The sequence below is a fragment of the Bradyrhizobium sp. USDA 4502 genome (assembly GCF_054063355.1).
The window spans coordinates 2,463,179-2,576,678 of record NZ_JBSSGF010000001.1 but is presented as its reverse complement, the minus strand read 5'-3'; the positions used below and the strand labels follow the sequence as shown (position 1 = coordinate 2,576,678).

The 113,500-nt window shown below is 65.0% G+C and carries 106 protein-coding genes and 5 pseudogenes (2 of these 111 cut by a window edge); 53 read left to right on the top strand and 58 right to left on the bottom strand.

All coding sequences use genetic code 11. The features are described 5' to 3' along the window. Positions 1-1,466, top strand: the 3' portion of a protein-coding gene (locus tag ACVW1B_RS11600; protein WP_456821616.1) for a hypothetical protein. 526 nt of this gene lie to the left of the window's left edge; 1,466 of the gene's 1,992 nt are visible here — the last part of the coding sequence; its start codon lies off the left edge, out of view; its stop codon occupies positions 1,464-1,466. 117 nt (positions 1,467-1,583) lie between these two features. Here the strand turns inward: ACVW1B_RS11600 and aspS are convergent, their stop codons facing one another. Next, on the bottom strand, positions 1,584-3,359 hold the full coding sequence (gene aspS, locus ACVW1B_RS11595) for an aspartate--tRNA ligase (protein WP_253608901.1): 1,776 nt from the start codon (positions 3,357-3,359) through the stop codon (positions 1,584-1,586). A 200-nt stretch (positions 3,360-3,559) separates the two neighbouring features. On the opposite strand from aspS, the gene ACVW1B_RS11590 reads away from it, so the two are divergent. Then, positions 3,560-5,032, top strand: a complete 1,473-nt coding sequence (locus ACVW1B_RS11590; protein ID WP_456780643.1) for a protein adenylyltransferase SelO — start codon at positions 3,560-3,562, stop codon at positions 5,030-5,032. Between the two features lie 109 nt (positions 5,033-5,141). Here ACVW1B_RS11590 and ACVW1B_RS11585 read toward each other — a convergent pair whose 3' ends face one another. Continuing rightward, on the bottom strand, positions 5,142-6,131 hold the full coding sequence (locus tag ACVW1B_RS11585) for a zinc-dependent alcohol dehydrogenase family protein (RefSeq protein ID WP_456821615.1): 990 nt from the start codon (positions 6,129-6,131) through the stop codon (positions 5,142-5,144). Positions 6,132-6,232: 101 nt separating this feature from the next. On the opposite strand from ACVW1B_RS11585, the gene ACVW1B_RS11580 reads away from it, so the two are divergent. From ACVW1B_RS11580 to ACVW1B_RS11555, 6 genes are all read left to right on the top strand, one after another. Beyond that, positions 6,233-7,132, top strand: a complete 900-nt coding sequence (locus ACVW1B_RS11580) for a LysR family transcriptional regulator (protein ID WP_456780645.1) — start codon at positions 6,233-6,235, stop codon at positions 7,130-7,132. 116 nt (positions 7,133-7,248) lie between these two features. Further along, on the top strand, positions 7,249-7,452 hold the full coding sequence (locus ACVW1B_RS11575; RefSeq protein ID WP_076832011.1) for a hypothetical protein: 204 nt from the start codon (positions 7,249-7,251) through the stop codon (positions 7,450-7,452). Between the two features lie 36 nt (positions 7,453-7,488). After that, the gene (locus tag ACVW1B_RS11570) at positions 7,489-7,983 is read left to right on the top strand and encodes a YciE/YciF ferroxidase family protein (RefSeq protein ID WP_092086421.1); all 495 of its coding nucleotides are present in this window, start codon (positions 7,489-7,491) and stop codon (positions 7,981-7,983) included. Positions 7,984-8,262: 279 nt separating this feature from the next. Then, the gene (locus ACVW1B_RS11565; protein WP_456821614.1) at positions 8,263-8,784 is read left to right on the top strand and encodes an OsmC family protein; all 522 of its coding nucleotides are present in this window, start codon (positions 8,263-8,265) and stop codon (positions 8,782-8,784) included. A gap of 335 nt (positions 8,785-9,119) precedes the next feature. Continuing rightward, positions 9,120-10,343: a chromate efflux transporter gene (chrA, locus tag ACVW1B_RS11560; RefSeq protein ID WP_456780647.1), complete on the top strand. Its 1,224-nt coding sequence runs from the start codon at positions 9,120-9,122 to the stop codon at positions 10,341-10,343. A 70-nt stretch (positions 10,344-10,413) separates the two neighbouring features. Next, on the top strand, positions 10,414-11,568 hold the full coding sequence (locus ACVW1B_RS11555; protein ID WP_456780648.1) for an acyltransferase family protein: 1,155 nt from the start codon (positions 10,414-10,416) through the stop codon (positions 11,566-11,568). Between the two features lie 151 nt (positions 11,569-11,719). Here the strand turns inward: ACVW1B_RS11555 and ACVW1B_RS11550 are convergent, their stop codons facing one another. Continuing rightward, on the bottom strand, positions 11,720-15,187 hold the full coding sequence (locus ACVW1B_RS11550) for an ATP-binding protein (RefSeq protein WP_456821613.1): 3,468 nt from the start codon (positions 15,185-15,187) through the stop codon (positions 11,720-11,722). A 632-nt stretch (positions 15,188-15,819) separates the two neighbouring features. Beyond that, positions 15,820-16,290 carry a hypothetical protein gene (locus tag ACVW1B_RS11545; protein WP_456780650.1) on the bottom strand — a complete coding sequence of 157 codons (471 nt, stop codon included), beginning with the start codon at positions 16,288-16,290 and terminating at the stop codon, positions 15,820-15,822. Between the two features lie 761 nt (positions 16,291-17,051). Between ACVW1B_RS11545 and rnd the strand changes: the two genes are divergently transcribed. Together rnd and ACVW1B_RS11535 are read left to right on the top strand one after the other, a co-directional pair. Next, complete coding sequence (rnd, locus tag ACVW1B_RS11540; protein ID WP_456780651.1) at positions 17,052-18,200, top strand: ribonuclease D; 1,149 nt, start codon at positions 17,052-17,054, stop codon at positions 18,198-18,200. A gap of 360 nt (positions 18,201-18,560) precedes the next feature. After that, entirely contained in the window at positions 18,561-18,764 is a 204-nt protein-coding gene (locus tag ACVW1B_RS11535; protein WP_016847412.1) for a cold-shock protein, read from the top strand. A gap of 77 nt (positions 18,765-18,841) precedes the next feature. Here ACVW1B_RS11535 and purN read toward each other — a convergent pair whose 3' ends face one another. Further along, positions 18,842-19,492 (bottom strand): phosphoribosylglycinamide formyltransferase, encoded by a 651-nt coding sequence (purN, locus tag ACVW1B_RS11530; RefSeq protein ID WP_456780652.1) that lies wholly within the window; start codon positions 19,490-19,492, stop codon positions 18,842-18,844. After that, positions 19,489-20,562 (bottom strand): phosphoribosylformylglycinamidine cyclo-ligase, encoded by a 1,074-nt coding sequence (gene purM, locus ACVW1B_RS11525; protein WP_456780653.1) that lies wholly within the window; start codon positions 20,560-20,562, stop codon positions 19,489-19,491. The genes purN and purM overlap by 4 nt, the downstream gene beginning before the upstream one ends. Positions 20,563-20,722: 160 nt before the next feature. Here purM and ACVW1B_RS11520 point away from each other — a divergent pair, with 160 nt between their 5' ends. The 4 genes from ACVW1B_RS11520 to ppx all read left to right on the top strand — a co-directional run bounded on the left by ACVW1B_RS11520 (position 20,723) and on the right by ppx (position 25,881). After that, positions 20,723-21,265 carry a CDP-alcohol phosphatidyltransferase family protein gene (locus ACVW1B_RS11520; protein WP_028332358.1) on the top strand — a complete coding sequence of 181 codons (543 nt, stop codon included), beginning with the start codon at positions 20,723-20,725 and terminating at the stop codon, positions 21,263-21,265. A gap of 88 nt (positions 21,266-21,353) precedes the next feature. Continuing rightward, a complete protein-coding gene (locus ACVW1B_RS11515; protein ID WP_310879486.1) occupies positions 21,354-22,031 on the top strand; it encodes a P-loop NTPase family protein in 678 nt (225 codons plus the stop codon). A gap of 130 nt (positions 22,032-22,161) precedes the next feature. Continuing rightward, a complete protein-coding gene (locus ACVW1B_RS11510) occupies positions 22,162-24,366 on the top strand; it encodes an RNA degradosome polyphosphate kinase (RefSeq protein ID WP_076831991.1) in 2,205 nt (734 codons plus the stop codon). Positions 24,367-24,378: 12 nt separating this feature from the next. Then, the gene (gene ppx / locus ACVW1B_RS11505; protein WP_225159070.1) at positions 24,379-25,881 is read left to right on the top strand and encodes an exopolyphosphatase; all 1,503 of its coding nucleotides are present in this window, start codon (positions 24,379-24,381) and stop codon (positions 25,879-25,881) included. A gap of 114 nt (positions 25,882-25,995) precedes the next feature. On the opposite strand, the gene ACVW1B_RS11500 is transcribed toward ppx, so the two are convergent. Together ACVW1B_RS11500 and ndk are read right to left on the bottom strand one after the other, a co-directional pair. Further along, positions 25,996-26,835, bottom strand: coding sequence for a TerC family protein (locus ACVW1B_RS11500; RefSeq protein ID WP_076831988.1), 840 nt, complete (start codon positions 26,833-26,835; stop codon positions 25,996-25,998). A 112-nt stretch (positions 26,836-26,947) separates the two neighbouring features. Next, entirely contained in the window at positions 26,948-27,370 is a 423-nt protein-coding gene (gene ndk / locus ACVW1B_RS11495; protein WP_016847423.1) for a nucleoside-diphosphate kinase, read from the bottom strand. Between the two features lie 347 nt (positions 27,371-27,717). Here ndk and ACVW1B_RS11490 point away from each other — a divergent pair, with 347 nt between their 5' ends. From ACVW1B_RS11490 to ACVW1B_RS11480, 3 genes are all read left to right on the top strand, one after another. Then, complete coding sequence (locus ACVW1B_RS11490) at positions 27,718-27,981, top strand: hypothetical protein (RefSeq protein ID WP_018271306.1); 264 nt, start codon at positions 27,718-27,720, stop codon at positions 27,979-27,981. A gap of 223 nt (positions 27,982-28,204) precedes the next feature. After that, entirely contained in the window at positions 28,205-28,375 is a 171-nt protein-coding gene (locus ACVW1B_RS11485) for a hypothetical protein (RefSeq protein ID WP_167350433.1), read from the top strand. A 107-nt stretch (positions 28,376-28,482) separates the two neighbouring features. Then, the gene (locus ACVW1B_RS11480; protein WP_456821612.1) at positions 28,483-30,345 is read left to right on the top strand and encodes an ABC-F family ATP-binding cassette domain-containing protein; all 1,863 of its coding nucleotides are present in this window, start codon (positions 28,483-28,485) and stop codon (positions 30,343-30,345) included. 51 nt (positions 30,346-30,396) lie between these two features. On the opposite strand, the gene ACVW1B_RS11475 is transcribed toward ACVW1B_RS11480, so the two are convergent. The 4 genes from ACVW1B_RS11475 to ACVW1B_RS11460 all read right to left on the bottom strand — a co-directional run bounded on the left by ACVW1B_RS11475 (position 30,397) and on the right by ACVW1B_RS11460 (position 34,731). Continuing rightward, positions 30,397-31,641 carry an IS4 family transposase gene (locus tag ACVW1B_RS11475; protein WP_456781775.1) on the bottom strand — a complete coding sequence of 415 codons (1,245 nt, stop codon included), beginning with the start codon at positions 31,639-31,641 and terminating at the stop codon, positions 30,397-30,399. Positions 31,642-32,104: 463 nt separating this feature from the next. Next, positions 32,105-32,659, bottom strand: coding sequence for a hypothetical protein (locus tag ACVW1B_RS11470; RefSeq protein ID WP_083715152.1), 555 nt, complete (start codon positions 32,657-32,659; stop codon positions 32,105-32,107). Positions 32,660-32,760: 101 nt separating this feature from the next. Then, entirely contained in the window at positions 32,761-33,213 is a 453-nt protein-coding gene (locus ACVW1B_RS11465) for a DNA polymerase III subunit chi (RefSeq protein ID WP_028335176.1), read from the bottom strand. Positions 33,214-33,228: 15 nt separating this feature from the next. Beyond that, entirely contained in the window at positions 33,229-34,731 is a 1,503-nt protein-coding gene (locus tag ACVW1B_RS11460) for a leucyl aminopeptidase (RefSeq protein ID WP_456821611.1), read from the bottom strand. A gap of 371 nt (positions 34,732-35,102) precedes the next feature. On the opposite strand from ACVW1B_RS11460, the gene lptF reads away from it, so the two are divergent. The 8 genes from lptF to ACVW1B_RS11420 all read left to right on the top strand — a co-directional run bounded on the left by lptF (position 35,103) and on the right by ACVW1B_RS11420 (position 45,228). Continuing rightward, positions 35,103-36,269: an LPS export ABC transporter permease LptF gene (gene lptF, locus ACVW1B_RS11455; protein WP_456780656.1), complete on the top strand. Its 1,167-nt coding sequence runs from the start codon at positions 35,103-35,105 to the stop codon at positions 36,267-36,269. Then, complete coding sequence (gene lptG / locus ACVW1B_RS11450; protein WP_028335173.1) at positions 36,266-37,363, top strand: LPS export ABC transporter permease LptG; 1,098 nt, start codon at positions 36,266-36,268, stop codon at positions 37,361-37,363. The genes lptF and lptG overlap by 4 nt, the downstream gene beginning before the upstream one ends. Before the next feature lie 77 nt (positions 37,364-37,440). Next, the gene (locus ACVW1B_RS11445) at positions 37,441-39,858 is read left to right on the top strand and encodes an LPS-assembly protein LptD (protein ID WP_253608914.1); all 2,418 of its coding nucleotides are present in this window, start codon (positions 37,441-37,443) and stop codon (positions 39,856-39,858) included. Positions 39,859-39,944: 86 nt separating this feature from the next. Next, entirely contained in the window at positions 39,945-40,892 is a 948-nt protein-coding gene (locus ACVW1B_RS11440) for a SurA N-terminal domain-containing protein (RefSeq protein ID WP_225159077.1), read from the top strand. 17 nt (positions 40,893-40,909) lie between these two features. Continuing rightward, on the top strand, positions 40,910-41,911 hold the full coding sequence (gene pdxA, locus ACVW1B_RS11435) for a 4-hydroxythreonine-4-phosphate dehydrogenase PdxA (protein ID WP_456780657.1): 1,002 nt from the start codon (positions 40,910-40,912) through the stop codon (positions 41,909-41,911). Next, the gene (rsmA, locus tag ACVW1B_RS11430) at positions 41,912-42,766 is read left to right on the top strand and encodes a 16S rRNA (adenine(1518)-N(6)/adenine(1519)-N(6))-dimethyltransferase RsmA (protein ID WP_057019884.1); all 855 of its coding nucleotides are present in this window, start codon (positions 41,912-41,914) and stop codon (positions 42,764-42,766) included. 19 nt (positions 42,767-42,785) lie between these two features. Further along, positions 42,786-43,844, top strand: coding sequence for an alcohol dehydrogenase (locus ACVW1B_RS11425; protein ID WP_456780658.1), 1,059 nt, complete (start codon positions 42,786-42,788; stop codon positions 43,842-43,844). Between the two features lie 289 nt (positions 43,845-44,133). After that, on the top strand, positions 44,134-45,228 hold the full coding sequence (locus ACVW1B_RS11420) for a hypothetical protein (protein ID WP_456780659.1): 1,095 nt from the start codon (positions 44,134-44,136) through the stop codon (positions 45,226-45,228). 58 nt (positions 45,229-45,286) lie between these two features. Here ACVW1B_RS11420 and gmk read toward each other — a convergent pair whose 3' ends face one another. From gmk to ACVW1B_RS11375, 9 genes are all read right to left on the bottom strand, one after another. After that, complete coding sequence (gene gmk, locus ACVW1B_RS11415; protein WP_456780660.1) at positions 45,287-45,940, bottom strand: guanylate kinase; 654 nt, start codon at positions 45,938-45,940, stop codon at positions 45,287-45,289. Positions 45,941-45,943: 3 nt separating this feature from the next. Then, positions 45,944-46,831 carry a YicC/YloC family endoribonuclease gene (locus tag ACVW1B_RS11410; protein WP_141343071.1) on the bottom strand — a complete coding sequence of 296 codons (888 nt, stop codon included), beginning with the start codon at positions 46,829-46,831 and terminating at the stop codon, positions 45,944-45,946. A 212-nt stretch (positions 46,832-47,043) separates the two neighbouring features. Then, complete coding sequence (gene mltG / locus ACVW1B_RS11405) at positions 47,044-48,294, bottom strand: endolytic transglycosylase MltG (protein WP_076831963.1); 1,251 nt, start codon at positions 48,292-48,294, stop codon at positions 47,044-47,046. Between the two features lie 226 nt (positions 48,295-48,520). Then, entirely contained in the window at positions 48,521-49,786 is a 1,266-nt protein-coding gene (gene fabF / locus ACVW1B_RS11400) for a beta-ketoacyl-ACP synthase II (protein ID WP_092088244.1), read from the bottom strand. 96 nt (positions 49,787-49,882) lie between these two features. Next, entirely contained in the window at positions 49,883-50,122 is a 240-nt protein-coding gene (locus ACVW1B_RS11395) for an acyl carrier protein (protein WP_002716125.1), read from the bottom strand. Between the two features lie 289 nt (positions 50,123-50,411). Further along, on the bottom strand, positions 50,412-51,149 hold the full coding sequence (fabG, locus tag ACVW1B_RS11390; protein WP_076831958.1) for a 3-oxoacyl-[acyl-carrier-protein] reductase: 738 nt from the start codon (positions 51,147-51,149) through the stop codon (positions 50,412-50,414). Between the two features lie 21 nt (positions 51,150-51,170). Beyond that, positions 51,171-52,124 carry an ACP S-malonyltransferase gene (gene fabD, locus ACVW1B_RS11385; RefSeq protein ID WP_456780661.1) on the bottom strand — a complete coding sequence of 318 codons (954 nt, stop codon included), beginning with the start codon at positions 52,122-52,124 and terminating at the stop codon, positions 51,171-51,173. 383 nt (positions 52,125-52,507) lie between these two features. Further along, complete coding sequence (locus ACVW1B_RS11380; RefSeq protein WP_456780662.1) at positions 52,508-53,533, bottom strand: fatty acid desaturase family protein; 1,026 nt, start codon at positions 53,531-53,533, stop codon at positions 52,508-52,510. Beyond that, a complete protein-coding gene (locus ACVW1B_RS11375) occupies positions 53,530-54,246 on the bottom strand; it encodes a TetR/AcrR family transcriptional regulator C-terminal domain-containing protein (RefSeq protein WP_456780663.1) in 717 nt (238 codons plus the stop codon). The genes ACVW1B_RS11380 and ACVW1B_RS11375 overlap by 4 nt, the downstream gene beginning before the upstream one ends. A 338-nt stretch (positions 54,247-54,584) precedes the next feature. On the opposite strand from ACVW1B_RS11375, the gene rpsF reads away from it, so the two are divergent. The 4 genes from rpsF to rplI all read left to right on the top strand — a co-directional run bounded on the left by rpsF (position 54,585) and on the right by rplI (position 57,044). Beyond that, a complete protein-coding gene (gene rpsF / locus ACVW1B_RS11370; protein WP_029083529.1) occupies positions 54,585-55,049 on the top strand; it encodes a 30S ribosomal protein S6 in 465 nt (154 codons plus the stop codon). A 6-nt stretch (positions 55,050-55,055) separates the two neighbouring features. Continuing rightward, positions 55,056-55,295, top strand: a complete 240-nt coding sequence (gene rpsR / locus ACVW1B_RS11365; protein WP_016844287.1) for a 30S ribosomal protein S18 — start codon at positions 55,056-55,058, stop codon at positions 55,293-55,295. 126 nt (positions 55,296-55,421) lie between these two features. Further along, the gene (locus tag ACVW1B_RS11360) at positions 55,422-56,390 is read left to right on the top strand and encodes a hypothetical protein (protein ID WP_456780664.1); all 969 of its coding nucleotides are present in this window, start codon (positions 55,422-55,424) and stop codon (positions 56,388-56,390) included. A 51-nt stretch (positions 56,391-56,441) separates the two neighbouring features. Further along, positions 56,442-57,044, top strand: a complete 603-nt coding sequence (gene rplI / locus ACVW1B_RS11355; RefSeq protein ID WP_168856970.1) for a 50S ribosomal protein L9 — start codon at positions 56,442-56,444, stop codon at positions 57,042-57,044. A 49-nt stretch (positions 57,045-57,093) separates the two neighbouring features. Here rplI and ACVW1B_RS11350 read toward each other — a convergent pair whose 3' ends face one another. From ACVW1B_RS11350 to ACVW1B_RS11340, 3 genes are all read right to left on the bottom strand, one after another. Continuing rightward, positions 57,094-57,555, bottom strand: coding sequence for a PaaI family thioesterase (locus ACVW1B_RS11350; protein WP_456780665.1), 462 nt, complete (start codon positions 57,553-57,555; stop codon positions 57,094-57,096). Further along, a complete protein-coding gene (locus tag ACVW1B_RS11345; RefSeq protein ID WP_456780666.1) occupies positions 57,552-58,157 on the bottom strand; it encodes a TetR/AcrR family transcriptional regulator in 606 nt (201 codons plus the stop codon). Before ACVW1B_RS11345 ends, ACVW1B_RS11350 begins: the two co-directional genes overlap by 4 nt. An 89-nt stretch (positions 58,158-58,246) precedes the next feature. Then, positions 58,247-59,206 (bottom strand): hypothetical protein, encoded by a 960-nt coding sequence (locus tag ACVW1B_RS11340; RefSeq protein WP_253608923.1) that lies wholly within the window; start codon positions 59,204-59,206, stop codon positions 58,247-58,249. 258 nt (positions 59,207-59,464) lie between these two features. Between ACVW1B_RS11340 and ACVW1B_RS11335 the strand changes: the two genes are divergently transcribed. Continuing rightward, entirely contained in the window at positions 59,465-60,718 is a 1,254-nt protein-coding gene (locus ACVW1B_RS11335; RefSeq protein ID WP_456780667.1) for a class I SAM-dependent methyltransferase, read from the top strand. Between the two features lie 20 nt (positions 60,719-60,738). On the opposite strand, the gene ACVW1B_RS11330 is transcribed toward ACVW1B_RS11335, so the two are convergent. After that, positions 60,739-60,909: a hypothetical protein gene (locus ACVW1B_RS11330; RefSeq protein ID WP_194295401.1), complete on the bottom strand. Its 171-nt coding sequence runs from the start codon at positions 60,907-60,909 to the stop codon at positions 60,739-60,741. A gap of 184 nt (positions 60,910-61,093) precedes the next feature. On the opposite strand from ACVW1B_RS11330, the gene ACVW1B_RS11325 reads away from it, so the two are divergent. The 13 genes from ACVW1B_RS11325 to ACVW1B_RS11265 all read left to right on the top strand — a co-directional run bounded on the left by ACVW1B_RS11325 (position 61,094) and on the right by ACVW1B_RS11265 (position 75,360). Then, entirely contained in the window at positions 61,094-61,216 is a 123-nt protein-coding gene (locus tag ACVW1B_RS11325; RefSeq protein ID WP_256520498.1) for a hypothetical protein, read from the top strand. Positions 61,217-61,508: 292 nt separating this feature from the next. Further along, complete coding sequence (locus tag ACVW1B_RS11320) at positions 61,509-63,011, top strand: replicative DNA helicase (RefSeq protein WP_057019871.1); 1,503 nt, start codon at positions 61,509-61,511, stop codon at positions 63,009-63,011. A gap of 48 nt (positions 63,012-63,059) precedes the next feature. After that, entirely contained in the window at positions 63,060-64,364 is a 1,305-nt protein-coding gene (alr, locus tag ACVW1B_RS11315) for an alanine racemase (protein ID WP_310879500.1), read from the top strand. Positions 64,365-64,394: 30 nt separating this feature from the next. Further along, the gene (locus ACVW1B_RS11310; protein ID WP_057020052.1) at positions 64,395-65,165 is read left to right on the top strand and encodes an exodeoxyribonuclease III; all 771 of its coding nucleotides are present in this window, start codon (positions 64,395-64,397) and stop codon (positions 65,163-65,165) included. 359 nt (positions 65,166-65,524) lie between these two features. Continuing rightward, positions 65,525-66,250 carry a sulfite exporter TauE/SafE family protein gene (locus ACVW1B_RS11305; protein WP_028335150.1) on the top strand — a complete coding sequence of 242 codons (726 nt, stop codon included), beginning with the start codon at positions 65,525-65,527 and terminating at the stop codon, positions 66,248-66,250. A 441-nt stretch (positions 66,251-66,691) separates the two neighbouring features. After that, positions 66,692-66,979, top strand: coding sequence for a hypothetical protein (locus tag ACVW1B_RS11300; RefSeq protein WP_253608927.1), 288 nt, complete (start codon positions 66,692-66,694; stop codon positions 66,977-66,979). A gap of 174 nt (positions 66,980-67,153) precedes the next feature. After that, complete coding sequence (locus tag ACVW1B_RS11295) at positions 67,154-67,768, top strand: hypothetical protein (RefSeq protein WP_253608928.1); 615 nt, start codon at positions 67,154-67,156, stop codon at positions 67,766-67,768. Positions 67,769-67,864: 96 nt separating this feature from the next. Continuing rightward, positions 67,865-69,355: a DNA repair protein RadA gene (gene radA, locus ACVW1B_RS11290; protein ID WP_456780669.1), complete on the top strand. Its 1,491-nt coding sequence runs from the start codon at positions 67,865-67,867 to the stop codon at positions 69,353-69,355. A gap of 204 nt (positions 69,356-69,559) precedes the next feature. Beyond that, positions 69,560-70,195, top strand: a complete 636-nt coding sequence (locus ACVW1B_RS11285; RefSeq protein WP_026192677.1) for a CvpA family protein — start codon at positions 69,560-69,562, stop codon at positions 70,193-70,195. Positions 70,196-70,229: 34 nt separating this feature from the next. Next, entirely contained in the window at positions 70,230-71,756 is a 1,527-nt protein-coding gene (gene purF, locus ACVW1B_RS11280; protein ID WP_456781918.1) for an amidophosphoribosyltransferase, read from the top strand. Between the two features lie 152 nt (positions 71,757-71,908). Then, entirely contained in the window at positions 71,909-72,649 is a 741-nt protein-coding gene (locus tag ACVW1B_RS11275; protein WP_456780670.1) for an SDR family NAD(P)-dependent oxidoreductase, read from the top strand. Between the two features lie 195 nt (positions 72,650-72,844). Beyond that, the gene (locus tag ACVW1B_RS11270) at positions 72,845-73,984 is read left to right on the top strand and encodes a hypothetical protein (protein WP_456821610.1); all 1,140 of its coding nucleotides are present in this window, start codon (positions 72,845-72,847) and stop codon (positions 73,982-73,984) included. A gap of 149 nt (positions 73,985-74,133) precedes the next feature. Further along, complete coding sequence (locus ACVW1B_RS11265) at positions 74,134-75,360, top strand: ABC transporter substrate-binding protein (protein ID WP_456780672.1); 1,227 nt, start codon at positions 74,134-74,136, stop codon at positions 75,358-75,360. 124 nt (positions 75,361-75,484) lie between these two features. On the opposite strand, the gene ACVW1B_RS11260 is transcribed toward ACVW1B_RS11265, so the two are convergent. From ACVW1B_RS11260 to ACVW1B_RS11245, 4 genes are all read right to left on the bottom strand, one after another. Continuing rightward, complete coding sequence (locus ACVW1B_RS11260) at positions 75,485-76,054, bottom strand: DUF2147 domain-containing protein (RefSeq protein WP_456780673.1); 570 nt, start codon at positions 76,052-76,054, stop codon at positions 75,485-75,487. Between the two features lie 51 nt (positions 76,055-76,105). Beyond that, positions 76,106-76,768 carry a DUF3313 domain-containing protein gene (locus tag ACVW1B_RS11255; RefSeq protein WP_456780674.1) on the bottom strand — a complete coding sequence of 221 codons (663 nt, stop codon included), beginning with the start codon at positions 76,766-76,768 and terminating at the stop codon, positions 76,106-76,108. 392 nt (positions 76,769-77,160) lie between these two features. Then, complete coding sequence (locus ACVW1B_RS11250) at positions 77,161-77,835, bottom strand: TetR/AcrR family transcriptional regulator (protein ID WP_456780675.1); 675 nt, start codon at positions 77,833-77,835, stop codon at positions 77,161-77,163. Between the two features lie 168 nt (positions 77,836-78,003). Then, entirely contained in the window at positions 78,004-78,261 is a 258-nt protein-coding gene (locus ACVW1B_RS11245; protein ID WP_456780676.1) for a hypothetical protein, read from the bottom strand. 200 nt (positions 78,262-78,461) lie between these two features. On the opposite strand from ACVW1B_RS11245, the gene ACVW1B_RS11240 reads away from it, so the two are divergent. Beyond that, entirely contained in the window at positions 78,462-78,854 is a 393-nt protein-coding gene (locus tag ACVW1B_RS11240) for a nuclear transport factor 2 family protein (RefSeq protein ID WP_456780677.1), read from the top strand. 37 nt (positions 78,855-78,891) lie between these two features. On the opposite strand, the gene ACVW1B_RS11235 is transcribed toward ACVW1B_RS11240, so the two are convergent. The 9 genes and pseudogenes from ACVW1B_RS11235 to ACVW1B_RS11195 all read right to left on the bottom strand — a co-directional run bounded on the left by ACVW1B_RS11235 (position 78,892) and on the right by ACVW1B_RS11195 (position 87,854). Next, positions 78,892-80,139, bottom strand: coding sequence for an MFS transporter (locus ACVW1B_RS11235; RefSeq protein ID WP_456780678.1), 1,248 nt, complete (start codon positions 80,137-80,139; stop codon positions 78,892-78,894). Beyond that, positions 80,136-81,518: a ribosome biogenesis GTPase Der gene (gene der, locus ACVW1B_RS11230; protein ID WP_456821609.1), complete on the bottom strand. Its 1,383-nt coding sequence runs from the start codon at positions 81,516-81,518 to the stop codon at positions 80,136-80,138. Before der ends, ACVW1B_RS11235 begins: the two co-directional genes overlap by 4 nt. 213 nt (positions 81,519-81,731) lie before the next feature. After that, a complete protein-coding gene (locus tag ACVW1B_RS11225) occupies positions 81,732-82,283 on the bottom strand; it encodes a hypothetical protein (RefSeq protein WP_456821608.1) in 552 nt (183 codons plus the stop codon). A gap of 37 nt (positions 82,284-82,320) precedes the next feature. Further along, positions 82,321-82,977, bottom strand: coding sequence for a tetratricopeptide repeat protein (locus ACVW1B_RS11220; protein WP_028335134.1), 657 nt, complete (start codon positions 82,975-82,977; stop codon positions 82,321-82,323). 267 nt (positions 82,978-83,244) lie between these two features. Next, positions 83,245-84,843 (bottom strand): class I adenylate-forming enzyme family protein, encoded by a 1,599-nt coding sequence (locus ACVW1B_RS11215; RefSeq protein WP_456780681.1) that lies wholly within the window; start codon positions 84,841-84,843, stop codon positions 83,245-83,247. Between the two features lie 10 nt (positions 84,844-84,853). Continuing rightward, positions 84,854-85,675: a 3-methyl-2-oxobutanoate hydroxymethyltransferase gene (panB, locus tag ACVW1B_RS11210; RefSeq protein ID WP_456821607.1), complete on the bottom strand. Its 822-nt coding sequence runs from the start codon at positions 85,673-85,675 to the stop codon at positions 84,854-84,856. A 2-nt stretch (positions 85,676-85,677) separates the two neighbouring features. Continuing rightward, entirely contained in the window at positions 85,678-86,262 is a 585-nt protein-coding gene (locus ACVW1B_RS11205; protein WP_092088328.1) for an NnrU family protein, read from the bottom strand. Between the two features lie 193 nt (positions 86,263-86,455). Continuing rightward, positions 86,456-87,068 (bottom strand): annotated as a pseudogene (locus tag ACVW1B_RS11200) (hypothetical protein). Positions 87,069-87,167: 99 nt separating this feature from the next. Continuing rightward, a complete protein-coding gene (locus tag ACVW1B_RS11195) occupies positions 87,168-87,854 on the bottom strand; it encodes a TetR/AcrR family transcriptional regulator (RefSeq protein WP_253608943.1) in 687 nt (228 codons plus the stop codon). An 87-nt stretch (positions 87,855-87,941) separates the two neighbouring features. On the opposite strand from ACVW1B_RS11195, the gene ACVW1B_RS11190 reads away from it, so the two are divergent. Beyond that, positions 87,942-89,087: an FAD-dependent oxidoreductase gene (locus ACVW1B_RS11190; RefSeq protein WP_456821606.1), complete on the top strand. Its 1,146-nt coding sequence runs from the start codon at positions 87,942-87,944 to the stop codon at positions 89,085-89,087. Positions 89,088-89,150: 63 nt separating this feature from the next. Here the strand turns inward: ACVW1B_RS11190 and ACVW1B_RS11185 are convergent, their stop codons facing one another. Further along, entirely contained in the window at positions 89,151-90,770 is a 1,620-nt protein-coding gene (locus ACVW1B_RS11185) for a peptide chain release factor 3 (protein ID WP_028335130.1), read from the bottom strand. 153 nt (positions 90,771-90,923) lie between these two features. Here ACVW1B_RS11185 and sugE point away from each other — a divergent pair, with 153 nt between their 5' ends. Then, positions 90,924-91,238, top strand: a complete 315-nt coding sequence (gene sugE, locus ACVW1B_RS11180) for a quaternary ammonium compound efflux SMR transporter SugE (RefSeq protein WP_016839884.1) — start codon at positions 90,924-90,926, stop codon at positions 91,236-91,238. 59 nt (positions 91,239-91,297) lie between these two features. Here sugE and ACVW1B_RS11175 read toward each other — a convergent pair whose 3' ends face one another. From ACVW1B_RS11175 to ACVW1B_RS11145, 7 genes and pseudogenes are all read right to left on the bottom strand, one after another. After that, positions 91,298-92,302, bottom strand: a complete 1,005-nt coding sequence (locus ACVW1B_RS11175; protein WP_092088304.1) for an inorganic phosphate transporter — start codon at positions 92,300-92,302, stop codon at positions 91,298-91,300. A 13-nt stretch (positions 92,303-92,315) separates the two neighbouring features. Then, positions 92,316-92,960, bottom strand: a complete 645-nt coding sequence (locus ACVW1B_RS11170) for a DUF47 domain-containing protein (protein ID WP_057019846.1) — start codon at positions 92,958-92,960, stop codon at positions 92,316-92,318. A gap of 145 nt (positions 92,961-93,105) precedes the next feature. Beyond that, on the bottom strand, positions 93,106-94,074 hold the full coding sequence (locus ACVW1B_RS11165; protein WP_057019845.1) for a branched-chain amino acid ABC transporter permease: 969 nt from the start codon (positions 94,072-94,074) through the stop codon (positions 93,106-93,108). Between the two features lies 1 nt (position 94,075). Next, entirely contained in the window at positions 94,076-94,939 is an 864-nt protein-coding gene (locus ACVW1B_RS11160; protein WP_016839880.1) for a branched-chain amino acid ABC transporter permease, read from the bottom strand. Between the two features lie 64 nt (positions 94,940-95,003). Next, positions 95,004-96,234, bottom strand: a pseudogene (locus tag ACVW1B_RS11155) (ABC transporter substrate-binding protein). 40 nt (positions 96,235-96,274) lie between these two features. Next, on the bottom strand, positions 96,275-97,018 hold the full coding sequence (locus tag ACVW1B_RS11150; RefSeq protein WP_076831885.1) for an ABC transporter ATP-binding protein: 744 nt from the start codon (positions 97,016-97,018) through the stop codon (positions 96,275-96,277). After that, a complete protein-coding gene (locus tag ACVW1B_RS11145; protein ID WP_016839877.1) occupies positions 97,011-97,766 on the bottom strand; it encodes an ABC transporter ATP-binding protein in 756 nt (251 codons plus the stop codon). Before ACVW1B_RS11145 ends, ACVW1B_RS11150 begins: the two co-directional genes overlap by 8 nt. Before the next feature lie 339 nt (positions 97,767-98,105). Here ACVW1B_RS11145 and ACVW1B_RS11140 point away from each other — a divergent pair, with 339 nt between their 5' ends. Then, the gene (locus tag ACVW1B_RS11140) at positions 98,106-98,267 is read left to right on the top strand and encodes a hypothetical protein (RefSeq protein WP_225159108.1); all 162 of its coding nucleotides are present in this window, start codon (positions 98,106-98,108) and stop codon (positions 98,265-98,267) included. A 3-nt stretch (positions 98,268-98,270) separates the two neighbouring features. Continuing rightward, on the top strand, positions 98,271-98,888 hold the full coding sequence (locus ACVW1B_RS11135) for a hypothetical protein (RefSeq protein WP_253608947.1): 618 nt from the start codon (positions 98,271-98,273) through the stop codon (positions 98,886-98,888). A 45-nt stretch (positions 98,889-98,933) separates the two neighbouring features. Here ACVW1B_RS11135 and ACVW1B_RS11130 read toward each other — a convergent pair whose 3' ends face one another. The 3 genes from ACVW1B_RS11130 to ACVW1B_RS11120 all read right to left on the bottom strand — a co-directional run bounded on the left by ACVW1B_RS11130 (position 98,934) and on the right by ACVW1B_RS11120 (position 100,972). Further along, positions 98,934-99,302, bottom strand: a complete 369-nt coding sequence (locus ACVW1B_RS11130; RefSeq protein WP_085967190.1) for an ArsC family reductase — start codon at positions 99,300-99,302, stop codon at positions 98,934-98,936. Positions 99,303-99,401: 99 nt separating this feature from the next. Continuing rightward, complete coding sequence (locus tag ACVW1B_RS11125; protein ID WP_456780683.1) at positions 99,402-99,911, bottom strand: cytochrome P460 family protein; 510 nt, start codon at positions 99,909-99,911, stop codon at positions 99,402-99,404. Positions 99,912-99,931: 20 nt separating this feature from the next. After that, positions 99,932-100,972 carry an alpha/beta fold hydrolase gene (locus tag ACVW1B_RS11120; protein ID WP_253608949.1) on the bottom strand — a complete coding sequence of 347 codons (1,041 nt, stop codon included), beginning with the start codon at positions 100,970-100,972 and terminating at the stop codon, positions 99,932-99,934. A 164-nt stretch (positions 100,973-101,136) separates the two neighbouring features. On the opposite strand from ACVW1B_RS11120, the gene ACVW1B_RS11115 reads away from it, so the two are divergent. Next, positions 101,137-102,690, top strand: coding sequence for a winged helix-turn-helix domain-containing tetratricopeptide repeat protein (locus ACVW1B_RS11115; RefSeq protein WP_253608950.1), 1,554 nt, complete (start codon positions 101,137-101,139; stop codon positions 102,688-102,690). 37 nt (positions 102,691-102,727) lie between these two features. On the opposite strand, the gene ACVW1B_RS11110 is transcribed toward ACVW1B_RS11115, so the two are convergent. The 4 genes and pseudogenes from ACVW1B_RS11110 to ACVW1B_RS11095 form a co-directional block, all read right to left on the bottom strand. Further along, positions 102,728-103,492, bottom strand: coding sequence for an SDR family NAD(P)-dependent oxidoreductase (locus ACVW1B_RS11110; protein WP_253608951.1), 765 nt, complete (start codon positions 103,490-103,492; stop codon positions 102,728-102,730). A 553-nt stretch (positions 103,493-104,045) separates the two neighbouring features. Continuing rightward, positions 104,046-104,423 (bottom strand): annotated as a pseudogene (locus ACVW1B_RS11105) ((R)-mandelonitrile lyase); the annotation flags it as partial. Between the two features lie 134 nt (positions 104,424-104,557). After that, positions 104,558-105,344, bottom strand: a pseudogene (locus ACVW1B_RS11100) (carboxymuconolactone decarboxylase family protein). A gap of 85 nt (positions 105,345-105,429) precedes the next feature. Continuing rightward, entirely contained in the window at positions 105,430-106,197 is a 768-nt protein-coding gene (locus ACVW1B_RS11095) for an SDR family NAD(P)-dependent oxidoreductase (protein WP_253608952.1), read from the bottom strand. A 238-nt stretch (positions 106,198-106,435) separates the two neighbouring features. Here ACVW1B_RS11095 and ACVW1B_RS11090 point away from each other — a divergent pair. Further along, positions 106,436-107,333, top strand: a pseudogene (locus tag ACVW1B_RS11090) (LysR family transcriptional regulator). Between the two features lie 157 nt (positions 107,334-107,490). Here ACVW1B_RS11090 and ACVW1B_RS11085 read toward each other — a convergent pair. Continuing rightward, positions 107,491-108,135, bottom strand: a complete 645-nt coding sequence (locus ACVW1B_RS11085; protein WP_253608954.1) for a glutathione S-transferase family protein — start codon at positions 108,133-108,135, stop codon at positions 107,491-107,493. A 414-nt stretch (positions 108,136-108,549) separates the two neighbouring features. Beyond that, positions 108,550-109,878 carry a dicarboxylate/amino acid:cation symporter gene (locus ACVW1B_RS11080; RefSeq protein WP_076831866.1) on the bottom strand — a complete coding sequence of 443 codons (1,329 nt, stop codon included), beginning with the start codon at positions 109,876-109,878 and terminating at the stop codon, positions 108,550-108,552. Between the two features lie 140 nt (positions 109,879-110,018). Between ACVW1B_RS11080 and ACVW1B_RS11075 the strand changes: the two genes are divergently transcribed. Next, entirely contained in the window at positions 110,019-110,177 is a 159-nt protein-coding gene (locus ACVW1B_RS11075) for a DUF5993 family protein (RefSeq protein WP_456780686.1), read from the top strand. Positions 110,178-110,185: 8 nt separating this feature from the next. Continuing rightward, entirely contained in the window at positions 110,186-110,731 is a 546-nt protein-coding gene (locus tag ACVW1B_RS11070; RefSeq protein WP_253608955.1) for a disulfide bond formation protein B, read from the top strand. Positions 110,732-110,736: 5 nt separating this feature from the next. On the opposite strand, the gene ACVW1B_RS11065 is transcribed toward ACVW1B_RS11070, so the two are convergent. Next, positions 110,737-111,441 (bottom strand): glutathione S-transferase family protein, encoded by a 705-nt coding sequence (locus ACVW1B_RS11065; protein WP_253608956.1) that lies wholly within the window; start codon positions 111,439-111,441, stop codon positions 110,737-110,739. Positions 111,442-111,520: 79 nt separating this feature from the next. Between ACVW1B_RS11065 and ACVW1B_RS11060 the strand changes: the two genes are divergently transcribed. Beyond that, positions 111,521-112,402 (top strand): SDR family oxidoreductase, encoded by an 882-nt coding sequence (locus ACVW1B_RS11060; RefSeq protein WP_253608957.1) that lies wholly within the window; start codon positions 111,521-111,523, stop codon positions 112,400-112,402. A gap of 33 nt (positions 112,403-112,435) precedes the next feature. Here the strand turns inward: ACVW1B_RS11060 and ACVW1B_RS11055 are convergent, their stop codons facing one another. Next, positions 112,436-112,780, bottom strand: a complete 345-nt coding sequence (locus ACVW1B_RS11055; RefSeq protein ID WP_076831854.1) for a Lin0512 family protein — start codon at positions 112,778-112,780, stop codon at positions 112,436-112,438. Positions 112,781-112,842: 62 nt separating this feature from the next. After that, positions 112,843-113,500, bottom strand: the 3' portion of a protein-coding gene (locus ACVW1B_RS11050) for an MFS transporter (RefSeq protein WP_253608958.1). The gene runs 566 nt beyond the window's last position; the window shows 658 of its 1,224 coding nt (coding positions 567-1,224); its start codon lies off the right edge, out of view — the gene reads right to left on this strand; its stop codon occupies positions 112,843-112,845.

Sequence of the window (113,500 nt, the reverse complement as noted above, 5' to 3'; positions counted from 1 at the left end):
TGACCTTCAGCGCCGCCGCAAAAGCCGGCGACGGCGCCGGCGGCGAATTCGCCTATTCGGGCATCGCCATCGAAAACATGAAGGACGGAAAAATCGCGTCCAGCAAAACCGACAAGGTTGTGTTCACGATCAACCAGCAGGCGGCCGGCAAGCCGATCAAAATGACCGGCGAGCTCGCCAACATCGCCGCGACCGATATCGACGTCGGCGCGATGGCGGCGATGTTCGATCCAGGCAAGGCCAACGATGACAGGGAGTACCGGGTCCAGGGACACGTTTCGGCCGGTCCTTATGTCATCACCGCTGCGCCCGGCGTGAACATGCGGATCGGGGGCGTGACCGTCGACGACACCAGGATCAATCCGTCACGGATGCAGCTGCCGGCACTGCTGGCAATGATCCCGCCGCAAGGGAGCCCACCGCCGTCTGCCGTCCAGGCGCGCGAACTGCTGGACAAGGTCGCCGTCCTCTATTCGGGCATCGGAATTGCAAATGCTGAAATGCATGGGCTCTCGCTCGAGACGCCGCAGGGCCCGCTCAAGCTCGCCTCGGTGCGGTTCAACTTCGAACACGGCAAGATCGGCGAGCTTGCGGTCGAGGGACTCGATACCCGTGCGCCGAATGGTCCCATCAAGGTCGGACGCTTCGCGCTGAAGTCGCTCGACGTCGCCAACTTCATGCGGCTGTCGGCACAATTCGCTGCGCAGAAGCCGTCGGCCGAACAGGCGCTGGCGCTATTCCCGCTGATCGAAGGCGTCGAGATCAAGGGCGTCGCGTCGCCCTACAAGGCCACCGGCAAGCCGGTCAACATCGACGTCTTCAGTCTCGACTGGGGTCAGTTCGTCGGATCGATCCCGAGCAAGCTGCGGCTGACCGCCAAGCTGGCGGCGCCGCTCGATGCGGCCGATCCGCGGCAGCAACCGCTCGTCGCTGCCGGGATCGACCGGATGGCCGTCGATGCCGATCTCGGCGCCGTTTGGACCGAGACCTCGCGCGCGTTCGCACTCGAGCCGGTCAAGCTCGACATGGCGGGCGTGCTGAGCGCGTCGGCGAAGGTCACGCTCGGCAACGTGCCGCGCGAGGCATTCTCGACCAGCGCCGCGGAAGCGATGGGCGCTGCCGCGCAGATCGAAGCCGGCACGATCCAGCTCACGGTCCACGACCTCGGCGTCATCGATCTCGCGGTCGCTCAATTTGCGCGCACCCGGAACATCAGCCGCGACGAGGCGCGCAAGGTCATCCTCGACGCCATCAAGGCGCAGGGCGGCGAGATCGGCGGGAGCAATCCCGACGCCACCGCGCTCGTCACCGCGATCGGCCAGTTCATCGAGACGCCGGGACAGACGCTGGTCATCAAGCTCACTCCGCGCGCGAAGGCGCCGGCGCTTCAGCTGATGCAGCTCCTCAAGACCGATCCGCAATCGGCGCTGGCGCAGTTCCGGATCGAGGCCTCGACGGGGTTGTGATTCTCCCGCCCGTAGCCCGGATGGAGCGAAGCACAATCCGGGAACAGCGTCGCCGCAGGAGGGACCGCCCCGGATTTCGCTTTCGCTCCATCCGGGCTACGCACCTCTCCTGCCCGCCTAACCCTTCGCCGGCAGGTTGGTGCGGATGTGCAGCTCCTTGAGCTGCTTCGGGGTTGCTTCCGACGGCGCGCCCATCAGCAGGTCCATGGCCTGCTGGTTCATCGGGAACAGCGAGATCTCGCGCAGATTGTTGGTGCCGCAGAGCAGCATCACGATACGGTCGAGGCCGGCCGCCATGCCGCCGTGCGGCGGGGCGCCATACTGGAACGCACGGTACATGCCGCCGAAGCGGTCGATGACCTCCTGCTCGCCATAGCCTGCGATCTCGAACGCCTTCACCATCGCTTCCGGCTTGTGGTTGCGGATGCCGCCGGAGGCGATCTCGTAGCCGTTGCAGGCGATGTCGTACTGGAACGCCTTGATGGTCAGCGGGTCCTGCGACTTCAGCGCGTCGAGGCCGCCCTGCGGCATCGAGAACGGGTTGTGCGAGAAGTCGACCTTCTTGTTCTCCTCGTCATACTCGTACATCGGGAAGTCGACAATCCAGGCGAGCTCGAACCGGTCCTTGTCGATCAGGTTCAATTCCTCGCCGAGCTTGGTGCGCGCGAGACCCGCAAACTTCCAGAATTTCTCGGGATCGCCGGCGACGAAGAACGCCGCATCGCCTTCCTTGAGGCCGAGCTGGTCGCGGATCGCAGCGGTGCGCTCGGGGCCGATGTTGTTCGCCAGGGGACCTGCGCCCTCGCCGCCCTCGCGCCACATGATGTAGCCGAGGCCGGGCTGGCCTTCGCCCTGCGCCCACGAGTTCATGCGATCGCAGAACGCGCGGCTGCCGCCGCCGGTGCCCGGGATCGCCCAGACCTGGTTCTTCGGGTCTTCGAGCATGCGCGCGAACACCTTGAAGCCGGAGCCGCGGAAGTGCTCGGAGACTTCCTGCATCACGATCTTGTTGCGCAAATCGGGCTTGTCGGAGCCGTATTTGCGCACGGCCTCCGCGAACGGAATCCGCGGCCAGTTCTTCGTCACCGGCTTGCCCTTGGCAAAGTCCTCGAACACGCCGGTGATCACAGGCTCCATCGCCGCGAACACGTCGTCCTGGGTGACAAAGCTCATCTCGACGTCGAGCTGATAGAACTCGCCCGGCAGACGGTCGGCGCGCGGGTCCTCGTCGCGGAAGCACGGCGCGATCTGGAAGTAGCGGTCGAAGCCCGACATCATCAACAGCTGCTTGTACTGCTGCGGCGCCTGCGGCAGCGCGTAGAACTTGCCGGGATGGATGCGCGACGGCACCAGGAAGTCGCGCGCGCCTTCCGGCGAGGACGCCGTCAGGATCGGGGTCTGGAATTCGAAGAAGCCCTGCTCCTTCATCCGCTTGCGCATGGAATCGACCACCGCGCCACGGGTCATGATGTTCTGGTGCAGCTTCTCGCGACGCAGGTCGAGGAAGCGGTATTTCAGCCTGATATCTTCAGGATATTCCTGCTCGCCGAACACCGGCAGCGGCAGCTCGGCCGCCGGGCCCAGCACCTCGATCTCCTTGATGTAGATCTCGACCATGCCGGTCGGCAGTTCGGGGTTGTCGGTGCCGGCGGGACGGCGGCGCACCTTGCCGTCGATCCGCACCACCCATTCGGAGCGGAACTTCTCGACCTCGGCGAACGCCGGCGAGTCCGGATCGGCCACGCATTGGGTGATGCCGTAATGGTCGCGCAGATCGACGAACAGCACGCCGCCATGGTCGCGGACCCGGTGAACCCAACCCGAAAGCCGGACCGTCTGGTCGATATCGCCCTCTCGGAGCGCGCCGCATGTGTGTGACCGGTAGCGATGCATAGTCGTTCCAAAAACTGATGTCGGAGGAGAATCGCGATAGGAAACTTCCTATCCGAAGGCGCTGGGTTTACCCGAGCCCGCTCGGGGCGGCAACCAAGGGAACGCCCGCTTTTGGCCCGAAACTGCAGATTTTGCTGCGATCCGGCGCCAGATGGGCGCCAATCGTTTGCCTATTCGGCCCGCAGGCCTATCTTCGGGATATGACCATTCATTTCCCGTTCCAAAACACCTATTCGGCGCTGCCGGCGAACTTTTTCGCCCGCGTCGCGCCGACCCCGGTGGCCGCCCCCCGCCTGATCAAGCTGAACCGGCCGCTCGCGGTCCAGCTCAGGCTGGACCCGGACCTGCTGTCGGCGCCGGAAGGCGCCGAAATCCTTGCCGGAAAGCGGCTGCCTGACGGCGCCGACCCGATTGCCATGGCCTATGCCGGCCATCAATTCGGGCACTTTGTTCCCCAGCTCGGCGACGGCCGCGCCATCCTGCTCGGCGAGGTCATCGACAAGGACGGCGTCCGCCGCGACATCCAGCTCAAGGGATCCGGCCCGACCCCGTTCTCCCGCCGCGGCGACGGCCGCGCCGCGCTCGGTCCGGTCTTGCGCGAATACATCGTCAGCGAGGCGATGTTCGCTTTAGGCATCCCAACCACCCGCTCGCTCGCCGCCGTCGTCACCGGCGAGCCCGTGATGCGCGAGACCGCGCTGCCCGGCGCGGTGCTGACCCGCGTCGCCGCGAGCCACATCCGCGTCGGCACCTTCCAGTTCTTCGCCGCCCGCGGCGACACCGACGGCGTGCGCGCGCTCGCCGACCATGTCATCGCCAGGCACTATCCCGAGCTGACGGACTCCGCCCAGCCCTATCACGCGCTGCTCGCCGGCGTCGTGGCGCGGCAGGCCGCGCTGGTCGCGCGCTGGCTCCTGGTCGGCTTCATCCACGGCGTGATGAACACCGACAACACCTCGATCTCGGGCGAAACCATCGATTACGGTCCCTGTGCCTTCCTTGATGCCTACAACCCGGCGCAGGTGTTCTCATCGATCGACGAGATGGGCCGCTACGCCTATGCCAACCAGCCGCGCATCGCGTTGTGGAATCTGACCCGGCTCGCCGAATGCCTGCTGCCGCTGTTCGCGGACGAGCAGGAGAAGGCCATCGAACAGGCGCAAGTGATCCTCGGCGAATTCCCCGAAAAGTTCACCACAGCCTACAATACCGGCCTGCGCGCCAAGGTCGGCCTGTTCACCGTGCGCGACGGTGACGAGGCGCTGATCCAGGACCTGCTCGACGCGATGGCCAAGAACGCGGCCGACTTCACGCTGACCTTCCGCCATCTCGGCGAGGCCGCAAGCGATGACGCCGCCGACGTCCGCGCGCAGTTCACCGATCCCGCGGCGTTCGACGAATGGGCCGCCCGCTGGCGCACCCGCCTCGCGCTGGAGCCGCAAACGCCGGCCGATCGCAAGGCCGCGATGGGTGCCGTTAATCCGGCCTTCATCCCGCGCAACCACCGGATCGAGGCGGTGATTGCGGCTGCGGTGAACTTGGATGACTACACGCCGTTCGAGGAATTGCTGACGGTGCTGGCAAAACCCTATGAGGACGAGCCGCAGTTCGCGGCCTACGCCGATCCGCCGCTCCCCGAGCAGCGCGTGACGCAGACGTTCTGCGGGACGTGAGGTCTTTCCGCCGTCATTGCGAGGAGCGCAGCGACGAAGCAATCCATACCTCCGTGCATGCGAGCCGATGGATTGCTTCGCTTCGCTTGCAATGACGCTGGTGCGACCCTCACACCGTCACCACGATCTTGCCGAACTGCGTGTTCGACTCCAGGTACCGGTGCGCCTCGACGATCTCCTCGAACGGAAACGTCCTGGCGATGATCGGCCTCAAGGTGCCATCGGCAAGCCCGTCGAGGATGAACGCCTTCGCCGCGGTAAGCCGCGCGGGATCGCGCACGATCTCGTGCACGAGGTAGCCGCGCAGGGTCAGGCTCTTGCCGAGCACGTTGGCGAGCGGAAACGGCGTCGGCTCAGGACTGAGTCCACCATATTCGATCAGGATGCCGCCGGGTGCCATCGCCGCCGTCAGCGGCACGAAGGCGGGGCCACCGACGGCATCGAGCACCACGCGCACGCCGTTCGGTCCCGCGATCTGCTCCAGCCTTGATTGCAGATCCTGCTCCGCCGACGCGATCACGTGCGCCGCGCCGGCCTCACGCAGCGCCTGCGCCTTGGCCGATGTCCTCGTCACCGCAATCGGGACCGCGCCGATACGGTTGGCGCTCTGGATCGCCGCGAGCCCGACGCTGCTCGACGCCGCTGTGATGACGACGAACTCGCCTCGCCCGAGCCCTGCAAGATCGACCAGCGCACCGAACGCGGTGAGATACTGCATCCACACCGCAGCGGCCGTTTCAAAACCGAGCGCGGGCGGATGCTTGACGACAAGCTCCGCCGGAAAGGTCGCGAGCTCGGCATGGGCCGGCCAGCGCACCATCGAGACCGGCGGCACGATGCTCACGGGATCGCCCGGCGCAAATTCTTCGACGCCTTCGCCGATCGCCGCGACAATCCCGGCGGCTTCCAGCCCGAGGCCGGACGGCAGCGTCGCGGTCTCGATATAGCTGCCCCGGCGCAGCGAGGCCTCGGCGCGGTTGAGCCCGAGCGCCTTGACTCGGATCTGAACCTCGCGGGGCGCCGGCGGCGCAACCGCGATCTCCTCGATACGCAGCACCTCGGGACCGCCATGCTGGTGAAAGCGGACGACGCGGGCCATGGGCGAACTCCAAAACAATTGAATGGAATGCCGCTATGCCCGGCGGCGATCGCCGGATAAATCACCCGGTAGCTCCGACAATCGAAACCAGGAGTTTTGAATTGGATCGCCTCAGCAGCATGGCCGTCTTCGTCAGGGCGGTCGATCTCGGCTCGTTCGCGGCCGCCGCCGATGCCCTCGAGATGTCGGCCCCGATGGTCGGCAAGCATGTGCGCTTCCTCGAACAACGGCTCGGCGTCCGCCTGCTCCATCGCACCACGCGGCGGCAGAGCCTGACCGATTCAGGGCAAGCCTATTACGAGCGCTGCCGCATCGTGCTCGGCGAGGCCGAGGCCGCCGACGCGCTCGCCTCCGATCAATCGTCGCAGCCGCGCGGGCGGCTGCGGGTGACGATGCCGGCGCTGCTCGGCCGCTACTGCATCGTCCCCACGCTGCTGAAGCTCGCGCAGAAATATCCGGCGCTCGAGCTCGATCTCGCGTTCGGCGATCCGATCGCCGATCTGATGGAGGGCGGTCACGACCTTGCGATCAGGACCGGCGAGCTTAACGAGCAATCCGGCGTGATCGCGCGGCGCATCGCGCGCCAGCGCATGGTGGTGTGCGGCTCGCGCGCCTATCTGAAGGCCCATGGCAGGCCGCGCACGCTCGACGAGCTCGGCCGGCACCAGGCGATCGTCTACCGCCGCTCGGGCCGCGTTCGCCCCTGGCTGTTCCCGCGCGACGGTCTTGCGCCGCACGAGGTCTGGCCGGCCGGGCGGCTCAGGCTCGACGACCTCGAAGCCATCGCGGATGCCGCAGCGCGCGGCATGGGGCTGGCGTGGCTGCCCTCCTGGCTGGTGCGCGAACGCCTCGACACCGGCGCGCTGGTCCGCGTTCTCGGCGACAGCGGGGAATTTCCCTACGATTGCCACGCGCTGTGGCTGCCGACGCCGCGACTGCCACTCAAGATCCGCTTTGCGGTGGATGCGCTCGCGGCCGCGCTGCCGAAGCTCGTGGCGTAGCGCCGCGCCCCCGATTTGTTTGCAACGATTTCGCGCGCGCATCGTTGGCCGGTCAGCGCGGAACGTGCGGCCTCGTCCGATCCAGGTTCCGTGCCGCCTGTTGATGGAGCGCCAGCATGAACCAGCGCGATGACGACCTGAAAACCGCGATCGAGCGCAGCAACCCGAACGGCGTCGAGCCGCCCTTCTCCGAGGACGATCTGCAGCGCCGGCAACTCGGGCCGCGCGGCGTGCCCGGGCAACCGGACCCGGCGAAGATGACGCCGCAACGCGCCAAGAAGACGCCGGTCGATTCCGGTTCCGGCGGCCACACCGCCTGAACGCCGAAACAACGAAGAAACAAGAAAGGTTTCACGATGAGGATCACCAGCTTCAAGGACATGTATGTCGCCGAGCTTCAGGAACTCGCAAGCGTCGAGGATCAGCTCGCCGTGGCGCTAGCGCGGATGGCGGAGATCGCCTCGCATCCGTCGCTCAAGGATGCGTTCAGCCGCCATCACCGCGAGACCATCGTGCAGGGCGAGCGGTTGAAGTCGCTGCTGCGGATGCACGGGGCCGATCCGCTTGAGCACACCGACCAGGCCATGCAGGCGCTGATCCACGAGACCGCCAAGATGGTTTCGCTGCTGCCCGACGACAATCTGCGCGATGCCGGCCTCGTCGCGTCGGCGCAGAAGCTCGAGCATTACGAGATCGCCGCCTATGGCAGCGCGGCCGCCCTCGCCGGTCAGCTCAATCTGCGCGACGACCAGCGGCTGCTGCACGACAGTCTCGACGAAGAGCGACACGTCGACACGCTGCTGACGGCGCTCGCCAAGGGCGAGATCAACCAGGACGCCCTCGCCGCGTGACACGGCAGGATGGGTAGCCCGTAGGATGGGTAGAGCGCAGCGAAACCCATCAGCTCATCTCGCGAGCGGCACCACTATGGGTTTCGCGGAGTTCTATCATCGGGCCGCGCCTTGCGCGGCCCCGTTGGCTCTACTCATCCTACGCATCTACGCGCGCGGGAAAAATGCTGCTGCAAATTTCGCGCTTCGCGGGGCTGGTGTCGTTTTTATCTCGCGACTATTGCCCTGCATGAGCCATTCGATCAGCCTCTCATGATCGATGCCATGGGGAAGACGAACATGAGCTTCAGGTTCAAGCAGGTTTTCGCAGACACCCAACAGGAGCTCGGCGCCGATCCGGCGCAGGCGCAGGCCGTGTTCCAGGCGACTTCGCAACTCGGCGACGGCATCAACAGCAGCGTCACGGTCCGGCAATTCAACGTCAGCGTCGACGAGCCGCCGGCGCTGGGCGGCAAGGACACCGCACCGAACCCTGTCGAGTACATTCTCGCCGCGCTCGGCTCATGCCAGGAGATCACCTATCGGCTCTATGCCGACGCGATCGGCATTCCTCTCAACGGCGTCTCCGTCAAGCTGTCGGGCGCCATAGATCTGCGTGGCTTCTTCAGCGTCGATCCAAACGTGCGAGCCGGTTTCCAGCAGATCGAGGCCGAGGTCGCCATCGACAGCCCGGCCTCCGCGGCCGACATCGCCCGGCTGAAGGAAACCGTCGACCGTCATTGCCCCGTGCTGGACATCCTGCGCAACCCGACGCCGGTGGATCTGAAGCTGCGCACCGGACCGCTCAGCGTAGCCGCCTAGCTTCGCGATGTGAGCGTTAACTCACTCTCCACCATGCGCCGAGGCCGGCAGCGGTAACCATAAGGCTTAACAGCGCGTCAACGCTCCCCCAACAAGTCTAACTGTTTCTGATGGGGGAGAATGGCCCGTGGACGCATTTGCATTCGAATTTATGGGATTGGCGATGATCGCGCTCTGTCTCGTCGTGCTGGCGATGCCCGCCGCGCGCCGGCCGTCGAAGAACATCCGCTACGAGTGAGAGCCGCGAGAAATAACGCGCTCAAACGTCATCGAATGGCGATATACTCGCGCTGACAAGTCCTGACCTGGACACAAGTTGCGGGAATTGACGACGCTTGAACAACACCGACGTCCCGCAGCCCGGCACACCGCCCGCCACCGCGAGCTCGACGCATTCGCCGCTGGAGGTGCTGCTCATCTTCTTCAAGCTCGGCGTCAGCTGCTTCGGCGGCCCGATCGCCCATATCGGCTATTTCCGCGACGAGTTCGTCACCCGCAGGCGCTGGCTTGACGAACAGGCCTATGCGGATCTGGTCGCGCTCTGCCAATTCCTGCCGGGCCCTGCGAGCAGCCAGGTCGGCTTTTCGCTCGGCCTGATGCGCGCCGGGTACCTGGGGGCGCTGGCCGCCTGGACCGGATTCACGCTGCCCTCGGCGATCGCGCTCGTGCTGTTTGCCTTCGGCGCCAGCGGATTGAGCGGCCCTGCGGGTAGCGGCCTGGTGCATGGCCTCAAGCTGGTTGCGGTGGCGATCGTCGCCCAGGCCGTCTGGGGCATGGCGCGCTCGCTTTGCCCCGATCGCGAACGCGCCTCGATCGCGACGGTCGCAGCACTCGTCATCCTCGCCAGTTCGTCGTCGATCGCGCAGATCGGCGCGATCATTCTCGGCGCTGTCGCCGGGCTTTGGTTCTGCCAGGCGCAACAGGCCAACGGGGTCACCCATATCGCGATGCCGGTATCGCGCCGCGTTGGCGTCGCAGCGCTGATCCTGTTCGTCGCGCTGTTGGTCGGACTGCCGCTGCTGTCGCGGACATGGCCCGGCCTCGGCCTGTTCGAGGCCTTCTACCGCTCGGGCGCGCTGGTGTTCGGCGGCGGCCACGTCGTGTTGCCGCTGCTGCGCGAAGCCGTGGTGACGCCGGGCTGGATCGGCGACGATGCGTTCCTGACGGGCTACGGCGCCGCGCAGGCGGTGCCGGGTCCGCTGTTCACCTTTGCCGCCTATCTCGGCGCCGTGATCGGCGGCCTTCCGGGCGCGATCGTCGGCCTCGTCGGCATCTTCCTGCCGGGACTTCTCGTGCTGCTCGCGGCGCTGCCGTTCTGGGATAGCTTTCGCAAACGGCCGGCGGCGCAGGCCATGATGCGCGGCGTCAACGCCGCCGTCGTCGGCCTTCTGGGGGCCGCGCTCTACAATCCGGTGTGGACCAGCAGCGTCCACCGTCCGCTCGATTTCGGCATCGCGCTGGCCGGCTTCGTCCTGCTCACGGCATGGCGCGCGCCGCCGCTCGTGGTGGTCGTGCTCAGCGCGGCTGGCGGCATCGCCACGGGGCTCCTGCAATCGTGAACGACCGCGCGGTCGTTTCGCCGGGTGGATTAAGAACGCCTTCATGCCTCGCCGCCACGATAGCGGATATATGCCGAGCGCTTCTAAACAACCGGATCCGACCCGGGTTCCCGTGCTGGACCTGCTGCGGCTTGCCGCGGTCGGGGCCGTGATCCTGTATCACTACGGCTTCTGGGGCGTGGCATCGAACGGCGTGCAAAAGGTGGCAATGCCGTACCTCGCCCCGGTCGCGCAATACGGCTTCCTCGGCGTCCCCGTGTTCTTCGCGATCTCCGGCTTCGTCATCGCCTATTCCGCCGAAGGCCGCACGCCGGTCGGTTTCGCGATCGCCCGCTTCAGCCGGATCTATCCGACCTTCGTCATCTGCATGACGCTGACCTTCCTCGCGACGCTGCTGTTGGGCCACGCGTACTTCCACGTGACGTGGGGGCAATGGCTGACAAACCTGTTCATCGCGGCCCCGATGCTCGGTCAGCCCTACATGGACGACGCCTACTGGTCGCTGGTGATCGAGGTCGTGTTCTACGTCTGGATCGCGCTGTTCCTGACCTGGGGCATCTTTCCGCGGCGCATCGACACGATCATCGTGGCGTGGATCGCAATCACCTTCGCCAACGAGCTGACCCTCGACGTTCCGCTGTTCGAGAAGCTGTTCATGGCCGACGACAGCGGCTTCTTCGCCGTCGGGCTCCTGATCTATGAGCATTACCGCGGACGGCGCGACACCAGGCTCTACAGCCTGCTGACGCTGGCGATCGGCACGGCGACGTTCCAGGCCGTGCACAAGCTGGAGCGGCTCGGCGTCCACACCCATGGCAGCTTCGATCCCCGCGTCGTGACGGTGATCTGCATCGTATCGCTCGGCATCGTGTTCGCCGCCACTCGCATCAAGTCGGTAGCCCTGCCTGCAGGCCTCGTCAGGGCCGTCGGCGGCATCACCTATCCGCTCTATCTGCTGCATCTGCAGCTCGGCTACGTCATCCTGCTCCTGATCACGCCAACGCCGGACGCGCTGTCGACCGCGCTGGTCGTGACGGGCATGGTGGTGCTGGCATGGCTCGTCTGGCGCTTCCTCGAAGGCCCCGCGCATTATCTCGTCAGGGACAGGCTGACGACGCTGGCCTCGCGGCACGGATGGCCGTCACGCATTCGCGCGAACGAAGCCCGGATCGAACGGGACGACGTTGCCTCGCCAATCGAGGCCAGCAGCATCGCCAACCGCTGATCAATCCGGCGCAAACCGCCGGAACAGCATCCACCCAACGTTGCCGCCCTAGCGAACCTTGGGCCGAAGCGAACACCATCATTCATCTGCGATGCGTGGTGACGACGATCAGGCGTAAGGGGGCGGATGGCGCCGGGGGGCCTCGCTATCCTCAGACCCGCCCGCTCCATTCATGATCTCCGGGCATTTCCATTGCCAGTTCATTCGCAAGCTCGAGCGCTTCCTTGACGTCAGGCGCAAGCAGACCTTCCGTGAATGTTCGGACAACGGGTAGCAGCAGCTCGGCTGCTCGCGCCTGTTTGCCGGAATGTCGCCATAAGCGCGCCAGGCTGACAGCTGACCGTAATTCAAAGGACCGCGCGCTTTGCCTGCGCGCCAGCTCGATCGAGGCGAGGAACATTCGCTCGGCGGATTCAACGGACGATGATCTCGAATCATTGAGCGTCATCTCACCTTGCAGACGATAGATCTCAGCTTCGTAAAAATGCTCTCCCGTTCTTCTCCCGATCGCCAGTGCGCTGTCGAGTTCGTGCAAGGCAGCATCCGGCAAGCCGGCACTTGCATAAGCCTTCGCGAGCAGGCTTCTGAACCAGCAACTGGCTAGCCGGGCGCTCATGCCCTCATAGCCGTCGATAGCCATTCGCATCTGGTTCAATCCCTCATCGACATTCCCGAGCTCGGTCATCGCCCATCCTCGCAGGATGGTCGTCTGATGCTTCCAATGCAGGAAGCCGTGTTCCGATGAGAGAGCCAGTGCCCTGTTGGTGTAGTCGTGGGTCCCTTCGACATCGCGGAGATGCTGGCAAACGTAAGCGCCGAATGTCAGCGCAAATGACAGCGTGAAGGGGTGGCGAAGGTCTTCCGCTTCCGAAATAGCCTGCTGGCTATATCGGCGCGCCGCGTCAGGACGGCCCAGAAACCACGACACGTACCCGAGATACGAGAGCGAGACGATGCCAGGATGGATGCCATGCGTTGCCGTCAGGGCGCCGTGTAGATCAGGACTGTACAGATTCCTGAAGCGATGAAGGTGATGTTCGGCGGCGACAAACCGCCCGCGGTACAGCATGGTCATCGCGATCGCCCGATGCGCCTCGATCAGATATCCCGTCTGTTGCGTCGCGGACGAACTTTGGTTCGATGCCTCGCGCCTTGCGAACTGCAGGAGCTCCGCGCTCAGCTCATGCGCCCGTGCGAGATCGCCGCGGATGAAGTGGCACACCCAAAGTCCGCGCGTCGCCGCAAAGACCTTCGCCATGTTGCCAAGATTCCGGCCGAGTTCGAGCGCGCGAACATAGTTCTCCTCGACTTCCTGCACGGCGTATCCCTTTGCCGCGATCAGGGCGGTACCCAGGGCGATGCGAAGCTCAAGCTCGGACTCGTTTCGGCCCTGCATGCCGGGTGAGGCTTGCAGAACCCCGAGCCCACGACGCAAATGACCGATCGCCTCCAGAGTCGCACCCTTCATCGCGGCCTGCTTTCCGGCCTTGAGCCAGAAACCCGCAGCCGGCTCGCTTTGTCCAGACTCGGTCAGGTGGTAGGCGAGAAGCTCCGGTTCGCGCTCGATCTTTTCCGGATATTTTTCGGCCAGCACGCGTCCGATCTTGGCGTGCAGCGTCCGTCTTTCCCTGTGCAACAAGCTTTCATGCGCCGCATTCTGGATCATCACGTGCTTGAACGAGTACAGCGCCTCCGGCAGAAAGCCGAAGCGGACGATCAATCCGGCTGCCTCCAGATGGTTCAGGGCGGCTTCGATCCGGTCCGCCGGCGCTTCGGCAACCTCGCGAAGGATCTCATAAGAAAACTCGCGGCCGATGGTGGCGCCGATCTGCGCGATTTTCTTGAACGATCCCATCCGGTCGAGGCGGGCCATCAGGGAATCGTTCAATGTCGCGGGAATAGCGAGCTGACGCCACGGACCGGACAAGACGTAACGTCCATGTTGCTCAGTCAAGACGTCGGATTCGAGAACGGCCTTGGTCAGCTCTTCAAGGAAGAGCGGCACGCCATCGGTTTTGACGATGATGTCCTCAATCACCTCTCGGGGAAGCTCCTTTTCTCCAGCCACACGTTCGACCAATATCGTGCGGACCTGTCGGCCGAGACGCTTGAGGTTCGCACTGATGGTGTGCGCGTGATCCTTCCAGCCCGGCTGAAACTCCGGACGACAGGTGATCACGACAAGGATCGACGTGGTGCGAACGTTCTCCACCAGCAGATCGAGCACGGCCCGCGAGGTGGGATCGATCCAATGTGCGTCCTCAAAATCGATCAGGAGCGTCTGCTCGCGCGCTTGCGCGAGCAGATGGTTGACGAGCGTGGCGATCGTCGCATCCTTCAGCTGTTGCGGCGAGAGATCCAGGGCCGCGTAGCGGTCCCCGGTGGGAATTGAAAGCAACGCCGCAAGGATCGGCACCACTGTCGCCGCCTCGCCGTTCGAGGCGGCGACACCGGCTTCAAGCTTTGTCAGCCAAAGCGCAGACGCGTTCTCGCCGTCAAGGCCGAGCGCGAATTTGAGATGCTCGATGAAGGGGTGAAAAGCGGTGCTGCTGTAATAGGGAGAGCACTGGAACGAAACTTGTCCGTGCTGATCACCCGCGATCCGCTCCCGCAATTCCTGAACGATCCTGGACTTTCCGATTCCCGGCTCGCCCGTCAGCAGCACGACCTGCCCCTCATCGGCTTTCGCTTGCTGCCAACGCGTGAGCAGCAACGCCACCTCTTCGGTGCGGTTGACCAGCGGCGTCAATCTGGAGCCCATGGCCGCGGCAAATCGCGTCTCGGCGCGGCAGGGCCGAACCACGAGCCAGGCCTGGGCCTTCGCGGATATCCCCTTCAGCGCGTGAAATCCGAAGTCCTGGTAGTCGAACTTTCCTCTCAGCAGGGATTGCGTCGAAGACGCAATGACGACGCCGTCCGGAGGCGCCAAGGCCTGCAGACGGGCAGCCAGATTTGGCGTCTCGCCGACTGCGGAATCGTGCTCCTCAGTGTCCTGTCCAACCAGGTCTCCGACGACAACAAGGCCGGTCGCAATCCCGATGCGCACACTGGGCCCATGACTTGCAACGTCGCGGGCGTCACTCGCTCTCGCCGACGACAGGCTCCGTACAATTTCGAGCGCCGCACGCACCGACCGCTCGGCGTCATCCTCATGGGCATTCGGATAGCCAAAATAGACCAGAATGCCGTCCCCGAGGTAGCGGGCCGCGAAGCCTTCGTACCGCTTGACCACGCTGACGCACTTTTCCCTGAAGCTCGCGATCATGTCGCGGACGTCTTCGGGATCGAACTGTTCGGACAGCGAGGTCGAACCAACCATGTCGCAGAACATCACGGTCAGCTGGCGCCGCTCGGCGCTCACCGCTGCGCCTTCCGCGACGCTCCTGCCGCCGGCGGGACCGTTTGCCGAACGGGTCAGGGAAGCAACCGCGCGCTGCAAGCGCTTGCGGTCTCCCAGCGGAAGTCCAAGTTCGACCAGATCCTGCTCGGTCAAATCGGGCAGGATGTCCAAACCGATGCGATGCAGGACAAAGAGGTCGCTGTACTGGCCGAGATCAACGGTTTCGAGCCAGTGCTTGAGAGCAGCCTCCATATCGGCGCTTGGCTGTTTCTCCGGCATTGTGATCCGTCCGACTGCGGGCCATTGGCGACAATGGGCCTCGTTCGACGATGCCAAGGGACCTGTTTACCCCAGACTGGACGCGTTCACAAAGTGCGAAAACAAGGAGCAGACCGATCGAAGACGCACTCTGCCCTCGGTCGCTCAGATATTCGAGATAGCGCACGCGCCGGTATTTTGGCCCTTCGCCGACTGCGATGGCGCTGTAGGCGAAACCAGAGTCGCCCCCTCGGGCGCCACCATCCGACCTCCGGCATGCTCGGCACTCGGCGCGACAAAGGCGCCCGGCGAACGATGGCGTGACGTACGAATTTGCGCGCGGAGCCATTCGATTTTGCGCGCTATGGCGGGCAGCCCCTGCCACTGAGTTGCCCGTCCTGGGTTATCCAGTCGTTGGCAACGCTGCTCAGCGCCGTGACCAGCGATTGCTCGCCAATCCGGCACAGAACACCGCATCAGCGCTGTTGGGGATGGTCTGCGCGAATCATCGGTCGACATCCGGCGAGGTTTGGGTCGTCGGCTCATCGCGATAGCGAAGCCGGCCATAGGCCCTCCGCATCACCATCGTCGTCTTCTCGACGGTTTGACGAGGGTACAGGGTTGCAGCCAGTTTGAGACAGAGATCGTCGAGATTATCCGCGCGCGTCGTCCGAGATAGCCGGCACGACGCTGCGGCACTGCGCGCGACCCAGCACGTAGATGACGGGATTTCTCGTTCGCCAGCACAAGCAGAATTCAGCCGGCGCCGCCGGGTGACCGAACTCCGCCGTCATAGCGGTATCGAACATCCGCTTGAAAGAGCCGCGACCACGATGCGTGTCTCTGACGGCGGTACCCGAGAGATAGATCACCGACGTGCCGGCAAGGGCGAGGCGCTGAATGATGAGGTAAGCCACGCATTCACCGCCGTGATGGAGCAGGACAATGCCGTGGTCGGGCTTGAACGGAGAGTGTTCGTGGGACCAGAACTTTTCCTCCGTCAGCCAATTCGTGTCGATGATGCTGTTGATGCTCTCGAGCACTGCATCGCGGCGTTGTTCTGGGACTTCAGAGGCGATTTGAAACAGCTCGCTGGTGACAGCCCCGGGCTGCGTCGCGATCACGATAGCGGCTCCTCGTTGGTCATCGACTTCAGGTTGCTTTGGCAGAGTACGGCACCCATGATCGGCCAGGCAAGCCGGCCCCCGAGAAAGCTCAGCATTCCGGTTGACCCAAATCGCCATCCCGACGGCGCAGGCTCCCGCAGCGGCGCGCCCCCACTACGACTGTCATCGTCCGCGAAAGCGGGCGATCCAGTACGCCGCGGCCTCTCGGTTCGAGCACAACTGTCTCTGGAATACTGGGCGGATTCAACCGGTCGAGCCGGGCGATCAAAGCTGCAAGTGGGGACGCAATGACGGCGCGGTGCGCCTCGTCACCATGACGGGTCGGTTGCAGAAGTCCGCAAATGTCACAGCCCCAAGCGTGGCGACGCATGACTTCGGAATAATGGAAAAATATCGCTGATTTGCCCGACGTGTCAAGTTGCCGTGTCGAACTTGCCGTGTCGAACACCGCTAGCTGTCGGCTCCTTTGCATGGGGTTGTTTTCGATATTTTGGTCGTGCGTCCCGGCGCCAGCGGGCTATCGCCTGTGGCGCTCAGCCCCCGTTCGTCATGCCCGGTCAAGCCGGGCGGTGACACCGAAGATGGCGGACGACCGACGAACTGCCGGCACGACCGGGCCGAAAACACCCTCGAATCACGCCCAATCAATTCAAAAACGGCCCGTCCCTCACCCCGCGCAGGGCCAAAATCCCTGCAAGACCCTTGACATAGCTGCCCTTTCGGCAGAACGCGTGTGGTCAAGCCGTTATGGACACTTCATGGATTTGATTAGCACGACCTCCGACCTCGCCGCCGCCTGCGACCGGCTCGCCAAACACAAGGTCATCACTGTCGACACCGAGTTCCTGCGGGAGACGACCTACTATCCGCTGCTCTGCGTCGTGCAGATGGCGAGCGCGGAAGAAGCGGTCGTGGTCGACGCGCTGGCACCCGGCATCGACCTCAAGCCGTTCTTCGACTTGATGTCGAACGAGGCCGTGCTCAAGGTTTTCCACGCCGCGCGGCAGGACATCGAAATCGTCTGGCACCTCTCCGGCACGATCCCGCATCCGATCTTCGACACCCAGGTCGCCGCCATGGTGCTCGGCTATGGCGACAGCATCGCCTATGACCAGCTCGTCGACCGCGTGACCGGCCACCGCCCCGACAAGACCCATCGCTTCACCGACTGGTCGCGCCGGCCGCTGACCGACGAGCAGCTCCACTACGCCGTCTCCGACGTGACCCATCTGCGCGAAGTGTTCGCAGCCCTCGATGCCGATCTGAAGAAGCGCGACCGTAGTGACTGGGTCAGCGAGGAGATGGAGGTCCTGACCTCGCCGAAGACCTACGACTTCCATCCCGAGCGCGCCTGGGAGCGGCTCAAGACCCGCGTCCGCAAGCCGCGCGAGCTCGCGGTGCTGATCGAGGTCGCGGCCTGGCGCGAGCAGGAGGCGCAGAGCCGCGACGTGCCGCGTTCACGCGTGCTCAAGGACGATGCGGTCGGCGATATCGCCACCCATGCGCCGACCTCGCTGGAGAAGCTCGGCAATCTGCGCTCGCTGCCGAAGGGCTTTGAGCGCTCGAAATGGGGCGCCGACATCATTGCTGCCGTGCAGCGCGGGCTCGCCCGCGACCAGGCCACGCTGCCCAAGCTGGAAAAGCCGAGAAACAATTCCAACGGTGCGGCGACCGTCGAACTATTGAAGGTGCTGCTGCGCATGACCTCGGAGCGGCACGGCGTCGCCAGCAAGGTGATCGCCACCGTCGACGACCTCGAGCAGATCGCTGCCAGCGATCAGGCCGAGGTCGGCGCCCTGCACGGCTGGCGCCGCGAACTGTTCGGCGAGGCCGCGCTCAAGCTCAAGCACGGCCAGCTCGCGCTCGCGATCGACAAGGGCCGCGTGGTGCGGGTGGACCGGGGTTAGCGCGCGCCGTTCGCCTGGTGCGCCCCAGGTTCCACCGGCAGTCGGCCAGTGGCCGAACAGGTTGCGCCGAAGCTTGACCGGCACAGGCTGAGGTTGCGTCACGCAAAACCACCGCGCTTGCTAAGGCGCAATTTTCGTGTTGCAATCCCCTCACAATCGGATTGCGGCCGTTCGACTGTGCGTTTCGCGACGTTGATATCCAAGGCTTCGATGTACAGGGCTTCGATAGGCGAAACTTCGGACTTGAAGACTTTGGATCTGACGACCCGGGAAGTGAACAGACAGCGCAAAGTCCGCTTGTGGCGTGGCACGTGGAAAACGTGGCCGCGTCTTTTTTATGTCTAAACTGGGAGAGAGACGATGCCGAAGGGTACCGTCAAATGGTTCAACCCGACCAAAGGTTACGGGTTCATCAAGCCAGCCGTCGGCGACAAGGACGTGTTCGTCCATATCTCGGCGGTCGAGCGCGCGGGCCTCAGCACATTGAACGAGAACCAGTCCGTCGAGTACGAGCTGGTGGAGAACCGCGGCAAGGCGTCGGCAGAGAACCTCAAGGTTCACTGAACGCCGCTGCCAGCGGAATTCATCCTGATGCCTCCCCCGGCCGCATCACCCCGGGGGATGTCTCCTGCAACCGCGCGCTAGGGCGCCGGCGCGATCAGCGTATGGTCGGTTGCGCCGCTGCCCAGGGTCTTGCAGAGATCGCCTTCGAGCTTGAGCCGGCCGCTTGCCAGCAGCCGCAGCGCCTCCGGATAGATGCGATGCTCGATGGTGATCACGCGCGCGGCGAGCGTCTCGGCGGTGTCGTCGTCAGCGACCGTGACCGCGCCCTGCATCACGATCGGTCCGGCGTCGGTCTCCGGGATCACGAAATGCACCGTCGCTCCGGACAGCTTGACCCCTGCACGCAACGCCTGGCCGTGCGGATCGAGACCCGGAAAGCAAGGCAGCAGCGAGGGATGGATGTTGAGCATCCGCCCGTACCAGTGCCGCGCGAACTCGGCGGTGAACAGCCGCATGAAGCCGCCGAGGCAGATCAACTCGACCTGCCTGTCATCGAGCGTGCGCTGCAGCACGGCCTCGAAGCCGGCGCGGTCCTTGCCGAACGGCTTGCTCTCGATGACGATGGTCGCAATGCCGCTGGCGGCCGCCTTCTCGAGCCCGGCGGCATCGGCGCGGTTCGAGATCACGGCCACGATCTCGGCTGGGAAATCCGCAGCCTTCGCAGCCTCGATCAGCGCGGCCATGTTGGAGCCGCGGCCGGAGATCAGGATGGCGACGCGGCGCTTCATCGCGAGAGATCGAGATGACCGTTATAGATCACGCGATGCTCGCCTTTGGCCTCGATCACCTCGCCGAGCAACGTCACGGTCTCGCCGCCGGCGGTGAACGCCTCGGTCACGGCGTCGACCGCATCAGCCTTGACGATCGCGATCATGCCGATGCCGCAGTTGAAGGTGCGCAGCAGTTCGAGTTCGGCGATGCCGCCCTGCTCGGCCAGCCATTTGAACACCGGGAGCACCGGCAGCCGCGCCAGATCGATGCCGACGCCGAGATGCTTCGGCAGCACGCGCGGAATGTTGTCGGTGAAGCCGCCGCCGGTGATGTGGGCGAGCCCCTTCACCGCGCCGGTGTCGCGGATCGCGCGCAGGCAGGATTTCACATAGAGCCTGGTCGGCGTCAGCAGCGCTGCGCCAAGCGTCATGACCGGCGCGAACGGCGCCGGCGCGTCATAGGCGACGCCGGACTGCTCGACGATCTTGCGCACCAGCGAATAGCCGTTGGAGTGCACGCCGGAGGAAGCCAGCCCGATCACGGCATCGCCCGCCGCGATATTCGCGGTCGGCAGCAGCGTGCCGCGCTCGGCCGCGCCGACCGCAAAGCCGCCGAGGTCGTAATCGCCATCCTTGTAGAGGCCGGGCATCTCGGCGGTTTCGCCGCCGATCAGCGCGCAGCCGGATTCGCGGCAGCCCTCGGCGATACCAGCGACGATCTGCGCGGTGGCCTCCGGGTGCAGCTTGCCGCAGGCGAAATAGTCGAGGAAGAACAGCGGTTCCGCGCCCTGCACGACGAGGTCGTTGACCGACATCGCGACCAGATCGATGCCGATACCGCCATGAATGCCGGTCTCGATCGCGATCTTCAGCTTGGTGCCGACGCCATCGGTCGCGGCCACCAGGACCGGATCCTTGAAGCCGGCGGCCTTGAGGTCGAACAGCCCGCCGAAACCGCCGATCTCGGCGTCCGCGCCAGGCCGCGCGGTGGCCCGCACCATCGGCTTGATCAGATCGACCAGTCGATTGCCGGCGTCGATATCGACACCCGAATCCGCGTAAGTGAGCCCGTTTTTGCGCTCGGTCATGCCCAATTCCAGATGATCAGGGGCTGGTTACGAGGAATTCCGCCCCCGCGCAATGGCTCGCGGCGCTGCCGCCGCGATACTATGTAGATAACACAAGGCGGCTGCGCAAAAGAGCCGGATATCGAGTAAAATCAGGCTTCTAGCCGGGAAGCGATCCAAGTTGAGCATTCCGAACATCATCACCCTCGGCCGCATCATCCTGGTGCCGGTGATCGTCTGGGCCATCGTGTCCAGCCAGATGGAGATTGCGTTCGCGATCTTCGTGATCGCCGGCGTCTCGGACGCGGTCGACGGTTTCCTCGCCAAGCGCTTCAACATGACGAGCGAGCTCGGCGCCCTGCTCGATCCGCTCGCCGACAAGGCGCTCCTGGTGTCGATCTATGTCGCGCTCGGAATCTGGGGCGCGGTGCCGCGCTGGATCGTGATTCTCGTGGTGTCACGCGACATCATGATCGTCTCCGCCGTGATTGTGTCATGGTTGTTCGACAAGCCGGTCGAGATGAAGCCGCTGATGGTGTCGAAGCTGAACACGGTGGCGCAGGTCGCGTTCGCAGCGCTGGTGCTGGCCTCGCTCGGCTTCGGCTTTCAGCCACATCCTTACGACCTGATCCTGATGGGCCTGGTCACGATCTTTACTTTGGGTTCGGTGTCCCTCTATCTCGTGGAGTGGGTGCGGCACATGAGCACCATCGAAGCTCGGTAGGCGGGATCCGGAAAAGTGGAAGCCGGTTTTCCCGCGACAAACGCGACGCGTTTGCGCATGGCTAAAATGAAGTGGTTTGGAGACCTGCGTGGCCAGTAGCGTTCAACCTCGTCAATTGGCCTTGGCCCTGCCGCACGAGGAGAAGCTGACCCGCGACGATTTCCTTGAGGGCCCTGCCAATGAGGCGGCGCTGGCGCTGATCGACGGCTGGCCGGACTGGCCAAACCGAATCATGCTGCTGGTCGGGCCTGACGGCTCCGGCAAAAGCCACCTCGCCGCGATCTGGGCCGAGAGCGCCGGCGCGCGCTCGACCGCGGCGCATGCGCTGACCGCCGACACGGTGCCGACCGCGCTTGCGACCGGTGCGCTCGTCGTCGAAGACCTGAGGCCGGCGGATTTCGACGAGCGCGCAATGTTTCATCTGATGAATCTGGCGCGCCAGGACGATGCCTACGTGCTGATCACGGCGCGCATTCCGCCCTCGGCGTTCGAGATCGAATTGCGCGACCTGCGGTCGCGGCTCCGCGCGGTGCCGACCGTGACGCTGCTGCCGCCGGACGACCAGCTGTTCCGCGGCCTGATTGTCAAGTTCTGCGCCGACCGCCAGATGAGCGTGGACGAACCGCTGGTCAGCTATCTGAGCAACCGGATCGAGCGTTCCTACGTTGCCGTCCGGCAGGCGGTCGAGCTCCTGGATACCGAGGCACTCCGGCTCGGCCGTCCCGTCACGCGGGCGCTGGCGGCGGAGCTGTTGCGCGACGCCTGATCCATCCCGCGGCTTGACGGCGCAGGCGAGCGGAACATCAATGTCATCGAAACGTCATCGCAATATCACATGGTCTCTGCGGCTCTCGGCTACACCGCCCCGGCCCTGCCCTGAATTGGACCAGCACTTTATGGACTCGGCACAAGCTACTGAAATCAAAGAAAAAGAGGCGGAATTTCCCGCCATTCCCGCAATCGCGACCAGCCCCGAACGCTTCATCAACCGGGAGCTCTCCTGGCTGCACTTCAACCGGCGGGTGCTCGAGGAATCGGTCAATCTCGGCCATCCCGTGCTGGAGCGGGTCCGCTTCCTGTCGATTTCGGCGAATAACCTCGACGAGTTCTTCATGGTCCGTGTCGCCGGCATCAAGGCGCAGGTCCGCGAGGGCATTACCGAGCGCAGCCCGGACGGCCTGCTGCCGGCCGATCAGCTCGTGATGATCAACAAGACCGTCTCGCAGCTCGCCTCCGACCAGCAGGCGATCTGGAGCGACCTGCGGGATATCCTGGCCAAGGTCGGCATCCAGCTGGTCGACGGCCGCGACGTCACCAAGTCCGAGCGCAGCTGGATCGAGGATCACTTCCTCCACAGCATCTTCCCGCTGCTGACGCCGCTGGCGATCGACCCGGCGCATCCCTTCCCGTTCATCCCGAATCTCGGCTTCACGGTGGCGCTGCAATTGTCGCGGATCTCCGACGGCAAGGCGATGAACGCGCTGATCCGCATGCCCGGCAAGATCGACCGCTTCATCCGCATCCCCTCCACCAAGGAAGGCGCGCCGGCGCGGCTGATCACGCTGGAGCAGGCCACCGGTCTCTTCATCGGCCGCCTGTTCCCCGGCTACACCGTCAAGGGCCAAGGCGCATTCCGCATCATCAGGGACTCCGAACTCGAAATCGAGGAAGAGGCCGAAGATCTCGTTCGCCTGTTCGAGACCGCGCTCAAGCGGCGCCGCCGCGGGTCGGTGATCCGGCTCGAGATCGAGGCCACGATGCCCGAAGAGCTGCGCATCTTCGTGCAGCACGCCTTGTCGGCCGCAGACGACGAAGTGATCCTGGTCGACGGCGTGCTGGCGATGAACGAGCTGTCGCAGCTCACCCGCCTCAATCGCCCCGACCTCGAATTCCCGCCCTATGTGCCGCGCCACCCCGAGCGGGTGCGCGATCATGGCGGCGATATCTTCGCCGCCATCCGCCAGAAGGACCTCGTGGTCCATCACCCCTACGAATCCTTCGACGTCGTGGTGCAGTTCCTGCAGCAGGCGGCACGCGATCCCGACGTGGTCGCGATCAAGCAGACGCTCTATCGCACCTCGAACAATTCGCCGATCGTGCGCGCGCTGGCGGAAGCCGCCGAGGCCGGCAAGTCGGTGACCGCGCTGATCGAGCTGAAGGCGCGCTTCGACGAGGAAGCCAATATCCGCTGGGCCCGCGACCTCGAACGCGCCGGCGTGCAGGTGGTCTACGGCTTCATCGAATTGAAGACGCATGCCAAGCTGTCGATGGTGGTGCGCCGCGAGGGCGGCAATCTCACGACCTATGTGCACACCGGCACCGGCAACTATCACCCGGTCACCGCGCGCATCTACACCGACCTCTCCTACTTCACTTCGGATCCGATCATCGGCCGCGACGTCGCGCGGGTCTTCAACTACATCACCGGCTATGCCGAGCCGAGCGACATCGAGAAGATGGCGGTGTCGCCGCTGACGCTGCGCAAGCGGATCATCGAGCACATCCACGGCGAGATCGCCCACGTCAAGCACGGCCGGCCCGGCGCGGTCTGGATGAAGATGAATGCGCTGGTCGACCCTGATATCATCGACGCGCTGTACGAGGCCTCGCAGGCCGGCGTCTCGGTCGAGCTCGTGGTGCGCGGCATCTGCTGCCTGCGGCCGGGGCTGCCGGGACTGTCGGAGAACATCCGCGTCAAATCGGTGATCGGCCGGTTCCTGGAACACGGCCGAATCTATTGCTTCGGCATGGGTCAGGGCCTGCCGAGCACAAAAGCTGCTGTGTATATCTCGTCCGCTGACATGATGCCGCGAAACCTCGACCGCCGCGTCGAGGTTCTCTGTCCGCTGCAAAATCCCACGGTGCATCAGCAGGTTCTCGAACAGATCATGGTCGCGAACCTGAAGGACACCGAGCAAAGCTGGCAATTGTTGCCGGATGGGTCGTCAACGCGTATGAAGGCCGCGAAAGGCGAAGAGCCCTTCAATCTGCATGACTACTTTATGACAAATCCGAGTCTGTCCGGCCGTGGTAAGTCTCTCAAGGAATCTTCACCGCGCCGTCTCACGCGTCGCAACGAGCGTCAGCAGCCATCGTCTTAAGGGGGCCTTACGGTGAAGCGGCCGCGGAAGCGCGCTTCCAGCGTCGCTGTCATCGATATCGGCTCGAACTCGGTTCGTCTCGTGGTCTACGAGGCGATGGCGCGCAGCCTCATCACAATCTTCAACGAGAAGGCGCTGTGCGGGCTCGGGCGCGAGGTGCAGAGCACCGGCCTGCTCGCAACCGATGCCGTCAACAAGGCGCTCACCGCGCTGCGCCGTTTTCGTGCGCTGTGCAAGATCCAGCAAGTCGGCCGCGTCTACGCGATCGCGACCGCGGCCTGCCGCGACGCCAAGAACGGTCCGGACTTCATCGCCAAGGCCGAGCGCATCTGCGGCGCCAAGATCGAGATCCTCACCGGGCCGCGTGAAGCGAAGCTATCCGCGCTCGGCGTCGTCTCGGGCGTGCACAATCCGAACGGCATCGTCGGCGATCTCGGCGGCGGCTCGCTTGAACTGATCGATGTCAAGGGCAGCCGCGTGCGCAGCGGCGTGACGCTGCCGCTCGGCAGCCTCGCGCTGCAGGACCTCTCCAACAAATCGCTCAAGCGCGCCGAACGCATCGTCAAGAACGAGCTGCTCGGCGTCGCCCAGCTCAAGACCGGCCGCGGCCGCACCTTCTATGCCGTCGGCGGCACCTGGCGTGCGCTGGCGCGCATTCACATCATCCAGAGCGGCTACCCGCTCAAGGTGATGCACGGCTATTCGATCCCGGCGGCCGACGCACTCGACTTCGCGCAGCGGCTGCGACGGCTGGCGGCCACCAACATGCTGGCCAATATCGAGTCGGTCGCCGACGCGCGGCGGCCGCTATTGGCCTATGCCGCGCTCGTGCTCGAATACATCATCCGCGTGGCCCAGCCGAAGACCATCGTGTTCTCGACCTTCGGCGTACGCGAGGGCCTGCTCTACGAGATGCTGCCGCAGGCCGAACGCGCCAAGGACGGACTGCTCTGCGCCGCGCAGAATCTCAACGAATTGCTGTCGCGCTCGGCCCGCCACGCCCAGGAGCTGACGGCGTGGACCGACCGGCTGGTGCGCGTCGTCAGGCTACGCGAGACCGAGGAAGACCGCAGGCTGCGGCACGTCGCCTGCCTGCTCTCCGACATCGGCTGGCGGGTGCATCCCGATCATCGCGGCGAGGAAACCCTCAGCCTGATCATGAACGGCAATTTCGGCTCGATCACGCATCAGGGCCGCGCCTTCGTCGCGCTCTCGGTGTTCTATCGCTACGCCGGGCTCAGCGAGGAAAACGAGCCGCCGCCGCAGATCCGCGCGCTGGTGACGCCGGCGATGGACGAGCGCGCCCGCGTGCTCGGCGCCGCATTTCGCGTCGCGCATCTGATCACGGCGGCGCGCACCGGCGTGCTGCCGGCAACCCATTTCCGCACCCAGGGCCGCAAGCTGATGCTGGTGTTCGAGCACCGGATGGTGGATCTGGTCGCCGACCGCGTCGGCAGCCGCTTCAAGCAATTGGCGCGGCTGGTCGGGCGCGCCGGCTCGATCGTGCGGCGCTAGGGCATGATCCGGAAAAGTGCGAAGCGGTTTTCCCTCGCGACAAACGCGGAATGCGTTTGCGCGGAGATCATGCTCAAACAACGAGCTCGACCCAATCGCATCGCGATTTAGGGCTCACGCCGCCTTGGCGGCGTGCTTGGCCTTGCGGAGTGCGTGGCGGCGCCAGATCGACCCCACGACCAGCACCACGATGATGCCGAGCACCGCGAGCGCGATCTCGCCGCCATTGCCGCCATGGGCGAATTGCGGCGACATCCCGACCGACGTCAGCCAGGAATCGAGCTTGGTACCGAGCGGTCCGGCGAACAGCGCGTCCAGCTTCGGATGCACGGCGGGATCGGTCGCGATGACGTCACCCGCGATCCAGCCGAGCAGCGCGGCACCGGCCCAGACCAGGACCGGCAGCTTGGTGAGCAGCGCCATGATCAGCGCCGCGCCGGCAACGATCAGGGGAACGCTGATCGCAAGTCCGAGCACCAGCAGCGGCACGCTGCCATTAGCGGCGGCAGCCACGGCGATCACATTGTCGAGGCTCATCACGATGTCGGCGACGACGACGATCTGAACCGCGGCCCACAGATGCGCGGCCGCGTGCACGCTGTCCTCGTCCTCCTGCTCCGGCACCAGCAGCTTGGCGGCAATCACGATCAGCGCCAGTCCGCCGACCAGCTTCAAATAGGGAAGCTCCATCAGGCTGGCGACGATGCCGGTAAAGATGACGCGCAGCAGCACTGCCGCGGCGGCGCCGAGAATCATGCCCCACAGGCGCTGGCGCGGCGCGAGCCCGCGGCAGGCGAGCGCGATCACGAGCGCGTTGTCGCCCGACAGCAGGACGTTGATCCAGATGATCTTGCCGACGGCGACCCAGAACGTCGGCGTCGCCATCTCGTTCTTGAATTCGGTGAAGAACGCGCCGATGTACGCCGGATCAAAGATCTGCCACAGCCAGTCCACAGCGAGTCCTATTCGGCCTTGCGGCCGCCCCTGGCGGCGGTCGTCCGCCGCTCCCCGGTTCTACTTCGACGCGGTCTCCTCGGGAGACCGCGCCACTTTCAGCAATACGGTGTCAGCCGACGATCTCGTTGCCGGCGAAGAACTGCGCGATCTCGATCACCGCGGTCTCCGGCGCATCCGAACCGTGCACCGAGTTCTCGCCGATCGACTTCGCATAGAGCTTGCGGATGGTGCCTTCAGCGGCCTTCGACGGGTCGGTCGCGCCCATCACGTCGCGATATTTCAGGATAGCGCCCTCGCCTTCCAGCACCTGGACCACAACCGGGCCCGAAGTCATGAAGTCGACCAGCTCGCCGAAGAACGGACGCGCCTTGTGGACGGCGTAGAAGGTCTCGGCCTGGCCGCGGGTCATGCGGATGCGCTTCTGCGCCACGACCCGCAGGCCCGCCTTCTCGATCACCGCATTGACCGCGCCGGTCAGGTTGCGCTCGGTGGCGTCGGGTTTGATGATCGAAAAGGTGCGTTCAATCGCCATGATTTCGTCCTTGTAAACTTGGCTGGGAGTTGCCGGGGCTTATATCGGCGCGATGGGATAACGGCAAGCGACCCTGTGACGCGTTAGCCTTTAGTTTTGACGCATTTTCACGACGAAAACCGTCGTTAGGGCGCCCTCCGGACAGCGGCCGGCTCGGCCAACTTACCGCGATTTCACCTAGGTGAACCCATTCTGTCAGCGCCGTGCCGCTGCCGTTCAGCTCAAGTCACATAGGCTCTGCAGCGATCGGACGCCTTGCTGGCCCCCCCATCCGCAAGCCTCACAGGACGTCTCGGGAAATGTCACCGCGGGCGCGTCGCGCGCGCCCATACCTCGAGGAGACGATCATGTTACGCAAACTCTCGCTTGCCGCCGTCGCCGCGGTTTCGCTCGGTGCCGCCGCGCTCGCCCCGACCTCCGCTTCTGCGTGGGGTGGTTGGCATGGCGGCTGGCACGGTGGATGGCACCACGGCTGGTGGGGCGGTCCGCGCGTCATCGTCGGCGGCCCGGCCTATTACGGCGGTTATGGCTACGGCGGCGGCTGCTACGTGCGCCGCGTGGTGCCGACCCCGTGGGGGCCCCGCTGGCGCCTGGTCAACCGCTGCTACTGATCCATCGAATCTACGACTGCTCCCCTGACTTGCTTCTCGCCCCGGCCCTCGCGCCGGGGCTTTTTTCGGGTCCGCCGGGGGAACCCGGGCATATGATGGGACCCACTACCTCAAGGCGAGAGCAAGGCGCGGAAACCAAATTCGGGGTCGCGACTTGTCATGGCGAGGAGCTACTCGAACATGCGAGGTGGAACTCGCCAAGAGACATGCCATGACGATGACAATGAGCAAGATCGACAAGGACGCCGATCAGATTGATCACAAGACCTGCCGTTACATCTGCGATGCCGTAGGCGAACGGCTTCAGCAAAGCATGCGGCCAGAGCCCGCACTTTCGTCTCGCCTGCAGCAACTCCTCGACGAGATGCAACGACGGGAAGGCGATCGCCATTAGGTGTTGAGGGCTGAACAGCAGCCCAATTGCGTTTTTGCAACAGCCCCGGGAGAGATTTTGCGAACAGACGGGGTTGCGTTTGGCGGCGGGTCCGGTGACAACGCTGCATGCTCTCCATCACTGACATCTCGGTCCGGATCGCCGGACGGCTGTTGATCGATCACAGTTCGGTGCAAATTGTACCCGGAGCCCGCGTCGGATTTGTCGGCCGCAACGGCGTCGGCAAATCGACGCTGTTTCACGCCATCCGGGGCGACATCCCGACCGAGAGCGGCAGCATCGCGCTTCCGCCGCGCTGGCGTATCGGCAGCCTCGCGCAGGAAGCGCCCGACGGGCCCGAAAGCCTGATCAACGTCGTGCTGAAGGCCGATCTCGAGCGCGACGCGCTGCTGCGCGAGGCCGAGACGGCGCACGATCCGCACCGGATTGCCGAAATCCAGACCCGGCTGGTCGACATCGACGCCCATTCCGCGCCCGCCCGTGCCGCGGCGATCCTCTCCGGCCTCGGCTTCTCGACATCAGACCAGGCGCGGCCGTGCGCGGAATTTTCCGGCGGCTGGCGCATGCGCGTGGCGCTGGCGGCGACGCTGTTCTCCGCGCCCGACCTCTTGCTGCTGGACGAGCCGACCAACTATCTCGATCTCGAAGGCACGTTGTGGCTCGAGAACCACCTCGCCAACTATCCGCGCACGGTGATCGTGATCAGCCACGACCGCGACCTGCTGGACACCTCGGTCGATCAGATCCTGCACCTCGATCGCGGCAGACTGACGCTCTACAAGGGCACCTATTCCTCGTTCGAGGAACAGCGCGCCGCGCGCGAATTGCTCGACGCCAAGCACGCCAAGCGGCAGGCCGATGAGCGCAAGCGCCTGCAGGATTTCGTCGACCGCTTCAAGGCCAAGGCCTCGAAGGCGCGGCAGGCGCAGTCGCGCGTGAAGATGCTGGAGCGGATGAAGCCGATCACCGCGCTGGTGACCCAGGATGTTCATGAGATCTCGTTCCCGGCGCCGGAGAAGCTGCTGTCGCCGCCGATCATCGCGGTCGATGACGTCTCGGTCGGCTACGAGCCCGGCAAGCCGGTGCTCAATCGCGTGACGCTGCGCGTCGATACCGACGACCGCATCGCGCTGTTAGGGGCCAACGGCAACGGCAAGTCGACGCTGGTCAAGCTGCTGGCGGGCAAGCTCGCGCCGTTTGCCGGCCGGATCACGAGGGCCGACAAGCTGTCGGTCGGCTATTTCGCCCAACACCAGGTCGACGAGCTCAATCTCGACGGCTCGCCCTATGATCACATCCGCAAGCTGATGCCGGAGGCGCCGGAGAGCAAGGTGCGCGGCCGCGTCGGCGCGATCGGCTTCTCCGGCAAGGCCGGCGACACGCTGGTGAAGAGCCTGTCGGGCGGCGAGAAGGCGCGGCTGCTGCTGGGGCTTGCCACGTTCTACGGCCCGAACATGATCATCCTGGACGAGCCGACCAACCACCTCGATATCGACAGCCGTGCGGCGCTCGCGGAGGCGATCAACGAATTCCCCGGCGCCATCATCATGGTCTCGCATGATCGCTATCTGATCGAGGCCTGCGCCGACCGCCTGTGGGTCGTGGCCAACCAGACCGTCACGGCCTATGACGGCGATCTCGACGAATATCGACGCATGATCCTGTCGGCCAATGACGGCCGGCCGGCCTCGCGCGAGCGCGTCAAGGAGGCCGCGAAGCCGGAGCGCATCCGCAACGAGAAGCGTGCTTCACCCAGGCAGCGGGTCGCGCAAGCTGAGGCCGAGATCGAGCGCATCAACGCCATCATCGCCAAGATCGATACCGCACTCGCATTGCCCGATATTTTTGCCCGCGACCCCAAGCAGGCCGCGCAACTGACCAAGGCGCGCGCCGGCGCCGAGAGCGCGTTACAGCGCGCAGAGGAAGACTGGCTGGAAGCCAGCGCCGAACTCGACGAAGCGGCGAGTTAGACCGGGCGGAGCCACATATCCGATGTCGTCCCTGCGAAAGCACTAGTGCATCTACACGTTTGTCGGGCCATTTGCGAGGATTTGGAAGCGGGCCATTCCGGTGTGGAAGGTGATTGGTCCAGGTTGACGGTGGGAGGCGTAGCCGGTCCATCCGCCGAGTTTTGCGATGATCCATGCCGCCCAAGCAAGAGTGTTGGGGCGATGGTGGTTTTTCTGAAGCTCGGTGCGACCTTTCATGGTTTTGTTGATGGCCCTGAGCGTCTCGATCTCTTCTGCGGTGAAGACAAATTCAGCCGGCAATTCTTCGCCACTGTTGCGGGCCTGAACGAGTTGAATGACGATACATGCCGCTCTGGTGGCGACCGCCACGAGCTTGATCAGGCCTTCGGCGCTCTCGATCTGACTATCCTCGATGCGCAAACCCTGGCTCTTCAGCGAGCGAAAGAGTTGCTCAATGATCCAGCGCTGGCGGTACCAGGAGACGATCTGCCAGGCGTCTTTAACGGTGGCGACCGGATGAGTGGTCAGGAGCAGCCAGCGAATGGGCTCCGCACCTCTCGGCGGATGCAACTCGACCACTTCTACGAAGCTGAGTTTGATGCCCTCCGCCAAGTCGGTGACGCCGGGCCTCTGCGGCCGCTTGAGCACGACGGTTCCGAAGCGCATCGAGAGATGGGCCTGCCGGCCGCGCCGATCCATTCGCTGCGGCAGATCGATCACCGCGTTGTCGCAGAAGCGGCTCCGCTCGACCGCCTGATAAAGTGTGTCGCCATCGACCAGCGCATGGTCGTGCATGGCACGCGACAGAAGATGGACATTCTCAGCTGGCGTCAGCGCCCAGTGAGCAAAGAAATCCCCCTCGCGGTCGTTGACGACGGTGATCATGCGGGCATCTGCCAGGACGTCGCGGCCTTGCTCGGCGGCCGTCACCCAGCGCGCCGACTCCTTGTCGGCCAAGGCGCGCCGCTCATGCGGGATTTTTACCTTGCCTTTGCGCGTCCAAACGTTGCCGCCAGTAAGGCCAAGACAGACCCCGCTGTCGGCATCCACCGCCATCATCGCATGCAACAGCACGCCGCGAGCATTGCCCTTGCCGACTTTGCCCAGCCCGCGCCGCCGTCCCGCCTGGGTCTGGAACTTGACCTCGCTCGTATCCTGGATCGCCAGCACATGACGCCCGCTGACCGCAGTCCGCGTCTGCGCGCTCCAGCCCTCAATCAATTTATCGATCGTGACTTGGGGGTTGTTCACAAACCGCCAGAACGCCATATTGGCAGCCCAATCGCCCCGGGCCATCTGGCGCAAGCAGACGCTGCGCGTGCAAAGCATAGCCCGCAGAAGCGTCGCCCCCTTTTGTCGAGACGAACGTCCCCGAACTCACCCAAAGACAAATCCGGCTGCATCGCTGGCGCTCCTTCGAATCAAAGCGCCAGTGAGAGAATCATACAACATGCTGCAGAGACGCCACTTCTTGCTGCACCGAGTCAATCTGTCGCGCCCCAAAACCGTGTAGACACGCTAGTGCGAAAGCAGGGACCCATAACCACAGATGGTCGTTGCTGCGCGATCGTCGAACGACGAGTCCGCTCAACCACATCGGCCGCGGCGTATGGGTCCCTGCTCCCGTGCGCAATTGCGCACTAGGCAGGGACGACCCGTGGAGGGAGCCGAGGCTCTCATTCTGTCCGGTGTGATGTCCGCGCGTCCGGTATCATGCCCGCGCATGCAGGCATTGGCCTGCCGCTGCGGCGAAAACGCTCTAGCCGTGCGAGGTCTTTTTCTTCTTCGGCTTCGCCTGCTTCGGCTCGGGCACGGGATCCGGGCCGCGCTCGACGGACGACAGGCGCCCCGAGGTAAAGGTGTAGATGCCGGCGCGCGCGCCACGCGACCAGGTCACGACCGCAACGCGCCCGCCGCCCGGAGCACTGGACAGGTTGACGCTGTCGGGCGCGCCGATGCCGCGCACGACGTCGCATTCAGTGTGGCCGAGTGCAACGCTGCCGCCCGTTGGCTGCGGCGGCGGTGCACCGCCGGCCTGCGCGTTGGCATCGGTGGCGCCCGGCGGCGGTGCCATGCCTGGACAGCTGCCGTCGGCACTGACGAGATCGTCGTTCGTTACCGGCTTGTCCGGCGTCAGTGGCGGCGATTCGATCGAGATGTTGCGGATGAACACCCGCCCGGGACGCGAGAACCATTCCGCATCGCGCGAAAACAAGTCGGATCCGGCGCCCGAACAGCCGGCAAGTCCCGGTGCAAGCACCAGCAACGCCAGCAGCGACTTCCGACTGAATGTTCCGTCCCGCACGATCGACAAAGCTCCTACCCCTTACCTAAGGGCTTGTCCGAACATCACTTTGCGGCATGACCGTGGCCCGCCCCAAGAAACGTCGAATTATCATTAATTAGTAGCTATCGCTATTGGCGCCGCTGCCAGCGTCCCCGCTCGTCGGTCTGCCAATAGGTGACCTCGAAGCCGCGCGCCTTGCAAGCGGTCCAGCTTTCCCTGGCCGAGGCCACCGCGTCGGGGTCGTCGCCGTTGAACACGAGGACCACCCGCTCGTAGCTGTCGCAGTCGGCCGGCAGCGCCGCATTGTCGACCAGGAAGCGGACATTGGCCCGATTCGGGTTGCCCTCCTCGATCGACAGGATGATCGGCTGGTCCTGCGCGTCGGCAACGCGCGAGGTCGCGTGCGGCAGGAATGAATCGTCGCTGTAGGTCCACAGATGCGCGTCGAGCGTCTCGGCACGCTCCTGCGACGTCGATTGCACCACCACGCGCCAGCCGCGCTCGAGCGACTTCTCGAGCAGCGGCGGCAGCACGCTCTCCAGCGTCATGTTCTGCAGGTGGTAGAACAGAACCTCGGTCATGCGCCGGCCGACACTCTATTTCCTGGCTTCATAATAGTCGGAGACCAGCCGCTCGAGCAGCCGGACGCCATAACCCGAACCCCAGCTCTGATTGATCTCGGTCTTCGGCGCGCCCATCGCGGTGCCGGCGATGTCGAGATGCGCCCACGGCGTGCCGTCGACGAAACGCTGCAGGAATTGCGCTGCCGTGATCGAGCCGCCGTTGCGCCCGCCGGTGTTCTTCATGTCGGCAAATTGCGAATCGATCTGCTTGTCGTATTCGGGGCCGAGCGGCATGCGCCACACCTTCTCGCCGGTCTCGAGGCCGACCTTGGCCAGGCGCTCGGCGAGCTCGTCGTTGTTGGAGAACATGCCGGCGTGATCGGTGCCGAGCGCGACCATGATCGCGCCGGTCAGCGTGGCCAGATCGACCATGAATTTCGGCTTGAACTTCTTGGCGACGTACCAGAGCACGTCGGCGAGCACGAGGCGTCCCTCGGCGTCCGTGTTGATGATTTCGATGGTCTGGCCGGACATCGAGGTGACGATGTCGCCCGGACGCTGCGCATTGCCGTCGGGCATGTTCTCGACAAGGCCGATGGCACCGACCGCATTGACGCGGGCCTTGCGCGCCGCGAGCGCGTGCATCAGCCCGACCACGCAGGCCGCACCGCCCATGTCGCCCTTCATATCCTCCATGCCGCCGGCCGACTTGATGGAGATACCGCCGGTGTCGAAGCAGACGCCCTTGCCGACGAACGCGACCGGCGCCTCGCTCTTCTTGCCGCCGTTCCAGCGCATGATCACGGTGCGGCCGGGCCGTGCCGATCCCTGCGCGACGCCGAGCAGCGCGCCCATGCCGAGCTTGGTCATCGCCTTGACGTCGAGCACCTCGACGCCGACGCCGAGCTTGCGAAGCTGGCTGGCGCGGCGTGCGAATTCCTCGGGATACAGCACGTTCGGCGGCTCGTTGACGAGCTCACGCGCCAGATTCACACCGTCGACGACGGACGCTTCAGGCGCATAGGCCTTCCTGGCGGCGGCAACATCGTCGACGGCGATCGAGACGTCGGCCCGCAGGGCGCCGTCCTCGCCGTCCTTCTTCTTGGTCTTGTAGCGGTCGAACTTGTAGGCGCGCAGACGGATGCCGGTGGCGATCGCGGCGGCCTGGCCGGCGGCCATCGCGGCATCGGGCAGTTCCGCGACCACGGTCATCGAACCGCTGCCGGCATTGAGCTTGCCGGCCACCACGCCGCCGAACTTGAGGAAATCCTTCTCCTTGAGGTCGGCCGCCTTGCCGGTGCCGATCACGATCAGCCGCTCGACCTTGATTCCCTCCGGCGCCAGGATGTCGAGGACCGCCCCGCTCTTGCCCTTGAACTGGTTGGCGGCCGCGGCCCGCTTGACCGTCTCGGCGGCGGCTCCCAGCGCCTTCCGGGCGGCGGCTCCCAGCTTCAATTGGTCGTCGCAAAAGACCACCAGAATACCGCGAGCGGACGCGGAGATCGGAACAAAGCCGACCTTGACGGCGTCGGACATAGGAAAATCCTCCAGAACTCAGGGTGTTGCTCGGACCTGAGGCGGTCCTTCCGGCACGCGGGGTGAGCATTGCGATGGCGGTCCGGAACCAGTCCGGACCGGGCTTGTCATACACTATGACCTGCCGGCTGCGCCGCTGCCAAGCGCCGGAGTGGCCGGAAGGCCACAAAAGCGATTAATTAACCATAAATTAAGCGTGCCTTGGCCCGGCCATTTTGTTGACGGATCAAAGGGATGGTAGTGAGAGAGTGACTAGAGAGTGAGCCGGACGGGTCCGCGGCTCGACCATAGGGGAACCCGGGTTGACGGGGATGGTCGAGAGCCGTGCGTTTGGTTGCGTGCAGGGGGCCTTTGGGGGTCGTGCGGTAGCGATGGGGTCGATCGACAAGTACATCTTTAAGACGACGCTGGCGTCGTTTGCGCTTGTCCTGGTCAGCCTCACCGGCGTGATCTGGATTACGCAGGCGCTGCGCGGCATCGACCTGATGACCAGCCAGGGTCAGACCATCCTCACCTTCCTTGGCATCACCGGTCTTGTGATTCCCGCCCTGGTGCTGATCATCGCCCCGATCGCGCTGATGATCGCGATCTCCCATACGCTGAACAAGCTCGCGACCGATTCCGAAATCATCGTCATGAACGCGGCGGGCTTCTCGCCGATCCGGCTGTTCCGGCCGTTCTTCCTTGCCACCTGCGTGGTGGCGGCCCTGGTCGCCTTCATCGGCGCCTATCTCGCCCCCGACGGCATGCGCCGAATCAAGCAGTGGGACGCCGAGATCACCGCCGACGTGCTGACCAACATCCTGCAGCCCGGCCGCTTCGCCCAGCTCGACCAGAACTTGACGATCCGGATCCGCGAGCGCCTGCCCGGCGGCGTGCTCGGCGGCGTCTTCGTCGACGATCGCCGCGATCCGCAGGAGCGCGTCACCATCATCGCCGACCACGGCACCGTGCAGAAGACCGACCGAGGCTCGTACCTCGTGCTCTATGACGGCAATCTGCAACGGTTCGAGGTTGGCAAGCGTGATCCGGCGCTGGTCGCGTTCGCCCGTTACGCCTTTGACATGTCGAAATTCTCGCAGGGCCGCGACGTCACGCTCGGGATTCGCGAGCGCTATCTCTGGGAGCTGATGTGGCCGGACGAGGAAGACAAGACCTATCAGCAACTGTCGGGCCAGTTCTTCGCGGAGCTGCATGATCGCTTCATGGCGCCGATCTATCCGTTCGCGTTCGCTGCCCTCACCTTCGCCTTCCTCGGCGCGCCGCGCACCACGCGCCAGAGCCGCAATTTCTCGATCGGCGGCTCGGTATTCGCGGTGTTCGGCCTGCGCATGGTCGGGTTCGCCTGCTCGGTCATGGCGGTGAAGACGCCGCTCGCGGCGCTGGTGCAGTATCTGATGCTGTTCGGCGGCATCGGCATCGGCATCTGGATGATCGTCGGCGGCGTGGTCGTCGAACCGCCGCCGCGGCTGATGGAAGCGATCGACAGGAATAACGAGCGCATTGCGCGCCTCTTCCGGAGGCCGGCAACCGCATGAGCATGGTCACAAACACGCTCGGGCGTTATTTCGCCGGCCGCTTCGTGGTCGCGGCGGTGGGCGTGTTCGCGGGCATCTTCGTGCTGCTCGTGCTGGTCGATTACATCGAGATGGTGCGCAAGACGTCGGGCCTCGTCTCGGCCTCCGCGATCACGGTCGCGGAAACTTCGCTATTCCGGGTGCCGCAGCTGCTCGAGAAGCTGATGCCGTTCTGCGTGCTGATCGGCGCCATGACCTGCTACCTCGCTTTGTCGCGTCGGCTGGAGCTCGTCGTGGCCCGCGCCGCCGGCGTCTCGGCCTGGCAATTCATCTCGCCGGCGCTGGCCAGTGCGATCATGCTCGGCATCTTCGCGACCACCGCCTACAATCCGGTATCGGCCAATCTGCGCGAGCTGTCCAAACGGATGGAAGCCGAGCTGTTCGGCTCGGCGCCCGGCGGCGGCATTCAGGACGCGTCCGGCTTCTGGCTGAACCAGATCAACGACGAGGGTCAGGCGATCATCAATGCGGCCCGCAGCGAGCAGCAGGGCGTCCGGCTGACCGGCCTCACCGTGTTCCGATTCGATACGGCGCTCCAGTTCAAGGAGCGAATCGAAGCGCGCGAAGCGGCGCTCGAAGACGGCCGCTGGGTGTTCAAGGGCGTGCGCCGATTCACCCTCGATAAGCCTCCGGTGGATCAGGACACCTTCTACCTGACCACCACCCTTACCCCGGCACAGGTGCGCAACAGTTTCTCCACCCCGGAAACTGTGTCCTTTTGGCAACTGCCGAACTACATCCGTTCGTCGGAGAGCTCAGGGTTCGCGACGGCTGGCTATCGCTTGCAGTATCACAAGCTCATCGCACAGCCGTTTTTGCTGGCTGCGATGGTGATGTTGGCGGCTTCTGTGAGCCTCCGCTTCTTTCGGATGGGCGGCGTGCAGAAGATGGTTTTGAGTGGCGTGGGCGCGGGCTTTCTGCTCTACGTGCTGTCGAAAGTAACTGAAGATTTGAGCAAGGCTGAGTTGATGCATCCCATCGCTGCGGCGTGGTTGCCTGTCGTTGTGGGCAGCCTCACCGGTTTCTTAGCCTTGCTGTACCAGGAGGACGGGTAGTGGCTATCGTCGCCGCCCGCCAGTTGAGGTCGCCTGCTCTCGGGCGGCGCAGTGTCCTGCGCCGTCAACGGAGCCGCATGGCCGCGTTTGGCGTTTCGATCTCAGCTCTCCTCGCCGCGTTCGTCGTGGTCAGCGCGCTCGACGTTGTCGCGTCGACGCCGGCTGCCGCGCAGGCCTTCACCTACAATCCGCGTCCGCCGAAGCCGCCCCGCCCGCCGGCCAAGAATGACGGGCAGATGCTCGTTCAGGCGACCGAGGTCGATTACGACTACAACAACCAGCGCATCTCGGCCGTCGGCAACGTCCAGATGTTCTACAACGGCACCAGCGTCGAGGCCGACAAGGTCATCTACGATCAGAAGACCAAGCGTCTTCATGCCGAAGGCAACATCCGCATGACCGATGCGGAAGGCAAGATCACCTACGCCAACATCCTTGATCTCAGCGACGACTACCGCGACGGGTTCGTCGATTCGCTGCGCGTCGACACCGAAGACCAGACCCGCATGGCGGCGACCCGCGCCGATCGGTCCAGCGGCAATTACACGGTGTTCGACAACGGCGTTTATACCGCCTGCGCGCCCTGTAAGGATGATCCGAAGAAGCCGCCGCTCTGGCAGGTCAAGGGCGCGCGCATCATCCATAACCAGACCGAGAAGATGCTCTATTTCGAGAACGCCCAGCTCGAATTCTTCGGCGTTCCGATGGCGTATCTGCCCTACTTCTCGACGCCCGATCCGACCGTGAAGCGCAAGAGCGGCTTCCTGATGCCGGGCTTCACCACGTATTCGGCGTTCGGCGTCGGCGTCGAAATCCCCTATTACTTCGCGCTCGCGCCGGACTTCGACGCGACGTTCAATCCGCGCATCACCTCGAAGCAGGGCGTGCTGTTCCAGGGCGAATTCCGTCAGCGCCTGTCGAACGGCGCCTATCAGATCCGGCTCTACGGCATCGACCAGCTTGATCAAGGCGCCTTCGCCGGCCAGCCCGGTGACCGCCAGTTCCGCGGCGGCATCGAGACCAAGGGTCAGTTCGCGCTGAACGACAAATGGACCTGGGGCTGGGACGGCGTGCTGCTGTCCGACTACTACTTCATGTCCGATTACCGGCTGGCCCAGTACAAGGATCCGTTCGGATCGTTCCTGTCGCTGCCGACCGAGGCGATCTCGCAGCTCTATCTGACCGGCGTCGGCAACCGCAGCTTCTTCGACGCACGCGCGATCTATTATCTCAGCTACTCCGGCAACCAGAACCAGGTTCCGGTGGTCGCGCCCGTTATCGACTACAACAACGTGATCAACAGCCCGATCTTCGGTGGCGAGTTCAGCTACAAGGTGAACTTCACCAACCTGACCCGCGAAACCGCGGTGTTCGACCCGATCACGACGACGGCCAACACCAACGGCCTGTGCCTGACCACATCCGCGGACCCGATGGCGCGCACGCCGTCGCAGTGCCTGCTGCGCGGCATGCCGGGCACCTACACAAGGCTGACCGCCGAGGCGCAGTGGCGTAAATCCTATACCGACCCGCTCGGCCAGATCTGGACGCCGTTCGTCGGCGTCCGCGCCGATGCCATCAACGCCGACATTTCGAACCAGCCGGGCGTTTCCAACTTCCTGCCGGTCGGCGACACCCAGACGGTCCGCCTGATGCCGACAGTCGGCTTCGAATACCGCTACCCCTTCATCAACGTGCAGCCGTGGGGCACGACGACCATCGAGCCGATTGCGCAGGTCATCATCCGGCCCGACGAACCCAGCGCCGGCAAGCTTCCGAACGAGGACGCGCAGAGCCTGGTGTTCGATACCTCGAACCTGTTCGCGATCGACAAGTTCTCCGGCTACGACCGCGTCGAAGGCGGCAGCCGCGCCAATGTCGGCGTGCAGGCCACCACGCAGTTCGATCGCGGCGGCAGCGTCAAGGCGATGTTCGGACAGTCCTATCAGATGTTCGGGTTGAACTCGTTCGCAGTCGCGGACGTCACCAACACCGGCATCGATTCCGGCCTGCAGAATCCGCGCTCGGACTATGTCGCGAGCCTTGCCTACTCGCCCAACCGCACCTACACGTTCAGCGTCCGCTCGCGGATGGACGAGGCGACCTGGAACATCAACCGGTTCGAGGCCCAGGCCAGCGCGAACTTCGACCGCTGGTCGGTCAGCCTGATGTACGGCGACTATGCCGCGCAGCCGGAGCTTGGCTATTTGACGCGCCGCGAAGGCATCCTTGCCAGCGGATCGATCAAGGTGGCGGCGAACTGGGTGGTTCAGGGCGCGGCGCGCTGGGACCTTGAAGCGAACAAAATCAACCAGTACGCGTTCGGCGCGGGCTATGTGGACGACTGCTTCGTGCTGGCCGCCAACTATGTCACGTCCTATACCTATCAGGCCGGCTCGACGCCGCCCGTCCTCAGCCACGCGTTCATGTTCCAGATCGGGCTGCGGACGATCGCGCAGACCTCCACGTCCAGCAGTTCGGCTGGCATGCAGTAGCGAGCGAGCGGTCTGGCGGGGTGCTTGGATTGCCTGCGGGCCTGTGGCTCCGGCTTGAATTGGTTTAAACGGCTGACATGACGATAATGACGACCGCTAGCCTGCCAACGCGCCGCCATCAGCTAGTGTTGAGTTCCCTGCTGGCTCTTTTCCTCCTGTTCGGAGGCGGCGCGCGACTGCATGCCCAGACCATCGCCGTGATGGTCAATGGCGAGCCCATCACCAATTACGACATCGAGCAGCGCGCCAAGCTGAACGCCCTGACCGGCGGCAAGACGCCTGATCGGAAGACCGTCCTCGACGAGCTGATCGATGAGAAGCTGAAGATCAAGGAAGCCAAGAAATTCGGCGTCGATCCCTCCGCCGGCGATATCGACCAGTCCTTCGGCGGCATGGCGCAGCGGATGCGGCTTTCCGGCGACCAACTCACCAAGGTGCTCGAGGGCAAGGGCATCCGCCCGGACACGCTGAAGCAACGCATCAGGGCCGACATGGTCTGGACCAGCCTGGTCCGCGGCCGCTTCAAGGAAAGCCTGCAGGTTGGCGAAAAGGACGTGGCCAACGCGGTCAAGGAGACCGGAGGCGCGGCTGAGGCCGAGGCATTCGAATACAGGATGCAGCCGGTCGTTCTGATCGTGCCCCGCGGCGCGCCGCAGTCGGAGTTCGAGGGACGCCGCAAGGAAGCGGACAGCCTGCGCGAGCGCGTTACCAGTTGCGAGGAAGCCAACACCTTCTTCAAGTCGATGCGCAACGCCGCGATCCGCGAGATCGTCGTGAAGACCTCGGCTGACCTGCCGCAGTCGCTGCGCGACATCCTGGACAAGACCCCGGTCGGCCACCTCACCCCTCCCGAGGTCACCAAGCAGGGCGTTGAAATGGTCGCCCTCTGCGGCAGGAAGGCAACCACCGTCGACACGCCGAAGAAGCGTGAGATGCGCGACAAGATGTACGTGCAGAAGTACGAGGCGAAGTCGAAGGCCTACCTGCAGGAAGTCCGAAAAGCCGCGATGATCGAATATCCAGGCGGGCGATGATCGACTATCGTTGACGCATGGCTCAACCTCTCGCACTTACATCCGGCGAGCCCGCAGGCATCGGCCCCGACATCACGCTCGCCGCATGGCTGCGCCGCCGCGAACTCGATCTCCCGCCGTTCTATCTGCTGGGCGACCGCGCCGCGCTTGCCGAACGCGCCAAGACGCTCGGGCTTGCCGTCGAGTTGGCCGAGGTCAGCGCCGCGGAGGCATCCGCGACGTTCGCACGCGCCCTCCCCGTGGTTGCGACCGGCAAGACAGCGACGGCGCGACCGGGCCAGCCCGACGGCACGAGTGCCGATGCGGCGCTGGCATCGATCCGGCAGGCCGTCGCCGATGTCGCCGCCGGCAAGGCCAGCGCCGTCGTCACCAATCCGATCGCCAAGAACGTGCTGTACCGCGCCGGCTTCCGACATCCCGGCCATACAGAGTTCTTGGCCGAGCTTGCCGCAAGCGGCGGGCGCGCGCCGCAGCCGGTGATGATGCTGTGGTCACCGGCGCTCGCCGTTGTCCCGGTGACGATCCATGTGTCGGTCCGCGAGGCGCTGGCGCAATTGACGACCGACCTGATCGTGTCGACCGCGCGGATCGTGGTCGCGGACATGAAGGCGCGGTTCGGCCTCGCAGCGCCGCGGCTCGCCATTGCCGGCCTCAATCCGCATGCCGGCGAAGACGGCACGCTCGGCATGGAAGACGTCGAGATCGTCGCGCCCGCGGTCGAGATCCTGCGCCGCGACGGCATTGCCGTCCGAGGCCCGCTGCCGGCCGACACCATGTTCCACGCAGCCGCGCGCAAGACCTACGACTGCGCGATCTGCATGTATCACGACCAGGCGCTGATCCCGATCAAGACCGTCGCGTTCGAGGACGCCGTCAACGTCACGCTGGGGCTGCCCTTCATCCGGACCTCGCCCGATCACGGCACCGCATTCGATATCGCCGGCACCGGCAAGGCCAATCCGTCGAGCCTGATCGCCGCCCTCCGGCTCGCCGCGCGCATGGCCGCGGCATCAAGCTAAGTGAGCACGATCGACGATCTGCCGCCGCTGCGCGACGTCATTCGCGAGCATTCGCTGTCGGCGCGCAAATCGCTCGGCCAGAATTTTCTGCTCGATCTCAACCTCACCGCGCGCATTGCCCGCGCCGCGGGCCCGCTGGAAGACTCCACCGTGATCGAGGTCGGCCCCGGTCCCGGCGGCTTGACGCGCGCGCTGCTTGCGCTGGGTGCCAAGCGCGTGATCGCCATCGAGCGCGACGAGCGGGCGCTGGCTGCGCTCGACTATATCGCCAAGCGCTATCCCGGCCGCATCGAGATCGTGCATGGCGACGCGCAGCGCTTTGACCCGCGTCCCTTGCTCGATGGCGCCAAGGCCAAGATCGTCGCCAACCTGCCCTACAACATCGCGACCCAGCTGCTGGTCGACTGGCTGTCGATCGAGCCGTGGCCGCCCTGGTACGACATGATGGTCCTGATGTTCCAGCGCGAGGTCGCCGAGCGCATCGTCGCCCATGAGGACGAGGAGGCGTATGGCCGGCTCGCGGTGCTCGCCAACTGGCGCGCCGAGACCAAGATCCTGTTCGACATCTCGCCCGCGGCCTTCGTGCCGCAACCGAAGGTCACGTCCTCGGTGGTACGATTGATACCGCGCGCCGCGCCCGAGCCGTGCGACCGCCGCATGCTCGAGCAGGTCGCAGCCGCCGCCTTCGGCCAGCGCCGCAAGATGCTGCGCCAGAGTTTGAAATCGCTGTCGGTCGATCCGGCGCGGCTTGCTGCCGCAGCCGATATCGACGCGACACGGCGCGCCGAAACCATTCCGGTCGCGGGCTTTGTTGCCATGGCCCGGGAATTGGCCGATATACGGGCCACAAAATAGAACAACAGGAGAAAACGTAATGGCGCGTATGGTTCGCCAATCCCTCGTCAAATTCGATGCACCGCTGTGCGAAACCATCGTCGACACGCCGAAGCCCCAGGGACGCGAAGTGCTGGTGCGCATCGAGCGCTGCGGCCTGTGCCATTCCGATCTCCACATCCAGGACGGCTACGCCGATCTCGGCGGCGGCAAGAAGCTCGACACCACCCGCGGCATGACCCTGCCCTTCACGCTCGGCCATGAGATCGCGGGCGTGGTCGACGAGGTCGGCCCCGATGCGCCGAAGGATCTGATCGGGACGAAGAAGGCCGTCTTCCCCTGGATCGGCTGCGGCCAGTGCCGCGACTGCCTCGCCGGCGACGAGAATCTCTGCGTCAAGCAGCGCTTCCTCGGCGTCTCGATCGACGGCGGCTTCGCCACCCACGTGCTGGTGCCCGACGCAAAATACCTGCTCGATTACGATGCGCTGCCGGTCAACCAGGCCGCCACCCTGATGTGCTCCGGCGTCACCGCCTATGGCGCGCTGAAGCGCCTGGTCGATCGTCCGCGCCAGCGCAATCTGCTGCTGATCGGTCTCGGCGGCGTCGGAATGATGGGCCTGTCATTCGCGCAGGCGATGTTCAAGCAGCCGATCACGGTTGCCGATCTCAGCCCCGCGGCGCGCGAGACCGCGCTGAAGAACGGCGCGGCGGCCGCCTATGACCCGGCAGAGCCCGATGTCGTCAAGCGCATGCTGAAGGAGAGCGACGGCGGCTTCGACGGCGTCGTCGACTTTGCCGGCAACGAGAAGTCGATGGCGTTTGCGGTGTCGACGGTCGCGCGCGGCGGCAAGATCGTGGTGTCCGGCCTGATGGGCGGCCAGTTCACGCTGCCGATGGTGCAGTGGGTGTACAAGCGCATGACCATCGAAGGCTTCATGGTCGGCACGCTGGCCGAAGGTCAGGAATTGATGGCGCTCGCCCGCGATGGCAAGATCAAGCCGACGCCGATGAAGGAAGAGCCGATGGCCGACGTCCAGAAATGGATCGACGAGCTGCGCGCCGGCAAGGTCGTCGGACGCATCGTCCTGAAGAACTAGAGCATTCCGGAAGAGCGTGACGCGTTTTTCCGAAAGATCACGCTGAGACATGACGTCCCGCCGGTGCTGCTACCGCCGGCGGGACGCGGCCGCTCCGATGGAACCTGACGGTCGAACCAAGCCATCGTTCGGTTCACGTTCCGCGGCCTCGGGCTCGCCGCAATTGCGGCACGCCGCGAGCCCCAATTAAGCCCCACCCGTTCCGGATTTGCGGCGCATTGCGACCCAACTCTTTGCCGAGATTGGGATCTCCAGCGTTTGCGTTAAAAAAGAGATACCGGGGACGCGTATGTCAAATCGTTCAGCGAAATTCGCTGCGGCGCTTGCCGCCAGCATCCTGGCCGGCGCCAGTTGCAGCGCCATGGCCCAGACCGCCGCCAATACGGCCAATAGCACCAACAACACGGCGGACACCTGCCTGGCCGCGCCCAAGGGAACCGCGCCTGCGGGAAGCCACTGGTTCTACCATCTCGATCGCAGCAAGAAGAAGTGCTGGTATCTCGGCGAGGCCAAGAACAAGGCCGCCAAGACGGCGACGACGAGCACGCAGCAGCCGCCGGCGGCAGCAGCGCCCGATACCACAACGGCCGACGCGACGCCGCCACAGAGCCAGCCGACGCCGCAGAGCCAGCCCGCGCCGCAGCAGCCGGCGATGCGCAGATCAGTCGCCGATGCCCATGCCGAATGGCCCTCGCCCCAGGTCGCAGCCGTACCTGCGCCAAGCGCCGACGCCGGCCAGGCCGGCGGAACGGCAGCGACGCCCGACCCGGCAGCCACGCCCACCGGTACCAACGCGCAGCCGTCCGACGTGAACGCCAGATGGCTGGATGCATCGAGCATGGCCGGAACCAACGGAACCAGACGCGCCGCAGACCAGCCGACCGCGGTTGCGCAGGCAGACACGACGCCGCAACCGGCGGCCGCGCCGGCGCCTGCCGCCCCCGCCACGGCCGAAGCGTCCGTGGAGAAGTCACCGTCGTCGACGCAGATGCTGCTGATCGTGATGGTTGGAGCCCTGGCGCTGGCCGGCCTGGTCAGCACGCTGGTTTTCCGGCTGACTCGCACGCGTACGCCGCCTTACGAGACCAAGGATGAGTGGCAGGCGCCGTGGGATTCGCTGCACACCGAGCCGGCGCCCCCGATGGCGGTTGTCAGCCGGGACCGTCCGCTGCGGCTGTCCGAGGCTGCGCCGCGCCGCGCCGAGACGCCCGTTCCGCGCCGTGCGGAGACGCCCGCTCCGCGCCGTGCGGAGACGCCCGCTCCACGCCGGGCCGAGAAGCCAGCTCCACGTCGCGAGGCTACGCGTGATCGGGATCAAAGGGAGCAGGACAACAAGCAGATCGCCGCAATGCTGCAGCGGCTTGCGCGCAGCGCGACGAACTAAGGTCCGCTTAGGAAAAATGCAAACGGACGTGATGCGCTCGCATCACGTCCGCAACGCGCTACTTCTCGAGCTGACGCTGCAGGCCGCGCACGAATTCGGTAAGGCCGGTGCGGCGCTCGCGCTTGAGGCGCTCGGCCTTCAGGATCGACTGCACCTCGGCAAAGGCATCGTCGACGTTGTGGTTGACGACGATGTAGTCGTATTCCGCCCAATGGCTCAGCTCATGACTGGCGCGGCTCATCCGTCCGCGGATGACCTCTTCCGAATCCTGCGCCCGGGTATGCAGCCGCCTCTCGAGATCGGCGGCCGACGGCGGCAGGATGAACACCCGCACCACATCGGCGCTGGCTTTCTGGTGGAGCTGTTGCGTGCCCTGCCAGTCGATATCGAACAGAACATCCTGCCCCACCGCTAGGGCGGCCTCGACCGGCGCACGCGGCGTGCCGTAGCGGTTGTCGAATACGGTGGCCCATTCGAGCAGTTCACCCTGCTCGACCATCTTCTCGAATTTCTTCTTGTCGACGAAGAAATAGTCGCGGCCCTCGACCTCGCCCGGCCGCATCGGCCGCGTGGTCGCCGACACCGACATCTTCAGGCCCGGCTCGCGTTCAAGCAGCATGCGAGACAGCGTCGTCTTGCCGGCGCCCGACGGCGACGACAGGACGAACATCAGTCCGCGCCGCTCTACGCCGTCAAAACCCTGCGCCGTCATCATTCACTCCAGATTCTGGACCTGTTCGCGGAACTGCTCGACCACGTTCTTCATTTCAAGCCCGGTGTTGGTCAGCTCGACGTCGTTCGACTTCGAGCAGCAGGTGTTCACCTCGCGATTGAATTCCTGGGCGAGGAAGTCGAGCCGGCGCCCGACCGGACCGCCCTTGCCGATCATCTCGCGCGCCTGGGCGATGTGCGAGGCGATGCGGTCGAGTTCCTCGCGGATGTCGGCCTTGGTGGCGATCAGGATCGCCTCCTGGTTCAGGCGGTCGGCATCGAAGCGGTCGGACGTCTCGAGCAGGGCCGCGATCTGCTCGGCCAGCCGCGCCTTGATCGCCTCGGGCTTGCGGCCGGGAGCGGTCTCGGCGCGCCTGGCGAGCCGCTCGACCTCGTCCATCCGCTGCATCAGGATCTGCCCCAGCGCATCGCCCTCGCGGCGGCGCATCTCGACAAGGCTGCCGAGCGCCTGCTCGAAGGCCATCGCCGCCGCCTCGCGCGCCGCCTTGTCCTCGTCCTCGTTGCTCTCGGGCTCGACCACCTCAATGACGCCCTTGATGCCGAGCAGTCCGTCGATGCTCGGCGCCACCGCGTCGATCCGCTGCGCGAGCGTGCCGGCGACCTTCACCACGGCGGCGAGCACGTCCTCATTGATCCGGATCGTCTGCGCCGCGTCGGTGCGCTTGACGCTGAGATTGGCGTAGACCGTGCCGCGCGACAGCAGCTCGCCGGCCCGCTTCTTGGCAAGCGCTTCCAGTTCGTCCCAGCCCGGCGGAAGCCGCAACCGCAGGTCAAAGCCCTTGGCATTGACCGATTTCAGCTCCCACTCGAACGTATAGGGACCGCTTGCGCCATGGCTTCGGGCAAAGCCAGTCATGCTCGACAGCGCCATCGCGTGAACTCTCCAACAGAAGGATATGGGACTCACCCGGAGCCTGCGAGACTCGTGGGGGGCCGGTGCGACCTTAAAACGGATTCCGTGAAAGTGGAATTACGTTCCACCACCGGAAAATGCAGAGCTACACCATGATCCGGAAAAGTGTATGGCGGTTTTCCGAAAGATCATGCTCAAACAAGAAGCTAAAGCGCGATGACGATCGCGCTTTAGCGCTGCACCACCGGTGGCGAATTGGTCTGTTGGGCTGCGCCCTGCCGACCGCGCGGCGGCTTCTTTTGATTGGTGGGCTTCGGCGTCGTCGCCGTGGGATTGGTGTCGGCGCCGGGCGTCGCGGCGGCGGGCGCCGGATCATCCGCGGGCTCGACGGTGTCGTTCTGGATCTGCTTTTCCGACGCGCGCAGCTTGGCGACGTTCTTCGCGTGCTGGTCGTAGGTTTCGGTGAAGGCGTGGCCGCCGGTTCCGTCAGCGACGAAGAACAGGTCGCGGGTGCGCGCCGGATTGGCGGTCGCCTCCAGCGAGGCGCGGCCGGGATTGGCGATCGGTCCGGGCGGCAGGCCGTCGATCACATAGGTGTTGTAGGGCGACGGCTGCGTGATTTCGCTGCGCTTGATCGGACGGCCCAGCGTTCCCTTGCCGCCCACTAGTCCGTAGATGATGGTCGGATCGGACTGCAGCTTCATCCGCTGGCGCAGGCGGTTCACGAACACGGCGGCGACGCGGCTGCGCTCGTCGGCGCGGCCGGTTTCCTTCTCGACGATCGAGGCCAGCGTGACCAGCTGGTCCGGCGATTTCAGCGGCGTGTCGGTGTTGCGGCGTTCCCAGATTTCGGCGAGCACGCGCTTCTGCGCCTGCTGCAGGCGCTGGATCACCTGGTCGCGCGTGGTGCCGCGCGGGAATTTGTAGGTCTCCGGCAGCAGCGTGCCCTCGCGCGGGATCTCGCGCACCGAGCCGGTGAAGATGTCGTTGTCGGAGAGCCGCGTCACGATCTGCTCGGAAGTCAGGCCTTCCGGTATCGTGATGGCGTGCTGCACCACCTTGCCATCGACGATGGTGGCGATGACGTCGCGCAGGCTGGCGTTCTTCTGGAACGAATATTCGCCGGGCTTGAGATCGGAACTTGCCTTCAGCGCGAACACCCCGCCGATGAAGACCCACGGATTGACGTTGATCACGCCCTCACGCGAGAGCACGTCGGCGATGTCACGCTTGCCGGCGCGCGCCGGGATGTTGACGATCTTGTCTTCCTGCAGCGGTCCCGGCGATTCCAGCGCCTGCTTGCCGTAGTAATACGTCGCGCCGGCGCCGATCATCAGGATGATCAGGATGGTGAAGATGGCATTGCCGACGATCACGAAGGGATTGCGGGCGCGATCCGAGCGCTTGGGCGGCGGCGGAAGCTGTTCGGGCTCCAGCGCGGCGCGTGGGCTCCTCGGTGAAATGGGCGGCCTCTCACTCATCGATGCAAACCAATATCCTGCCGGTTGAATCGTGGCCGGACAAACCCCTGCCCTGCCAATAGCATACGCCCGCTATTAGGAGTCACCGCGGAATACGGCAAAATGGTGGACTAGTTCCAAAGTCCCGTCCCGATCGAATCGGAACGGGACTTTGGATTCTCTTTTTCGACGCGTTTCCTTCACGCGAACCGGCACCCACTTCGCTCGAAAACGCTCTAACGACCTACTAATTGGTCACGCGCTGCACGATCACGGAAGCGTTGGTGCCACCGAAACCGAAGGAATTGGACAGCGCCACATTGACGTCACGCTTGCGCGACGTATGCGGCACAAGATCGATCGCCGTTTGCACCGACGGATTGTCGAGATTGATGGTCGGCGGCACCACGTTATCGCGAATCGCCAGGATCGCGAAGATCGCCTCGATCGCGCCGGCCGCACCGAGCAGATGTCCGGTCGCGGACTTGGTCGACGACATCGAAACCTTCGATGCCGCATTGCCGAGCAGGCGCTCGACCGCGCCGAGCTCGATCTCGTCGCCGACCTGCGTCGAGGTGCCGTGCGCATTGATGTAGTCGAGATCGGATGCCGCAAGGCCGGCGCGCTTCAGCGCCATGGTCATGCTGCGGAAGCCGCCATTGCCGTCCGGCGGCGGCGAGGTGATGTGGAAGGCATCGCCCGACAGGCCATAGCCGGTGACCTCGGCATAGATCTTCGCGCCGCGGCGCTTCGCGTGCTCGTATTCCTCGAGCACGAGGACGCCGGCGCCCTCACCCATCACGAAGCCGTCGCGATCCTTGTCGTACGGCCGCGATGCCTTTTCCGGGGTCTCGTTGAAGCCGGTGGACAGCGCACGCGCCGCGCAGAAGCCGGCGATGCCGATGCGCGAGATCGGCGATTCGGCGCCGCCCGCGACCATCACCTCGGCGTCGCCGAGCGCGATCAGCCGCGCCGCGTCGCCGACCGCATGCGCGCCGGTCGAGCACGCCGTGACCACTGCATGATTGGGCCCCTTCAGGCCGTGCTCGATCGAGACATAGCCGGAGGCCAGATTGATCAGGCGGCCCGGAATGAAGAACGGAGAGACCCTGCGCGGTCCGCGCTCCTTCAGCAGCACCGCAGTCTCGGCAATGCCGGTGAGGCCGCCGATGCCGGAGCCGATCATCGTGCCGGTGGCGAACTGGTCCTCGTCCGACTTCGGATGCCAGTCGGCATCGTCCAGCGCCTGCTTGGCCGCGCACATCGCATAGACGATGAAGTCGTCGACCTTGCGCTGGTCTTTCGGCTCCATCCACTGATCGGGATTGAAGGTGCCGCCAGTGCCGTCGCCGCGCGGAATGTAGCAGGCGACCTGGCTCGGCAGGTCGGACACGTCGAACGTGTCGATCTTCTTGCCGCCGCTGTCTCCGGCGAGGATGCGCGCCCAAGTTGCGTCAACGCCGCAGCCGAGCGGTGTAAGCATGCCCAGCCCCGTGACGACAACTCGTCTCATTTCCACGTCTCCGGCCAGCAATGCGCGGCTGATAATAAGAAGCCGGGGGACCGCTCGATCACGGTCCGTCCGGCCCCGTCAACTTCGCGATCGGCGTCAGCTCTTCGCGTTCTTCTCGAGAAACTTGGTCGCGTCGCCAACGGTCAGAATCGTCTCCGCCGCGTCGTCGGGAATCTCGCAACCGAATTCTTCTTCGAATGCCATCACGAGCTCGACGGTGTCGAGGCTGTCGGCGCCGAGGTCATCGATGAAGCTCGCGCTATCGACCACCTTCTCGGGTTCGACACCAAGGTGCTCGACCACAATCTTCTTAACCCGCTCGCCAATCTCACTCATCGTTCAACCTCGTTGTTCCATTGGACCCGACCCCAAGACGATACGAGCCATCGTGGTCGTCTCGATTACTCAGTCGCGCATAGTCTTGATTCGGCCCGGTCGTAGCCGATTAAAGCCCCGGCGAACGGCAGGCGTCGCCACGCCAATATACAGGGTTTCAAAATCCTGCAATGGCGTTCTTCGCCCATCCACGGGGGCTTCAGCTACCATACTTCCAAAGCCTTGACTACACGCCTGAACCGGCTCCCGAAAACGGCTTTTCGCCGCATTGCGAGAGCCGGCCAGTAGCTCAAATCATAGCCATCCCGCCGTTGACGTGGATCGTCTGTCCGGTGACGTAGGCGGCCTCGTTCGAGGCCAGATAGACCGCCGCGGCGGCGATGTCCTCGGGCGTTCCGAGCCGCGCCGCAGGAACCTTCGCCAGGATGGATTCGCGCTGCTTGTCGTTGAGCGCATCGGTCATCGGCGTCTTGATGAAACCCGGCGCGATGCAATTGGCGGTCACGCCGCGCTTGGCGTATTCGGCGCCCAGCGTCTTGATCAGGCCGATGATGCCGGCCTTCGACGCAGTGTAGTTGCCCTGCCCCGGATTGCCGGTGACGCCGACGATCGAGGTGATCGCGATGATGCGGCCGAAGCGCTTGCGCATCATCAGCTTGGTCGCGGCGCGCGCCAGGCGGAACGTCGCGGTCAGGTTGACCGCGATCACGTCGTCCCAATCCTCGTCGCGCAGCTGCACGAACAGGTTGTCGCGGGTGATGCCGGCATTGGCGATCAGGATGTCGACCTGCCCCATCGCAGCTTCCGCTGCCGGCACCAGCGCCTCGACATCATCCTTGCTGGAGAGATTGCACGGCAGGACGTGCACGCGCTCGCCGAGCTTGGCCGCGAAGCCGTCCAGCACCTCGCGCCGCGTCCCCGAGATCGCTACCGTCGCGCCCTGCGCATGCAGCGCCTGCGCGATCGCGCCGCCGATGCCGCCGGTTGCGCCCGTGACGAGCGCCGTCTTGCCAGTCAGATCAAACATCGAATTCTCCTTCCGGCTGCTTCAAGCCGAAGCTGCGAGCGCGTCCTTGGCCGCAGCGATATCGTTCGGACCGCCGACGGACACGCCGACCGCGCCGTCGGCAATGCGCTTGACGAGGCCGCTCAGCACCTTGCCGGCGCCGATCTCGAAGAACCGCGTCACGCCCTGCCCTGCCATATAGGCAACCGACTCGCGCCAGCGCACGGTGCCCGTGACCTGCTCGATCAGGCGGCGGCGGATCTCGTCGGGATCGGTGATGGCGGAGGCCAGCACGTTGGAGACCAGCGGCGCCGCGGGCGCCTTGATGGTCACCCCCGACAGCGCCTCTGCCATCGCATCGGCCGCCGGCTGCATCAGCTTGCAATGGAACGGCGCAGACACCGGCAGCAGCATGGCGCGCTTGGCGCCCTTGGTCTTGGCGATTTCGACCGCGCGATCGACGGCGGCCTTGTCGCCGGAGACCACCACCTGGCCGCCGCCATTGTCGTTGGCGGCCTGGCAGACTTGTCCCTGCGCCGCCTCGTTGGCGACCGCCACGGCGGTTTCGTAATCGAGACCGAGCAGTGCGGCCATCGCGCCGACGCTGACCGGCACCGCCTTCTGCATCGCGAGCCCGCGGGTGCGGAGCAGCCGCGCGGTGTCGCTGACGGAGAGGCTTCCGGCGGCGGCCAGCGCCGAATACTCGCCGAGCGAGTGCCCGGCAACAAAGGCCGCGTTGCGGCCGACCGAAAAGCCGGCTTCGCTCTCGAGCACGCGCAATGTGGCGATCGACACCGCCATCAGGGCGGGCTGGGCATTTTCGGTGAGTTGCAATGTCTCGCCGGGGCCATCCCAGATGATCGCGGTCAGCTTCTCGCCCAGCGCGGAATCGACCTCGTCGAACACCGCCCTGGCCGCCGGAAAGGCGTCGGCCAGGGCCTTGCCCATGCCAACCGCCTGCGAGCCCTGCCCGGGAAACGTAAATGCTGCCGTCATCGGCGATCCCTACCTTGTTGAGCGTGATCTCCGCGCAGGCGCTTTACGCCTGCCGCAGGGGAAACGGTATCCGCGCCGCGCAAAACGCGCCACAGCGGGTCCGGGCCAATCCCTTGCAACCAAGCCTTGCAACCGGCCCCGGACCCGGCCGTAAGACACTGACGGAGGCGGTGCTGTCAAGCCGCGCCGGAGGAACCCTGGGAATGCCGGTCCGGCTCCGGGCTAGTGTCCCGAATCCGAAGTTCGCATCATTTGCCGCACCTTCGGAGCGAACTTCGGATTCGATAAGGACACTAGCAAACTTATGATTCTAGTGTGCTTTATGAATGCGAAGTTCGTGAAAGTGGCTGCCGCGAAATCGCACGAACTTCGCATTCAGCACACTAGAACCCGCCGGCATTCTGGTCGGCGTTAACCTCGGCGCCGGCCCTCGCCCGGCGTGCGCTGTTGACCAGCTGCCCCGGACGATCCTCGCTGGCGGGCCTGGCGGTCGCCAGCCGCAGCACCGCGGCGTAGCCCGGCTGCACCTCCATCCGATCCGCATAGCGGCTTTCGCTCAGGATGCGGTGGACGCGCGGCAGGTTGTAGCAGGGCACGTAGAACAGCAAATGATGCTCGAGGTGATAGTTCACGTAGTACGGCGCGATGAAGAGACGCTCGAGGACGTTGGCCCGCGTGGTGCGGGTGTTGCGCAGGGGATCGGAGCTGTCGGGCACGACGGCGTGTTCGGCAATGTTGCGGATGCGCGTGATCACCATCATCCAGGTCAGCAGCGGCACCAGCCACAACAGCGGATAGGCCCACCACACGCCGGCGGCGGCAAGGCCCGCGAACAGCAGCGCGTTGGTGACGCATTGCTGCCCGAGCTTCTGCCAGAAGTTGGCGGCGCGCCGCGACAACGGCCACTCCTTCGGCCCGATCGCATTGAGCAATTGCGCCTTGCGCTGCTGGTAGCCGGTCTGCCCGGTGATGTCGCGGAAGAACTTTCGGCGGTAGCTCAGCTTCGTGATCGGAAACGGCGCCGACAGCACGAGATCGGGATCATCCTCCTGCTGCGTCCGCGCATGATGCTGCAGATGATAGCGGCGATAGCCGCGGGTCTCCGCGAAGATCGGATAGGCGCAGAACCACTGGCTCAGCGTCAGGTTGGTCCTCTCGTCCGCCGACAGACAGCCGTGCGCCCCGTCATGCATCAGGATCGCAAGCCCGAGCTGGCGCGAGCCGATGATCGCAACGGCGAGCAGATAGGTCAGCGGATTGGGCCACCACGCGACCAGCGCGATCGCGCCCAGGATCAGCGCCCAGGCGTGCACGATCAGGGCCGCGCCCTTCCACGTCGTGCGCTCGCGCACAGCAACCAATTCGTCCTCGGTGAGGAAATCGCGGGCTCGCATGCGAAGCGCGGTCATGTGCTTGTCTCCCCGTCCGTTGAGGATGAAGTGCTGTGATCGCCGACCAGGCGCAGCCGCGTCCCGTCATTAGCCGACGTCGAAGTTGATGTCGCCTGCTCGCCGAGCGCGCGCAGCAATTCGCGGCACATCTCGTCGGCAGCGCGGCCCATGGCGAAACCTTCGACGATCACGCCGATCGCGATCGCCCAGAACCGCCGCGAGCTCTCCTCGGGCGCGCGCAGCGAACGCCAGCCGTGCCGCTCGACCTGGCCCGCATAGGCGCGCGCGCCCTCGCTGTGCAGCCGTTCGATGGTGCGCTCGACGAGGGGTGCGAGGTCCTGCCGGCGCCGCGTGAGGGTCAAGGCCTCCGCGAAAAAGGCGACCGTGTCGGTCGCGGTCACGGTCTCGGCCAAAGCGTGGGTGTAGTCCCGCGGGGTGTGCGCATTCAGGGCGGCCTGCTCGGTCGCGCGCGCGAGATAGAGCATGTCGCGGCTGGCGGCTTCGACGAACAGCGCTTCCTTGGTGCGGAAGTAATAGGTGATCTGGCTCGGAAAGGCGTCCGCGGCCGCGGCGATATCGGAGATCGATGTGCCCGAGAGCCCGCGTTCCTTGAACAGGCGGCTGGCGGCATCGAGCAGCAGCGAGCGCATCTTGCGCCCCGCCGACCGCGTCGCGCGGACCGCGTGCTTCGGATCGGGCGCAGACATGCCGCTGGCGGTCTCCGAACCCATATCTCGTCCTCCCAAAGATGTTTGTATGACATACAAACAAAGAAATCAACGGGAAAACGCCTGAGGTTGTGTCAAACGGGCTGGAGGGTTACGACGCCTCGCACATCCGGGGGCCGAGAACCCTTGCTTTCGCGGCCAAAATCCGTATAAGCGCGCCATTCGTGGGCTCCGGCCGGGAGCTGAACGGACGGTCTCAGCAAACTCACCCGTTGATTTTGATGTGGCAGGGCCAGTCGGCCCGTCGTCCCGTGCTCCCGCCTTCTGAGCAGCTCGAGTCCTTTCCGAAGGTCTCGAAGGGCTTGTCGCCGGAAACCGCGCCAACACAGGAAAGGACAACCATGCCTCTTTACGAGCATGTTTTTCTCGCGCGCCAGGATGCGAGCACCCAGCAGGTGGATGAACTGACGGCCCAGATGACGGGGATCGTCGAACAGGGCGGCGGCAAGGTCACCAAGACCGAGAGCTGGGGCGTGCGTTCCCTCACCTACCGCATGAACAAGAACCGCAAGGCGCATTTCGTGCTGATGAACATCGACGCACCGTCGGCTGTCGTCACCGAGATCGAGCGCCAGGAGCGGATCAACGAAGACGTCATCCGTTACCTCACCGTGCGCGTTGAAGAGCACGAGGAAGGCCCGTCCGCGATGATGCGCAAGGCCGACCGCGATCGCGAGCGCGATGACCGTGGTGGTGGCTTCCGTGGCGACCGCGAAGGCGGCTTCCGTGGCGACCGCGAGGGTGGTTTCCGTGGCGACCGTGGCCCGCGCCGTCCGCGTGAAGAAGAAGCTGCGACCGAGGAGTAATGAATCATGGCTGATGCTGGTGCCCGCCGTCCGTTTTTCCGCCGTCGCAAGTCCTGCCCGTTCACGGGCGCGAATGCGCCGAAGATCGACTACAAGGATTCCAAGCTGCTGATGCGTTACGTCTCCGAGCGCGGCAAGATCGTGCCGAGCCGCATCACGGCCGTGTCCGCCAAGAAGCAGCGTGAGCTCGCCCGCGCCATCAAGCGCGCGCGCTTCCTCGGCTTGCTGCCTTACGTGATCAGGTAATCGTTTCCGGCCGGCGGCATACGTCGCCGGCCGCTCATTCTCATAAGGCTTCCGGGTCGTCCGGTCGCCGATGGTTGGGGTTCTCGAAGCAGGACCCCTAACCGCTCAAAGGGGGCGGGACAGCTGATGATCGGGATACTCATTGTTGCACTTGCCGCCGGCGCCGCGTCGGCGCTGATGTTCGCCTCGATCAGTTCGGGCGCGCTGATCTCGATATTGCTGTTCTATCTCGCATCGCTGCCGATCATGGTGGCGGCGCTCGGCTGGGGTCCCCTCACCGCCGCTATTGGTGGAGTGGGTGCGGCATCCGTGCTCGGCACGATCTTCGGCCTTCCCTACAGCATCGCGTTTGCCATGATGGTCGCCGTACCCGGCTGGTGGCTCGGCCACCTCGCCCTGCTCGGACGGCCGATCGCAGGCGCAGCCGGCGACAGCGCCAAGCAGCAGCCGCCTGCACTTGAATGGTACCCCGTCGGCCGCATCCTGCTCTGGATTGCAGCCTTCGCCATCATCATCACGACCGTCGCACTGCTCACGCTCGGCACCGATACTGACACGATCACCGGCACGCTGCGGCGTGGCCTGCTCAAGATGCTCAGCGCCGGCGAAGCCCAGCCCAGCGGTGACATCGAACGGCTGGTCGACGCGTTGGTGATCTTCGCGCCGCTCGCGGCAACGGTCATCTCCATGGTGACGCTGACGCTGAACCTTTGGCTCGCCGGCAAGATCACGCAAACCTCGGGGCGGTTGAATCGGCCGTGGCCGGATTTCCGCACCACGGCGCTTCCCGCCGTGACGTTGGTCGCGCTGCTGGCGGCGGTCGCCGTCAGCTTCATCGGCGGCATGCTTGCGCTGCTGGCGCAGATCGTCACCGCGGCACTCGTAATCGCCTATGCGCTCGTCGGCTTCGCCGTTCTGCACACCTTGACGCTGTCGCTCACCAATCGCGGCTTCTGGCTCGGTGGCATCTATGCGGTCGTCGTCATGTTCGGCTGGCCGATCGTGGCGATGTTCGCGCTCGGCATCGCCGACGCCGTGTTCGGGCTGCGCCAGCGCTATCTGCAGACAAGACCGCCGCCTTTGCCCGCGGCTTGAGATTCGATCCAACCACTTAAACCCGTACTTTGCATCTAAAGGAGAACGAAAATGGAAGTCATTCTGCTCGAACGCGTCGCCAAGCTTGGCCAGATGGGCGAAGTCGTGCGCGTCAAGGACGGGTTCGCCCGCAACTTCTTGCTGAAGCGCGGCAAGGCGTTGCGCGCCACCGAGGCGAACCGCGCCAAGTATGACGGCATGAAGGCCGAGCTCGAGGCCAACAACATCCAGGCCAAGGGCGAAGCCGCCAAGGTCGCCGAGAAGATCGACGGCCGCGACATCGTCATCATCCGCCAGGCCTCCGAATCCGGCCAGCTGTTCGGCTCGGTGACGGTGCGCGACATCGTCGCCGCGCTGGCTGCCGACGGCGTGACGGTGTCGCGCCCGCAGGTCTGGCTCGACTCGCCGATCAAGGTAATCGGCGCGCAGAAGGTGACGATCGCCGTCCACCCCGAGGTCGAGACCAGCGTCACCGTGACGGTCGCCCGCTCCGCCGAAGAGGCCGAGCGGATCAAGCGCGGCGAGGACATCTCGACCCGCCAGGAAGACCAGGACGCTGCCGCCGAGGCGCTCGCCGCCGCCGGCGAATTCTTCGATCCGGAAGCCCAGCAGGACGAGGAAGCCGCGCCGGCTCCGGCCGCCGAAGAGAAGTAAGCTTCTCTCCATCGTCCAACCGACTAAACGCTACGAAGCCCGGCCTCGATCAGGCCGGGCTTTGGATTCGTGCCGCCGCCTTGTCGTCGAGCATGGCGATCGACGCCAATGCGGTCGCGGTGTGCTTCTCCTTGCCGTCGATGACGCAGAACACGTCGGCTGCAACGACGGCGACCTGACGTCCCGGCTTGATCACGCGCGCCCGGCAGATCAGACGATCGCCCGAGGCCGGCGACAGCAGGTTCAGCTTGTATTCCGCCGTCAGCGCCGGCTGGCCGCGCGACGTCGCCGCTGCGATCGTGGTGGCGTTGTCGACCAGAAACGCCGTCACTCCGCCGTGAAACAGGCCATGCTGCTGCAACAGCTCCGGCCGGCGGTCGACCGCGAGCGTGCAGGTGCCGCGCGACAGCTCGGCTACCTCGGCACCGACAAGACCCATGAAGCCCTGCCGGCCGACATTGTCGCGAATTCGCGTCGCGATCGGTGCAAAGTCCGAATCGGTCTCGCTCATGAAGTCTCTCCTGTTCGTTCTGGCGCACCCGGCGCCACCACCGCGCGGACCGCGCAGGCGATCAGCGTCTCGACCTGTTCGCGCGGATCGCCGGTATGGCGGCCCGATAGCCAGGCGCGGCAGAAGATCTGCGCCGGCCCGACGATCTGGCTGAAGAACAGCACGGCGCTCATCGGCAGCAATTCGCCGCGCGCGAGCAGTGGCGCGCGCCAGCGCTCGATGCCATCGGTGAGCCGCGAATTCTCGCTGCGCTGCGCGCCGCGCACCTCCTCGACCCACTCGCTGCGCGAAATCTCGAACAGGAAGCGCGCCTCGCGCCGGTTGCTCACGACCCAATCGAGATGGGCGTGGATCAGCCGCTCAACGCCCTCGCCCGCCCCGCAGCTGGCGTCGACCGAGCTGATGATGGCGGCGTGATAGGCCTGCAGGATTTCCAGGAACAGGGTGCCGGCGAGCGCCTTCTTCGAGGTGAAGAAGTGGAAGAAGCTGCCGTTGGACGCGCGGGCGCGGGAGCGAATCTCGGCCACCGTCGCGCCCTCAAATCCGTCGCGGTCGAACACCTCCAGTCCCGCTGCCAGCAGATCTTCGCGCGCCGTGCTCAAGTCGTCCTCCTGACTAGATTAACACTCTAGAGCACTGCTCTAATGATGGTCAAACAAATACGCCGGACCTTGCGGCCCGGCGTTGGCGATTACTTCGAGGTCGGAGCTTCCGGCGGGCCGGAGCCTGGCGTCGTGGGCGGTGGCGGCGGCGGCGCCGTCGCAGTCACCGGCGGCGCGGCTGGCGCCGGAGCGGGAGATGCGGCTGCTGCCGGCTCGGACGCCGCAGGCGCAGCCGCGGCAGGCGCCGGTGTGACCTGCGGAACCGGATCGGATCGCACGGCAGCCGGCTCGCCGCCGCCATTGCTCTTGGGCGCGTCGACCTTTGCCGTGTCGGGCTCGGCGGCAGGCTTCGCCGGCTTCTCGGCTTCACCCTTGTCATCATGCCGGGTGGATGTCTTGGGGTCTGTCTTGGGCTCGTCGCTGGTCGCCGCGCCCTTGGGCGTCTCCTCGGACTTCGGCTCCTCGACGGGCTTGCCGCGACGGCCGTGCTTCTGACGCGACGGCTTGCCCTCGCCCAAGGCCTGCGGCGTCTGGCCGTCATCCGGCTTCGCGCCTTCCGGCGTCTCGCTCGGGCGGGCCATCCGCTTGCCGCGGTGAGCTGGACGTCCTTCGGGATTCAAGCCATCGCCATCGGGTTTGGCCCCTTCCTGCGGCGCGGCATCCTGGTGCCGTCGGCGGGCCGGACGCTCGGACGGCTGCTCCGGGGACTGGTTCGCCTCCTGCCTGCCTTCCCTACCGCCCTTAGTCCCCTTGGGCTGATCCTTGGCCTGGTAGCGCGGGTCGTTGGCACCATTCGAAATCAGATAGGAGGCAAGCACGCCGGCCATGTCGCTGGACGTCGTGTAGTGCTGGCGCAGGAAGCCCGGCAGCGAACCGGCCGGGACCGATTTCAGCAGGCCGCGCGGGCTCTTGTGGCAAGCTGTGCAGGTGCTTGCGAAGATCTGGGAGGGGCTCTTGCCGGCCTCGAGGTTTTGCGCCTGCGCCGATACGGCTGACAGGCAGCCAATCAGAAGCGCCACCGTCGCCAGACTGAGGGCTCGGCTCAACATTCCTTAAGTCTCCAGATTCCGGAAAAATCGCCGCCAGCGCCTGATGGATCGGCCGCGGCGGTCACCTTTTAGCCGATTATCGCGCGAATGGAAGCGCGCCCATGACGCATCCACGCAATTGTCACATTTTGGAATATCGGCTTTGACCACAACGCTATAGCGCGATCTAATTCCCTGCCTATCTTGAGGTTGGGGACACATTGGAGTGATCAACTCCGGTGGTGTCGGTGTGCAGCTTGCCGTTCCGTTGGTGTTTCGATGGACCGATTGTTGCGATACTTCTTGGGGCGCTTCATCCGCCGCGGTTCGATCACGTTCACGACCGCGAGCGGCGCTCAGTTCACCTGCGGTGACGGCACGGGCGTACCGGTTGCCGTGCGCTTCATGACGCGAGGGGCTGAACTCCGCGTGCTGGTCGATCCCGAGCTTTATCTCGGCGAAGCCTTCATGGACGGCACGTTCGTGGTGGAGCAAGGCACCGTTGCCGACGTGTTGGCGGTGCTTATGGGTCAGGCAGCCATGCTGCCGAACTTTGCCAGGCTGCAGGCCTGGGTACGCTTCCTCGGACGCCGCGCCCAGCAGATCAATGTGCGCGGCCGATCCAGAAGCAATGTCGCCCGTCATTACGATCTCGACGGCCGCCTCTATTCGCTCTTCCTCGACGCGGACAAGCAATACAGCTGCGCCTATTTCGAGACGCCGGACGCGACGCTGGACGATGCCCAGCTCGCCAAGAAGCGTCACCTCGCCGCAAAACTCCTGATCAAGCCCGGGCACCGCATCCTCGACATCGGTTCCGGCTGGGGTGGCCTTGGGCTCTATCTCGCCGAGATGAGCGACGCCGACGTCACCGGCGTCACGCTGTCGACCGAGCAGCTGCAAATTTCCAACGCCCGGGCGGCGGAGCGGAACCTGGCGCAATCGGCGCGCTTCCTGCTGGAGGACTACCGCGACATCCCCGGGCCGTTCGACCGCATCGTCTCGGTCGGCATGTTCGAGCATGTCGGGGTCGCCTACTATGAAACCTTCTTCGCGCGCTGCGCCGAACTGCTCAGCGACGACGGTGTCATGGTGCTGCATTCGATCGGCCGCTCGACCGGCCCCGACGTCACCAGCCCCTGGATCCGCAAATACATCTTCCCCGGCGGCTACATTCCGGCGCTGTCCGAGGTCATGCCGGCGATCGAGAAGGCCGGATTGCTGATCTGCGACATGGAGATCCTGCGCCTGCACTATGCCGAGACGCTGAAGGCATGGCGCGAGCGCTTCATGGCGCGGCGCGAGGAGGCCGTGCGGCTCTACGACGAGACCTTTGCCCGGATGTGGGAATTCTACCTGGCTGCCTCGGAGATGTCGTTCCGCGTGCAGAACATGATGAACTTCCAGCTCCAGCTCACCAAGCGCCAGGGCATCGTCCCGATAACCCGCGACTATATCGGCGGCGAAGAAGCCCGCCTGCGGCTGAAGGAGGCCGGCGCGGCCAAGCCCCGGCTGCAACTGGCCGGCGAATAGGTCTGAAGGAACGGGTGCGGCTAGTTGCGCAGGCTGTAGGCCGACCCGCAATGGCCAAAGGTCGGCGCCGGACGCGCAAGATGGGCCGCGGCGGCCGAAATCAAGCTGGCATCGCAGGGAACATTGCGGACCTCGGGACGCGCCGCCTGCTCCATGGCATCGACAAGCGCCGCCAGCCAGCGGCGATCCATGCCATCTGCCCGGCCAAGCCTTGATCGCGCTGTCTGAAACTCTCGAGCCATCGCCGCCGTATCTTGCCTGAGCGTAGACAACCTGGAATCCGCCGGGTCGTTCCCGCGAACCTGCCGCAAAAAAAGTGCGGCGCATGTGATCTGCTTCACAGAGGTCTGTCCCGGACTGTCGTAGTGGTCCGGAATGACCCGAGAAACACACCAGACGATGTTGGACCCGCAGCGCGATATCGCGACTGACTACGCCCTGATCGCCACTGGCGTGGTGGCCGCCTTGATCGCGCTGGCCTTCCTCATCCTGGTCTGAGAAATCGACGCCAACAGCCGCCTCGCCTCTCCATGGGTCCGCTCGCCTGGCAAAAGGTTCAGGCGGCGTCCAATTTTTGCCAACGACCGTGCTGATCGGCCGGCTCCCGCCCGGTTTCGGACAAAACCCCAGTCAAGCGGAATGCATCCGGCTGTTTCGGATTCACACCTCGCGTTGTGTGAATCGTGCATAAGAAACATCCGTCCTTTCGCTTCGTGCCGGGCTGGCGCTTCATCGCCGCCCCACAGCCGAAAATCTCAGTAACGACGAAATCAGAAGAATAAGCTCGTCCATGGCCTTGATTGATTCGAACGTCCACAAGCTCGCGCCCGACGCCGCATCCCCGGCCTACCGAAGTGCGCCGCACAACATCGAAGCGGAACAGGGCCTGCTGGGCGCGATCCTGGTCAATAACGACGCCTTCTACCGGGTCTCCGATTTCCTGGAGCCGAAGCACTTCTTCGAAACCATCCATCAGCAAATCTATGAGACCGCCGGAAGCCTGATCCGGATGGGCAAGGTCGCGAACCCCGTGACCCTGAAGACGTTCTTGCCGGCCGAGCTCGACATCGGCGGCATGACGGTCGGCCAGTACCTCGCCCGGCTTGCCGCCGAAGCGACCACCATCATCAACGCGCAGGACTACGGACGCACCGTTTACGATCTCAGCCTGCGTCGCAACCTGATCCAGATCGGCGAGGACATCGTCAACGTCGCCTACGACGCGCCGGTCGACTTCGCGCCGCGCGCCCAGATCGAGGACGCCGAGCGGCAGCTCTACGGCCTTGCTGAAACCGGCCGCTATGATGGCGGCTTCCAGCGCTTCGCACAGGCACTGACGATCGCCGTCGACATGGCGGCGAAGGCGTTCCAGCGCGACGGCAAGCTGTCGGGCATCTCGACCGGTCTGCGCGACCTCGACGCCAAGATGGGCGGCCTGCAGCCGTCCGACCTCATCATCCTCGCCGGCCGTCCCGGCATGGGCAAGACATCGCTCGCCACCAACATCGCCTACAACATCGCCAAAGCCTATGTGCCCGAAGTCCAGGCGGACGGCACCACCAAGGCAGTCAATGGCGGCTGTGTCGGCTTCTTCTCCTGCGAAATGAGCGGCGAACAGCTCGCCACCCGTATTCTCGCCGAGCGCACCGGCATTCCCTCGAGCTCGATCCGTCGCGGCGGCATCTCCGAGCTCGATTTCGAGAAGATCCGCGACTGTTCGATCGAGCTGCAATCGCTGCCCTTCTACGTCGACGAAACCGGCGGCCTCTCGATCTCGCAGCTCACCGCGCGGGCGCGACGGCTCAAGCGCCAGAAGGGCCTCGACTTGATCGTGATCGACTACATCCAGCTGCTGCAGGGCTCGGGCAAACGCGGCAACGACAACCGCGTGCAGGAAATCACCGAGATCACCACCAACCTGAAGGCACTGGCCAAGGAACTGAACGTTCCGATCATCGCGCTCTCGCAGCTGTCGCGTCAGGTCGAAAACCGCGACGACAAGCGGCCGCAGCTGTCCGACCTGCGTGAATCCGGCTCGATCGAGCAGGACGCCGACGTCGTGATCTTCGTCTATCGCGAGGAATACTACCTCGCCAACAAGGAGCCGCGCGCGGGCACGCCGGAATATGAGAAGTGGCAGATGGACATGGACCTTGCCCACGGCAAGGCCGAAGTCATTATCGGCAAGCAGCGCCACGGCCCGACCGGCACGGTCGATCTGCACTTCGAGGCCAGCGTCACGCGCTTCGGCGACCTCGCACCCGACGGTCAGGTTCCAGATCACGGCCACTGAGATCCGGACTCGGTTGAACGACGCAAGGCACCCGCGTACAACTGAGCCATGAACATCGTGACTGACGCGAAATCGCAGCTGACACCCGAGGCCAGTTTGCTGGCGGCCCACCCGACCGCCAGCGGTATCCTCACCATCGACCTCGACGCCATCATCGCCAACTGGCGCAAGCTCGAGAAGACCGCGGTGCCGGCCGAATGCGCCGCCGTGGTCAAGGCCAATGCCTATGGCTGCGGCGCCGAGCAGGTTTCGCGGGCGCTCGCCAGGGCCGGTTGCAAGACCTTTTTCGTCGCCAGCGTCGAGGAGGCTGCCGCGGTGCGCGCGGCCGCTCCCGAGGCGACGGTGTATTCGCTCGGCGGCTTCTTCCAGAACACCGGCGACGCCTACGCCAGGATCGACTGCAAGCCGGTGATCGGCGATCTCAACGAGCTCGCCGAATGGGACGTGTTCTGCCGCCGCTCCGGCTGGTCCGGCGGCGCCGGCATCCATATCGACACCGGCATGAACCGGCTGGGGCTCACGGTCAGCGAGGCGCAGGGCATCATCCCGCGGATCAATGCCGGCGACCACGGCATCACGCTGGTCATGAGCCACCTCGCCTCCGCCGAATTGCTCAACAATCCCGCCAACGCCAAGCAGCTTGCGAGCTTCCGCGAGATCGCGAGCCTGTTCACCGGCGTGCCGGCCTCGCTGGCGAATTCTTCCGGCGTGTTTCTCGGCGCGCAATTCCAGTTCGAGATGGTGCGGCCGGGCTGCGCGCTCTATGGCGTCAATCCGACGCCGGAGGCCGACAACCCGATGCAGCAGGTGGTCGATCTCAAGGCGCGCATCGTGCAGATCCGCAACATCGACCGCGGCGAGACCGTCGGCTATGGCGGCACCTGGACCGCGCGCCGGCCGACCCGGCTTGCGATCGTCGCCGCCGGCTATGCCGACGGCTATTTCCGCGCCGCCAGCGCCAATGACGGCACCCGCGGCGCCGAGGTCGTGGTCGCCGGCAAGCGCTGCCCGATCGCCGGCCGCGTCTCGATGGACCTGATCGCGGTCGATGTCACCGACCTCGACAAGAATGCCGTGCGGCGCGGCCACATGGTGACGCTGATCGGCGAAGGCATCACGGTCGACGAGGTCGCGCATCATTTCGGCACCATCGGCTACGAGGTGCTGACCAGCCTCGGCCGCCGCTTCGTGCGCATCTACAAGGGCGGCGATGCCGTCGCCGCGAGAAGCGACGCGGTCGCCGAGACGAGCGAGCCGGCTGCCACGCCCGCAGCACCGCCAGCCTTGCCAACAGCAGCGCCCGCTGCGCCGCCGCCACTGCCGGCCGCCGAGCCAACAGCGACGTCCACCTGACATGATCAAGGTTCGCGATTGCCGGTGCGCATGAAGATCGCGACCTTCAACATCAACAACGTCAACCGCCGCCTGCCCAACCTGTTGCGCTGGCTGAAATCGGCCAGGCCCGACATCGTCAGTCTGCAGGAACTGAAGGCCAGCGACGCCGAGTTTCCCGCGGCCGCGATCGAGCAGGCCGGCTACGGCGCGGTGTGGCAGGGACAGAAGACCTGGAACGGCGTCGCCATCCTCGCGCGCAAGGCCGAGCCGGTGCTGATCCGCACCGCCCTGCCCGGCGATGCCGGCGATCACGAAGCGCGCTACATCGAGGCCGCGGTGCGCGGCATCGTCGTCACCAGCCTCTATCTGCCGAACGGCAATCCGCAGCCCGGGCCGAAATTCGATTACAAGCTCGCCTGGTTCAAGCGGCTGCGCGCCCATGCCGCCAAGCTGCTCAAGCAGGACGTCCCGGTGGTGCTCGCCGGCGACTACAATGTCGCGCCGACGCCGTTCGACATCTACCCAACGCGGTCCTGGGACAAGGATGCGCTGATCCAGCCGAAGAGCCGCGCCGCCTTCAAGGCGCTGGTCGATCAGGGCTGGTGCGATGCGATCCGCGCCCTGCATCCGGACGCGCCGATGTTCACCTTCTGGGACTACAAGCGCCAGCGCTGGCCACGCGATGCAGGCCTGCGGCTCGATCATCTCCTGCTCAGCCCCGCAGTGGCGCCGCGGCTCGTGAAAGCCGGCGTCGACCGCGCCATCCGCGGCGAGGACGGCGCCAGCGATCACGCGCCGGCGTGGGTGGTGTTGAGGTGACGGGTTTGCGTGTCGCGCTCGCGCCACAATCACTCTGTCGTCCCTGCGAAAGCAGGGACCCATACTCCGCGGCCGATGTTGTGAACGGGACTTGTCGTTCCGGCGGCGCGCAATAATCCGCATTCGTGGTTATGGGTCCCTGCTTTCGCAGGGTCGACAACAAATGTGTTGCGCGGTCTATGAGTCATACCTCCGCATTCTCGCGACATGATTTGTCCAAGTCTTGCTGCGCTGCGCACGATGGCGTGTCGATGGTTCGGCGGCGCCCTTGCGCCGTCTCGAGCCATGAGGTCACACTGAGCCCCTCTCCCGGGGCACGCATTCAGCATGGCTCGGGATCACCTCACCGGAGCGCGCAGGTGGGCTTCCTCTTCGTCCTCATCGTCGGCCTAGTCGCCGGCACCATTTCCGGCATCGTCGGCACCGGCTCGTCGATCATGCTGATGCCGGTGCTGGTCTATCAGTACGGGCCGAAGCAGGCGGTACCGATCATGGCCGTCGCCGCCGTGATGGCCAATCTGTCGCGCATCCTCGCCTGGTGGCGCGAGGTCGACTGGCGTGCCTGCATCGCCTACTCGATCACGGGCATCCCGGCCGCCGCGCTCGGCGCGCGCACCCTGCTCGCGCTGCCCTCGCATGCGGTCGATATAGCGATCGGCGTATTCCTGATCGCGATGGTGCCGGTGCGGCACTGGCTGGCGCGGCACAGGCTGAAGGCCAATCTCTGGCATCTCGCAATCGGCGGTGCGCTCATCGGCTACCTCACCGGCATCGTGGCCTCGACCGGCCCGCTCAGCGTGCCGCTGTTCCTGTTCTACGGTCTCAGCAAGGGCGCGTTCCTCGCCACCGAGGCGGCGAGCTCGCTCGGGCTCTATGTCAGCAAGTCGGTGACGTTCGAGCGCTTCGGCGCGCTGACGCCGGACATCGCGCTGAAGGGCCTGATCGCCGGCGCCTCGCTGATGGCCGGCGCCTTCATCGCCAAGCGCTTCGTGCTGCAGCTGAAGCCGGAGTCGTTCCGCCTGATCATGGACGGCATCATGCTGGCGGCGGGCACGGCGCTATTGTGGTCTGCAATGACGCAGTAAAATTCCGACATCGACCAGGCCCTGGGCAAACGGATTTCACCGTGACGAACACCAACATCCTCCCGATGGTGTCGTAATTCTACGGGGCTTTGCGCATCGGGTGGCGTGTACCCCGAAAGAGTTTTGTTGAGCGCTCACCTTCCGTTGTTATCCGGATTGCCATCGTCCGGCCGCTGCGTTTATGACAATCTCATTACTTGCACTTGATCGTTTGCGGAAAAGAACTTTGCTCCAGCAGGCATCACAGGGTTGATCGACGACCCGGATGCGAGTCCCGAGAGTTCAGACGACGAGGTTCAGCGACACATGGCGTGCAGATCGGGCGCAGAGCCCGGCGCCTGATGTCGCCGATGTCGGCCTGACGAATGCGGGATCGCAAGTCGAAGCATTGGGAGTCGCGGGTCGTCAAAGCCCACGACAGGCGGGAAAGGCAGGCGCGCGATGCGCAAGATGATGATCACGACTGCGGCGATTGTGACGTTCGCCGTTGCCGGCTCGGCGTTCTGGCCGACGGCAAGGCCCGATGTCGCGCAGTTCGGCGACAGCGTCTACGAGACGATCTGGGTCTGGCGAATTCCGGTCTACGCCAACAATCCGTCGTGGCGGGTTCGCTGGAGCTGGAGCGATCCGTTGCGCGCGCAGGCGAGATGCTGCCGCGCTCTGCCGACGAGTCTGACGCCGCGCGAGAAACCGCCGCTGCTGCTGTCGCGGCGGGACATCCACGTTTGACCGCGCGTACAAACGAGAGAGCAGTTCCCTTGCGCGAAGCGCATTTGATTCAAATTCGCGCTGTAGTTGAACTTACTTTTTATCCTTAACCAGAAACCTGATCTTTGATTTACATCTGCAAGATGCGGTTTACCTTGTCTCCGCGAGCACAGCGGATTCAGGGACAACAACAATATGCGCCAACCAAGCTTCACCCTGTGGTTGACCGTTGTTCTGGCGACGCAGGGTTTGAGCGTCGCGGCAGACGAGACAAGACCGGGCCAACCGGGTGCCGTTGCCGCCGCTGACCGCGTTGCATGTTCCCTGCAGCCAAAAAGCGAGGAACCGTCTGATCCGTCGTCGACCTCGGCAATTCCCCACGCCGAAAAATTCGTCGCGCGGGAACATTTCAAGGAGGACATCGCCTCGAGCGCGCCGGTCAGGATTTCCTGGTTAGGCGCGACCTTCGCGCAGCGCTTCACGAACAAGATCGAGGACGATAGCGGCGGCGCATCGTTGCAGACCTTCATCCTGAGCGCAGCCTCGAGCGACAAGGAGATCCTCGCCAAACTGGGTCAGAGCCACGAGAGCAGGCTGGCCGACGTCTGGTGCGCGTTGAGGCGACAGCCCAGCGGCAGCAATGGCCCGCTGGAGGTCAACGCCAAGCCGAACGTGTTTTACGTACGCGACAGCGCCGGAGAGCTTGGTGCCGTCGACGTGCTTTGGGGCGGCGTCGGCTGGGAAATCGGCGCAAGCCCGGTCGGCGACAAGCCGCGCTGGCCGGGCGGAACGCGGGTGTTCTCGCGCTGAGCCGGCCCCGCGATCTGCCGCTCCGTCTTCGATGGATCGTGCGCGGCGGCCGAACCGTGCTATGCATCGTGCGCGATAGCGCGACTCACCTGCTCCATGGCCAAATCTACCCTCTCCTTCGTCTGCCAGAACTGCGGCGCGGCGTATAATCGCTGGCAGGGCAAGTGCGATTCCTGCGGCGAGTGGAACACGCTGGCCGAGGAAGACATCACAGGCTCGGTGCCGGTCTCGATCCGCAGCAAGCGCAAGGGGCGGACGTTTGCGCTGGAATCGCTGTCCGGCAAGACCCAGGACGCGCCGCGGCTGTCCTCCGGGATGGCCGAGCTCGACCGCGTCACCGGCGGCGGCTTCGTCCGCGGCTCGGTGCTTTTGGTCGGCGGCGATCCCGGCATCGGAAAATCCACGCTGCTGACCCAGGCGACCAGCATGATGGCGCGCGCCGGCCACCGCGCCGTCTATATCTCCGGCGAAGAGGCGGTCGCCCAGGTGCGGCTGCGCGCCGAACGGCTCGGCCTCGCGGACGCGCCGGTGCAGCTGGCTTCGGAAACCTCGGTCGAGGACATCGTCGCGACGCTGTCGGAAGGCGCGGTGCCGCGCCTGATCGTGATCGACTCGATCCAGACCATGTGGACCGACACGGTGGAATCCGCGCCCGGAACGGTGACCCAGGTCCGCGCCTCGGCGCAGGCCCTCATTCGTTTTGCCAAGAAGACGGGTGCCGCGATCATCCTGGTCGGCCATGTGACAAAGGACGGCCAGATCGCCGGTCCCCGCGTGGTCGAGCACATGGTCGATGCGGTGCTGTCGTTCGAGGGCGAAGGCTCGCAGCAGTTCCGCATTCTGCGCTCGGTGAAGAACCGTTTTGGCGCGACCGACGAGATCGGCGTATTCGAGATGACCGGCCTCGGCCTGCGCGAGGTCACCAACCCCTCGGAATTGTTCCTCTCCGAGCGCGAGCTCGGCAGCCCCGGCACGGCGGTGTTCGCCGGCATCGAGGGCACCCGTCCGGTGCTGGTCGAGTTGCAGGCGCTGGTGGCGCCGACCTCGCTCGGCACGCCACGCCGCGCCGTGGTCGGCTGGGACCCGAGCCGGCTGTCGATGGTGCTCGCGGTGCTCGAAGCGCATTGCGGCGTCAAATTGTCCGGACATGACGTCTATCTCAACGTCGCCGGCGGCCTGCGCATCCAGGAACCGGCCGCGGACCTTGCCGCGGCGGCCGCGCTGGTCTCCTCGCTGGTGAACGCGCCGCTGCCGACGGATGCGGTCTATTTCGGCGAGATTTCGCTATCGGGCGCGATCCGCCCGGTGGCGCAGACCCCGGCCCGGCTCAAGGAGGCCCTCAAGCTCGGCTTCGCCCGCGCCATCCTGCCCGAATCGGCCCGCGGCGAGAGCGGTGGCGATTCAGGGCTCACCCTCAACAGCGTCGGCAATCTCACCACGCTGGTCGCCGAAATTGCGGCACGCGGTACGCCAAGAGGCGACCGGGGAACACCGCGAGGCGACCGGCGCGACCCGGGCAGCTCCGGAGGCCCTGATGCGGCTGAGAAAAATGCCACACCGGCCCGATTCCGTCGCGAGACCAGCTAAAGCGGGCGTGACGTATCAGCCCCCCGCCGCTATACATCCGCCGCGCGGGACAGGTGGCGCTCTGGCCTTGCCGGATGCCCCCAATGCGCCTCAGTTAGGACGGCACCGACTTCGCCGATTCGCGAGAGCACTTAGCAGCGTAGGCCCTTAACAACGTAAGCCCTTAACAGCGTACAGAAACGTACCAGCGGACCTGACCAGCCGATGCCCATAACGATACTTGATCTCGTCCTGCTCGGCGTGATGCTGATTTCGGGCCTGCTCGCGATGGTGCGCGGCTTCATGCGCGAGATCCTGTCGATCGCGGCCTGGGGCGCCGCCGCGCTGGTCACGCTGTATGCGTTCTCGAAGCTTTTGCCGACCGCCAAGACCTACTTCAACAACGACACGGTCGCGGCCGTCGTCGTGGTGGCCGGCGTCTTCATCGGCACGCTGATCGTGGTCTCGATCGTCACGGTGCGGATCTCGGACATGATCCTGGATTCCCGGATCGGTGCGCTCGACCGCACCCTCGGCTTCCTGTTCGGGCTCGCCCGCGGCCTCCTGATCGTGGTCGTGGCGTTCATGTTCTTCACCTGGCTGGTTCCGGACAAGCAGCGGCCCGATTGGGTGACCGGGGCGAAGTCCCGCGTGGTGCTGCAGGGAACCGGGGATTGGCTGATGTCGCTCTTGCCTGACGACCCCGAGAACACCATCTTAAAGAAGTTCAAGAAGAATAAGCCAGACGACGATTCTGCGGCCGATACCAATGATCAGGCGACGCCGGCGTCGGGTGATGGCTATAGCAAACCTGCGCGTGACAGCTTGAAGAAGCTGATCGAGAAACCCGCGGGCCGATAAACTATTTGGGCCCTTACGAGAGGCGATGAACGAGATGCAGACCCCTTCGGATCATACCGACCAAATGGATCTCGACCTCGGCCCGATCGAACTGCAAGACCCTCTCAGATACCACCCCGACCTCGATGGCGACACGCTCCGCGAGGAATGCGGTGTGTTCGGCATCTTCGGCCATCCCGAGGCCGCCGCGATCACCGCGCTCGGCCTGCACGCCCTGCAACACCGCGGCCAGGAAGCCGCCGGCATCGTCTCCTTCGACGGCAGCCGCTTCCACAGTGAACGCCGCCTCGGCCTGGTCGGCGACGCCTTCTCCCGCCGCGAGGTGATCGAGCGCTTGCCGGGCAACGCCGCGGTCGGCCATGTCCGCTACTCCACCACCGGCGGCACCATCCTGCGCAACGTGCAGCCACTGTTCGCCGAGCTCAGCGCCGGCGGATTTGCGGTCGGCCACAACGGCAACCTCACCAATGGCCTGACCTTGCGCCGCGAGCTGGTCAAGGGCGGCGCCATGATGCAGTCGACCACCGACACCGAGGTGATCCTGCATCTCGTGGCGCAGTCCAAGCGCACCCGCTTCATCGACCGCTTCATCGAGGCGCTGCGCACCATTGAGGGCGCCTATGCGCTGGTCGCGCTGACCAACAAGAAGCTGGTCGGCGCGCGCGACCCGCTCGGCATCCGCCCGCTGGTGCTCGGCGATCTCGACGGCTGTCCGATCCTGACCTCGGAGACCTGCGCGCTCGACATGATCGGCGCGAAATACGTCCGCGACATCGAGCCCGGCGAGATCATCGTGTTCGACGAGCGAGGGGCTCACAGCCACAAGCCGTTCCCGCCGAAGCCGGCCCGGCCCTGCATCTTCGAATACATCTATTTCGCGCGCCCGGACTCGATCGTCGGCGGCCGTTCGGTCTACGACGTGCGCAAGGCATTTGGCGCCCAGCTGGCGCGCGAGAGCCATCCCGAGGTCGACGTCGTGGTGCCGGTGCCGGATTCCGGCGTGCCCGCCGCGGTCGGCTACAGCCAGTATTCCGGCGTGCCGTTCGAGCTCGGCATCATCCGCAACCACTATGTCGGCCGCACCTTCATCCAGCCGACCCAGAGCGTGCGCGAGCTCGGCGTGCGCATGAAGCATTCGGCCAACCGCGCCGCGATCGAAGGCAAGCGCATCATCCTGATCGACGACAGTCTGGTTCGCGGCACCACCTCGAAGAAGATCGTGCGCATGATGCGCGATGCGGGCGCCCGCGAGGTGCATTTCCGCCTCGCCTCGCCGCCGATCCTCTATCCCGACTATTACGGCATCGACCTGCCGGACCGCGGCGGCCTGCTCGCCGCGACCCATTCGCTCGAGGAGATGCGCGACATCATCGGCGCCGACTCGCTCGCCTTCCTGTCGATCGACGGCATGTACCGCGCGATGGGCTATGAGGGGCGCGACCCGGCAAATCCGAGATTCGCCGACCATTGCTTCACCGGCGCCTACCCGACCCACCTCACCGACCAGAGCGAAACCGAGGCCCCGCCGCGCCAGCTCTCGCTGCTGGCGGAGGCGAGCTAGCCACATCCGCGCTGTCGTCCCTGCGAAAGCAGGGACCCATAACCACCGGCCTATCTGGCTGGCGACAGTGTTAGACACGAACTTCCATTACCGCCGTCACGGCGTATGGGTCCCTGCTTTCGCAGGGACGACGATTTGTTAGAGTCCCTTCCATGACAACACCCCTCGCCTCCCGTATCGCCCTCGTGACCGGCGCCTCGCGCGGCATCGGCTTTGCGACCGCGGTCGCACTGGCCAAGGCCGGCGCGCATGTCGTGGCGGTGGCGCGCACGCAAGGCGGGCTGGAAGAGCTCGACGACGAGATCCGCAAGGCGGGTGGCAGCGCCACCCTGGTGCCGCTCTCGCTCACCGATTACGACGGCATCGCGCGGCTCGGCCTCGCGCTGCATGAGCGCCACGGCAAGCTCGATATCCTGGTCGGCAATGCCGGCACCGCAGGGCCGTCGTCGCCGCTCGGCCATATCGAGCTGAAGCCATGGAACGACGTGTTCGCGATCAACGTCACCGCCAATTTCCAGCTGATCCGCTGCATGGACCCGCTGCTGCGGCAATCCGACGCCGGCCGCGCGGTGTTCGTGACGTCGGGCGTGGCCCACAAGGCCAACGCCTATCTCGGCCCCTATGCGGCCTCGAAGGCCGCGCTGGAGGCACTGGTGCGCTCCTGGGCCAACGAGACCGCCAACACAAAGCTCCGCGTCAACCTGTTCAGCCCCGGCCCGATCCGCACCCGGATGCGCGCGCAGGTGTTTCCCGGCGAAGACCCGATGACGCTGGATACGCCCGACATGGCCGCCGAATTCATCGTGCCGATGTGTTTGCCCGCATGGACCGAGACCGGCAAGCTCTACGACTACAAGGCGCGCACGCTGCGCAGCTTCCAGCCGCCGGCGTGAGCGCGGCTCTCTCTCCCGTAGCCCGGATGGAGCGAAGCGCAATCCGGGATAATCTCTACGCGGAGAAACCGGCCCCGGATTTCGCTTCGCTCCATCCGGGCTACGCACCTCCTTGCGATTGACTCGCTCGCATCCCCACGATTGACTACGCTCCCCAGCGGGACGACCGCCAAGAAAAATCTCGGGAGGCAACCAATGACGCCGACGTTCAATCGCGCGCGCTCCATTCTGTCCGGATTGTTTCTCTCCGCCTGCATCGCATCATCAGCCCTCTTCGCTACACCAACCCCCGCGAAAGCCGGCGACATCCCGACCTTCACCGTGGATGCATCATGGCCAAAGCCGCTGCCGAACAACTGGATCCTCGGCCAGGTCGGCGGCATCACGGTGGATTGGCAGGGCCACATCTGGATGATTCACCGGCCGCGCTCGCTGACCGACGACGAGAAGGGCGCGAGCCTCAATCCGCCTCGCTCGAAATGCTGCGTCTCGGCGCCGCCGGTGCTCGAATTCGACGCTGACGGCAATCTGCTGCGGTCCTGGGGCGGTCCGGGTGACGGCTATGAGTGGGTTGGCCGCGAGCACGGCATCGAGGTCGACGAGCGCGGCTTCGTCTGGATCGGCGGCAACGCCGACAATGACAATGCGATCCTCAAGTTCACCCTCGACGGCAAGTTCGTCTCACAGATCGGCTCGATCGCACCGAGCAAGGGGTCGAACGACACCACGCAGCTCGGCAAGCCCGCCGAGACCGCGATCGACAAGGAGGCCAACGAGATCTACGTCGCCGACGGTTACGGCAACCGGCGCGTCATCGTGTTCGATGCCACCACCGGCGCCTACAAGCGGCACTGGGGCGCCTATGGCAACAAGCCCGATGACGCCAAGCAGCCGCCCTACGATCCGAAGGCGCAGGTCGCGCAACAGTTCGGCAATCCCGTGCACTGCGTGAAGATCGCCAATGACGGACTGGTCTATGTCTGCGACCGCATCAACAACCGCATCCAGGTGTTCAGGAAGGACGGCGGCTTCGTGAAGGAGTTCTTCTTCGAGAAGAGCACGCTCGGCAACGGCGCGGTGTGGGACATCGCGCTGTGGCCCGATCCCAAGCAGACCTACCTACTCTCCGCCGACGGCGAGAACAACGAGATCCGCGTCATCAGGCGTGACGACGGCGCGGTGGTCGGCAGCTTCGGCCGCAACGGCCGCAACGCCGGGCAATTCCACTGGGTGCACGCGCTCGCGGTCGACGCCAAGGGCAACGTCTATACCGCCGAGGTCGACACCGGAAAAAGGATCCAGAAATTCAAGCTGACCTCCGACGCGCTCAAGTAAGGGTTTCACCGGATGACGCTTCGACGCAGGCCCACCCGGCTTTAGGCGGATTGCCGCGTCCCCCGGGAAAGGGTAAGCGGGAACTTGAGCGACCGGCAAAAAGGCTCCGCAAGAGGGCTGCCCGGGCTTTAGACAGTGGAGGGAATTTCATGACAACGACGTTTGCGCGGCGCTGCGCCGCGCTTCTTGCTTGCGCCGCACTCGGCCTTTCAACTTCTGCGTTCGCGCAGGACAAGACCGTCAAGATCGGCGTGCTCAACGATATGTCGAGCCTCTATGCCGACATCGGCGGCCCGAACTCGGTGGTCGCGATCAAGATGGCCGTCGAGGATTCCGGCCTGCTCAAGAAGGGCTGGAAGATCGACGTCCTCAGTGGCGACCACCAGAACAAGCCCGACGTCGGCGTCAACATCGCTCGGCAATGGGTCGACAACGAGAAGGTCGATGCGATCGCCGACACGCCGAACTCCGGCGTGGCGCTTGCGGTCAACAATCTCGTCAAGGAAAAGAACATCGTCCTGCTGAATTCGGGCGCGGCGACCGCCGACCTCACCGGCAAGGCCTGCACGCCGAACACGATTTCATATACCTACGACACCTACATGCTGGCCAACGGCACCGGCAAGGCCCTGACGAAGGCCGGCGGCGACACCTGGTTCTTCCTGACGGCCGATTATGCATTCGGCCACGCGCTCGAGCGCGACACCACCGCGGTCGTCAACGCCAATGGCGGCAAGGTGCTCGGAAGCGTCAAGCATCCGATCAACACCGCCGATTTCTCCTCGTTCCTGCTGCAGGCACAATCGTCCAAGGCCAAGGTGGTCGGCCTCGCCAATGCCGGCGGCGACACCACCAACGCGATCAAGCAGGCGGCTGAATTCGGCATCGTTTCCGGCGGCCAAAAGCTCGCGGCGCTGTTGCTGTTCATCAACGACGTGCATTCGCTCGGGTTGAAGACCGCGCAAGGCCTGACGTTCACGGAGTCCTTCTACTGGGACATGAACGACCAGACCCGCGCCTGGTCGAAGCGGTTCTCCGCTTTGGCCAACAAAAACGCGATGCCGTCGATGACCCAGGCGGGCAACTACGCGATGGTGCTGCACTATCTCAAGGCAATGGAAGCGCTCGGCGGCAATCCGCATGACGGCGCCAAGGTCGTCGCCAAGATGAAGGAATTGCCGACCGACGATCCGCTGTTCGGCAAGGGCCCGCTGCGCGCCGACGGCCGGCGCCTGATTCCGGCCTATCTGTTCGAGGTGAAGAAGCCCGAAGAGTCCAAATATCCCTGGGACTATTACAAGCTGATCGCCACGATCGCACCGGAGGACGCCGCGAAGCCGCTTGAGGCCAGCGACTGTCCGCTGCTGAAGAAGTGACCGCGTAGCGGTCATTCCGGGGGCGCGCAACGCGCGAACCTCAGATGCGCAATTGCGCATCGGGGACTCTCGAGATTCCGGGTTCGATGCTGCGCATCGCCCCGGAATGACTTTTTGCATCTTCTTACTTCGCCGCCGACTTCGCCTTGACGGGCGGCGGCAACGATGCCGATTCCCTGTCGGCACGGGGGCCGCCGACATCGCCGGTCAGGCCGACGAGCTGGCCCGGCTGCACGTCCAGCGTCTGCGTCCAGGTCTGGGTCTGGCACAGCAGCTTGAGCAGGCATCCCTTGAGCTTCAGCCGGTCGGACTTGTCGCGCCACAGCGAGACCGCATAGGACTTGCCGTCCTCGGCGTTGTAGATGTCGCCGTCGAACCTGCCCTCCGGCGTCAGCTTCAATCCGAGGATCAGCTGATGGCCGAGCAGCGCACGCGTCCGCCTGTCGGGATCGGGATTGAAGCTGTCGCGGAGCGGCTGGCCGTGTGAATCGAGCGGATCCTTCATCCACACGATGAAGCCGCAGACGCGGTCACGCGCCGTGCCGCATCGCTCGAGGCGGATGCGTGCGCGGCCGTCTTCGGTCAGCCAGGTGCCGCTGGGATCGGCCGGGGCGATCGTTTCGGCGCGGCCGGTCGAGCTCATCAGCAAGGCAGCGACGAGGCTGCGCAGAAACATGCGAACCAGAAAGTTCATGGTAAGGGACCTTTCAGTGTCGGGATGGTTTGCGGACGCGCGCGGCGCGCCTCACTTCAATTGCGCTATGAAAGCATCAGCGCCCTTGTCGATGCCAGCGGTGGCCGCGGCGAGATCGCCGACGCTGGCCTTGATGTCGTAGGCATTGGGATATTGCTTGCTGACATAGGCGCCGAGCAGGCGCGAGGTCGAGCTGTCGAACATCTCGACGGCATAGATGACGGAGCCCGTCATCGTTCCCTCGCCGTCGCGCGCGGCCTGCACGCCGTTGTAGACCGCGCCTGCCAGGTCGAAACGCGACAGCGTGCCGAGCACCGGCGTGTTGGTGACCGCGCCGGTCAGCGTCAGCCGCAGGCGGAACGTGTTCGGCCCGCGCGTGTTCACCAGCGTGAAGCGGCCGCGCAGCTTGTCGGCAAAGCGGGTCTGCATGTAGGCGGCGAGCGTCTGCTTGTCCTTCTCGGACATGTCGCCGAACTGATGATCCGCGCCGCGATAAATCACGACCGGATCGATCACCACCTTGTTGTAGCTGCGCCAGTCGACCGGCGGCGCATAGCGATACGGCACACGTCCCGAAGAATCAGACGTATCCGGCGTCATGTAGGCCGACGATGCCACCTCCGAATAGGCCACCGGCGTGACGGCGGCACATCCTCCCGCGAGGACGCAAAGCGCCATCGCTCCCAGACCGCGCGCGGCGATCGAGCTCTCCATTCCAACCTCCTCATCCGACCCTAAAGCGGAAGAGCAGCTCGGCCGCAGCCGCGTCCGGGGCTGAAAGTACGGCTGCGGCCGTCACTGCCGACCTAGCTCGCCGTCGCGGCGCCGCCAGATCTTGCCTCAGTACGATCAACTATAAAACCGACCAGTTGGTTTGTAAAGTTGCAATCGCAGGAAACGCGTCAGAAAAATGCGGCGGTCGAAATGTCGTGTTGGCTGGCGAGGCGGCTTCGCGAATGGCGGCCGCGCGTTGTCACAAACCCGCGACATCTCGTGTGGTACGGCAGAAATCGCCGGGGGATTTCAGGGGCCCGGTGCCGATCCAACGCCGCCAAGCGATCCATATTCCGCTTGGGCGGCGTTGTGCTTTCGGCAGCGCCGGAAATTCAGCCGCGCTTGCGCGCCGATGCCGGCTTTGCCGCGCGCGCGCCGGCCGGAGGCGAAGATGCCGTGCGCGCCGCCGTCGCCTTGGCTGGCTTTACTGCCTCCGTCGCGCCCTGCTCCATCGCGGTCCACTTGCTGTCGTCGAGCAAGCGCTCGAACAGGCGATCCCGCTCCGCCTCGGTCAGCGACAACATGCCGAACAACGAACTGAGCAGCAGCCCCCGCGCCGCCGCCCAGCGCAGCAGCGCGAGATCGGGATCGCTCGCCTCGGCCTTCATCAGCGCGACCTTCTTGATGTCGACATCGCGCGGCATCGCCATCAATTCGGGGTTCTCGTTCATCGCCGCCAGCAGTGCGAACGCCCCTGCCCGCGGCGTTGAGATCGCCTCCCGGAGCGTCGCGATCTGCGCCGACAGTTCGGGCTGGTCCGTGGTCCCGCGTACCTTTTCGATGTAGCGGTTCGAGAATTCCTCGAAATGCGCCATCTGCTGCTCAAGCAAGGCGCGCAGCACCGCTTCCTTGGTGCGGAACTGATGCATCACGCCGCCCTTGCTGAGACCGCTCTCGCGCGCGATCGCGTCCAGCGTCAGGCGCCCCGGACCGTCGCGCGTCACGATGGTGATCGCGGCGTCGAGTGCGGCGTTGCGGGAGCGTTCCGAGCGGGAAGGATTGTCCATGGTGTACTCAGGAAGGAGTCGCTTGAGATCACAGTATCTCAGCGGCTTCGGTCAATCTCAAGCGCTGCATCTGATCTGCGAGGCAGCGCGAACGGCGTCCCCGGAATGGCGGTGTCGCCGTCGGAAGACGCATCAATTTAGGAATCGGTCATCAAGCTATCCGATCGCTCACGCACACAAGCGAACCTTCTGCAGCAGGCCATGAAGGAAGCCGTAGGCCATTCGGCCGACGACCCGTTCCCCTCGACCGCGTGCGCGGGCGATGGCCTGCGCCTCGGCATAACTGGCGGCGACGATTGTCCCGTGCCTGCCGCCATCGAGCTTCAGGTCGGTCAGGTAGACAACGCCGCGCGACGTCAGCAGCGCCGCCTGCGCGGCGCTGAAGCGGGTCAACTCATCGCAGATATCAACGGCCTCGTCGGTCACCATGCTGCTCCTGGCAGAGCGCCCCCGGAGCGAGGCGCGCGTCTCCAACTGGTATCAGTTCTTATACAAACCAACCGGATGGTTTGCAAATGGACAATATGACGCAACCCGGCAGGTGCGGCCGGACGCATCATCGTGTCGGATCGGCGCGCTCGCATTCGTCCTCGAAGCATCAGCCAGCACTCGGAGGTACGCGAGCGATGACACACCAGAAACAGACGGCGGAAACCGAAATCAGGACGCTCATCGATGCCTGGACGGACGCCGTCCGCAGGCAGGACTATCCGGGCATTTTCGCCCATCACGATCCGGACATCGTGATGTTCGACGTTCCGCCGCCATTGCAGTCACGCGGATTGGATGAGTACCGGAAGACGTGGGACTTGTTCTTCAGGTATCACCGCCCCTCCTACGCCTTCGACATCGAGGAGATCGCGATCACGGCCGGCAATGATGTGGCCTTCGCGGTCGCGGTGATGCGGTGCGGCCCGCCTGATGCCGCGTTCCAGTTCAGGCTGACGATCGGATTCCGCAAGGTCGACGGCGCGTGGCGCGTCACGCACGAGCACCATTCGGTGCCGGCGACGGAATAGAACGTCTCGTGGTGGATCCGTCGGCGGCTTGCCCGCCCTAGGCTTGCTTCGCCGCTGTCGCGCGCCAGGCGATGGCGAGCGCGAGCAGCAGCAGCGCGCCGGCCAGATAGAACGGCGCGCCGGGCATCTTCACCGGCACGTTGTCGCCGATGAAATACGCAAACGTCAGCGTGAACAGGAACGGGCCGATCAATTCCGACATGCTCTGCACGCTTGAAGTCGCGCCCTGCAACTGGCCCTGTTGATCGGCGGCGACGAGCTGCGTCGTCAGCGCCTGCGTCGCAGCGCCCGAGAGGCCCCACAGCGCCATCACGGGAATGCCGATCCAGAACAGCTGGCCGGTCGGCGCGGCGCCGAAGATCACGAAGCCCAGGGCGCCGCAGACGAGGCCGAGGAACAGCGCGTTGCGCTCGCCGAGGCGCTGCACGATCGGGCCGATCGCCGCGCCCTGCACGATCATGCCGCAGAGCCCGACCAGCGCCAGCGTCGCGCCGACGGTGCCGGTGTCCCAGCCATAGCGATAGGTGGCGTAGAGCACGAACACCGAGGGCAGCACGACATGCGCGAGCTGGCCGAAGAACGTCGCCAGCGACAGGCCGGCGAGCGTCCGGTTCGAGCGCAGGAAATGCAGCGCGCCGATCGGATTGGCGCTCTTCCATTTGAACGGCGCGCGCCGCTCCACGGGCAGCGATTCCGGCAGGATGAACAGGCCATACAGCCCGTTGACGAAGCTCAAACCCGCCGCCGCCCAGAACGGCAGCCGCGGGTCGATCTCGCCGAGCAGCCCGCCGAGCGCCGGTCCGAGGATGAAGCCGGCGCCGAAGGCAACGCCGATCTTGCCGAACATCGCGGCGCGCTGCTCCGGCGCAGTGACGTCGGCGATATAGGCGAACACGGTCGAGATGCTCGACGAGGTGATGCCCGAGATCGCCCGACCGATGAACAGCCAGATCAGGTTCGGCGCCAGCGCCATCAGCACATAGTCCGCGGCAAGGCCGAAATTCGACAGCAGCACCACCGGCCGGCGGCCGAAGCGATCGGACAGCGCGCCGAGGATCGGCGAGCAGACGAACTGCATCAAGGCCCAGATCGAGCCGAACACACCGAAGATGCGCGCCGCATTTGCAGTGTCGTTGTTGACGAAGCCTTCGATCAGCTTCGGCAGGATCGGGATGATGATCCCGAGCGCGAGCATGTCGAGCAGCAACGTGATGAAGATGAAGATCACCGCGCCGCTGCGCGGTTGCGCTACAGCAACCGTGTCACCCTCCGACCTTTCGCTCACGACGGGCGTTTGCGCTTGTGGGCGAACGGATTGGCCTTCTCGCGCAGCGTGATCCGGATCGGCGTGCCCGGCAGATCGAACGTCTCGCGCAGCGAGTTGATGAGGTAGCGCAGATAGGATCGCGGGATCGCATCGGCGCGCGAGCAGAACAGCACGAAGCTCGGCGGGCGCGCCTTCACTTGCGTGATGTAGTTCAGCTTCAGCCTGCGGCCCGAGACCGCCGGCGGCGGGTTGGCCTGGATCGCCTGCTCGAACCAGCGATTGAGCGCCGAGGTCGGCAAGCGCCGGTTCCAGACCGCGTAGGCCTCCTGGATCGCCGTCATCAGGCGGTCGATGCCCTCGCCCATCAGGCCGGAGACGGCCACGATCGGCGCGCCCTTGACCTGCGGCAGCCAGTGGTCGGCATCGGTGCGCAGTTGCGAGATCTGGTTGGGCTTGCGCTCGACCAGGTCCCATTTGTTGACCGCGAGCACGATGGCGCGGCCTTCGCGCTCGATCAGGTCGGCGATGCGCAGGTCCTGCTCCTCGAACTTGTTCTGCGCGTCCATCATCATCACGACGACTTCGGCAAAGCGCACCGCGCGCAACGCGTCGGCGACCGAGAGCTTCTCCAGTTTCTCCTCGATCCGCGATCGGCGGCGCAGGCCGGCGGTGTCGAACACCCGGAACTGGCGGCCCTGCCAGGTGATCTCGACCGCGATGGAATCGCGCGTGGTGCCGGCCTCGGGGCTGGTCAGCAGCCGCTCCTCGCCGAGCAGATGGTTGATCAGCGTCGACTTGCCGGCATTCGGCCGGCCAACGATGGCGACGCGGATCGGGCGCTGCGCGGCCTCCTCCTCCGAGATCTCCTCATCGTCCTCAAGCTCGTCGTCTTCCTCCGGCGTCTCCGGCACCAGCGCGCTCAGCGCCTCGTGGAGGTCCCCCATGCCCTCGCCATGCTCGGCCGAGATCTGGACGGGATCGCCGAGCCCGAGCGCGTAGGATTCCATCGCGCCGATCTCGCCATGCTTGCCCTCGGCCTTGTTGGCGACCAGCACCACCGGCTTGTTGGCTTTTCGCGCGAAGTCGGCGAAGGCTCGGTCGGTCGGCGTCAGGCCGACGCGGGCGTCGATCACGAACATCAGGGCGTCGGCGAGTTCGATCGCGGTTTCGGTCTGCTCCTGCATCCGCGCCGTCAGCGAACCCTTGGCGCCTTCGTCCAGACCTGCGGTGTCGATGATGGTGAAGTCGAGGTCGTAGAGCCTGGCCTGGCCCTCGCGACGGTCACGCGTCACGCCGGGCTCGTCGTCGACCAGCGCGAGCTTCTGGCCGACCAGCCGGTTGAACAGCGTCGACTTTCCGACATTGGGCCGGCCGATAATGGCGATGGTGAAAGACATGGATCATCCAGGCGCGGTCTGTTGTCCGCGGGTCAAGGTGCTGGAAAGAACTACAGCAGGAATGGGGAGCGGTCGAAGCAAATGATGGAGCATCTTCTCCCTCTCCCCGCTCTTACGGGGAGAGGGTTGAAACTCCCCCTCACCCGGAATTCAAGCTGTGCTTGAATTCCGACCTCTCCCCGCAGGCGGGGCGAGGTGGAATCCCGCTCGCAATTAGCGTGAAAATCCGCCGCTCGGTAGCGGTGCGGGGAAGGCGCCGCCGGATTGTTGCGTGGTCTGCTGGGCCGGCGCCGCGGGCTGTGCCTGCTGGTCGTCGGCGGGCGGCGCGGTGGTGCGGCGGCGGACGATCTTCTTCGGCTTCGGCTCCGGCGGCAGCGCGGCGGGTGCGCCCTCCTCGGCTGCGGCATCGGGAGCAGCCGCCTGATCTGCGGCCGGCGCTGCGCTGCCCTTGGCGTGCTTCTTGGCGCCCTTCGGCGGCTCCGGCGGCGGGGCCGGTTGGGCAGCGGCGGCTGCCGCGGCGTTCTGCTGATCGAGCTGTTCCTGCTGCGAGCCCTTGTACAATTCCTTCGGCACGCCCTGCTCCAGGCCGGGCACGCCTTCGGGGAATACCGGCTTGCGGTCGCCCTGCAGCTTCTTCTTGGAATCGAGGAAGTCGAGCAGGTCGCTCGGATCGAAATTGGACATGCCGCCACCGCCGCACCCCGCCAGCACGCTGCAAAGCGCTGTCAGAACTGCGGCTGCGATCAGGCGTTGCGAGCGGCGCATGGTCGATCTCTCACTCAAACTCGGGTTTCGCGCCAAGTCAGCTTTTCGCGACCGGCGGCAACAAGGCCTGCAGCGCTTCGGCACGCGAGCGCAGGCTCGGCGGCGTCTCGCCGTCATTGGCAATTTGGTCGAGCCACTGCCGCGCGGCGGTGGCATCGTTGGCGCGCCAGGCCGACAGCGCCAGCAGCTCGCGGGCTGAGTGACGGAACGTCGAGTCCTTCGCCGTTGCCGTGGCCTCGAGCCGTTGCAGCATGTTCGGATAGGTGGTGGTTTCCATCGCGAGCTGCGCGGCACGGATCCGCGCCAAGTCCTGCTCGGGACCGCCGACGCTGCGGTCGGCTGCGATCTCGTCATAGAGCTTCGCGGCAGCCGGCTGATCGCGGGTCGCGACCTCGGCGGCCATGCGCAGCCGCGCCAGATTGCGGTAGCCGGACGGTGCCTTGGTGATGAGAGCGGCGAACGCAGCCTCGGCCTCGGCGTGCTTGTTCTGATCGGACAATTCGACGGCACGGTCGAACGCCGCACCGGCCTCGGCGGCCTTCTTGGCCTCAAGATACTGGTAGCCGCGCCAGCCACCGACGCCCGCAACGATCAGGATCGCCAGGGCGATGATAAAGAGCGAGTACTTGTCCCACAGCTTCTTGAGCTGATCGCGACGGACTTCCTCGTCGACTTCGTCAAATAATTCAGACACTTAAGGCTATCCCATCCCCTCGGGACCGCTGCTATCGGTGGGGCCCAGCCCTACCCGATCCCCACATCGCGGCGGCGTTACCCTAATGGTGTGGCGGAGGCAAGGCAAAGCGAGGTGGATCAAAGCGTTAACGGGGGACGTTTGCGACTTGCCGCAACAGGCCCCCAGCCCGCGCTGCACGTGCCGACCTAAGAGCGAGCTTCGCTGTCTCGACCCCCGCAAGCGGGAGCGGTGCACCGAATTCGCGGATGGTACGTCCACGCCGCGCTACGCGCCTATCGCGGACAGGCTCTCCCTGATCTGGCGCTTGATCACCTTGCCGTTGGCGTTGCGCGGCAGCGGCTCTGCTGTCAGCGCCACTGTCTCCGGCACCTTGTAGTCCGAGAGCCGCTCGGCGCACCAGGCGCGCAGGCTCTCCGCATTCACGTCGGTGCGGGTCACGATCACGGCGTGCACGCGCTCGCCGAGCACCGGGCACGGCTTGGCGATGATCGCGCTCTCGACCACGGCGGGATGGCCGGCCAGAACAGACTCGACCTCGGCGGAATAGATCTTCAGGCCGCCGCGGTTGATCATGTCCTTCTGGCGATCGAACACACGGACGAAGTTTGCCGCGTCGATCGAGCCGAGATCGCCGGAATGCCAGAAGCCGGCCGTAAAACTCTCGGCTGTCGCCTTCGGATTGTTCCAGTAACCCTTGATGACCGAGGCGCTGCGGATCCAGAGCTCGCCGATCCCGCCGCGCGGCAGTTCGCGGCCGTCAGCGCCCATCACGATGATCTCGGCACCGGGGCACGGCAGGCCGACGCTGTCGATATGGGCGGCGGTCAGTTCGCCCGGCATCAGCGTCGAGGGCGACGTGGTCTCGGTCGCGCCGTAGCAATTCGCAAGCTTCAGCCCGGGAATCTTGGCGTCGAGTTTTTCGATGGTTGCGACCGGCATCGGCGCGCCGCCGAAGCCGCCGATCCGCCAGCTCGACAGATCGTAGCTGTCGAAATCCGGCTGCATCAGGCAGAGATTATACATCGCCGGCACCATCACCGTGTAGCTGACGCGCTCGCGCGCCGCGACCTTCAGATATTCCGAGGCCTTGAACTCCGGCATGATGATCAGCGCGCCGGCGCAGCGTGCCATGGTGGTGATGTTGGCGACCGCGCCGGTGACATGCGCGAGCGGCACCGCGGCGATCGAGCGATCCGACTTGGTCAGCTTCAGGCACGACACGAACACCATCGAGGAGTGGATGATGTTGCAATGGGCGAGCATGGCGCCCTTCGGCCGGCCCGTGGTGCCCGAGGTGTAGAGGATCATCGCGGTGTCCTCTTCCCTCACCTCCGCCGGCGCCTGGGCCGCAGCGTTGTCGGCGAGACCAGCGAATTGCGATGCGCCGTCATCGCTGACCGAGATGCGATGCTTGAGGCCGGGAACGTCGGCCGCATCAGGGATGCGGTCGGCAAGCGTGGCCTCATGGACCAGCAGCGTCGCACCGCAATCATTCAGCACATAGGCGATCTCGGGCTTCTGCTGGCGCGTCGAGAGCAGCACCGTGACCAGCCCGGCATGCGCGGCGGCAAACATCGTCAGCACGAATTCGATCCGGTTGCCGAGCAGGATCGCGACGCGGTCGCCGGGCGCAAGGCCGAGGTTTGCAAAGCCCGCCGCGACCTTGGCCGATTTCTCTGCGACCTCGCGCCAGCTCAGGCGCGTCGCGCCGCAGACCAGCGCCTCGCCGTCGCCGTTCTGCGCGACGGCGTCAGCGATCATCCCCCACAGGCTGCCCGGCCGCTCCGGGAAAGCCGGCACGACGCGGTCGCCGAACCGCGGCTCAAGCCGCATCGGTGGAATTGCGTGCTGCGACCAGTCCATGCGCGCCCCGTCAGCTCTTCTTCATGCCGTAGACGTGCTCCGGCCCCGGGAAGGCGCGGCTCTTCACGTCGCGCGCATAGCCCGCGATCGCCTCCTCGATCATTGGACCGAGATTGCCGTAGCGGCGCACGAATTTCGGCGCCCGCGGCGACAGGCCGAGCATGTCCTCCAGCACCAGCACCTGGCCGTCGCAGGCCGCGCTGGCGCCGATGCCGATGGTCGGCACCGCGATCGACTGCGTGATCTTGCGCGCCAGCGGCTCGGCGACCGCCTCGATCACGATCGAGAAGGCGCCGGCTTCCACGATCGCCCTGGCGTCGTTTTCAATCGGTGCCCAGTTCTCCTCCTCGCGGCCCTGCGCGCGGAACGAGCCGAGCGTGTTGATCGACTGCGGCGTCAGGCCGATATGGCCCATCACCGGAATGCCGCGCTCGGACAGGAACGCCACCGTCTCCGCCATCCGCGCGCCGCCCTCGAGCTTGACCGCGCCGCACAGCGTCTCCTTCATGATCCGCACCGCGGATTGAAACGCCTGCTCCTTCGAGCCCTCATAGGAGCCGAACGGCATATCCACCACGACGAGCGCAGCTTGCGAGCCGCGCATCACCGCGCGGCCCTGCAGGATCATCATGTCGAGCGTGACCGGCACCGTGGTCTCGAAGCCGTGCATGACGTTGCCGAGGGAATCGCCGACCAGGATGGCGTCGCAATGACGGTCGACCAGCGCCGCGGTGTGCGCATGATAGGACGTCAGCATCACGATCGGCTCGCCGTTCTTGCGGGCGCGGAGATCGGGCGCGGTCTTGCGCTTGATGGCGGATTGAACAGACATAGTCAGGCTCCCATGACAGGCACGCCGATCACGACCGGGTGGAACGCAAACGCCAGCGCCAGATAGACGATGACACCGACCGCGATCGCGATCAGGTCGTTGGTTGGGCCGCCCACCGGAATCGGCGGCGCGCCGGCATCCGTGCGGCGCTTCAGCGAGATGCGGTCATAGACCGCCCAGCCGAGAAACGAGCCGAACAGGATGATCGAGCCGAGGTCGCCGTTGGCGAGCAGATGCGCGAACGCCCACAGCTTCACGCCGGCGAGCATCGGATGCTTCAGCGTGGTGTAGATGCGGCCGCGGATATAGGAGGCGACGACGAGGATGACGGCGGGCAGCATCAGCGCCACCGTGATGTGCTTGAACGCTGTCGGCGGGGTCCAGACGTCGATCCATCCGCTCGCGCGATAATGCGCAAAGCCCCAGATGATCAGCACGAGCCCGGCCGCGGAGGCGAGCGAATAGGCGATCTTGTAGCCGCCCTCGCCCATCGCCTTGATCAGGCCGGCGCGCATCTCGCGCAGGCTTGACAGCACATGGACGCCGAGGAACAGCACGAGACCCAGGATCATGACGAGCAGTCCCACGATGTTCCTCCCCTGATCGAATTAATGCCTTCGCGTATCACCTTCGCCGGGCGGGTGGCAATGCGTCACGCCACGACTCCGTCATTCCGGGATGGCCCGCAGGGCCGGACCCGGAATCTCGAGGTTGCCGGGCGCGCAAGCCAATCCCGGGATTCCGGGTTCGCGCTTCCAGCGCGCCCCGGAATGACGTGTCTCACGGCTTGTTGGCCGATTTGGCCAGCTCCCGGTTGTCGACATAGCGGATCATGATCGGCCGGCCGGCCAGCGCGCCGCCCAATCCGCCGGTGAATTTCAGCGGCAGGCAGGCATCCAGCGAGGCGTTGATCGCGTTGAGGTAGGTGGTGCGGGTGTCGGCCGGGATGCCCCGCGTCGAAAACGTCAGGCGCGGCGCGCCGATCATCTCGCCCGATCGTTTGAAGCTGAATCGCACCGACATCTGCATGCCCGCGCGCGCGTCGTCCGGGCGGTGGCGGCGCCCAGCAGGCGCGCAGCGCGGCGAACAGATCGCCGATGGTATTGAGATCATGATCCGGCTTGCGGTACTTCTCGGCCTGATCCTGCGGTGGCACGGTCAGGATCGTGAGCTGGAGATTTTCGCCGTACGGATAATCCATCTCGGGCAGGCATGGCCCGTGGTTGAACACGCTGCAATAGGACGGGATGCAAGGCCCTTCGTCGAGCACGCTGCAAGGCGTGTGTGCGAAGGGCGCCGGGTTGGTTTGTTGCCGCTGCTGCGCAGAGGCCGCGCTCGCGAGCGCAAAGGCCGGCACGGCAAAAGCGAGGCAGATGGCGACGCGTCGGAGCATGCAGCCGGACCCGGATTGCACTCCGGAGAAAATGGGTCCGCGGCCGGACCGCATCAAGCGGGGCGGCGTTCAATTCCTCGCGCTTGTCAATACTAAAACCTAGGTTCGGCCGGTTCGTGTCCCCTTGATACCGGCGAGGATGAGATCGATGCCGGCGAGATAGTCGACACGGTCGTCGTGGTCCCGCATCGCGCCGGCCACGCTGCGTGCAAACGGGTAGTCGCTTGCGTCGAGCGCGGACCAGTCGGTCGCCACCGCATCCAGGAAGCTCGATCGGTCCAGGCCATGCGTCCGCGCGAACTGCGCGTTGGCTGCGTTCTGGCCACCGACGCCAAGGATGTAGTTCAGCAGGACCGAGACGATCGTCCACTGCGTGTCGGCAGCCACGCCAAGCGCGCGAACCTGCTGGCCGATGCACTCCAGAACGCGCACGGTCGGCAACTGCCCGGCGGCACGGATCAGCGCTGTCCCGACCCACGCATGCGCCTCCATTGCGTCGAACATGCCGAGCGCAAGGGCGCGAATGGTGGCCTTCGGCGATCCGCTGATCGCGTGCGCATCCACCATGCGCGCGACAATGGCGTCGCAGGCGGCGACCAGCAGATCACTCTTGTTGGCGATATGCCAGTAGATCGCGCCGGGACCGGTCGCGAGCCGTTCGGACAGGGCGCGGAACGTCAGACCGTCCTCGCCGCTTTCGTCCAGGAGTTCGATCGAAGCCTCGATGATGCGATCCCGCGAGAGCGAGTCCTCGCGTCGCTGGCTGCTGCGCGCCTTCTTGACCATGCCGCATCTTGACACGTCTGGAACGGCATTCCAAGTATATGGAACGACGTTCCATAACTCTCAGTCTCCGCGCCGGAAGGACTCCGCATGAAATCTCCCGTCACGATCGTCGGTGCCGGCCTCGGCGGCCTGACGCTTGCCCGCGTCCTCCACGTCCACGGGATCGCAACGATCGTCTACGAAGCGGAAGCCTCCGCAGAGGCACGAACGCAGGGCGGCATGCTCGATATCCATGAGCACAACGGCCAACGCGCGCTGAAGGCCGCAGGCCTCTTTGAGGAGTTCCGCGAGCTGATCCACCCCGGCGGCCAGGAAACCCGCGCGCTCGATACCCAAGGCAATGTCCTGCTGCATCATCCAGATGACGGCACGGGCGGGCGCCCCGAGGTACCCCGAGGCGAGCTACGTCGGATCCTGCTCAACTCGCTGCCCGAGGGCACGGTGCATTGGGGATCTAAGGTCACCGCGGCCACTCCGCTCGGCGGTGGAAGGCACCTATTGAGCTTTGCCGACGGCACGACGGTGACGACTGAGCTTCTGGTCGGCGCCGACGGTGCCTGGTCGCGCGTGCGATCGCTTCTCTCCGCAGACAAGCCGGCCTATGTCGGCACTTCGTTCATCGAGACATATCTGTTCGACGCCGATGTCCGTCACCGAGCGAGCGCGGAAGCGGTTGGCGGCGGCGCGATGTTCGCGCTGGCGCCGGGAAAGGGCATCGCCGCGCATCGTGAGCCGAACGGCGTGCTGCACACCTATGTGGCGCTGACCAAGCCTGAGGAATGGTTTGCCAACCTCGACTTCTCCAACCCTACGAGCGCCCTCGCCCGCGTCGCCGAGGAATTCGATGGCTGGGCCCGGGCGCTGACCGCGCTGATCACCGACGGCGAAACGGCGCCGGTGCTGCGCCTCATCCATGCGCTTCCGGTCGCGCATCAATGGGACCGCGTGCCCGGCGTCACGCTGCTCGGCGATACAGCGCATCTGATGGTTCCATCGGGCGAAGGCGCCAATCTCGCAATGCACGATGGCGCCGAACTAGCAGCGGCGATCGTCGCCAACCCCGGCAATGTCGAGGCCGCGCTCGCCGCCTATGAAGAGGAACTGTTTCCCCGCAGCGCGTCCGAAGCCGCTGATGCGGCGGAACTCCTCGAGTTGTGCTACGGCGCTAACGCGCCGCAGAGCTTGATCGACTTTTTGGGCAGTCACCTCCCCGCCGAGAACCGTAGCGAATGACGGAGAAGCCGCGGCGTACCGGGCCCCCCGCCTTCCCGGGGGACGACACAGGAGCAAGCGCCACTACGCCTTCTTCTTCACGTCCTTGACGTTGGAGAAGGTGATGCCCTCCGCGCGCTCCCGGGTGTAGCCGAGATAGAACTCGTTCTTGGCCATGAACACGGGATCGCCGTCGACGTCGTCGGCGATGCCGGAATTGTTGGCGGAGATGAAGGCGTCAAGCTGCTTGCGGTCGTCGGACGATATCCAGCGCGCCAGCGAGAATTCAGAGATCTCGAACTCGACCGGCAGCGAATATTCCGCATCGAGCCGCGCCTTCAGCACGTCGAGCTGCAGCGGGCCGACCACGCCGACCAGCGCGGGCGCGCCGTCGCGCGGGCGGAACACCTGCACGACGCCCTCCTCCGACATCTGCTGCAAGGCTTCCTTCAGCTTCTTCGCCTTCATCGCATCGGTCAGCCGAACGCGGCGGACGATTTCCGGCGCGAAGCTCGGCACGCCGACGAAGGTCAGATCCTCGCCCTCGGTCAGGGTGTCGCCGATCCTGAGCGTGCCGTGGTTCGGAATGCCGACGACGTCGCCGGCAAAGGCCTCGTCGGCGACCGAGCGGTCCTGCGCGAAAAAGAACTGCGGGCTCGACAGGCTCATGTTCTTGCCGGTGCGCACCAGCTTGGCCTTCATGCCGCGGCTGAGCTTGCCCGAGCACAGCCGGGCGAAGGCGATGCGGTCGCGGTGGTTCGGATCCATGTTGGCCTGGATCTTGAACACGAACGCGCTCATGCGCGGCTCCGATGCCTCGACCTTGCGCAAATCCGAGTCCTGCGCGCGCGGCGCTGGCGCGAACTTGCCGAGGCCTTCCAGCAAATCGCCGACGCCGAAATTGCGCAGCGCGCTGCCGAAATAGACCGGCGTCAGGTGGCCCTCGCGGAACGCCGCGAGCTCGAACGGCTTGCAGGCTTCCGACGCCAGCGCGAGCTCGTCCTTGACCTCGGCGACGTCGAGATTGGGGTTGCGCTTGCCGAGATCGGCGATATCGATCTGCTCCGTGGCGCCGGTCTTGGCGCCGCCGCCCTCGAGCAGCCGCACGCCGCCATTGACGACGTCATAGGTGCCGAGGAAGTCGCGGCCGCGGCCGACCGGCCAGGTCATCGGCGTGGTGTCGAGCGCCAGCGTCTTCTCGATCTCGTCCAGAAGCTCGAACGTGTCGCGGCTCTCGCGGTCCATCTTGTTAATGAAGGTGATGATCGGGATGTCACGCAGCCGGCACACCTCGAACAGCTTTCGCGTGCGCGCCTCGATGCCTTTCGCGGCGTCGATCACCATCACGGCGGAGTCGACCGCGGTCAGCGTGCGATAGGTATCTTCCGAAAAGTCCTCGTGGCCCGGCGTGTCCAAGAGATTGAACACGAGGTCGTTGAACTCGAAGGTCATCACCGAGGTGACGACCGAGATGCCGCGCTCGCGCTCGATCTTCATCCAGTCCGAGCGCGTGTTGCGCCGCTCGCCCTTGGCCTTGACCTGGCCCGCAAGGTTGATGGCGCCGCCGAACAGCAGCAGCTTTTCCGTCAGCGTGGTCTTGCCGGCGTCCGGGTGCGAGATGATCGCAAAGGTGCGCCGTCGCGCCACTTCCTCAGAAAGCGGCGAGCGGGACGGCGATTCGGCTGAAACTGAAATGTCGGACATGGCGGGGCATTTGGCAGGGAAAACGGGCGCAATCAAGGGCGTTTTGTCGCAATGCGGAACGCCCGCACCATCCCCATATAGGCACCGGAAGGACGACCTTCTCCTCACCATACCGTTCGCGGGGACGACCCTGCCTTATCTGGAGGGTTCGTGATGGCTTGGACCATTCTGTTCACCGCTGGCCTGCTCGAGATCGGCTGGGCGATCGGGCTGAAATATACCGAAGGTTTCTCGCGGCTGGTGCCGTCGGTGCTGACGCTGGCGGCGATGGCCGGCAGCGTCATCCTGCTCGGCCTCGCGCTCAAGACGCTGCCGATTGGAACCGCCTATGCGGTCTGGACCGGGATCGGCGCGGTCGGCACCGCGGCGCTCGGCATCATCCTGCTCGGCGAACCCGCGACCGCGATGCGGCTTGCCAGCATCGGACTGATCGTTGCCGGCATCGTCGGGCTGAAGCTGGTTGGCTGATTGCTCCTTTTTGAGACGCGTTTTCTTAACGCGAACCGGCTTCCACTTCGCTCAAAACGCTACTTCAGAATCTGCACCGCCCAATAGCTCGCGGCTGCGACCGCGGCCGACGCCGGGATCGTGATCACCCAGGCGTAGACGATCGAGCTCGCCACATTCCAGCGCACGGCGGAGAGCCGCCGTGCGGCGCCGACGCCGACGATGGCGCCGGTGATGGTGTGCGTGGTCGATACGGGAACCCCGAGATAGGTCGCCATGAACAGCGTCACGGCGCCGCCGGTTTCGGCGCAGAAACCCTGCATCGGCGTCAGCTTGGTGATCCGCAGCCCCATGGTGCGGACGATCCGCCAGCCCCCCATCAGGGTACCCAGCGCCATCGCGCCCTGGCAGGCCAGCACCACCCAGAACGGAATTTCGAAGGTGTCGCCGAGATGGCCCTGCGAATAGAGCAGCACGGCGATGATGCCCATGGTCTTTTGCGCGTCGTTGCCGCCATGGCCGAGCGAATAGAGCGACGCCGAGGCGAATTGCAGGATGCGGAATGCGCGATCGACCGCGAACGGCGTCGAGCGCACCGAGAGCCAGGACACGATCGCGACCAGCACCAGCGCCAGCAGGAAGCCGACCAGCGGCGACAGCACGATCGCGAGCAAGGTCTTGGAGAGCCCGCTCCACACCGCCGCCGAAATCCCCGCCTTCGCCATGCCGGCGCCGACCAGGCCGCCGATCAGCGCGTGCGAGCTCGACGACGGAATGCCCAGCGCCCAGGTGATCACGTTCCAGACGATCGCGCCGACCAATGCTGCGAAGATCACGGTCGCATCCACCACCGACGGCTCGATGATCCCGGTGCCGATCGTGTTGGCAACGTGCAGGCCGAACACCAGGAACGCGACGAAGTTGAAGAACGCCGCCCAGAACACCGCATACTGCGGCCGCAGCACGCGGGTCGAGACGATGGTCGCGATCGAGTTCGCGGCATCGTGCAGGCCGTTCAGGAAATCGAACAGCAGCGCGACCGCGATCAGGATGGTCAGAATTGGAAGACCCAGCGTGGCGTCCACGTGATGCCCCGCTCTACACTTGCTCGATCACGATCGAGTTGATCTCGTTGGCGACGTCGTCGAAACGGTCGGCCACTTTCTCGAGATGGTCGTAGATCTCCGCGCCGACGATGTAGTCCATCGTGTTGGCGTCGCGGTGCTTCAGGAACAGCTCCTTGAGCCCGATATCCTGGAGATCGTCGACCCGGCCCTCGAGCTTGGTCAGTTCCTCGGTGATCTGGGTCAGCATCGAGACGTTGTGGCCGATCGACTGCAACAGGGGCAGCGCGCGGCCGACCAGATTGGCGCATTCGACGATCAGGCCGCCCATCTCGCGCATCGGCGGCTCGAACTCGCGCACCTCGAACAGCATGACCGCCTTTGCGGTCGCCTGCATCTGGTCGACCGCGTCGTCCATCGAGGTGATCAGGTTCTTGATATCGCCACGATCGAACGGGGTGATGAAGGTGCGGCGAACCGCGGTCAGGACCTCGCGGGTGACGCTATCGGCGTCGTTCTCGAACTGATTGACGCGCTGGCAAAAGACCGGAGTCTCCTCCCCGCCCTTCAGCATGTCCTGCAACGCCAATGCGCATTGCACGGAGGTCCGGGCGTGTCGGGCGAACAGGTCGAAAAACCGCTCTTCCTTGGGCAGGAAGGCGCGAAACCAGCGCAGCATGTCTCAGTTCCATCATTCCGGGACAGCCCTTTTAGCGACTGTCACAGAACTGTCATAGAGCATCTGGCGGGGAAAGCATCGGGATCGACCGCCCGAGCGGGCGGTCGTCCACCGCTATGTCGGCCGAAAGTCGCCGGGACCTGCCCTACAGCGACCGCCGCAACAAATGGGCCAGCTCACCGACCAGGCCACGCCGGAACAGCAGCACGCAGGCCACGAAGATCACGCCCTGGATCACCGTCACCCACTGGCCGAAACCGGCGAGATATTGCTGCATGGCGATGATCACGAAGGCGCCGACCACCGGGCCGAAGATGGTGCCGAGACCGCCGACCAGCGTCATCAGCACGATTTCACCGGACATCGACCAGTGCACGTCGGTGAGCGAGGCATTCTGCGCCACGAACACCTTCAGCGAGCCGGCAAAGCCCGCCAGCGTGCCCGACAGGATGAAGGCGAGCAGCTTGTACTGGTCGGTCTTGTAGCCAAGCGAAATCGCCCGCGGCTCGTTTTCGCGGATCGACTTCAGCACCTCGCCGAACGGCGAGTTGATGGTGCGGTAGATCAGCAGGAACCCGGCGAGGAAGCCGACCAGCACGACATAGTAAAGCACCAGCGGCTTCGAGAGATCGAAGATGCCGAGCAGGTGGCCTTGCGGAATGCCCTGGATGCCGTCTTCACCATGGGTGAACGGCGCCTGCAAATAGAGGAAGTAAAGCAGCTGCGACAGCGCCAGCGTGATCATCGAGAAATAGATGCCCTGCCGCTTGATCGAGATGTAGCCGGTGACCAGGCCGAGCAAGGCCGCGGCCGCGGTGCCGACCAGGATGCCGAGCTCCGGCGTCAGCCCCCACACCTTCAGCGCGTGGGCCGAGACGTAGCCGGCGGTGCCGAGGAACATCGCGTGGCCGAACGACAGCAGGCCGCCATAGCCGATCAGGAGGTTGAAGGCGCAGGCGAGCAGCGCGAAGCACAGCGCCTGCATGACGAAGAACGGATAGATCCCCGTCCACGGCACGATCGCCAGCAGCAGCGCCATCGCGGCGAATACGATCATCTCGTCGCGCATCGCGCGCGGCGTGATCGGAAGTGTATCGTCGGTCAATGCTGACATATCAAGCCGCCCGTCCCGTCAGTCCCGTTGGCTTCACCAGCAACACCACCACCATCAGGACAAACACCACGGTGTTGGAGGCCTCGGGATAAAAATACTTGGTCAGTCCCTCGATCACGCCGAGCGCGAATCCGGTGATGATCGAGCCCATGATCGAGCCCATGCCGCCGATCACGACCACCGCGAACACCACAATGATGAGATCGGCGCCCATCAGCGGACGGACCTGGTTGATCGGCGCCGACAGCACGCCGGCAAGCGCGGCAAGACCGACGCCGAGCCCGTAGGTCAGCGTGATCATGCGCGGCACGTTGATGCCGAACGCGCGCACCAGCGTCGGGTTCTCGGTCGCGGCGCGCAGGTAGGCGCCGAGCTGCGTCTTCTCGATCAGGAACCAGGTCGCAAGGCACACCACGAGCGAGAAGATGACGACCCAGCCACGATAGATCGGCAGGAACATGAAGCCGAGATTGACGCCGCCCTTGAGCTGATCGGGGATCGAGTAAGGCAGGCCCGAGGAGCCGAAATAGTTCTGGAACACGCCCTGCACGATCAGCGCGATGCCGAAGGTCAGCAGCAATCCGTAGAGATGATCGAGGCCGGTCAGCCATTGCAGCATGGTCCGCTCGAGGATCATGCCGAAGATGCCGACCACGACGGGTGCGATGATCAGCGCCCACCAGTAATTGATGCCGCCCAGGTTGAGCAGGAAATACGCCACGAAGGCGCCCATCATGTAGAGCGCGCCATGCGCGAAATTGATGATGTTGAGCATGCCGAAGATGACGGCGAGCCCCAGACTGAGCAGCGCGTAGAACGAGCCGTTGATCAGTCCCACCAGAAGCTGTGCGTAGAGAGCCTGCATCGAATGAGCTTTCGCTAGATAGATGAAGCCCGCCGGCCACGCGCATGGCCGGCGGGCATGATCGTCACTTCTTCAGAAGCGCGCAGGTGCTCTTGTCGAGCGGCGTGAAGGCCTGGTTGCCCGGCACGGTGCCGACCAGCTTGTAGAAGTCCCACGGTCCCTTGGACTCCGAGGGCTTCTTCACTTCGAACAGGTAGGCGTCGTGGGTGACGCGGCCGTTGGCCTCGACCTCGCCCTTGCCGAACAACGGATCGTCGGTCGGGATCGTCTTCATCTTCGCGACCACACTTGGCGCCGTCATGCGGATTGCCGCCGAGCGCTTCCAGCGCCTTGAAGTAATGCATGAGGCCCGCATAGACGCCGGCCTGCACCATGGTCGGCGGCGCGCTGTTCTTCATCCGCTCCGAGAAGCGCTTGGAGAAGGCGCGGGTCTTGTCGTTGAGGTCCCAGTAGAACGTCTCGGTGAAGTTGAGGCCCTGCGCGGTCTCGAGCCCGATCGCCTTGACGTCGGTGAGGAACAGCAGCAGCGCCGCGAGCTTCTGGCCGCCCTTGACGATGCCGAACTCGGCCGCCTGCTTGATCGAGTTGGTGGTGTCGCCGCCGGCATTGGCGAGACCGATGATCTTGGCCTTGGAGGCCTGCGCCTGCAGCAGGAAGGAGGAGAAGTCGGCGGTGTTGAGCGGATGCTTGACGCCGCCGACCACCTTGCCGCCATTGGCGGTGACGACGGACGTGGTGTCGCGCTCGAGCGCGGCGCCGAACGCGTAATCCGCGGTGAGGAAGAACCAGGTGTCCCCGCCCGCCTTCACCAGCGCCTGGCCGGTGGCGTGGGCGAGCATGTAGGTGTCGTAGGTCCAGTGCACGGTATTCGGCGAGCACTGCGCGTTGGTGAGATCCGAAGTCGCGGCGCCCGAATTGATGTAGACGCCGTTCTTTTCCTTCACGACGTTGTTGACCGCGAGCGCGACGCCGGAATTCGGCACGTCGACGATGGTGTCGACCTTGTCGACGTCGAACCACTGGCGGGCGATGGTGGTGCCGATATCGGGCTTGTTCTGGTGATCGCCGGAGATCAGGTCGATGGTCCAGCCCTTGGCCTTGAGGCCGGAGTCCTCGATCGCCATCTGCGCCGCCAGCGTCGAGCCGGGGCCGGCGAGATCGGCGTAGAGGCCGGACTGATCCGACAGCGCGCCGATCTTGACCGTCTTGTCGAGCTTTTCCTGGGCGGAGGCGACGCTTGCGGCGGACAGCACCATCGCGGTGCCGAGCAGGAGCGCCGAAATCTTGTTCTTCATGTCGTATTCCCTCGTCCTAAATTTTCTGGTTCTGGCGATATCAGACGCCGAGATAGGTATGGAGCTTGTCCATGTTGGCCGACAGCTCGGAATTCGCGAAGCCGTCGATCACCTTGCCGTGCTCGACAATGTAGTAGCGGTCCGCAACGGTCGAGGCGAAACGGAAATTCTGTTCGACCAACAGGATCGTGAAGCCCTGCGACTTCAGGCGCGCAATGGTGTGCCCGATCTGCTGGATGATGACCGGCGCCAACCCTTCGGTCGGCTCGTCCAGCATCAGGAAGCGCGCGCCGGTGCGCAGGATGCGCGCAATCGCCAGCATCTGCTGCTCGCCGCCCGAGAGCTTGGTGCCCTGGCTGGTGAGGCGCTCCTTCAGGTTGGGAAACAGCGTGAAGATCTGGTCGAGCGGCAGGCCGCCCGGCCGCACCACCGGCGGCAGCAGCAGGTTCTCGCGCACGTCGAGGCTGGCGAAAATGCCGCGCTCCTCGGGACAGAATGCGATGCCGAGCCGCGCGATCTTGTCCGAGGTAGCGCGGATGATTTCCTGATTGTCGAAGCGGATCGAGCCGGAGCGCTTGTTGATGACGCCCATCACCGACTTCAACGTGGTGGTCTTGCCGGCGCCGTTGCGGCCGAGCAGCGTCACCACCTCGCCGGCCTTCACGTTGAAATTGATGCCGTGAAGGATGTGGGATTCGCCGTACCAGGCCTGCAGATCCTTGACCGTCAGCACGTCGGCGCCGGCCGCAGCGACGGGCTTCTCCGCCAGTTTTGCCTCAGCCATGACCCGCTCCCAGATAGGCTTCCTTCACGCGCTCGTCCTTGGAGAGGTCGGCGTAGTTGCCCTCCGCCAGCACCTGCCCGCGCGTCAGCACGGTGATGATGTCGGAGAGGTTGGCCACCACCGAGAGGTTATGTTCGACCATCAGGATGGTGTATTTCGCGGAGATCCGCTTGATCAGCGCCGCGATCTTGTCGATGTCCTCGTGGCCCATGCCGGCCATCGGCTCGTCGAGCAGCATCATCTCGGGGTCGAGCGCGAGCGTCGTTGCAATTTCAAGTGCGCGCTTGCGGCCGTACGGCATCTCGACCGCCGGCGTATTGGCGAATTCGCTCAAGCCGACGTCGTTCAGCAGCTCGTGGGCGCGCGGATTGAAGCGGTCGAGCACGCTTTTCGAACGCCAGAAATCGAACGACGAACCGTGCTGCCGCTGCAGCGCCACGCGAACGTTCTCGAGCGCCGTCAAATGCGGAAATACCGCCGAAATCTGAAACGAGCGGACCAGCCCGAGGCGCGCCACGTCGGCCGGCGGCATCGCGGTGATGTCGTGGCCCTTGTAGCGAATCTGGCCTGCCGACGGCTTCAGGAATTTGGTCAGCAGATTGAAACAGGTCGTCTTGCCGGCGCCGTTCGGCCCGATCAACGCATGGATACTGCCCCGACGCACTTTCAACGCGACGTCGCGAACGGCGAAGAAACCCGCGAATTCCTTGGTCAATCCGCTGGTTTCGAGGATGAACTCATCGGCCAAATAGATTCCCCCATACGCCATCGCTGCGAAGCCCCTCGCCCGCGTGGCCAGCTTTTTTCGTGTCCGACAGGCGTCCGATCCGTCTTGGAAACCGTCCGGGGCCCGTCGCCTCCGGGCCGGAATATGCCGTCATCTGCGGCGGTTACGCAAGGTGGAAAGCTGTGCACTGCGGCATCCGCGTGACCGGTTCCGGTTGATCCTTAGTCGAATGGCATTTCGGCGCGCTTTGCGCCTCGGGAAAGCGGTCGTTAACGGTGTTTTGCTCCGGACTCCCGCTTTCATAGAATATTTGCGCCTCTCGCCGAAGCTCCGGCCATTGCATGATGAACGGCTAGAGCCTTGCATTTCGAGCGCGCCAATCCTTCAGTCGTCAAATCGATCCCGCAACGTGATTTCCTCGGCACGTGGCTGCGACTTTATGCCCGCAGCCAAACCATCCCGCAGATCGATGAACTTGTCCCTGGCCGCATCCCGTCCGGGGATGTGCCTGAATTCGGCTAGCCGATGCAATTCAGAAGTGCCGATCCATCGGTGGTCAAATCGATCACGCAGCGTGTGCTGCTGAACGCCTGGCTGCGCGCGCTGCGCATGCCGGACGCGCTTCCCCTGCTGTGCGACTTCCACACCGAGGGCACCGCCGACGAGCGCGCCGACATGATGGGCTTTGACGTGGTCGGCAGTGGCGAGGCGGCACGTTTCCTGATTACGCAGGAAGGCGCGAGGCTGACGACGGCCTATGGCAACGAGCACATCGAGCCGCCGCTGCGCACCAACCGCTTTCTTGACGATGCGATCGGACCCGAGCGCTATGCCGGCGTGATCCTGTCCTATCGTGCTTGCCTCGCGCGCAAGCGTCCGACCTATACGGTTGCGGAGGTCACGGACGCCGACGGCAAGGACGTGTCCTATGAGCGGCTGCTGCTGCCGTTCGGACGCGGCGACAGCGTCGAGCACATCATCGGCTCCTACAAGGCGATCAGCATCGACGGCCGCTTCCGGCTGCACAACCTGATGGGCGTGAAGGCGAAGTCGGCCCCGGTGGTCACGGAGCGGGCGGTGATCGACCGCAGGTTCGTGCCGGCAGATCGTCCGGCAAGCCAGGATTCGGTCGAGCTGATCTAGACGCGTCGCGTCACGCGAAGCGGTCACGACATCGCTGGAAGCGCCTTAGCCCTTCTTGCGCGCCTTCGCCGGCACTTCCTTGGCGTAGATGTCCGGCTTGAAGCCGACCACGCGCTTGCCCCCGAGATCGAGCACCGGACGCTTGATCATCGAGGGTTGCTCGGCCATCAGCGCCAGCGCCTTGCGCTCGTTCAACCCTTCCTTGTCGGCATCGGGCAGCTTCTTGAAGGTCGTGCCGGCGCGATTGAGCAGCGTCTCCCAGCCGACCTCGTCGCTCCACTGCTTGAGCTTGTCCTTGGCGATCCCGGCGGTCTTGTAGTCGTGGAAGTCGTAGGCGACGCCGTGATCGTCGAGCCAGGCCCGCGCCTTCTTCATGGTGTCGCAGTTCTTGATGCCGTAGATGGTGATGGTCAAAGCCGTTCCCCGCATGCGATTGCGGCGGGGAAATTAGCCTCGCGGCAATCCCGGCGCCAGATCGGAGCCATCAGGTCTCCACACCGATATTGCCGGCGTTCAGTGCGCGTAGCACGTGAAGACGAAATCGTGATCGCTGGCGTGCGCCTCGTGGCAGGCAAAACACGTCTCGTGCTGGGCGGCATCGACCGGCTTGCCGTCGATGAAGCGGCCAAAGCCCCAGCCGCCGGTCGATGCATATTTGGCCGCGTCCTTGACCATGACCTGGACCGTGGTCGCCGGCCCCGTGATGAAGGCGCCGTTGAGGCCTGCAACCGGCTTGCGCTTCCAGGCCAGCTTGACCAGCACGGTGCCGTCGGGGAAACGCGCGGCGCCGTCCTGATAGGCCTTCACGGCGGTGGCGTTGCCGAGCACGCTGCGCAGTTCGTCGAGCCCGGTCTCCTCGCCGACCGCGATCAGCTTCCAGTCGCGATAGCCGTCGGGGATTTTCACGCCGAAGATCGGCGATGCCAGTGCGGCGTCATCGGCATGTCCGACGGCAAACGGCAATGACGCGCTGATGCAGGCTGCCGCGATCGCGGCAGCTGCCCATTTCAAAACCTGTCTCATGATCCTCGATCCGCTCCGTCTCAGACCTTGCTGACGTCGATGATGGCCTGGACGAAGGCCTGCGGCGCTTCCTGCGGCAGATTGTGGCCGATGCCGCCGGTCAGGAGCCGATGCTCGTAATGGCCGGAGAACTTCTTGGCATAGGCCGCGGGCTCCGGATGCGGCGCGCCGTTGGCATCGCCCTCCATCGTGATGGTCGGGATCGCGATGGCAGGCGCCTGCGCCAGCGTCTTCTCGAAGGCATCGTACTTCGCCTCGCCCTCCGCGAGACCTAACCGCCAGCGGTAATTGTGGATCACGATCTCGACGTGATCGGGGTTCTCGAACGCGGCTGCGCTGCGGTCGTAGGTGGCGTCGTCGAACTTCCACTGCGGCGAGGCAAGCTGCCAGATCAGCTTGTTGAAGTCGTGCCGGTTCTTGGCATAGCCCTCGCGGCCGCGCTCGGTCGCGAAGTAGAACTGGTACCACCATTGCAGCTCGGCCTTCGGCGGCAGCGGCATCTTGCCGGCCGCCTGGCTGCCGATCAGATAGCCGCTGACCGAGACCATCGCCTTGCAGCGCTCGGGCCAGAGCACCGCCATGATGTTGGCGGTGCGCGCACCCCAGTCGTAGCCGCCGAGCACGGCCTTTTCGATCTTCAGGACGTCCATCAGCGCGATGATGTCGGCGGCGACCGCGACCGGCTGGCCGCTGCGCTTGGTATCGCCCGAGAGGAAGCGCGTGGTGCCATAGCCGCGCAGATGCGGCACGATCACGCGGTAGCCGGCCTCGGCCAGCGCCGGCGCGACGTCGGCATAGCTGTGGATGTCGTAGGGCCAGCCGTGCAGCAGGATCACCGCGGGACCGGACGCAGGACCCATCTCGACATAACCTGTATCAAGCACGCCGGCATTGATCTGCTTGACGGGACCGATCGAGGTGTGGGCGCCAGCCTTTATCGCAGGCAGCGCCGGTTTGGACTGGGCCTGAGCCGAACCGATGAAGCCGAGCCTGGAGGCGGCAAGGATCCCGCCGGCGATGCCAAGGAAGCGGCGGCGCTGCTGATTGATGGACTGCGACATGGCGATCTCCTTAAGTCTGGTGTCGGAATTGAATATTGCAGAGACCGACCCCGTCCGCTTTCAGAGGACGTGGATTTGTCCTTCAGACCGTCGTGATTTTGGCTCCACGCCGCCTGTGCTAGGTTCCGCCACGCATTCAGCTGCCGGCCACCGGACCTTCCAATTTGACCTACTACTTCAATGACTTCACCCTCGATTCCGAACGCCGGGAACTGCGCCGTGGCGATGCTCTGGTGGCCGTCGAGCCGCAGGTCTTCGACCTCCTCGAATTCCTGATCCGCGCCCGCGATCGGGTGGTCAGCCGCGACGAGGTGCTGGCCGCCGTCTGGCACGGCCGGATCGTCTCGGAAGCGACGCTGAGCAGCCGGGTCAATGCGGCGCGGACGGCGATCGGCGACAATGGCGAGGAGCAGCGGCTGATCCGCACCCTGCCCCGCAAGGGTCTCCGCTTTGTCGGCGATGTCAGGGAGGACACCGCGCACGATCGTCCGGCTGCAGGCAATGCCAGCCCGCCGCGGCCGAGCGAGGGCCCGTCGATCGCGGTGCTGCCCTTCACCAATATGAGCGGCGATCCCGAGCAGGATTATTTCGCCGACGGCATCGCCGAGGACATCACCACCGCGCTCGCGCGTTGCAGCCGCCTCACGGTGATCGCGCGCAACTCCGCCTTCACCTACAAAGGCAAGGCGGTCGACATCCGCCAGGTCGGCCGCGATCTCGGCGTCGGCTATGTGCTCGAAGGCAGCGTCCGCCGCGGCGGCGATCGGTTGCGCATCACCGGGCAGTTGATCGACGCCAGCTCCGGCGCGCATCTGTGGGCCGACCGCTTCGACGGCGCGGCCGCCGACGTGTTCGACCTGCAGGACCGCATCACCGAGAACGTGGTCGGCGCGATCGAGCCGACCCTGCTCGTCGCGGAAGCCGAGCGGCTGCGGGCGGCGCCGCCGGACAGGCTCGACGCCTACGACCTGCTGCTGCGCGCCTACAGCCTGCGTTACGAGTTCACGCCCGAGAGCATGGAAGCCGCGCTCGATTGCCTCGACCAGGCGCTGGCGCTCGACCCCGCCTATGCGCCCGCGCTGGCGGCCTCCGCCTATTGTCATGCGATGCGCCATGTCCAGGGCTGGCTGAAGCCGAACGACGCCTACCGGGAGCGCGCGGTGGCGCAGGCCTGGCGCGCGGTCGAGCTCGCGCCCGGTGACCCGCAGGTGTTGTGGATGGCGGCGTTCGCGATCTGGAACATGGCCGACGAGATCGAGCCCGCGCGCGACCTGTTCGAGCGGTCGCTTGCGATCAATCCGAACTCGGCGATGGCGCTCGTGCTCGGCGGCTGGATCGAGGCGATGCGCGGCAATCAGAAAGCTGGCCGCGCCATGATCGAGCGCGCGCAACGGCTGAACCCGCGCGACCCGCGCGGCTGGTTCGCTGCCGCGGCGCTGGCGATCTGCGCGGTGCTCGACCGGAATTTCGCCGAAGCGGTGATGTGGGCCGACAAGGCGCTGGCGCAGAACCGCCGCTTCGCGGTGGCGCTGCGCGTCCTGATCGTGGCGCTGGTGAAGACCGGCGACACCGCACGCGCGGCCCAGATCGCGCGCGAACTGCTCAAGGTCGACCCGGAGTTCACGATCTCCGGCTTCCTGTCGCGGATCCCGTTCCCGGTGGAAGCGATGTCCGCGACTTATCGTGAAACCCTCACGGCGGCCGGCGTCCCGGACTGACGCCGCTCGGAGGACGCGACGATCATTCACCCGCTGGTTAGGCCAAAATACCTCCATCGACCACCAAGGCATGGCCGACCACAAAGCTTGCCGCCGAGCCGCATAACCATAGAACAGCCGCAGCGATTTCTTCAGGTTCGCCAAGGCGTCCGATCGGTTCGGCTGCTACGAACGCCTTGACGATCTCTGGATCGTTGTTCTTTGTAACCCGCTTCGCCATCGGAGTATTGCCGATAATGCCCGGGCAGACTGCGTTGATACGGATGCCCTTCCCGGCATAATCGAGTGCGGAGGCGCGGGTGAGACCTATCACCCCGAATTTGCTGGCGGAATAGGCGGCGCGCCCTTTGGAGCCCCTCATCCCGCCGATCGACGAGCAGTTGACGATTGCGCCGCTTCTTTGTGCGGTCATGTGGCGAAGCTCCGCCTTCATGCAGTTCCACACGCCGCGCAGATTGACATCGATGATGTTGTCAAACTCGGCATCTTCCGTTTCAACCAATGGCGCAGCATCGCAGTTTATGCCCGCATTGTTGAAAGCTGCATCGAGCTTCCCGTAAGTCTCGATCGCCTGCTCGATCATTGCGTTCACCTGGCCCCGATCCGTTACATCGCAGCCGATGGCAAGGACGTCATGACCCGCGGATCGCAGTTCCGCAGCGGCAGTTTCGAGCAACGCTGTGTTGCTGTCTGCAACGACCACGGACGCGCCTGCAACACCAAATGCCCTGGCTGTCGCCAGACCAATGCCACCAGCGGCGCCGGTAACAAGCGCAACCTTTCCTTCGAAGCTGTCTACCATTGCTGACCTTTCAAAATGCTGGATCTCGTCGAGCAGGCGACGCTGCTCAGAGTGACGGAATTGGCTTACTCAGCTTGCTCAGTGTCGTCACGCGCGCATGCGGGTGATCCAGTATTCCAGAGGCGCCGATTGTTGAGCCGAGAGGCCGCGGCGTACTGGGTCGCCCGGTCGAGTGCCGGGCGATGACAGGTGGAGGGGACAAGGCTCTCTCCACTTGTCGTCCCTGCCGAGTGCGCTATTGCGCACGGAGCAGGGACCCATATTCCGCGGCGGATGTTGTGGACGGGCCTCGTCGTTCTGGCATCGCTCGACGATGACCATCGGTGGTTATGGGTCCCTGCTTTCGCAGGGACGACGGTGAGGATGAGTCGCAATTCAAGATGCCACACCCCGCGGCGTCATCGCCCGGCCGGGCGACGACAACGGTGGGTGAGGACAAAGCTTCGCATCCTCTCAGAGTCCGTCCACAGTGTGCCTTCGGGAGCGACGCCAGGGCGTCCGCGCCACATCGGCGGAGGCGTCGATCATTTCGTCTTTGCGCTGAGCCCTCAACTCACCTTCGATACTGCTCATCGGAGACCTTCTCCATCCAATCCACGTTCTTGCCATTCACTGATTCCTGGATGGCGATATGCGTCATTGCGGTGGTAGGCGAAGCGCCGTGCCAGTGCTTCAGCCCGGGCGGAAACCACACGACGTCGCCTGGACGGACCTCCTTGACGGGCCCGCCCTCGCGCTGCACCCAGCCGAGCCCCGCCGTGATGATCAGCGTTTGCCCGAGCGGATGCGTGTGCCAGGCGGTCCGGGCGCCGGGCTCGAACGTGACTTGGCCGGCGCCGACGCGTGCGGGATCCGGAGCTTGGAACAGAGGATCGATGCGGACCGATCCGGTGAACCAGTCCGCAGACCCCTGGGCAGCGGGACGAGAGCCGTTTCGTTTGATGTCGATATCCATATCCGAACTCCTTCGCTGCACGTTCGAGGTTTCCGCGGTGGCGCTCGTCGCGGCGAATGCAGCAAACGCCGCGGTGGCGACGACGACTTGTCGACGTGAATACGTCATTGCTAGCGGGGCCTTTTCTCGATGACTTCCTTGACCACCGCTGCGGCCGAGAACGCGTTGGGCCAACCCGCATAGAAAGCAAGATGGCCGACGACCTCTCCGGCCGCCTCCTTTGTCAACCCGTTGTCCATCGCCCGGTTCAAATGATAGGTGACCTGGGCGACCTGGCCGCGTCGCGACCAAGGCGCTGACGGTGACCAGGCTCCTGTCCCGCGGCGCGAGTCCCGGCCTCAGCCAGAGGTCTCGGAACAGCACATCGGTCGTGTACTGCACGAGGCTGGGCGTGATCTGTCCGAATTGCTGCCCGACGCGCGTGGCACGCTGCGACTCCGCCGCCTCATCCAGGGGAAGTTGTGGTCCGGAAGCCGGCGGCAGTTGATCGGCTCCGATATTGCGACTCTTGAACACGTCCTTTGTTGCCGGAACGGCGTCGATGGCGTTGGCCCAGCCGGTATAGAATGCAAGATGCGTGATGATCTCCGAGATCTCGGCGGGCTTCACGCCGCTGTCGAGCGCGACATTGAGATAGTACGGCAGTTCGACCGTCTGATCGCGCGCGATCAGAGCGGCGACGGTAACGATGCTCCTGTCGCGCGCCGACAGTCCCGGGCGCTTCCACAGATCGCCGAGCACGACGCCTTTGGCATATTTTTCGAGGACGGGCGCGACGGCGCGAATGTCTTCTGACGTAGGCATGACCTTGGTTCCTTCCATCCTGGTCGCCGCCGTCCGGGCAGAGGTCTGTGCCACCAGGCAAAGCGTAATGGCGACCGTCGCGAGGGCTCTCATTAGGAACTCCTTCTTGTTGAACGTGACCCCGCCCGGCTGAATCCGCGCAAAATGCCTAAGATCGGCATACCCCACGGTATGGTCCTCAGTGCGCGGTGAAGCCGCCGTCGACCGGCAGGCCCACGCCGATGACAAAACTCGCGGCCGGACTGCATAGCCACAACACGGCGGCTGCGACCTCCTCGGCCCGGCCGAGGCGGCCGATTGGCTGCTGCTTCATGATTTCGGCCATCGCGTCGGCCTGGCCTTTGAGCATGTCGGCGACCATCGGCGTATCGATTGTGCCGGGGCAGACCGCGTTGATGCGGATACCGCGCGGGGCATATTCGACACCCGCGCTCTTGGTCATTCCGAGCACGGCGTGTTTGGTGCCGTGATAGGCTGCGCGTTGCGGGAGGCCGACGAGACCGCCCAAAGAAGAGCAATTGACGATCGCGCCGCTCCCTTGATCGCGCATCACGCGCAGCTGATGCTTCATGCAGGTCCAGACCCCGCGCTGGTTTACCGCGGTGACGCGCTCGAAATGCTCGATCGGCTCCTCGGCGGCGTCCGACGGCGGCACTTGGATGCCCGCGTTGTTGAACGCCATGTCGAGCCGTCCGTATTCTGCGACCGCGCGATCGACCATCGCCGCCACCTGCGCCTCGTCGGCGACGTCGCAGGCCAAGCCGATTGCGGTGCCGCCGTCTCGGATGATCCGCTCCGCCTCCTTCGCGGCGAGATCGCCGTCCAGGTCGGCCAGCACGACGGAGGCGCCGCTCTCGGCGAACATCCGCGCCGTTGCCAGTCCCATGCCCTTGGCGGCACCGGTGACCAGGGCCACCTGTCCTTTGAAATCATAGACGGGGTTCATTCAGCTCCTCATTTCATCTTGCAGGATCATTCGATCCGTTCGGTTGTCATGCCGGTTTCAGCGCCTCCGCTTCGAATGCCCCTCGGCCAGGACACCGGGCACGCCCGCTCTCGTGACGAGTGCCATCGAATGGCGCTCCCTGCCGCCGCGCGTCGCGCCGACCAGGCTGAACCTAGGTCTTTCGGACGTTAAAGATTAGGTGATAGAACCTGATTGGAATCATTAGTGGAGCTTATGAATGGACCGCGAGAACGCAGGCGACCTCCTCGCATTTCTGGCGGTCGCGAGGGAACGCAGCTTCACAGGCGCGGGAGCCAAGCTCGGCATTTCGCAATCCGCTCTCAGCCAGACCGTCCGCGGTCTGGAGGAACGGCTCGGGGTGAGGCTCCTCAACCGCACCACGCGAAGCGTTGCACCGACCCCGGCGGGAGAGCGCCTGCTCCGGAGCATCGGGCCGAAATTTGAGGAAATGGACGCCGAGCTGTCGGCCCTCGGCGAGCTGCGGGAGAAACCGGCCGGCAACATCCGGATCACGGCGACCGAACACGCCGCCGAAGCGATCCTGCTGCCCGCCCTGGCGAAGATCCTGCCGAATTACCCGGACATCAGCGTCGAAGTCATTGTCGACTACGGCCTCGCGAACATCGTTGCGCAGCGATACGACGCTGGCATCCGGCCCGGCGAACTGGTCGCGAAAGACATGATTGCCGTTCGAGTCGGACCGGATTTGCGGTCCGCGGTCGTGGGCGCTCCGTCATATTTTGCCAACCGAAAGAGGCCGCGCACGCCCCAGGATCTGACCAGCCACAACTGCCTGAACCTGCGCTTGCCGACCCATGGCGGGCTCTACGCTTGGGAATTCGAGAAGGACGGCCGCGCGCTCAACGTGCGGGTCGACGGCCAGCTCGTTTTCAATGGCGCAGGACCGCTCTTGCAAGCGGCGTTGAACGGCTTTGGCCTCGCATACCTGATGGAGCGTAACGTGCAGCCCTACGTCTCCGACGGACGGCTCGTTCGGGTGCTGTCGGATTTGGTGTCCTCCATTTTCCGGATACCACCTGTACTACCCTAGCCGTCGTCAATCTTCACCGGCATTCTCGCTGCTGGTTGACGCTCTTCGATATCGAGGGAAGTAGGCGGCACTTCTGCTTGTGGGCCTTCGGCGATCTCGCGAGATGACCGCTTTTCCGCCGCTGTGGGGGTTAAGCGGGGATCAGGCGCCAGCCGCTTATCAGTACACGGCCCAGGCAGTAGACTTGTAAGCGCGAAGCCACAGCCGGATTGAAGCGAGCATTACAATCCCGGTGATCTCGCCGCCCAAGCCTTGGTGGCCTGGCAGCTCTCCATCGCTCGGACGTAGGCAGGGCGTGCCGTCGTGCGGGCGAGATAGTCCCGCTCGGTAGGACCGGGGACGTAATTGCCGGTTCGCATGCCGAGCAGGAGGGCGTAGCTCACCGAGATATCGGCAGCGGTGAATCGGTCGCCGGCGAGATAGGGGCAATCCGCGAGGCGGCGGATAACCAACCCCAGCCGGCTCTCGAAGGTCTCGAATGCCCAACAAGTAACCCGGGCATCTCGCTCGGCTTCGGGCGCCAGTTGGCGACCGACAATGACGGCGTTCATCGGCCCGGCGAGCCCGGCCTCGCCCAGATGGAGAAATTGCAGATAGGACGCGAAGGCGGGATCGTCAGGGGCGACGGCAAGCGAACCTGAGCCGTGGCGGGCGAGCAGGTACTCAAGAATCGCGATCGATTCGACCATGATCGTCTCGCCGTCCTGCAGTACGGGAATGAAGCCGGCGGGATTGATGGCGAGGAAATCGCGATCAACCCCGCCGGCTGCGAGCAGATCGACCGGGCGCAGCCGATAAGCCAATCCCAATTCCTCGAGCAGCCAGACAACACGGAAGCCACGACCTTCGCCATAGACGGTGAGCATAGTTAAGCATTCCTGGATTGGGCTGGATGAACGAACTCGCAGAGGCAAGCCAGCGGCGCAACGGACGATCGATGACGCATCATACACTCAAGGCTTGGCGCATAGTTGTCATCCTACCGTGCGGGCGCTTCCACCTTACGAGTTCACGACCTGGGCTGCGGCCGCGAACAAGGCGCGTTCCCTCTCCCGCCTGCGACGTGGAAGCGTCGGTTGCAGAAGCCCGCAAATGCCATATGCGAAAGCCGTGGGACGAGCGGACGCCTGCGCAATTTCGGAATATTAGAAGAATATCCCTGAGTTGCCCGACGTGTCAAGTTGCTTGGTCGAACGCCGGCTGCCACCGGCAGCGTTGCATGGGGTTGTTTTCGATCTTTTGGCAGCGCCCCTGCGACGGCCCCATCACTTCATAGTGCTCTAGCCTGAGCCGCCCGGCTCGAGCGCCTCGCCGAGCTCGAGCGGATGCGCCATCGTCTCGTGCAGCGCTTGCTTGTCGAGCTCGCCTTCCGACAGGCTGATCACGACGCAGGCGACGCCGTTGCCGATCAGGTTGGTGAGCGCGCGGCACTCGCTCATGAACTTGTCGATGCCGACCAGGATCGCGATCGACTGGATCGGAATATCGGGCACGATCGACAGCGTTGCGGCGAGCGTGATGAAGCCGGCGCCGGTGACGCCGGACGCGCCCTTCGAGGTGATCATGGCGATGCCCAAAATGCCGAGCTCCTGCCAGATCGTCAGATGCGTGTTGGTGGCCTGCGCCAGGAACAGCGTCGCCAGCGTCATGTAGATGTTGGTGCCGTCGAGATTGAAGCTGTAGCCGGTCGGCACCACGAGGCCGACCACCGAGCGCGAGGCGCCGAGATGCTCCATCTTCTGGATCATCTGCGGCAGCACCGTCTCCGACGACGATGTGCCGAGCACGATCAGGAGCTCGTCCTTGATATAGGCGATGAAGCGGATGATCGAGAAGCCGGCGAGCCGTGCGATGGCGCCCAGCACGATCAGCACGAACAGGATGCTGGTGAGATAGAAGGTCGCGATCAGCGCCGCCAGATTCAACAGCGAGCCGAGGCCGTAGGCGCCGACCGTAAAGGCCATCGCGCCGAATGCGCCGAGCGGCGCGACGCGGACGATGATCCGGATGATGCCGAAGAACATCTTGGCGGCCGTGTCGATCGCGGACGCAATCGGCTCGCCGACCTTGCCCATGAGAGCGATGGCGAAGCCCGAGAGAATCGAGATCAGCAGCACCTGCAACAGGTCGCCACGCGCGACCGCGCCGAGATAGCTGTCCGGAATGATCGCCATCAGATGGGCAACGATGCCCTGCTCTTTGGCCTGCGTGACGTAATTGGAGACCGATTTCGGATCGATCGTGGAAGGATCGATGTTGAAGCCGTGGCCGGGCTGCAGCAGCTCGCCGACCAGAAGACCGACCGCAAGCGCCACCGTCGACACCGCCTCGAAATAGATCAGGGTCTTCAACCCGACCCGGCCGACGCGCTTGAGGTCGCCCATCGAGGAGATGCCGTGCACCACGGTGCAGAAGATGACCGGCGCGATCATCATCTTGATCAGCGCGATGAAGCCGTCGCCCAGCGGCTTCAATTCCTTGCCGAGATTCGGATAGAAATATCCGATCAGGACACCTGCCACGATCGCGATCAGCACCTGGACGTAGAGGATCTTGTACCAGGGCTGATGACGGGGATGGGCAACGGGCTTGATCGCGGCTGTGGTCATGAGGTGCCCCGGCTGGGATGAACTCAACTGGTGATGCCATCTTGGCGGAGCCGCGCGCAAGCGACAATGCCCATTCGTGGCGTCGCGAGCGCACACGAATCTGTCATAGACTGCGGCCGGCTCGCACCGGGAGGCTGGGAATGGAATTCACGGCATTGTTTCTCGCCATCACCATCGCCATGCTGGTGGCCTGGCGTGGCCCGCGGCCCGTCGCGATCGGCCTGTTCGCGGTGATCCTGATCGCCTGCGTCGCGACCTTGCTGCACCACGCCACCGACCGTCTCACCTTCTCGTTCTGAGGCCGGCCATGAACGACACGCAGGCCGTCACCCTCAATGCCGTCGCGCTCTATGGGCTGGCGCTGGTACTGGCCGCCGCCTTTGCCGCGCAGCTGCTGCTCCACGAGCTGCCCTGTCCGCTCTGTCTGTTGCAGCGCATCCTGTTCGCCCTGCTGGCGATCGGGCCGATCCTCAATATCCGCTTCGGGCCACGGCCGAGTCATTATGCGTTGTCGCTGCTGACGGCCACGGTCGGCGCCACGGTCTCGATCCGGCAGGTGCTGCTGCACATCCTCCCCGGCGACGCGGGTTACGGTTCGGCGCTGCTCGGCTATCATTATTATACGTGGGCGCTGATCGGATTCATCGCCGCGATCGTGCTACTCGCGGCGATGCTGCTGTTCGACCGCCAGTTCGAGCACCGCGGGGCGCCGGGCAGCTCGCCCGGCAGGTTCGCGCAAGCTGCGGTATGGCTGGTGGTCGGGCTGACGGCACTGAATGTGCTCTCCACCCTGCTCGAGTGCGGCTTTGCCGCCTGCGCCGACAATCCCGTCGTCTATGAGCTGCTGAAGTAGGTTGCTTAGGGACGCTTCGGAATATTCAATCCGCGCTCCACCGCCGGCCGCTTGAGACCGCGCTCCAGCCAGGCCGCGACCTGCGTGAACTGGTCGAATTCGACGAGCTCGCGCGCACCGTAGAAGCCGATCAGATTGCGCACCCAGCCGAGCATCGAGATGTCGGCGATGCTGTATTCATCGTCCATGAACCACTGCCGTCCGGCGAGATGCGTCTCCATCACGCCGAGCAGGCGCTTCGACTCGGCGATGTAGCGCTGCAGCGGCCGCTTGTCCTCGTAATCCTTGCCGGCGAATTTGTGGAAGAAGCCGACCTGGCCGAACATCGGTCCGATGCCGCCCATCTGGAAATGCACCCACTGGATGGCCTGATAGCGGCGCGCGACGTCCACCGGCAACAGCTTGCCGGTCTTGTCGGCGAGATATTGCAGGATAGCGCCGGATTCGAACAATGGCAGCGGCTTGCCGCCGGGGCCGTTGGGATCGAGGATCGCCGGAATCTTGCCGTTCGGGTTCAGCGACAGGAACTCCGTCGTCTTCTGGTCATCCTTGTTGAAGTCGACGAGGTGGACCTCGTAGGGCAGCCCGATCTCCTCGAGCATGATCGAGACCTTCACGCCGTTCGGCGTCGGCAGCGAATAGAGCTGCAGGCGGTCCGGATGCTGGGCGGGCCAGCGTTTTGTGATGGGAAAGGCAGACAAGTCGGTCATGTCGACATTCTTTTGCAGGGTTGTTGTTGGACGGCTAATGTACGGAGCTCAGTGAAAGCCGCAAGGTCTGCAACCGGCCATGAACGATCAACAGACGGGCGCAACGACAGGCGCAATGCTCGGCCTCTCCGACGACGAACTCGCAACGCACCCGACCGTGTTCGCCCCCGATGCGCTCGCCGGTCGGGTGGTCGTGGTGTCCGGCGGCGCCGGCGGCATCGGCAGCGCCATCGCATGGCTGTTCGCCCGGCTCGGCGCGCATGTCGTCGTCGCAGGCCGCAATGCCGGCAGGCTCGACGCACTGGTCGATCGTCTCGTCCATCGCGGGCTCAAGGCGTCCGCGCATGTCGCCGACATCAAGGATCCCGACGCGGTCGATGCAATGTTCGAGGCGCTGTGGACCGAGCACGGCCGTGTCGATCATCTCGTCAACAGCGCCGGCGGCCAGTTCCCGCACCCCGCGATCGACGTCTCGATCAAGGGCTGGAATGCGGTCATCAACACCAACCTCAACGGCACCTGGTACATGATGCAGGCCGCGGCGCAGCGCTGGCGCGACCGCAAGCATCCCGGCAGCATCGTCAACATCGTCGTGGTCACGACGCACGGCCTCTACGGCATTGCGCACTCGATCGCGGCACGCTCCGGTGTGATCGGCCTGTCGCGCGCACTCGCGGTCGAATGGGCGCCGCTGAACATCCGCATCAACTGCATCGCGCCCGGCGCGATCGAGACCGAGGGTTGGAACGTTTACAGCGAAGCGGCGCGCGCCGCCTACCCGCGCTCCAATCCGATGATGCGCCCGGGCACGCCCTGGGACATTGCGGAGGCAGCCGCCTACCTCGCCGCGCCCTCCGGCAAGTTCATCACCGGCGAGACGCTGACCGTCGACGGCGGCGGCCAGCATTGGGGCGAGACCTGGACGACCGGCAAGCCCGACTATTTCAGAGGCGGCGAATAACGCACGCATGGCGGTCGCCCTGACGCACTTGCGTCACTTGCCGTCGTCGAAGCTGACGATGACGGCGGCATTCGCGATCAGGATCGGGTCGTTGCCGAGATCGGACGGAATCTCGAGCCCGCCCGCGATCGCCTTCACGGTCTTGGTGCCATAGGGCAATTCCTTCGCGACCGCTTCGATATCGACATCTTCGGGATTCGGCACGGCGATCGTGACGTCGACGAACATGTCGTTGGCGGTCTTGCCGAGCATGCGGAAGAAGCCGAGGCTGGAATGGCGGATGGCGTCCGAGACGGCCCGCTTGGCGGCCTTGGTGGCGTCGCGGCCATGGACGTCGACGCCCATGCCCATTTCGGTGATACAGCGCACGCGTGTCATGAAGGTTCCTGTTGTCGTTGGCGTGAGAGACCTTCATTCCTTCGGCCCCTGCGCGCGCGGCGTCAAGCCGGGTCCCTCGCCTCGCTTACGCTGTTGTGATCGCCGCGCGCCAGCATCCACGCCGCGAGACCGGCAAGGATCGCCGCAGCCACCACCATGACGCAGGCCGCGCGCCAGCCCCATGCCGAGACCACAGCGCCGACCGCGATCGGACCGGTGACCTGGCCGAAATTGCTGCCCGTCATCAACAGGCCCATCATGACAGGCACCATCGCCGCCGATCGCGCCGCCGCGGGTGCGGTTGCCAGCAACGTCGCCGGGATCAGGCCGCCGATCGCGGAGAACAAAAGGCACAGCCAGAATGCGCCCCAGCCGCCGAGCACCGGCAGGAAGATTCCAAGCGCGGACGCGCCCATCACGAATGCCGCCACGGCGATCAGCAGGTTGCGGCTGACGCCGCGCGCAAGCAGATGACCGGCGGCGAGATTGCCGACGATGTTGCCGGCCGCGGCCAACGCACTGAGCCCGCCGGCGCCTTGGCTGGACACGCCGAGCCGCTCGGTCAGCAGGATCGGCAGGAAGCTGAACAGCGCAAAGAACATCAGGCTGTAGAGCGCAAACAGCACCATCAGAAGCGCCGGCGTGCGGCGCTGTGCCAGCGCGGTGGCTTCCTGCATCAGGCCGCTCCGCGCCGGGCCGGTCCGCGATGCCACTTCAGGC

Bases quoted from the DNA above. Each gene is read 5' to 3' on its own strand.
- aspS (WP_253608901.1), bottom strand. From the start codon at position 3,359: ATGCATCGCTACCGGTCACACACATGCGGCGCGCTCCGAGAGGGCGAT.
- ACVW1B_RS11590 (WP_456780643.1), top strand. From the start codon at position 3,560: ATGACCATTCATTTCCCGTTCCAAAACACCTATTCGGCGCTGCCGGCG.
- ACVW1B_RS11585 (WP_456821615.1), bottom strand. From the start codon at position 6,131: ATGGCCCGCGTCGTCCGCTTTCACCAGCATGGCGGTCCCGAGGTGCTG.
- ACVW1B_RS11575 (WP_076832011.1), top strand. From the start codon at position 7,249: ATGAACCAGCGCGATGACGACCTGAAAACCGCGATCGAGCGCAGCAAC.
- ACVW1B_RS11570 (WP_092086421.1), top strand. From the start codon at position 7,489: ATGAGGATCACCAGCTTCAAGGACATGTATGTCGCCGAGCTTCAGGAA.
- ACVW1B_RS11565 (WP_456821614.1), top strand. From the start codon at position 8,263: ATGAGCTTCAGGTTCAAGCAGGTTTTCGCAGACACCCAACAGGAGCTC.
- ACVW1B_RS11555 (WP_456780648.1), top strand. From the start codon at position 10,414: ATGCCGAGCGCTTCTAAACAACCGGATCCGACCCGGGTTCCCGTGCTG.
- ACVW1B_RS11550 (WP_456821613.1), bottom strand. From the start codon at position 15,187: ATGCCGGAGAAACAGCCAAGCGCCGATATGGAGGCTGCTCTCAAGCAC.
- rnd (WP_456780651.1), top strand. From the start codon at position 17,052: ATGGATTTGATTAGCACGACCTCCGACCTCGCCGCCGCCTGCGACCGG.
- ACVW1B_RS11535 (WP_016847412.1), top strand. From the start codon at position 18,561: ATGCCGAAGGGTACCGTCAAATGGTTCAACCCGACCAAAGGTTACGGG.
- purN (WP_456780652.1), bottom strand. From the start codon at position 19,492: ATGAAGCGCCGCGTCGCCATCCTGATCTCCGGCCGCGGCTCCAACATG.
- purM (WP_456780653.1), bottom strand. From the start codon at position 20,562: ATGACCGAGCGCAAAAACGGGCTCACTTACGCGGATTCGGGTGTCGAT.
- ACVW1B_RS11510 (WP_076831991.1), top strand. From the start codon at position 22,162: ATGGACTCGGCACAAGCTACTGAAATCAAAGAAAAAGAGGCGGAATTT.
- ndk (WP_016847423.1), bottom strand. From the start codon at position 27,370: ATGGCGATTGAACGCACCTTTTCGATCATCAAACCCGACGCCACCGAG.
- ACVW1B_RS11490 (WP_018271306.1), top strand. From the start codon at position 27,718: ATGTTACGCAAACTCTCGCTTGCCGCCGTCGCCGCGGTTTCGCTCGGT.
- ACVW1B_RS11485 (WP_167350433.1), top strand. From the start codon at position 28,205: ATGAGCAAGATCGACAAGGACGCCGATCAGATTGATCACAAGACCTGC.
- ACVW1B_RS11480 (WP_456821612.1), top strand. From the start codon at position 28,483: ATGCTCTCCATCACTGACATCTCGGTCCGGATCGCCGGACGGCTGTTG.
- ACVW1B_RS11475 (WP_456781775.1), bottom strand. From the start codon at position 31,641: ATGGCCCGGGGCGATTGGGCTGCCAATATGGCGTTCTGGCGGTTTGTG.
- ACVW1B_RS11465 (WP_028335176.1), bottom strand. From the start codon at position 33,213: ATGACCGAGGTTCTGTTCTACCACCTGCAGAACATGACGCTGGAGAGC.
- ACVW1B_RS11460 (WP_456821611.1), bottom strand. From the start codon at position 34,731: ATGTCCGACGCCGTCAAGGTCGGCTTTGTTCCGATCTCCGCGTCCGCT.
- lptF (WP_456780656.1), top strand. From the start codon at position 35,103: ATGGGGTCGATCGACAAGTACATCTTTAAGACGACGCTGGCGTCGTTT.
- lptG (WP_028335173.1), top strand. From the start codon at position 36,266: ATGAGCATGGTCACAAACACGCTCGGGCGTTATTTCGCCGGCCGCTTC.
- ACVW1B_RS11445 (WP_253608914.1), top strand. From the start codon at position 37,441: ATGGCCGCGTTTGGCGTTTCGATCTCAGCTCTCCTCGCCGCGTTCGTC.
- ACVW1B_RS11440 (WP_225159077.1), top strand. From the start codon at position 39,945: ATGACGACCGCTAGCCTGCCAACGCGCCGCCATCAGCTAGTGTTGAGT.
- pdxA (WP_456780657.1), top strand. From the start codon at position 40,910: ATGGCTCAACCTCTCGCACTTACATCCGGCGAGCCCGCAGGCATCGGC.
- ACVW1B_RS11425 (WP_456780658.1), top strand. From the start codon at position 42,786: ATGGCGCGTATGGTTCGCCAATCCCTCGTCAAATTCGATGCACCGCTG.
- ACVW1B_RS11420 (WP_456780659.1), top strand. From the start codon at position 44,134: ATGTCAAATCGTTCAGCGAAATTCGCTGCGGCGCTTGCCGCCAGCATC.
- gmk (WP_456780660.1), bottom strand. From the start codon at position 45,940: ATGACGGCGCAGGGTTTTGACGGCGTAGAGCGGCGCGGACTGATGTTC.
- ACVW1B_RS11410 (WP_141343071.1), bottom strand. From the start codon at position 46,831: ATGGCGCTGTCGAGCATGACTGGCTTTGCCCGAAGCCATGGCGCAAGC.
- mltG (WP_076831963.1), bottom strand. From the start codon at position 48,294: ATGAGTGAGAGGCCGCCCATTTCACCGAGGAGCCCACGCGCCGCGCTG.
- fabF (WP_092088244.1), bottom strand. From the start codon at position 49,786: ATGAGACGAGTTGTCGTCACGGGGCTGGGCATGCTTACACCGCTCGGC.
- ACVW1B_RS11395 (WP_002716125.1), bottom strand. From the start codon at position 50,122: ATGAGTGAGATTGGCGAGCGGGTTAAGAAGATTGTGGTCGAGCACCTT.
- fabG (WP_076831958.1), bottom strand. From the start codon at position 51,149: ATGTTTGATCTGACTGGCAAGACGGCGCTCGTCACGGGCGCAACCGGC.
- fabD (WP_456780661.1), bottom strand. From the start codon at position 52,124: ATGACGGCAGCATTTACGTTTCCCGGGCAGGGCTCGCAGGCGGTTGGC.
- ACVW1B_RS11380 (WP_456780662.1), bottom strand. From the start codon at position 53,533: ATGACCGCGCTTCGCATGCGAGCCCGCGATTTCCTCACCGAGGACGAA.
- ACVW1B_RS11375 (WP_456780663.1), bottom strand. From the start codon at position 54,246: ATGGGTTCGGAGACCGCCAGCGGCATGTCTGCGCCCGATCCGAAGCAC.
- rpsF (WP_029083529.1), top strand. From the start codon at position 54,585: ATGCCTCTTTACGAGCATGTTTTTCTCGCGCGCCAGGATGCGAGCACC.
- rpsR (WP_016844287.1), top strand. From the start codon at position 55,056: ATGGCTGATGCTGGTGCCCGCCGTCCGTTTTTCCGCCGTCGCAAGTCC.
- ACVW1B_RS11360 (WP_456780664.1), top strand. From the start codon at position 55,422: ATGATCGGGATACTCATTGTTGCACTTGCCGCCGGCGCCGCGTCGGCG.
- rplI (WP_168856970.1), top strand. From the start codon at position 56,442: ATGGAAGTCATTCTGCTCGAACGCGTCGCCAAGCTTGGCCAGATGGGC.
- ACVW1B_RS11350 (WP_456780665.1), bottom strand. From the start codon at position 57,555: ATGAGCGAGACCGATTCGGACTTTGCACCGATCGCGACGCGAATTCGC.
- ACVW1B_RS11340 (WP_253608923.1), bottom strand. From the start codon at position 59,206: ATGTTGAGCCGAGCCCTCAGTCTGGCGACGGTGGCGCTTCTGATTGGC.
- ACVW1B_RS11335 (WP_456780667.1), top strand. From the start codon at position 59,465: ATGGACCGATTGTTGCGATACTTCTTGGGGCGCTTCATCCGCCGCGGT.
- ACVW1B_RS11330 (WP_194295401.1), bottom strand. From the start codon at position 60,909: ATGGATCGCCGCTGGCTGGCGGCGCTTGTCGATGCCATGGAGCAGGCG.
- ACVW1B_RS11325 (WP_256520498.1), top strand. From the start codon at position 61,094: ATGACCCGAGAAACACACCAGACGATGTTGGACCCGCAGCGCGATATC.
- ACVW1B_RS11320 (WP_057019871.1), top strand. From the start codon at position 61,509: ATGGCCTTGATTGATTCGAACGTCCACAAGCTCGCGCCCGACGCCGCA.
- alr (WP_310879500.1), top strand. From the start codon at position 63,060: ATGAACATCGTGACTGACGCGAAATCGCAGCTGACACCCGAGGCCAGT.
- ACVW1B_RS11310 (WP_057020052.1), top strand. From the start codon at position 64,395: ATGAAGATCGCGACCTTCAACATCAACAACGTCAACCGCCGCCTGCCC.
- ACVW1B_RS11300 (WP_253608927.1), top strand. From the start codon at position 66,692: ATGCGCAAGATGATGATCACGACTGCGGCGATTGTGACGTTCGCCGTT.
- ACVW1B_RS11295 (WP_253608928.1), top strand. From the start codon at position 67,154: ATGCGCCAACCAAGCTTCACCCTGTGGTTGACCGTTGTTCTGGCGACG.
- radA (WP_456780669.1), top strand. From the start codon at position 67,865: ATGGCCAAATCTACCCTCTCCTTCGTCTGCCAGAACTGCGGCGCGGCG.
- ACVW1B_RS11285 (WP_026192677.1), top strand. From the start codon at position 69,560: ATGCCCATAACGATACTTGATCTCGTCCTGCTCGGCGTGATGCTGATT.
- purF (WP_456781918.1), top strand. From the start codon at position 70,230: ATGCAGACCCCTTCGGATCATACCGACCAAATGGATCTCGACCTCGGC.
- ACVW1B_RS11275 (WP_456780670.1), top strand. From the start codon at position 71,909: ATGACAACACCCCTCGCCTCCCGTATCGCCCTCGTGACCGGCGCCTCG.
- ACVW1B_RS11270 (WP_456821610.1), top strand. From the start codon at position 72,845: ATGACGCCGACGTTCAATCGCGCGCGCTCCATTCTGTCCGGATTGTTT.
- ACVW1B_RS11265 (WP_456780672.1), top strand. From the start codon at position 74,134: ATGACAACGACGTTTGCGCGGCGCTGCGCCGCGCTTCTTGCTTGCGCC.
- ACVW1B_RS11260 (WP_456780673.1), bottom strand. From the start codon at position 76,054: ATGAACTTTCTGGTTCGCATGTTTCTGCGCAGCCTCGTCGCTGCCTTG.
- ACVW1B_RS11255 (WP_456780674.1), bottom strand. From the start codon at position 76,768: ATGGAGAGCTCGATCGCCGCGCGCGGTCTGGGAGCGATGGCGCTTTGC.
- ACVW1B_RS11250 (WP_456780675.1), bottom strand. From the start codon at position 77,835: ATGGACAATCCTTCCCGCTCGGAACGCTCCCGCAACGCCGCACTCGAC.
- ACVW1B_RS11240 (WP_456780677.1), top strand. From the start codon at position 78,462: ATGACACACCAGAAACAGACGGCGGAAACCGAAATCAGGACGCTCATC.
- der (WP_456821609.1), bottom strand. From the start codon at position 81,518: ATGTCTTTCACCATCGCCATTATCGGCCGGCCCAATGTCGGAAAGTCG.
- ACVW1B_RS11225 (WP_456821608.1), bottom strand. From the start codon at position 82,283: ATGCGCCGCTCGCAACGCCTGATCGCAGCCGCAGTTCTGACAGCGCTT.
- ACVW1B_RS11215 (WP_456780681.1), bottom strand. From the start codon at position 84,843: ATGGACTGGTCGCAGCACGCAATTCCACCGATGCGGCTTGAGCCGCGG.
- panB (WP_456821607.1), bottom strand. From the start codon at position 85,675: ATGTCTGTTCAATCCGCCATCAAGCGCAAGACCGCGCCCGATCTCCGC.
- ACVW1B_RS11195 (WP_253608943.1), bottom strand. From the start codon at position 87,854: ATGGTCAAGAAGGCGCGCAGCAGCCAGCGACGCGAGGACTCGCTCTCG.
- ACVW1B_RS11190 (WP_456821606.1), top strand. From the start codon at position 87,942: ATGAAATCTCCCGTCACGATCGTCGGTGCCGGCCTCGGCGGCCTGACG.
- ACVW1B_RS11185 (WP_028335130.1), bottom strand. From the start codon at position 90,770: ATGTCCGACATTTCAGTTTCAGCCGAATCGCCGTCCCGCTCGCCGCTT.
- sugE (WP_016839884.1), top strand. From the start codon at position 90,924: ATGGCTTGGACCATTCTGTTCACCGCTGGCCTGCTCGAGATCGGCTGG.
- ACVW1B_RS11170 (WP_057019846.1), bottom strand. From the start codon at position 92,960: ATGCTGCGCTGGTTTCGCGCCTTCCTGCCCAAGGAAGAGCGGTTTTTC.
- ACVW1B_RS11165 (WP_057019845.1), bottom strand. From the start codon at position 94,074: ATGTCAGCATTGACCGACGATACACTTCCGATCACGCCGCGCGCGATG.
- ACVW1B_RS11160 (WP_016839880.1), bottom strand. From the start codon at position 94,939: ATGCAGGCTCTCTACGCACAGCTTCTGGTGGGACTGATCAACGGCTCG.
- ACVW1B_RS11150 (WP_076831885.1), bottom strand. From the start codon at position 97,018: ATGGCTGAGGCAAAACTGGCGGAGAAGCCCGTCGCTGCGGCCGGCGCC.
- ACVW1B_RS11135 (WP_253608947.1), top strand. From the start codon at position 98,271: ATGCAATTCAGAAGTGCCGATCCATCGGTGGTCAAATCGATCACGCAG.
- ACVW1B_RS11125 (WP_456780683.1), bottom strand. From the start codon at position 99,911: ATGAGACAGGTTTTGAAATGGGCAGCTGCCGCGATCGCGGCAGCCTGC.
- ACVW1B_RS11120 (WP_253608949.1), bottom strand. From the start codon at position 100,972: ATGTCGCAGTCCATCAATCAGCAGCGCCGCCGCTTCCTTGGCATCGCC.
- ACVW1B_RS11110 (WP_253608951.1), bottom strand. From the start codon at position 103,492: ATGGTAGACAGCTTCGAAGGAAAGGTTGCGCTTGTTACCGGCGCCGCT.
- ACVW1B_RS11095 (WP_253608952.1), bottom strand. From the start codon at position 106,197: ATGAACCCCGTCTATGATTTCAAAGGACAGGTGGCCCTGGTCACCGGT.
- ACVW1B_RS11085 (WP_253608954.1), bottom strand. From the start codon at position 108,135: ATGCTCACCGTCTATGGCGAAGGTCGTGGCTTCCGTGTTGTCTGGCTG.
- ACVW1B_RS11080 (WP_076831866.1), bottom strand. From the start codon at position 109,878: ATGACCACAGCCGCGATCAAGCCCGTTGCCCATCCCCGTCATCAGCCC.
- ACVW1B_RS11075 (WP_456780686.1), top strand. From the start codon at position 110,019: ATGGAATTCACGGCATTGTTTCTCGCCATCACCATCGCCATGCTGGTG.
- ACVW1B_RS11070 (WP_253608955.1), top strand. From the start codon at position 110,186: ATGAACGACACGCAGGCCGTCACCCTCAATGCCGTCGCGCTCTATGGG.
- ACVW1B_RS11065 (WP_253608956.1), bottom strand. From the start codon at position 111,441: ATGACCGACTTGTCTGCCTTTCCCATCACAAAACGCTGGCCCGCCCAG.
- ACVW1B_RS11060 (WP_253608957.1), top strand. From the start codon at position 111,521: ATGAACGATCAACAGACGGGCGCAACGACAGGCGCAATGCTCGGCCTC.
- ACVW1B_RS11055 (WP_076831854.1), bottom strand. From the start codon at position 112,780: ATGACACGCGTGCGCTGTATCACCGAAATGGGCATGGGCGTCGACGTC.